Origin of the sequence: Micromonospora sp. GCM10011541 (assembly GCF_042650725.1) — a bacterium.
Classification (GTDB): domain Bacteria; phylum Actinomycetota; class Actinomycetes; order Mycobacteriales; family Micromonosporaceae; genus Micromonospora; species Micromonospora sicca.
Genome location: NZ_JBHSBP010000012.1, coordinates 1 through 113,246, shown reverse-complemented (window position 1 = coordinate 113,246; position 113,246 = coordinate 1). Strand labels below are relative to the sequence as shown.

Genomic DNA, 113,246 nt, shown 5'->3' with positions numbered 1-113,246 from the left:
GCTCGGCGCCGGCGAGGCGGTTGTCGTCACGCTGCACGGCCACGACGGCTGACCGGCCGCCACCACGCCCGTCGACCGCCCGGCTCATCCGCCACCGATGAGCCGGGCGGTCGACGGGCTGCCGGGGTGGACGTGTCCGGCTCATCCGTTGGCGGTGAGCCGGGCCACGTGGTCCGTCAGGGCCGCCCGGAATCCGTCGTGCTCGGGAAGGTCCACGCCGAAGATCTCCTCGACGCGCAGCAGCGAGTCGACCAGCCGTGGCGGATCGCCCGCGTCGGCGGCCGCGGCGGCGCGCAGCCGGTCTGCCAGCGGGTCGTCCAGCGGGAGGTCGCGGCCGTGGACGTCCCGGCCCCGGGCCACGTACGTCATCCACGCCGCGACGGCGAGCGCGGCGTGCTGCGGAACGGCGCCGGCGGCCAGCCGGTCCCGGACGGTGCCGAGCAGCCGGACCGGCAGCTTCTGGGATCCGTCCATCGCGACCTGAACGGTGCGGTGCCGCAACGCGGGGTTGGCGAAGCGCCGCAGCACCCCCCGCCGGTAGTCGGTCAGGTCCAGGCCGTCGGGCACCCGCAGCGTCGGTGCCACGTCCTCGACCATGAGTGCCTCGGCGGCCGCCGCCAGCTGGTCGTCGGAGAGCGCCGCCGCGATCGTGTCGTACCCGCCCAGGGCGCCCAGGTAGGCCAGCAGCGAGTGGGTGGCGTTGAGCATCCGCAGCTTCACCGCCTCCCAGGCGGCGACGTCCTTGGTCGTCACCGCGCCGGCGAGCTCCCAGGCGGGCCGGCCGGCGGCGAAGTCGTCCTCGATGACCCACTGGCTGAACGGCTCGGCCACGACGACGCCATGGTCCGCCAGCCCCAGCACCCTTCGGGCGTCGGCGCGGTCCGCAGCCGTCGTGGCCGGCACGATGCGGTCGACCATGCAGCACGGAAAGCGCACCGACGTCCCGATCCAGTCGGCGAGACCGCCGAGCCCGGACGACGGCAGCGCGTCCAGGAAGTCGTGCACCAGTCCCCGCAGGACGTGACCGTTGCCGACCAGGTTGTCGCAGGAGAGCACCGTGACCGGTCCGGCGCCCCGCTCCCACCGGCGCTGCAGGCCCCGCACGAGCTGGCCGACCACGGTCCGGGGCGGCTGGCCGGCGACGTCGGCCAGGACCTGCGGGTCGGACAGATCCAACCGGCCGGCCCCGTCACGGCGGTAGCCCTTCTCCGTCACGGTCAGGGTGACCACCCGTACCGCCGGGTCGGCGATCCGATCCACGACGGCGGCCGGCTCGGCCGCGCCGAAGAGCACCTCCCGGACGCTGCCGAGCACCCGCAGCGGCGCCGCGCCGGGCCCGCGTTCCAGCACGGAGTACAGACCGTCCTGCGGAATCAGTTGGTCACGCACCGACGCCGACCGCTGGGTCACGCCGGCGACGCCCCAGTCGTCGTGGCCGGCCGCCGCCGCGGCCAACTCGGTGAAGACCACCTGGTGGGCCCGGTGGAAGGCGCCGATCCCGAGGTGCACGATCCCCACCCGCAGCGACCGCGGGTCGACCGGCGGCGGCGTCCACCGCCCGCCCGACCCGGTCCGGCGCAGTTGCTGTTCCAGCGTCCGCAGGTCGAGCCGCTGGCCCACGGCCCCGTCACTCACAGCACTGCCCCGAGCTGCCACGGCACGATCTCCTCGCCACCGAGGCCCATCTCCTCGCTGGCGGTGCGCCGGCCGGACGCGACGTCGAGCAGCAGGTCGTAGACCCGCCTTCCCATCTCCTCGACGGGGAGATTCCGCTCGACGACGGGTGAACAGTCCAAGTCGATGTCGCCGGCCATTCGCCGGGCCAGCTCGCCGTTGCTGGCGAGCTTGACCGTCGGGACCGGGCGGCTGCCGAAGACCGAGCCGCGGCCGGTGGTGAAGCAGATCAGGTTCGCGCCGCCCGCGACCATTCCGGTCACCGACACGGGGTCGTACCCGGGGGTGTCCATGAAGACCAGTCCCGGACGGGGGATCTGCTCGGCGTAGTGCCGCACCGCCGCCAGCGGGCTGTGGCCCGCCTTGGCGACCGCGCCCAGCGACTTCTCGAGGATGGTGGTGATGCCGCCCTCCTTGTTGCCCGGCGAGGGGTTCGCGTCGAGCGTCGTGCCCTGCCGCCGCGTGTACTCCTCCCACCAGCGGATCCGCTCCATCAGCGCCCCGGCGACGTCGGCGCTGGTCGCCCGGTCGGCGAGCAGGTGCTCGGCGCCGTACACCTCGGGGGTCTCGCCGAGCACCGAGGTCGCTCCGGCGGCGACGAGCAGGTCGGAGGCGACGCCCAGGGCGGGGTTGGCGGTCAGACCCGACCACCCGTCGGAGCCGCCACACTGCAGCCCGAGGACGAGCTCCTCCACGCCGACCTCGCGGCGTTCCGTCCCGGCGAGCTCGCGCACCATGGCGCGGACCAGCTCGACGCCGTGACCCACGGCGGCCGCCGTGCCGCCCATGTCCTGGATCGTGTACGCGGAGACCGGTAGGTGCTCGGCGACGCCGAGCTCCGCCATGAATCCGGCCACGGCGTTGACCTCGCAGCCGAGCCCGATCACCACCAGCCCGCCGATGTTCGGGTGGCCGGCGTAGCCGGCGAGGGTGCGGCGCAGCAACTCCCACCCCTCGCCCCGGTCGGCCATGCCACAGCCGGTGCCGTGGGTCAGGGCGACCACCCCGTCGACGCCGTCGACGCCCTCCGCGTCGTCCTCGGTTACCCGGGCGACCTTGCGGGCGACCGTCGCCGAGCAGTTGACCGTGGTGAGGACGCCGACGTAGTTGCGCGTGGCGACCCGGCCGTCCGGACGGCGGTAGCCGTGGAAGGTACGCCGGAGGCCGGCGGGCACCTGCGGCGGCGGCTTCGCCGAGCCACCCCCGTCCCGTACGGCGGCGTCCTGCGGCATTCCCAGGTTGTGTACGTGCACGTGCTCGCCGGCGCGTACGGGGGCGAGGGTCCGCCCGATCACCTGGCCGTACTTGCGTACCACCGCGTCGGCCGGCAGGTCGCGCAGGGCGACCTTGTGTCCCGGGGGTATGTCGTCGCGCAGGACGACGGGTCCCGCGCCGCCCGCCGGCACGGAGGCGCCGGCGGGCATCGCCGACGTCGCCACGGCCACGTCGTCGTCGTGGTTCAGCACCACCAGGCTCACGTCGACACCTCCAGACCGGATGTACGGGCGACCAGCCGGCGCGACTCGTCCAGGCCGGCCAGGTAGCCGGTGCCACCGTGCCCCCGCAGGGACAGCGCCGCCGCGGCCGCGCCGAGCCGCACCGCGGCGCACAGGTCGTCGCCGAGGGCCAACCGGGCCGCCACCGTGCCGGTCAGCACGTCGCCCGCGCCCGTCTGGTCGGCGACGTGATCGACCGGGTAGGCGGGAACCGCAGTCAGGTCGCCGCCGTCGTCGAGCAGCACTCCCCTGCTGCCCTGGGTGAGGGCGACCGCCCCGGCCCCGAGAGCACGCAGCGCGGCGCAGGCCTCGGCTGGTCCCGCGGGGGTGGCGCCGAGCAGCGCGCCCGCCTCGCGGGGCCATGCCGGGGTGACCAACCGCGCGTACGGTGCGAGCGTCCGTAGGTGGCTGCCGGCGGTGGCCGCGTCGACGAGCCGGGGACGCCAGTTCGGGTCGTAGATGAAGCAGCGGGCATCGCGCGCGGCGGCGTGCACGGCCGACCGGGCCGACGCCGAGATGGCGCAGGCCACGCCGCTGGCGAGGACCACCCCGGCCCGAGCCGCCGCCTCGGGCACGTCGCTGTCGGTCAGGCTGGACCCCGCGCTGCCGCGCCGGACGTAGACGAACTCGCGCTGCCCCTCCGGGTCGGCGTGCTGGAGGTAGAGACCGTGCTGGCCCGCGGTCCGCACCAGCAGCGACGTGTCCACCCCGAGTGCCGCCACCCGGGCCACCAGTTGGTCGCCCAACTCGTCGTCGGGAACCCGCGCCAGCAGGCAGGCGTGGGCACCCGCGGCGGCCGCCGCGGCGGCGGCGTTGAGGGCGTCGCCGGAGAAACCCAGCCGCAGTTGCGTCCCGTCGCGCAGTGGCTCGAGCGCGGTCAGCTCGACGAGGACCTCGCCGATGACCAGTACGTCCGGGGCCTGGCCGGGCAAGCCCGTCACCATGGATGCACCGTGCCGTCCTCGAGCCGGTTCACCGGCAGGTACGCGGGCGAGTAGGGGTACCGGGCGGCGGCCTCCTCGTCGATGTCCACGCCGAGGCCGGGCGCCTCCGACGGGTGCAGGTAGCCGCCCTCGAAGTGGTAGTCGTGCGGGAAGACCTGGTCGGTCTGGTCGGTGTGCCGCATGTACTCCTGCAGTCCGAAGTTCGGGATCGCGATGTCGAGCTGCAGGGCGGCGGCCATGCAGACCGGGGACAGGTCGGTGGCCCCGTGCGAGCCGCTGCGAACGTGGTGCAGGGCGGCGAAGTCGAAGATGCGACGCAGGTGGGTGATGCCACCGGCGTGCACGACGGTGGTACGGATGTAGTCGATGAGCTGCTCCCGGATGAGCTGGCTCGCGTCCCAGACGGTGTTGAACACCTCTCCCACCGCCACCGGTGTGGTGGTGTGCTGTCGGATGAGCCGGAAGCCCTCCTGCAGGTCGGCCGGGACGGGATCCTCCATCCAGGTCAGCGCGTACGGTTCCAGGCTGCGCCCGAGCCGGGCGGCCTCGATGGGCGTCAACCGGTGGTGCACGTCGTGCAGGAGCCGCAGGTGGGGGCCGAACTCGTCGCGGACCCGGGCGAACACGGCGGGCACGTGCGCCAGGTATCGCTCGGTCGACCAGGTGGCCTCGCTGGGCAGTGCGGCGTCGGCCGGCTCGTAGAACATCTTGTCGCCGCTGACGCCGTAGGTCTTGGCCAGGCCCGGCACACCGCATTGCACGCGCACCGCGCGGTAGCCGAGGTCGACGAAGCGCGCCACCTCGGTCAGCACCTGGTCGACCGTCTCACCGTTGGCGTGGCCGTACACCGTCACGCCCTCGCGGGACCGGCCGCCGAGCATCTGGTAGACCGGCAGGCCCGCCACCTTGCCCTTGATGTCCCACAGCGCGGTGTCGACCGCGGCGATCGCGCTCATCGTGACCGGCCCGCGGCGCCAGTACGCCCCCTGGTACAGGTACTGCCAGGTGTCCTCGATGCGGGCCGGGTCGCGGCCGATCAGCAGCGGTACGACGTGGTCGCGCAGATACGACGCCACGGCCAGCTCGCGGCCGTTGAGGGTGGCGTCGCCGACTCCGGTGACCCCCTCGTCGGTGACGATCTTCAAGGTGACGAAGTTGCGTCCGGGACAGGTGACGATGACCCGGGCATCAGCGATCTTCACGCTTCCTCCTTCCGGTCGTCGGCCGCGGCGAGCAGCTCGGCCAGCCGGTCCGCGGCGCCCGGCCGCAGCAGGTCGCTGCCCACGCCCACGGCGCAGGCACCGGCGCGCAGCCAGTCCGGCACCGCGTCCAGGGCGATTCCGCCGGTGGGCACGAGATCGGCGCCGGGCATCAGCTGCAGCAGGCTCGTCAGATAGGCGGGGCCACCCACGTGGGCCGGGAACACCTTCACCGCCCCGCGACCCGCTGCGGCCGCCACCTCGCCCGGGGTGAACGCACCTTCCAGGAAGGGCAGACCGCTGCTCTGCGCGACCTGCCGCACGTCGGGTGCCGGCCACGGGCTGACCAGGAACTGCGCGCCCGCCTGGACCGCCTGCCGCGCGATCGTGTCGTTCGTGACGGTGCCCAGTCCGAGCAACGCGCCCTCGGGCGCCTCGCGGCGGGCGTCCCGCAACGCCAGTGCCCAGTCCGGGGTCGTGGCGGTCAGCTCGACCACTCGTAGCCCCTGCGCGAACATCGCCGCCGCGGCTGCCGTGGCCTCCTTCGCCGACGGCAGCCGCAGCACCGGTAGCACGCGCTGCCCGTGCAGGGTGGCACGCGCCCAGGTCACGGCTCCGGCTCCTCTTTCACCCGGGCGACGAGCTGGGTCGGGTTGACATAGCGCAGGGCGATGACGAGCAGCACGAGCATCATCGACGTGTAGATCACGGCCATGGCGTCCACCGACTGCTGCGCCCGGATGCCCGCGGCCGACATCGAGTAGTAGAGGGCGACGACCAGGGTCTGCGAATCGGGACCGGCGGTCAGGAAGGTCAGCTCGAACATGCCGACGGTCCGGACGAGGACGAGGATGGCGGAGGCCAGCATCCCGGGCAGCAGCAGCGGCGCCAGCACCCGCAGGAACATCGACCGCAACCCCGCTCCGCACATCCGGGCCGCGCTCTCGATGCGTGGGTCGATCTGCTCGATGAACGGCGTCATCGTGAGGATGACGAAGGGGACCGACGGCACCAGGTTCGCCAGGACGACGCCGGACAGGTGGCCGGCGAGTCCGAACTTGTAGAGCACCGTCGCCAGGGGAATACCGTAGGTGATGGGCGGCATCAGGATCGGCAGCAGGAAGACCAGATAGGCGGCGCGCTTGCCCGGGAAGCTGCGGCGGGCGAGCACGTATGCCGCGGGCACGCCGATCAGCAGCGAGAGCCCGACGACGAGCAGCGACACCTCCAGGGTCACCAGGATGACCTGGCCCAGGGTGAACTGGTGCCACGCGTCGCTGTACCACTTCGCGGTGAAGCCCTCGGGGAGCCAGGTGTCGAACCACTGCCGGCCGAACGAGCTGACCAGCACGGATCCGACGACCCCGAGGAGGTTGAGGAAGAAGAAGATGACCGCGCCCCAGACCAGCCAGGCGGCCGGACGGGCGACCAGTCGCCGGCGTGGCCGGGCCGGGCCGACGCCCGGTACGCCGGTGCCGGGGATACCGGTGACGTTCACCATCAGCCCTTACCTCCAGAGGATCCGGTGTAGAGGCGGGTCCGCGCGAGCAGCACCACCGAGATGATGACCAGCTCGATGGCGCCCATCACCATGGCGATCGCCGAGGCGTACGGGTAGTCGTACTGCTCGTACGCCGCCTGGTACGCGGCGATGGAGATGACCCTGGTCTCGCCGGCCGGGTTGCCGACCAGGACCGCCGAGGGGAAGACGCTGAAGGCGAGAACGAAGGTCAGGCAGAACGTCGTGGCCAGTCCTGGCATCAGCAGGGGCAGGGTGACCGTCCGGAACCGCTGCCACCAGCCGGCGCCGAGCGTCGCCGCGGCCCGCTCCAGGGTCGGGTCGATGCCCGACAGGTACGACAGCACGAGCAGGAAGGCGAACGGGAAACCCGTGATGATCAGGGAGAAGAAGACGCCCCAGTAGTTGTGGACGAGGCGTACCGGCTCGTCGGTGAGGTGCAGCGCCATCAGGACCCGGTTGAACCAGCCCGTCGGGCCGAGGAAGTTGAGCAGGCCCTGGGCGGTCAGCACGGTGCCCAGGGTGATGGGTACGACGAGCAGGATGGTGACCAGCCGCTTGCCGCGGAACCGCCCCCGCATCCGGTACGCGATGGGCACCGACGCCAGCACGTTGAGCAGGGCCGCCGGCAGTGCCAGCCCGAGGGTCGTCCAGATGGTCCCCCGCTGGTAGGCGTCCCCGAAGAAGCGCGCGTAGTCGCTGAACGGGCCACCCTTGGTGGGCTGGAACGACAGGCCCAGCCCGTAGAAGAACGGATACAGGAACAACAGCACCACGAAGAGCACGGCCGGCGCGAGCAGCCACAGCTGACCGTCCACGCCGCGTTCGGCGAGGCGGTGCCGCCAGTGGGCGCGAGGCGTACGCGGCGGGCCGGTGGCAACGGTGGCGTGCGGGGAGGTCGTGACGCTCATCCGACCAGCCCCGGTTCCGCCAACCTGGCGCCCGCCGGATCGGCCGGCAGGGCGCTCGGGGCCTCGTCGGAGTCGCTCGGGAAGACGAGCAGCCGCTCGGGGTCGATGCTCAGCGCGACCGCGTCGCCCGGTGCGACCCGCCGGTCGGTGCGCAGGTGGACCCGGATGCCGGTAGTGGTACGCGCCTCTGCCGCCAGTTCCCGGCCCTGGTACTCGACCACCTCGATCTCCGCCGGCATCGTGTTCGTCGCCGCCTCACCCGGTTCGCCGACCCGCACGTCTTCCGGCCGCACTCCGGCCATCACGGCGTCGCCCGGTGCGACGTCGCCCATCGGGTCGCCCACGAGGCGGAACCCGTCGGCCTCCACCGCCACGAGCGCGCCCTGGGGGGACACCGCCCGCATCGGCCACAGGTTGCGGTAGCCCATGAAGTCAGCGACGTGCCAGTTGGCCGGCCGGGTGTGCAACGTCTGCGGCGAGCCGATCTGCTGGACGCGGCCGGCGCGCAGCACGACGAGGCGGTCGGCCAGCGACAGCGCTTCCTCCTGGTCGTGGGTGACGTAGACGGTCGTGAGGCCCAGCGACTGGTGCAGCCGCCGGATCTCCGTACGCATCTCGAGCCGCAGTTTGGCGTCGAGGTTGCTCAGCGGCTCGTCCATCAGCACCAGCGACGGCTCGAGGACCACGGCCCGGGCGATGGCCACCCGTTGCTGCTGTCCGCCGGAGAGTTGCCCCGGCAGCTTGCCGGCGTGCTCCTCCAGACGGACGAGACGGATGGCCTCCGCGGTGCGCCGGCGGATCTCGTCCCTGGGCAGCCGCCGCATCCGCAGTCCGAACGCGACGTTCGCGCGTACGGACATGTGCGGAAACAGCGCGTAGTTCTGGAAGACCATGCCGAAGCCGCGGCGTTCCGGCGGCAGGGTGTCGACCCGCCGCTCGTCCTGCCAGATGCTGCCGGCGGTCAGCGGCAGCAGCCCGGCCAGGCAGTTCAGCGCGGTCGACTTGCCGCAGCCCGAGGGACCGAGCAGCGCGATGAATTCGCCCGTCCGAATCGTCAGATCCAGGCCGGCCAGTGCGTCCTGGCTGCCGAAGCGGCGGGACACACCATCGAGCCGCAGCTGCGAGAAGCCGGGCGTGGTCCCGGTCATCCCTGCTTGACCTTTCCGCTGCCGATCTCGCGGTCCCACCGGTCGAACGCCGCCACCAGCGCCTTCGCGTCCAGCGGAACCTCCGTCGGGTTGCTCGCGATCAGCGCGTCGTACTCCGGACGGCCGAAGTTCCTGATGGCGTCCTGGCTCTTCTGCGGCGCCATCGAAAGCTCGACTCCCTTGACGGCGGGCCCCGGGTAGAAGTAGCCGTCGTCGAAGGCCTTCGCCTGCTGCTGCGGGGTCAGCATGAAAGCCAGGAGGGCAAGGACGGCCGCCTGCGTGTCCGTCGAGGCGCCCTTCGGGATGACGGCGTAGTGCGCGTCGGTCACCCAGTGGAACCCCTGCATCGAGCTGACCTTGGCCTCCTTGGGCACCGTCCCGAGCACCCGGGGGTTGATGTCCCAGCCGGTCGTCGAGGCGATCACCTCCACGGACCCGTTGGCCAGGTTCTTCATCGTCTCCGTCGTACCGCTCGGGTAGTAGGAGACGTACTGGTTGAGCTCCTTGAGGTAGGCCCAGGTCTTGTCCCACCCGTTCACCGGGTCCTTCGGATCCTTGTCCCCGAGGATGTAGGGCAGCCCCATCAGGAAGGTCCGCCCCGGGCCCGAGTTCGACGGACGGGCGTACTGGACCTTGCCCGGGTGCGCCTTGGCGTAGGCCAGGAGCTGGTCCGCGGTGGTCGGCGGGTTCTGGACCTTCGCCGGCAGGTACTCCAGCAGCGGCCCGGACGGGTAGTAGGTGACGGTCACGCCCGCGTTGCCGGCGAGCTTCTGCATCGCGGCGGCCGGTTCGAGGTAGTCCTTCATGCCGGTCAGGCGGTCCTCGAACTTGGGCAGCACGTCCATCCACAGGCCCTGGTCGATGCCGGCGGCCAGCCCGTCCACGCCGGTGAGCACCAGGCCGATGTCCACGCGCCCCGCGTTCTGCTGCGCCTTGATCTTGCCGGCGAGTTCCGGCGCCGGGGACTTGGAGTAGGTCACCCGGGAGATGATGTCGGGATTGTTCTTGACGAACTCGTCGATCATCCCCTGCGTCAGCTGAAGGTTGCCCGCCACGTCGAGGACGTTGAGCGTCACCGCCTTCTTCGGCTTCTGCGGCACCTCGCCGTTGCTGTCGCCGCCGGCACCGGAGTTGTCCGGCGCTCCGCAGGCAGCGGTGACGGTGAGGATGGACGATGCTGCGGCTATCAGGGCGCTCCGCCGGGTAATGCCCATGAACGTTCCCTTCCTCGATCAGCCCGAAGGCCGGGTACGGCCGCGTTCCGGCCAGGATTGTCAGTTGGTCTGCGCGACTCCGGTCGAGGCACGCACGAGCAGTTGGGTCGGCAGTTCCCGGCGGGCGTTGCGTACGCCCTCGGGTTGCTCCAGCAGTGAGATCAGCAGGTCCACGGCGGCGCGCCCGGCCTGCGCCTTGCTGAGTGAGACCGTGGTGAGCGCCGGTGCGGACATGGCCGACATCTGGATGTCGTCGATGCCGATCACGCTCATGTCCTCGGGCACCTGGACGCCGCGGTCGCGCAGCCGGCCGAGCAGACCGAGTGCCATCAGGTCGTTGTAGGCGATGACCGACGTGACGCCGGAGGCGATGATGAGATCCGCCGCGGCGACCCCGCCTTCGAAATGGGGCGGGAAGTGACCGGCCACGACCAATTCCATGCCGGCCGCGGCGGTCGCGGCACGCAGGCCGCGGAGCCGGTCTCGGGACGACCAGGAGGTACGCGGCCCGCCTACCCAGGCGACCCGTCGGTGGCCGAGCGCCTGGAGATGAGCGACCGCCTGCCGCATGCCGTCCACGTTGTCGAAGACGACCGACGGAACGCTGCCGAAGCGGCGGTTGACCATGACCAGGGTGGTGCTCTCGCACAGGTCGCGGATCTCTTCCTCCCGGGCCCGGGGAGAGCAGAGGATGAGGCCGTCCACCTGCTTGCCGAGGACCCGGATGAGTCCGACCTCGGCCGTCGGGTCCTCGTCCGTGTCGGCGAGGAACACGGCGTAGTCCGCCTCCCGCGCCCTGGCCTGCACGCCCTTCACGACGCTCGGGAAGAAGGGGTTGGCCAGGTCCGGCACGATCAGGCCGATGTTCCCGGTGCGGCCGGTGATGAGACCCCGGGCGGCGCGGTTGGGCGCGTAGCCCAGCCGCTGGGCCGCCCGGAGTACGCGTTCACGCGTCGTCGGGTTGACCATCTCGGGCATCGACAGGGCGCGGGACACGGTGGACGGTGAGACGCCCGCCTCGCGAGCCACCTCTCGGATCGTTGCTCGCACGGCCCCACCTCCTCCGCCGGTGAACGACAACCGTCAGTCTGAAACCGTTTGCAGTTACATGTCAATACTCGGTTGCGTAGATGTTTCGGAACGTTGAACGCCTCTCGCCTTGTAGCCGAGGGGCCCTAGTGCAATCCTTTGCAGGACCGGTTCGACGAGGCGCCAAAGGAGAGTTGCGTGGCACAGCTGCGTCTGCATCCCGACCGAGCCCTGCCGGCAGGGCAGGACGTCCGACCCGTCGCCCGCCGGATCTACCAGGCCACCCGTGAGCTGTCGCTGCTGTGCATGCACGGGCACGTGGACGCGGCCGTGTTCGCCGACGACCAGCGCTTCTCCGATCCGGCCCAGCTGCTGGTGGTGCCCGACCACTACGTCACGCGGATGCTGGTCTCGCAGGGCGTGCCGCTGGAGCAGCTCGGAGTGCCCCGCATGGACGGCGGTCAGGTGGAGGCCGATCCCCGGGAGATCTGGCGGCGCTTCTGCGCCCACTGGCACCTGTTCCGCGGCACGCCCAGTCGGTACTGGCTGGAGCACGAGATCGCCGAGGTTCTGAAGATCGACATCGCGCCCGGTCCCGACACCGCCGACGAGCTGTACGACCTCATCGACGCCCGGCTGGCCGAGCCGGGTTTCCGGCCGCGGGCGCTGCTGGACGCCTTCAACATCGAGCTGATCTCCACCACGGACTCCGCCACCTCGACGCTCGAGGACCACGCCAGGCTGGCCGTGGCAGGGCTCGGCGCACGGGTGGTGCCGACCTTCCGGCCCGACGCGTTGACCCATGTCGGGCACGCCGGCTGGATCCGGCAGGTGCGGCGACTGCGGGAGCTCTCCGGCGTGGACACCGGGGACTACAACGGATTCATCGCGGCTCTGCGCAGTCGCCGGGAGACCTTCGCCCTGGCCGGGGCGCGCGCCACTGATCACGGCCACCTCACCGCCGCCGCCGAGCCGCTGCCGGTCGCGCAGGCGAGGCGGGTCTACGCCGAGGCGTGCCAGGGCAGCGTGAGCGACACGGCGGCCGCCGCCTTCGCCAGCCACATGCTCTTCGAGATGGCTCGGATGTCCTGTGACGACGGCCTGGTCATGCAGATCCACCCCGGAGTGCTACGCGACCACGATCCGGCGGTCCACGCGGCCTTCGGCTCCGATCGGGGGTTCGACATCCCGGTGGCGGCCGAATTCACCCGCGCCCTCCAGCCGATGCTCAACGCCTTCGGCCGGGACCCGCACTTCCGGCTGGTGCTCTTCACCGTCGACGAGTCCGTCTACTCTCGGGAGCTCGCTCCGATCGCCGGCGTCTACCCCTCGGTACGGCTCGGCGCGCCGTGGTGGTTCCTCGACAGCCCCGACGGAATGCGACGCTTCCGGGAGTTGGTGACCGAGACAGCCGGCTTCTACAACACCTCCGGCTTCGTCGACGACACCCGGGCGTTCCTGTCGATCCCCGCACGGCACGACCTGGCGCGGCGCATCGACGCCAGCTATCTGGCCCGCCTCGTGGTCGAGCACCGGCTCTCCGAGGACGAGGCCGTCGAGACGGCTGTCGACCTGGCGTACCGCCTGCCGCAGGAGGTGTACGCACCCGCCACGTCAACCCCGACGACACGTACGTGACCGTGTGGGCCCTGAGCAGCCTTACCAGAATCCTGGCGTCCTCGCCGCGGGCGACCGCGTCGATCTCACCTGCCGGAGCGCCACGACGGGTTGCCGCTCCTGCCGGCCATGTCAGGCGGGGACGACGTAGGGGAAGGTGGTCGAGCGGGCATCCTTGGTGACGTCGGGGGTGAGTCCGGAGGTCATGCCGGTGTTGAGGACGAGGGAGAACATGACCTCTGGCGGGTTGTCGGACATGCTGCGTCCGTTGCGGGTGGCGAAGCCGTAGTTGGCGGGGGTGCCGACCTGGTACGTCAGCACGTCGGGGTAGACCGCCCGCGCCACGCTCCAGCCGTACGCCTGGGGGTCGGGCGCGGTGCCGTTCGCGGCGACGACCCGGGCGACCGCCGACGCGATCTCCTCGCCGTCCGCCCTGAGGTCCTCGCAGGGGTGCCGGACGTTGGCGGGGTTGGAGAAGTCGGTGTCGGTCGGCCAGAAGATCGGCCACATCATGGGGTGGCCGGCGCGGTTGATCTGCCGCCATCCCCCGGCGTCGGTGGCAAGCTTGGTCGCGGCCCAGACGCCGATCCGGGTGCCGTCGCCCAGCATCGGCTCGTCCCGGGAGACTTCGAGGACGATCGAGTCGACGGTCGTGCCGGCGAAGCTGTTCTTGGCGTTCTCCGGCCGCCAGGCCGAGCGGTCCAGTTCGGCGCCGTTCTTGAAGGCGTCGTTGACTGTGGCGAGTTGGTCGAGGTCGATGTAGAAGGGGTCGGTGATCCGCCCGGCCCACATCCGCAGGTTCCCGCCGCTCACCTCCTCGCCGGTCCGCCCTCGGGCGAGCTGGGTGCCGGTGGCGCCGTCGTCCCGGGCGTCCGCGCCGGTGAGCGCGTGCAGCGTCAGCTCCTGCTTCCCCTGACCGTCCGGTTCGCCGAAGGCCACCCGGTAGGTCAACTCCTCGAGCTCCCCGCCGTTGATGTGGATCTTGAATTCGTACCGCGCCTCGGCGTGGAATCCCCGCTTGATGTCGGCCCTCGTGACCGAGCTGTTGACGTCCATCACGAAAACGGTGCCCTGCTCGCCGTTGAAGACGAAAAGATCGTTGAGGTAGAGCTGGCCACTCTGGGCGGCAAGCGGAGTATCAAGGTGATGCGACATCGACTGCTCCCGAAATTGCACATCTGGTCAATCGGAGCTTATCTACGCAGAGCGCCGATAAGCCCCGCATTTCGGGATTAGGTGACCAGCCGATGACGACGAGCAGGGTAGCCGAGCTGCTGCGGAAACCCGGGGACCCCCAGCGGGCGACGTTCCTGGAACTGTTCTTCGACCTCGTGTTCGTGCTCGCGTTCACCCAGCTCTCGCACGGGCTGATCCAGCACCTCGACTGGGCCGGCGCCTTCCGGACGCTACTGGTCATCTCGATCATGGGCGGCAGCCTGGTGATGGCCGCCGCACTGCCCGGCGCGTTCGGCGACACCGGCCTGGTCTTCGCCGTCGTGTACTTCGCCATCCAGCTCGGCCGCAGCATCTTCCTCCCGCACGGTACGACGCGTGGCCTGCTGTGGACGCTGGCCGTGGCCGTGGAGTACGGCGCATTCGTGCTCCACTACCCCACGCCCGGGCTCGGCCGCTCGCGCGAGTCGGAACTGCCGGTCGTGGCCGAGCACCTGTCCGAGCGCTACCGGCAGTTCTTCATCGTCGCTCTCGGCGAGTTGATCCTGCTCACCGGACTGGCGGTCACCGGCACCGGCTTCACGACCGACCGGACGGCGGCGATCGTGGTGTCGTTCGCGACCACGGTGCTGCTGTGGCGGATCTACATCCACCGCGCCGGGCAACTGTTGCCCGCGGCCATCGCCGCGGTCCCCGACCCGGACCGCCTTGCCCGATCGGCCTCATACGCCCACCTGGTCATGGTGGCCGGCATCGTCGTCACCGCCGTCGGCGATCAACTCGTCATCGTCCAGCCCCTCGGACAGACCCGACCGGCCTGGATCGCCGTCATCCTCGGCGGACCCGCGCTGTTCATGGCCGGACGTGCCCTCCTCGAATACGAGGTGTTCAAGCGCGTACCCCGAGATCGGCCGGTCGCGCTGTTCGTGCTGGCCGCCATGTCGCCGGCGATGCTCCTCGTACCGCCGCTCCTGGTCGCCGTCGCCGCCACCCTGGTCCTGGCCCTGAACGCCGTCTCCGACGCGACCCGCGCCCGACGACGCCCACCGAGCCACCGTGGCCACCAGGCGGACCATCGCGACGGGTAGGGTCCCGCTGCGGTCGGTCCAGAGCCCCGACGCGGCTCAATCTTCTCTTATCGCAAACAAAGGGAAGTATCGATCCCGGCGCGTTTCCTGGACGGCACGCGACCGGTTGTACCGGGCGTGACGGCGACATCACCCGCCATCGACACGATCCCGTCGGCCACCCTGCCCCGATGGCGCATCACCTGGGCGGAACGCGAGAACGACCGGCGACGCCGCGCGCACCACGCCGAGACCGAGGCCTGGGTGCGGCGCAACGACCAACTGATCCGGCTGCAGATCGAGGCCGGGACGTTCCTCGGGTACGCGCAGCCGCGTACCGGCCTGCCGGTCGACCTCGACGACGACGAGGTCATCTACCGGGTGCTGCCGGCCGCGGAACTGGTCGAGGCCGAGGCACGGCACGGTTCCGGCCTACCCACGCCGGGGCTCACCGTCGCCATCACCAGCATCGACGCACCCGGCCGAACCCTGCCCAGAGGTCTGCGGGTCGTCGACGCCGGCATGGCCGTCGTGACCGACCGTCGGGTGGCCTTCGCCGGGCGCGAGAGCCGGCGGGAGTGGGCGTACGCGGACATGGTGGGGCCCGCACACCACCCCCACACCCCGATCACCCTGCTGCACAGCACCGACGGAAGTCGGCTCACCGGGCTGCTGGTGCCGACCGCCGCGACCGTGAACTTCCGCTTCTACCTCACCCTCGCCTTCGCCGCCGCAGCCGGCCAACGCGCCGCCGTCGCCGCGCAGATCGACGCCCTGCGGGACGCCCACCGGCGCGCGCGGCCGACGCCACCGCCACCGGCCGAACCGGAGCACGCCCCGCTGACCGCGCTGCGTCCCGATCGCCGGCTGGCCACCGCCGCCGCGGTCGTCGCGTTGACCTTCGCGACGGTGCCCGTCGGCGCGTTCGGCGCGGAGCGCGGCGGCCCGCCGTACCGGGCGAACGCAGGCGCCGGCGTCGCCACCACCGGCGCGCCGCACACCATCGGCGCCGCCGCCCAGAAGAGCCTCGACGAGTCGACGACACCGGACAGCTCTGCGCCCGCGTCGCCGGCCGGCGAGTCGCCCACTCCGCCGACCGGTGCCGGGTCGGGTGTAGCCGGAAGGGTCCTGCGCCCGCGCACGCCGAGCCGGGCCACCTCCGCCGCGCCGACGGTCACGGTCACGGTTCGGGCTGCCCGCCCGACCGCGACCGCCGGGCCGGCCCCGACCACCCCTGCTGCGCCGACCACCGGCCCGGCCCCGACCACGACGCCGCCCCGGAGCACGGATCCGACCACCGACCCGACCACGGGTCCGGCCCCGACCACCGGGTCACCGTCGCCGGAGCCCGTTCTGATCAACCTCTGTCTGGACCCGCTCCGGCTGCCACTGGCGGAGCGGCTCCTCTGCCCATGAGCGACCCGATGAGTCATCGCGCGGGCGTCGCGCGACGGGAGATCGCCCGAAGTCAGCCCGGCGCAGCGGGAAGCCCCAGCTCAGGATGTCGTTCCCGAGCTGGGGCTGCGTTGCCGCCCGCGGCCGGGCGCTCCGCTCGACGTTCAGGTGCGCGGCGCGGCCACGGCGGCCTGGGCGTCGATGATCCCCCAGCCGTACAGCGGCGAGTAGACGCCGCGCAGGCCGACGACCGGGGTGCGGGCGGTCGACATCAGCACCGAGTACACGTTGTCGAGGCTGCGCCCCTGGGCGAAGAGCAGGGCCGCGACTCCCGACACGTACGGCGTCGCCATCGAGGTGCCCGCGTAGGCGTCGTAGTCCCCCTGTCCGCAGCTCGCCGAGCCGGCGCCGACCGGGACGCTGGACCACACGTCGTCATCGCAGTTGACCAGGCCGGCGCCACCGGGGGCGGCCACCGCCTTCAGGTCAGCCTTCACGCCCAGGTTCGAGTACCACGCCTTCACCTCGTTGCGGTCGGTGGCGGCGACGCAGAGGGCGCCCGCCTCCCAGGCCGGCGTGTCGCACAGGGGCGCCGTCTCGTTGCCGGCCGCGGCGATGACGGCGACGCCCTTCGCCTGCGCGTACGCGATCGCCTCGGTGGCGGCGGACTCGAGCCCGGTGAGGGTGAGGGCCTGGGAGCCCGGCAGCGCGCCGAGACTGAGATTGACCACCTTGGCACCGTGGTCGGCCGCGTAGCGGATGCCCGCGGCGATGTCGGCGAAGCTGCCGCTGCCCGCCTCCAGCACCTTGATCGGCATGACCTTCGCGTCGGGGGCGACGCCCGCGACACCGAGACCGTTGCCGGTGGCAGCGGCCGCGATGCCCGCCACGTGGGTGCCGTGCTCGTCACCGGCGTCGGCCGTGCCGTTGGGGCCTCGCCAGTCGCCGTTGCCGCAGGAGGCCGGCCCGCAGTCGACGAAGGTGGCGCCGGGCACGAGCTTGGACTTCAGGTCCGGGTGGCTGAGGTCGACGCCGGTGTCCACCACCGCGATCACCACACCAGTTCCCGTGCTGGCTCCCCAGGCCTGTTCGGCATGGATCTGCCGCAGGCCCCACTGCTTGTCGTACAACGGATCGTTGACAGCCGCCTGCGCGGGCGTTGCGGCGACGGCCACGAGGGCGGTGGCCACCGCGGCGCCGGCGAGTAACCGGGCGATCGACATGAGATATCTCCTCAGGATGCGACAACGGTTCAGCTATGCCATCGGTGAGGAGCCGCCAGACGCAACAGCGGACGAAGGCATCGAGCCCGGCCGGTCCGCTCGGCGATCAGACCACGCAGAACTCGTTGCCCTCCGGGTCGGCCATCACCACGTGGTCGAGCCGGCCGTCCACAACATCCTCACGCAGCACCGTTGCGCCCGCTGCCACCAGCCGCTGGACCGCAGCCCGTACCCGCGGCGCCCGCACCTCCCAGGGCACCCCGCGCCCGCCGCCGGCCTGAATGTCGAGGTGGATCCGGTTCTTGGCCACCTTCGGCTCAGGAACCCTGAGGAACGAGATCCGCGGTCCCCGCCCGGCCGGGTCCTCAAGATAGGCGGCGTCGCCCCACTCGTCCTCGGCAACGCCGAAGTGGCGGAGGAACGCTTCCCAGTCGGCGAAGCCCGACGGCGGCGCCGCGTCGACGTAGCCCAGCGCCGTCTTCCAGAAGGCGGCCAGGGCCGGTGGGTCCGCGCTGTCGAAGGTCATGGTCCACGCCTCGGCCATCTGGTCAGCTTTCACCAGCCACTTCCCCAGGGCAACCGGCACGCGGCCAGCTTCGGTCGGACCATCGTCGGTCGCCACCGGTGGTCGCCGGCGACGACGGCGTACCGGGAGCGACAGCGGCTACCGCGGGGCAGGTGGCGGCGACAGCCGGGGCACGATCTGGCGGATCGTCGGCCCGCTCGGATCGTGGTAGTCGAGAACGATGTCCGGGTCCGGGTCGGCATCCGGGTGCGGGTCGCTCGGTTGCCGGTGGGAGTCGTCCGTCGCCGATGCGGTCGGGGCATCGGTGGTGACGCGGATGGTGACGCGGCAAACCTCGTCGGGGCCCGGCGCGCACGCCCCACAGGTGATCACCATGACCGTCGAGTGGCCCGGCGCGGGATCAGCCGACTGCCGGCGGTCGACGCCTGCCGGAGTCGGTGTGGAGGCTACGCAGCGGCCGGCCCGGCCCCGGGCGTGCAGCGCACGGGTCAGGTGACCGACGAAGGTGACCTGCGAGTCAGGGCAGACCACCGCAACTCGCAGACCCCTGCCGGCCGCCGCGGCCACGAGCACATCGGCAACGGTCGCCAGCACCACACGCTCGCGTGCGATCGCGGACAGCTCAAGCACCATGACGCCCCTTCGACGCGGGCTGACCGGCGCCGACTCCCACGGACTGCCACCGGCCACGGTTCCGCCCGATTCAGATGTCGCCAGCGCGGAAACCGGCCACCGCGTCGGTTGCCTGGTCGACTTCCATCCCTGCCACCAACGCAGGCGGCGTGATCGCGGCCACCGTTACATTCACCTGCGTCCCCTCCGCAATCGGCGGTGACCGTCACGCCGCGATCGCCTTCTCCGAACTACCGGTTCGCTCCGCCTCGCTGGGCTCGGAGAGCGAAACCGATCAGCCCCTCTGCCAGGTTCTGAGAGGGGATGATCAGGAGGTGCGGAAGCGTCCGGCGATCTGGCCGAAGGTGGGCAGGCCCAGGTGGATGACTGAGGGCTTGAGAGCGGCATCGAGTTGAGCCAGCTTGTCCTCTGCGCCCACCTGCACGGGTAGGGTCTGACTTTTGTCATGAGTACCCGTGCGTGACGCATCGAGCGTCATGACCAAGCGCACTGTGGCCGGGCCTGTTCCGTCGATGAGACTCGAGTCCGTCGCCGGAGGAGGCAGCCGGCCGAGTTCGCGAGGGGAGTCGTGACGGTGGACGAGCGCTACGACAGCTACTGCGCCGCGGATCGGCTGTTCTACGACTCGCTCGGCAGCGCGGTCGCGCAGCCGGCCTTCCCGGCCGCCGAGCGGCCGGTCCCGACCGGCTGGCGACGCGAGCCGCTCGACGACTGGCTGATCTACGCGCCCGAGGGCGGCTCGCTGCCGCAGCAGGGCTGGAAGATCCACGTGTCCGCGGGCCTGGCGAACGCCGAGCGGGTGCTGGACGCCGTCTGGGCGTACTGCGTCCCCCGTGGCCTGTCCTTCAAGTTCCTGCGCGGCCCCCGCACGCTGCTGCTGCGCAACTCCAAGTACGCCGCCCGCGCCGCCAGCGGCAAGTTCATCACGGTCTACCCCCGCGACGACGCGGAGCTGGAGCTGGCCTGCAAGGAACTCGACGAACTGCTCGCCGGCGAGTCCGGGCCGTACATCCTCAGCGACCTGCGCTACGGCGGCGGCCCGGTGTACGTGCGCTACGGCGGCTTCGCCGCCCGCTACTGCCACTCCCCCGACGGCCAGCTGGTACCGGCCATCGAGAACGGCTCCGGGGCGCTGGTGCCCGACCGCCGGGACCCGGTCTTCCACGTGCCGGACTGGATCACCCTGCCCGACTTCCTCGGCCCGCACCTGGCCGCCCGGAGCGCGACCAGCACCGACGAGGTGCCCTACCGGATCGAGCGGGTGATCCACTTCTCCAACGGCGGCGGGCTGTACGTGGGCCGCGACCTGCGTACCGGCACCGAGGTGGTGCTGAAGGAGGCCCGGCCGCACGCCGGCCTGGACGCCGACGGCACCGACGCCGCCGCCCGGCTGGCCCGGGAGGCGGCCGCCCTGCGCCAGCTCGCCGACCTGCCGCAGGTGCCGCGGGTGCACGACGAGTTCACCCTCGGCGAGCACCGGTTCCTGGCGCTGGAGTTCATCGAGGGCCGCCCGCTCAACAAGGTGCTGGTCGACCGGTACCCACTGATCGACGCCGACGCGACCGACGAGGACCGGGCGGCGTACGTCCGATGGGCCCGGCACATCCACGAACAGGTCGAGTCGCTGATCGCGGCGATCCACGACCGGGGCCTGGTCTACGGCGACCTGCACCTGTTCAACATCATGGTCCGCCCCGACGACCGGGTCGCCCTGGTCGACTTCGAGGTCGCCGCGCCCATCGCCGGACACCGCCGGCCCGGCCTGCGCAACCAGGGCTTCGCGGCCCCGCGGGACCGGACCGGGCCGGCGGTGGACCGGTACGCCCTGGCCTGCCTGCGGCTGGCGCTGTTCCTGCCGCTGACCCAGCTCGTCCGGCTCGCCCCGGCGAAGGCGGCGCACCTGGCCGACATCGTCACCGCCAACCTCCCGGTGCCCCGGTCCTTCCTGGACCCGGCCGTCGAGGAGATCACCGGCTCCACCCGCGGTGGCGCGCCCGACCCGCAGCCGGCCCTCGATCCGGGCGACTGGCCGGCGGTGCGGCTGCGGTTGACCACGGCGATCCTGGCCAGCGCCACACCCCAGCGGGACGACCGGCTCTTCCCCGGCGACATCGAGCAGTTTCGCAGCGGCGGCCTCAACCTCGCCCACGGAGCCGCCGGTGTCCTGTACGCACTGGCCGCCAGTGGCGCCGGGCGCTGGCCGGAACACGAGGACTGGCTGGTGCGGCGGGCGAGCTCGCCCCCGTCCGGGACCCGCTGCGGCTTCTACGACGGGCTGCACGGTGTGGCGTACGCGCTGGAACACCTCGGGCGCCGACAGGACGCGCTGGACGTGCTCGACATCTGCCTCCGGCAGCCCTGGGACGGGCTGGACCACAGCCTGGCGAGCGGCCTGTCCGGGATCGCCCTCAACCTGGCCGAGCTGGCCGGGCGCACCGGGGAGACGTCGCTGCGCGACGCCGCGTGGCGGGCCGCCGAGCGGGTCGTCGACCGGCTCGCCGACGATCCGGGCCCCGACGTCAGCGGCGGGCGGCACCCGTACGCCGGGCTGCTGCGCGGCCGGACCGGCGGGGCGCTGATGCTGCTGCGGCTGCACGAGCTGAGCGGCGACGAGACGCTGCTGGAGCACGCCGCCACGGCGCTGCGCCAGGACCTGCGCCGGTGCGTGGTACGCCCCGACGGCGCGCTGGAGGTCAACGAGGGCTGGCGGACCATGCCGTACCTGGCGCACGGCAGCGTCGGCATCGGGCTGGTCCTCGACCAATACCTGCGCCACCGCGCCGAGGAACGGTTCACCGAGGCGAGCGCCGGGATCCGCCGCGCGGCGCGGTCACCGTTCTACGCGCAGGCCGGGCTGTTCGCCGGGCGGGCCGGCATCATCGCGTACCTCGCCGCCTCGGCGGACGACGCCGACCAGCGGCGGGAGCTCGCCGCGCAGCGGGAACGACTGGCCTGGCACGCCCTGCCGTACCGGGACGGGGTTGCCTTCCCCGGCGAGCAGCTGCTGCGGCTGTCCATGGACCTCGGCACCGGCACCGCCGGAGTGCTGTACGCGCTGGCCTGCGCGCAGCACGACCAGCCGCCGGTGCTGCCCTTCCTCGCGCCGTTGCCGGGCGCGCAGAGACTCCCCCGCGGCAGCGGGGGCGACCGGATCGACCGACCTGCGGAAAGGGGGTGACACGACATGGCGCTTCTGGACCTTCAGGGCCTGGAGATGGCTCCGGCCGACCGTACGGGTGGCGGTAGCCGGGCGAGCCTGCTGCTCTGCGGCGACAGCTCGCTCTCCGTCACGACCTGCAACTGATCGCGGGCACCACGCGGGGCCCTGGGTGGGTAGACGTGCCCACCCGGGGCAACCGCCGCCACACCGGGAGGACCGATGCAGACGTTGGCCGCGGGAGACGGGCTGCTCCGGCGGACGGTCCGGGAGGGCGGCGGCTGGACGGCCGTGCTCGCGGCGGTCGCGCTGACCGGCGCGGCCGCCGAACTGCTGCTACCCGCGGCCCTCGGCCGCGCCGTCGACGCCGCCCTTGCCGGCGGCTCCCGCTGGTGGGCGGTGTCCGCCTGCGGCCTGGTCGTCGTCCTCGTCTGCACCGACACCCTCAGCGACCTGGCCGGCGGATACGGTGCCGCGCGGGCCACCGCCCGGCTCCGCCGGCACCTGCTCCGGCACCTGTTCGCGCTGGACGTGCGCGCCACCCGCCGTCACCCGGTGGGTGATCTCGTCGGCCGGCTGGTCGGCCAGGCAGCCGACGCGGGACAGGCCGGCAACTCGGTGGTGCTGGCGGTGGTGACGGTGCTGCCGCCGCTCGGCAGCGTCGTCGCGCTCACCGTCCTGGAGCCGGTGCTGGGCGCCACCCTGCTCGCCGGTCTCGGCCTGCTCGCCGTGCTGATGCGCGCCTTCGTCACCGACGCCTCGGCCGCCACCGCCGGATACCAACGGGCCCTGGGCGCGATCGCCGGCCGACTGCTGGAGTCGCTGACCGGGGCCCGGACCATCGCCGCCGCGGCGACCATCCGCCGCGAGGAGGACCGGGTGCTGGCCGCCCTGCCGGAGCTCGGCCGACACGGCCGGCGCGGCTGGGAGCTGCTGGCCCGGGCCAGCGCGCGTACCTCGGCGGTGGCGCCGCTGTTGCAGCTCACCGTGATCGCAGTCGGCGGGTACGCCCTGACCGCCGGCTGGCTCACCCCGGGGCAGCTGGTCTCCGCGGTCCGGTACGCGGCCATGGGCGCCGGGCTGGGCGGGGTGCTCGCCACGCTGAACCATCTGGTCCGCAGCCGGGCGGGGGCAGACCGGGTCGCCGAACTGCTGGCCCGACCCGTCGTGGCCGACGGCGACCGGACGCTTCCGCCGGGCCGCGGCGGGCTCCGGCTGCGCGGGGTGAGCGTGCACGGCGATGACGGCCGGCCGATCCTGGCGGGCGTCGACCTGGATGTCCCGGCCGGCGCGACCGTCGCCGTCGTCGGGACGTCGGGCGCGGGCAAGTCCACGCTCGCCGCGGTGGCGGGACGGCTGCACGACCCGGACGTCGGTGAGGTGCGGCTGGACGGGGTGCCGCTGCGCGAGCTGGACCGGGCGGCACTGCGCCGGGCGGTGGGCTACGCCTTCGGCCGGCCGGTGCTGGTCGGTGCGACGGTCCACGACGCGATCGGGCTGGCGCTGCCGGCCGGCTCGGCGTCACCGCCGGCCGACGACAGCCCGGCCACGCCGCCGGTCCTGAGCGCGGCCCGTACGGCGGCGGTCGCCGACGTCGTCGCCCGACTGCCCGACGGCTTCCGCACCCCGCTGGAGGACACGCCGCTCTCCGGCGGTGAGGCCCAGCGGCTCGGACTGGCCCGCGCCCTCGCCGCGGAGCGCCTGCTCATCCTGGACGACGCCACGTCCAGCCTGGACACCGCGACCGAACACCGGATCGCGCAGGCGGTGGCCGGGCGGGCCGGCGAGCGTACCCGCCTGGTGGTCACTCATCGGGCCGCGACCGCCGAAGCGGCCGACCTCGTCGCCTGGCTCGACGGCGGCCGGCTGCGCGGCCTGGCTCCGCACCGGCGGCTCTGGGTGGACCCGGCCTACCGGGCGGTCTTCCTGCCGGCCGGTGACGGGTCGTGAGCGGCGTACGCCGGGTGACCTGGCGGGCGCTGCGCGCCCGAGGACGGGACCTCACCCGGCTCTGCGGCTGGTCACTGGTGGAGGCGCTGCCCGCGCTGCTGTCCGGCTATCTGGTCGCCCGCGCCGTCGACGAGGGTTTCCTGGCCGGACGCCTCCTCACCGGCCTGGCCTGGTTGGGCGCCCTCGCCGTGGCCGTACTCGTCGGCGCGGCGGCCACGGGTCGGGCGTACCGGAGCCTCGGCGCCGTGGTCGAGCCGTTCCGCGACGAGTTGGCCGGGCGGGTGGTCCACGCCGCGCTCCGCGAGGCCACCCGGGCCGGCGGTCGTCCGGACAGCGCGGCGCTGGCCCGGCTGACCCACCAGGTGGAGATCGTCCGGGACACCTTCGGTGGCCTGCTGATGGTGACCCGCGGCTTCCTGTTCGCCGCCGGCGCGGCCCTGCTCGGCCTGTTCGCGCTGGCCCCGGTGGTGGCGGCGCTGGCCGCCGCGCCGCTGGTCGTCGGCCTGGCCGTGTTCGTCACCGCGCTGCCGGCGATGGTCGGGCACCAGCGCGCGTACGTCCGAGCCGGTGAACAGCTCGGCCAGTCGGCCGCGGCCGCCCTGACCGGGCACCGGGACGTGCTCGCCTGCGGGGCGCAGGCTCGCGTCGTGGCCGACGTGGAGGTACGGGTGTCGGCACAGGCCCACGCCGAACGGACCGTGGCCCGGATGGCCGCGGTACGCAGTCTCAGCCTGGGCATCGGCGGTTGGCTGCCGCTGGTGGTGCTGCTCCTGGCCGCGCCGTGGCTGGTCGAGCGCGGCCTGAGCGCCGGCGACGTGCTCGGCGCGCTCATCTACGTCGCCACCGGGTTGCAACCCGCCCTGCACACCCTGGTGCAGGGCTTCGGCGGTGGCGGCCTGCGGTACGCGGTCACCCTGGAGAACATCCTGCGCACCTGCCCGACGCCCGACGACCACCGCCCGCCGGCCCCGGCCGTCCGGGCACCGAGCCCCGGCCGGTCGACGGGACCGGCCGGTCCGGTGCCCGCGGTGCGGATCCGCGGACTGACCTTCCGCTACGGCCTGCTCGCCCGGCCGGTACTGGAGGACTTCTCGCTGACCCTGGCCGACGGTGACCACCTCGCCGTGGTCGGACCGAGCGGCGCGGGCAAGTCCACCCTGGCCGCGCTGATGGCCGGACTGGTGCCCCCGCAGGCCGGCACCGTCCACCTGGCCGGCGCGGCGGTCGCCGGCGCCGAACCGGAGGTGCTCGCCCGGATGCGGGTGCTGGTGCCGCAGGAGGCGTACGTCTTCACCGGCTCGCTCGCCGACAACCTCCGCTACCTGCGGCCCGACGCCGACGACGCGACCCTGGAGGCCGGCCTCGACGCGCTCGGCGCCCGCGCGCTCGCCACCCGCCTGGGCGGGCTGGCCGCGCCCGTCGCGCCCGCCCTGCTCTCCGCCGGCGAACGGCAGCTCATCGCCGCCGTCCGGGCCTGGCTGGCGGCCGCCCCACTGACCATCCTCGACGAGGCGACCTGCCACCTGGACCCGGCGTTGGAGTCGACGGTCGAGGGCGCCTTCGCGCAGCGGGCAGGCACCCTGGTGGTGATCGCGCACCGGATCAGTTCGGCGATCCGGGCCCCTCGGGTGCTGGTGCTCGACGGCGACAAGCCGGTCGTCGGTACGCACGAGCAACTACTGGCCCGCTCGGCGACCTACCGACTACTCGTCGGTTGTTGGGACGACGTCCCGGTGCCGCCCGGCGCGGCGCCCGCCGGGCGGGTGTGAGCCACCGCCGCCGGGTGCTCAGATCCAGCCCGCCTCCCGGGCGACCCGCACGGCTTCCACCCGGGTACGCGCGCCCGCCTTACGGGCGATCCGACCGAGGTGGTTGCGGACGGTGCCGCGGGCGAGCCCCAGCGAAGCGGCGACCTCCGCCACCGGCGCCCCCGCCGCGGTCAACCTGAGGACCTCGATCTCGCGGCTGGTCAGCGGCCCGTCCGGGCGCAGCGCGGCGACGACGAGGTCCGCGTCGAGCACGGGCTCGCGGCGGAACAGCCGCCGGATCCCCTCCACCACCCGCTGCGGGCCCACGTCGCTGCCGAGGATGCCGACCATCCGCGTCGCGGACAGCATGCCGCGCAGCCCCCGGGCCCGGCGGGGGTGGGCGAGCACCAGGAGGGGACACGGGCCGACCGGGCCGGGCACGTCCTCGGCGATGAGGTCCAGATCGGCCACCACCACGTCAGGGCGTTGTGCCTGTACCGCCGGGCGGACCGCGTCGCCGCGATCCACCTCCGCGACCACGCTGATGTCCTCCTCCGCGGCGAGGACGCAGGACAACGCGCCCCGAACCAGGGCACCGTCCAGGGCGAGCAGGGTACGGATCACGGTGGACCTTCCTGCGCATCTCCAGCATCGATCACTCAACGTCAGCATTCAAACACGCACCTTGGAGTCCTGCACGGCGACGGGGCGGGCCCGGGACATGGCCGGCGGACCCGCCCACCGACCACTAGAACCAGCCGTCACGCCGCGCGCGCCACACCGCCTCCATCCGGTTGCGGGCCCCCGTCTTGCGCAGAATCGCCGACAGGTGGTTGCGCACCGTCCCATGCGCCAGATAAAGCCGACGGGCCATCTCCTTCACCGGAAGGCCCTCGGCAGCCACCCGCAGCACGTCCAGCTCCCGTGGGGTCAGCGGAGTCTCCGGGGGGCTCAGCACCGCCACCGCGGCAGCCGGGTCGATGGCCCGCTCCCCCGCGGCGAGTGCGCGGATCGCCCGGACCAGGTCCGGCAGCGTTCCGTCCTTGCCGAGGAGACCCCGCGCCCCGGCCGCCAGCGCCGCCTCGGCCAGGGCGGGACTCCACCGGTGACTCATCGCCAGCACGGCGCTGCCCGGCGCCTCGGCGCCGATCCTGGCCACCACTTCGACCGGGTCCGGCAGCTCCGGCGCCAGAGCCAGCACCACCACGTCCGGCCGGCAGCGCCGGACCACCGTCAACAGCTCATCGGCACCCTCCACGTCGGCGACCACATTCATGTCCTCCTCGCTCGACAGCGCGGCGCAGAGCGCACCGCGCAGCAGACCCATGTCCTCGGCCACGACAACGTGGATCACCACGTTTCTCCGATCTCGGGTACGCGTCACGACGGCCATCGGCCCCGCAACTCTCGACGGGGCGGCACGGCCGGATCGGGCGCGACAGACGGGCAGGCCTCGTCCCGCGGCACCGCCACGGTGGACGGGGCGCGGGCGCCGTTGGACCACGCCTGCGGGGCCGGCACGGCCTTCGGGCCGGCGACCGCGGGCGGGTCGTCCGGCTCAGCCGGGACGGGCGACCGCTGAGGGAGATCGTCCCTCGACGAGGACCGGCACCGGGTCCTGGAACTGGCCGGGCCGGCACCGCGACGGCCAGCCGGGCGCGCGGAGCAGTCCTGGCCCGGGCCCCGGTCCGTCCTGGACACCCGCGGCAGCCTTGTCGGCGGGTGGGACGGGCCGGCCGGGTTGTCCGGACGACGCCGACTCCGGGCACGGCCGCACGGCGCCCCGCCCGATCGGCGCGGCCGGACCCACCGGTCCGACGACGGACGCCGACGGCGGTTTCGCCATGGTCGGCGCAGCCCTCGCAAGCGCGGGCGCGGGCCTCGGGCCCCGGGGTGACTCCGAGGCGGTGAGCGGACGGGCTGTCGGGCCGGTCGCCCTACCGGAGCCCGACTCGGCCGCCGGCGCCGGGGGCGGAGCGGTCGGGCCGGGCGAGGGCGGGACTGCCGGACCGCTGACCAGGCCGAGGACGGGCGAGAGAACGGCTCCGGCGGCCCGGATGAGCGTCGCGACGAGGGACGGAATCGGCACGGTGTCCACGGCACGCACGACGTGCGGAAGCGGGGCGACAACCAGCGCCACCACAGCCGGTCGGGCCACGCTCGGCCCCGCCAGCGGTGTCGGCGACCTGGCGGGAACTCGCGGCCCCTGACGATCGGCGGCCCGCCGCCCGAGGCCGCCGGCGGAATTCTGACGCCGATCCGCACGGCGTTCGGCAGGCCGGTCGGCCGGCCTGCCACCGTCTACACCGAATGAGAGCGGGGTCCGGGTCCGGGGCGCGACCACGGACGACGCGTCCCCAGACGACGGTGTCCGGGCCGGGTGTGTCCGGTCAGGTGCGGCGGCCAGGCCACCGACGACAGCGCGCAGCAGGGTCACGGGCCGGGCCGCGCCGCCCCCCGCCGGGTGATCCCGCCGGGCCGGACGTTCTTGGCGAGCGAGCGATCCGCTCGAGTCGAGCGCGACGCGGATGTGCTGGTGGTGCTCACCGGAACCGGTGCGGTCAGCCGCGCTCGCGACGGCCGGCCCGTCGAACAGCGCAGCCACCAGGAAGCCGGCGCCCACGGCGGCCGCGATCAGGACGACCCGCCGGACGAACCGGGCCAGTCCGTCGGACGGAGGCGGCGCAGATCGCCCGGGCGCGGCTGCGGGAGCGGGTGGCCTGGCGGGACATCGCACGCGGAGACGACCTCCTTCCACCGGGAACGCTGACCCATGGTAGCGATGCGATCACGCGAACGCACTCCGTGCAGGTCGTGGTGACGGCATGTCAACGGTTGACCCGATCGGCACCGGCGGTCCTCCGCAGCGCCGACCGCGGTTGGCGTCGATCTACGGGGCCCCAGCGCGCCCGTCATGCCCGTCAGGTCCGCTCGACCAGTTCTGCCCAAGTGGGCCGAGCGTCAGGGGCTTCCGCCGTACGATGCGGCAAGTGAAATGGGCACGATCCCTCGTCGCGGTGGTGGCGACCCTGACCCTGGCCGCGTGCGACGCGGCACCGACCCGGCCGGCGGGTGGGCCCGCCCGATCCGCCTCCGTGGCGGCATCCCCGTCGCAGGCTGGACCCGCCGAGATCACGTTGGCCTTCGCGGGCGACGTGCATTTCGCCGACCGTACGGCCGGCCTGCTGGGCAACCCGGCAACCGCTTTCGGATCGATCTCCGCCACCCTGTCCAGCGCGGACCTCACGATGGTCAACCTGGAGACCGCGGTGACCACGCGGGGCACCCCGGAGCCGAAGGAGTTCCACTTCCGGGCGCCGGCGAGCACGTACGGGGCGGTGAAGGCGGCCGGCATCGACGTCGTGTCGATCGCGAACAATCACACGCTGGACTACGGCCGGGTGGGGCTGAGCGACACCCTGGACGCGGCCAGGGCCAGTGGGGTTCCGGCCGTCGGGGCGGGCGCCGACGCGGCGGCGGCGTACGCGCCGTGGATCACCGAGATACGCGGTACGACCGTGGCGTTCCTCGCCTTCAGCCAGGTCGCCGAGCTGTGGTCGTCGTGGAAGGCCACGGACACCGAGGCCGGCATCGCGATGACGCGGGACCTGAGCCGCGCTGTCGCGGCGGTGCGGGCCGCCCGGCAGCGGGCCGACGTGATCGTCGTCTACGTCCACTGGGGCGTGGAGGGCGAATCGTGCCCATCAGCCGAGGCGCGCGAGTTCGCCGGCGCGATGGCCGAGGCCGGCGCCCACCTCGTTGTCGGCACCCACGCCCATCTGCTGCTCGGCGACGGCTGGCTGGGCAGGACCTTCGTCCAGTACGGACTGGGCAACTTCCTGTGGTGGCGGGACGACGCCTACAGCAACGACACGGGGGTGCTGCGGGTGACCCTGGACGGGTCGGCGATCGTGAAGACCGAGTTCGTCCCGGCGCTGATCTCTCGGCGTACCGGCCAGCCCCGGCTCGCCGACGGGGAGGAGGCGGCCCGGATCTCCCACGAGTACGCGAACCTGCGCGCCTGCACCGGACTCGCCACGACGCCGACCGGCCAGTCGCGGTAGCCGGCCGGCACTGGCGGCTCCCCCTCTTCGACCGCTGGCTCGCCGGGATGTCCGCCGTGTGGTCGGAGGTCGAGCGCTGCCGCAGCGCCGGGGGAAACTCCTGAAACCGTGAGGTGGAGCGACGCCCGGACGGTGTGAGTCCGGGCGTCGCTGCTGCCCTCCGACCTGCGAAGCGACCGGTCCGTCGGCGCCGCCGGCCGATCCCCTACGCGTCCAGGAACTCGTCGACCATCGGCGCCAGCCACTCGGCCCGCTGCGGGATCGAGGTGTGCGTGGTGCCCGGCAGGATCGCCAGCCGGCACCGCGGCAGCCCGGTCAGGTCGCCCGGCACCCCGCCGCCGAGCAGCTTGAACATCTCCACCGCATGCTCGGGCCGGACGATGTCCGAATCGCCCAGCACGAGCAGCACGGGCGCGGCGACCGCCCGGACCTGGTCGGCCGTCCACTCCGGCAGGTCACCGTCGAGCCGCTTCACCTTGGCCACGAGGTTGGCGAAGCCGGCCGGGTCCGGGGCGGTGCGCAGGTACTCCTCGTGGAACTCCGAGCCGTGCAGGTGCTCCGGCCGCAGGTCCTGGATGCCGTCCAGCAGGCCCGGGTACATGCCGTCGAGGGTGAAGCACACCGACGCCAGGACGAGCCGGCCGACCCGGTCGGCGTGATCGGTGGCCAGCCGCAGCCCGACCGCGGCGCCCATGCTCCAGCCGAACACGTCCGCCCGGTCGATGCCGAGGTGGTCGAGCAGCGCCACCACGTCGGCGGCGAAGTCCTCCACGGTCAGGTCGCGGTCGATGTCCGGCGTGTGCCCGTGCGCCTGCAGTTCCACCGCGACCACCCGGCGGGTCTTCGTCAGGAACGGCAGGATCGTGCCGAACGACGTGCCGATCCCGGAGAGCGCCCCGTGGATCAGGACGAGGGGCCGGCCGCTGCCGGTGCCGTGCTCCTCGTAGTACAGGTCCAGGCCGTTGACCGGTGCGTAGCTCATGACGATGATCCCTTCTCGGACTCGCTGACACCCACACCGTGCGCCGCCCCGCTTACGGTCGACTTCCGACCGGCTTACGGCTTGTAAGGTGGCCGGCATGCGGTTCGGGGTCCTGGGCCCGCTCGCCGTCACCACCGACGCCGGCGAGCCGGTCACCGTGCCGGGCGTCAAGGTCCGCGCGCTCCTCGCCGACCTGCTCGCCAACCGCAACCAGGTGGTCTCGGCGGACCGGCTGATCGACGACCTCTGGGGCGACGACCCGCCGGCGAACCCGGCCGGCGCCCTGCAGGTCCGGGTCTCCCAGCTCCGCAAGGCGCTCAACGACGCCGAACCCGGCGCCCGCGACCTGGTGGAGTCCCGCCCGCCCGGTTACCTCCTGCGGGCGACCGCCGACGCGGACCGGTTCGCCGAACTGGCCGCGGCCGGGGACGTGGCCCGGCTGACCGAGGCCCTCGGGCTGTGGCGGGGCGAGCCGTACGCGGACTTCGCCGACTCCGAGTACGTCCGCGCCGAGACCATCCGGCTCACCGAGCAGCGACTTGCCGTGCTCGAGCGCCTCGCCGACGCCCGCCTGGCCCGCGGCGAACACGATCTGGTCGCCGCCGACCTGGCCGAGCTGGTCGCCCGACACCCGCTCCGCGAGGGCCTGCGCGCCCTGCACCTGCGCGCCCTGTACGCGGCCGGCCGGCAGACCGAGGCCCTGGAGAGCTACGCCGACCTGCGCGACCGCCTCGCCGACGAACTCGGCCTCGACCCCGGCCCGGAGCTGGTCGCGCTGCATCGGCGGATCCTGGCGCAGGACGCCGACCTGACCGGGCCACCCCGGGCGGCGCGGATCCGCAACAGCATCCCGGCCCGGCTGAACGAGCTGGTCGGCCGGGCCGAGGCGCTCACCGAACTGCGCACGCTGATCCCGCAGCAGCGGCTGGTCACCCTCACCGGCCCCGGCGGTGTCGGCAAGACCCGGCTGGCCACCGAGGCGGCCCGCGAACAGGCCCGCCCGGACGGGGTCCACCTCGTCGAACTCGCCGCACTCCCGCCCGGCGATCCCGGCGTCGCCGACCGGATCCTGGCCGTCCTGGACGTCCACGAGGCGGCCGGCGTCAGCGTCCCGGCCGCCGACCGGCTGCTCGCCGCGATCCGGCAACGCCGGCTGCTGCTCGTGCTGGACAACTGCGAGCACGTCATCGAGCCGGCCGCCGGCCTGGTGGCCCGGCTGCTGCGGGACGCTCCCGACGTCACCGTGCTGGCGACCAGCCGGGAACCCCTCGGTCTCACCGGCGAACTGGTGTGGGAGGTGCCGCCGCTGGCCGTACCGGACGACGACCGCGACCCGGACGCGGTCCGCCGGTCCGCCGCGGCCCGGCTGTTCGCCGCCCGCGCCGCCGCCCAGCAGCGGGGGTTCCGGCTGGACGACCGCACCGCGCCCGCCGTCGCGCAGCTCTGCCGCCGGTTGGACGGCATGCCGCTGGCGCTGGAACTGGCCGCGACCCGGGTCCGCGCGCTCGGCGTCACCGGTGTGGTGGAGCGCCTCGACGACCGGTTCAAGGTGCTCGCCACCCAGCAGCGGGACGTGCCGGCCCGGCACCGGACCCTGGCCGCGGTGATCGGCTGGAGCTGGGACCTGCTCGACGACCCGGACCGCCGGGTCCTGGCCCGGCTCGCCGTGTTCAGCGGCGGCTGCACGCTGGACGCGGCCGAGGTGGTCTGCGACGCCGATGTGGAGGTGCTGACCCGGCTGGTCGACCGGTCCCTGGTGGTGATGGACGACACCGGGACCGGCCCGCGCTACCGGCTGCTCGAGTCGGTCGCCGCGTTCTGCCTCGACCGCCTCGACACCGAACGCCCGGGAGAGGCCGCCGCGGTGCGGGCCCGGCACGCCGCGTACTACACGAGCCTGGCCGAACGCGCCGACCCGGAGCTGCGCGGCCCCGGCCAGGCCGAGTGGCTGGTCACGCTGGACGCCGAGAACGCCAACCTGCGATCGGCGCTGGCGCATGGCGGCGGGCTGCGCCTCGCGGTCGCGCTGACCTGGTACTGGTTCCTGCGTGGCCGGTTCAGCGAGGCCCGCCGGGCGCTGACGCTCGACGGCGACAGCTCGGCGCAGGCCCGGGCCGCGGCCTGGCGGGTCGGGTTCGCGCTGCTGCAGGGCGACCGGCTGGAGACCGCCGACATCTCCGCGTACGACGACAGTCGCGGCACCTGGTTCGTGGCCGCCGCGCTGATCCACCGCAGCGAGCTGACCCGGGCGGCCGAGCTGCTGGCCGCCGCGGAAGGATCCGCCGACCGGTGGACCGCGGCGGCCGTGCTGAGCAGCCGGGCCAAACTGGCGCACGCCGCCGGTGACCTGGCCGCCCTCGATCGGGACGGCACCCGCTGCGCGCAGCTCTTCGCCGAGCTGGGTGACCGCTGGGGCCGGCTGCAGGCCAGCGACTGGGTGGGTGGGCTGGCCGAGCTGACCGGGGAGTACGACCGGGCCGCCGCCCTGCACCGCGAGGGCCTGGGCTGGGCCGAGGAGCTGTCGCTGTGGCCCGAGGTGAGCAGCAAACTGTCCTGGCTGGCCTGGCTCGCGGTGCAGACCCGCGACTACGTGCAGGCCCGGGAGCTGGCCGAGCGGGCGTACCGGCTGGCGGCCGAGCAGGACTCCGGGAGCGCCCTGGTGTTCGCCGAGCTGAGCCTGGGCTTCGCGGCCCGCCGGGACGGCAAACTGGACGTCGCCACCACTCACCTCGAGCACCTGGTGGAGCTGGCCCGCCGGGAAGCCCAGCCGGCGCTGTTCCTGCCGATGGTGCTGGTCGAGCTGGGATACGCGGCCGAACACGGGGGCGACCCGGCGACCGGGCTGGCCCGGCACGTCGAGGCGTTCGACGTGGCGCAGGCGATGGGTGCCCCGCGCGACGCGATCGGCGCCCTCGAGGGCATCGCCTCGGCCACTGCCTGGTCCGAGCCGGAGGTCGCCGCCCGGCTGCTCGGCGCGGCGGCCGCCGCCCGGCGGGCCGCCGAGTTCGCCGCGGCGCCCGCCGAGCGGGACGAACTGGACCGGATCGGCGGGCGCCTGGTCGCCGTGCTCGGGCGGGAGCGGTTCGACACGCTGGTCGCCGCCGGGCACGACCTGAGCCCGGACGCGGCCCGGGCGCTGGTCTGATCGGATCCACCGCGCCGGATGCTGCGACGCGGCCATCGCGCGCCGTGCTCGGCCTCCTGCGGCTGCGGCCGCCCTTGCCGCAGGGCCGGCGGAAACTCTCACCGGGTGTCCCGGCCCTGGTCGGCGGCCCGGCGACCGGGCGGCGACCGAACGATCCGAAAACAACCCTTGACTACGGTATCCGTTGCGGTCCTATTCTTTCGCTGAAGAATCCGTAGCCAGTGCCTGCTCGGGTCTCATGATTCGTTGAAGAGTTGGAGCCTGTCGCCGTGTCGGAACCCGCGATCCGCCTGACCGGTCTGCGCAAGTCGTTCGACGCCGTGGAGGCTGTCGCCGGCGTCGACCTGGACATCGCCGACGGAGAGTTCTTCTCCATGCTCGGGCCGTCCGGGTCCGGCAAGACCACGGTGCTGCGGATGATCGCCGGATTCGAACTGCCGACCGCCGGCACCGTCACCCTCGCCGGCCGCGACGTCACCCGGCTCGCCCCGTTCGACCGGGACGTCAACACCGTCTTCCAGGACTACGCCCTCTTCCCGCACATGACCGTCCAGCAGAACGTGGAGTACGGCCTGCGGGTGCGCAAGGTGGCGCGCGCCGAGCGCCGGGAGCGCGCGGCAGCCGCGCTGCGGACCGTCCGCCTCGACGGGTACGGCGAGCGCCGGCCCAGCGCGCTGTCCGGCGGCCAGCGCCAGCGGGTCGCGCTGGCCCGCGCCCTGGTCAACCGGCCGGCCGTGTTGCTGCTCGACGAACCGTTCGGCGCGCTGGACCTGAAGCTGCGCGAGGAGATGCAGGTCGAGTTGAAGGCCATCCAGCGCGAAGTCGGCATCACCTTCGTCTTCGTCACGCACGACCAGCAGGAGGCGCTGACGATGAGCGACCGGGTGGCGGTGTTCAACCAGGGCCGGATCGAGCAGGTCGACACGCCCGCCGAGGTGTACGAGCGCCCGGCCACCCCGTTCGTCGCCGGCTTCGTGGGCACCTCCAACCTGTTCGAGGGGGAGAGCGCCCGCGCCGTGCTCGGCCGCGAGGGCGTGTTCTCCGTACGCCCGGAGAAGATCCGCCTCGGCGGCGCGCCCGCGTCCGCCGAGGAGATCAGCGCGGCGGGCCAGGTAGTCGAGGTGATCTACGCGGGGGCGGCGACCCGCTTCGTGGTCGACCTCGACGCCGGGGCGCGCGTGGTCGCGATGCAGCAGAACCAGCGGACCTCCTCCGCCGACGTGGCGGCCCTGCGCGGCAAGCCGATCCGGCTGACCTGGCGGGCCGAGCACGTCGTCGCGGTCCCCGTGATTCCCCGTTGACCCCACCCGATCCCCCGTCGACAACCAGAAGGAGAGCGCCGATGCGCACCACCCGAGTCTTCACCGCGCTCGCCGCGGCCGGCCTGCTCGCGCTTGCCGGATGCGGCGACGGCGGCGGCGCCACCGGCGGCTCCGGCCCCGGCGGCATCAAACCGCCGAAGATCGACAAGCTGGCGTCGCTCGGCGCCGGGGAGGGCCAGGTCAACGTCGTCGCCTGGGCCGGGTACGTCGAGAACGGCTCCACGGACCCGAAGGTCGACTGGGTCACCGGCTTCGAGAAGGAGACCGGCTGCAAGGTCAACGTGAAGGTCGCCGGCACCTCCGACGAGATGGTGACGCTGATGAAGACCGGCGACTACGACGTGGTCTCGGCCTCCGGGGACGCCTCACTGCGCCTGATCTACGGCGGCGAGGTCGCCCCGGTCAACACCGACCTGGTCGCCAACTACAAGGACGTCTTCGACGGCCTGAAGCTCAAGCAGTGGAACTCGGTCGACGGGGTGGCGTACGGCATCCCGCACGGCCGCGGCGCGAACGTGCTCATGTACCGCACCGACAAGGTGACCCCGGCGCCGACGTCCTGGAGCGCGGTGTTCGACCCCAACTCGCCGTACAAGGGGAAGGTGACGGCGTACGACTCGCCGATCTACCTCGCCGACGCGGCGCTCTACCTGATGAAGCACCAGCCGGAGCTGGGCATCAAGAACCCGTACGCGCTGGACGACAAGCAGTTCGCCGCCGCCGTGGACCTGCTCAAGAAGCAGAACGAGCTGATCGGTGAGTACTGGTCGGACTACACCAAGGAGGTGCAGGCCTTCAAGTCCGGCAACTCGGTGGTCGGCACCGCGTGGCAGGTCATCGTCAATCTGGCCAAGGCCGACGGCGCCCCCGTCGAGGCGGTGCTGCCCTCCGAGGGCGCCACCGGCTGGTCCGACACCTGGATGATCTCCGCCAAGGCCAAGCACCCCAACTGCGGCTACCTCTGGATGAACCACATCATCGACCCGGTGGCGAACGCCGCGGTGGCGGAGTGGTTCGGCGAGGCCCCGGCGAACAAGCTCGCCTGCGACAAGACGGCCGACAAGAACCACTGCACCACGTTCCACGCCGCCGACGAGGCGTACTTCGACCAGGTCTGGTTCTGGAGCACGCCGGTGGAGCAGTGCCTCGACGGCCGTACCGACGTCAAGTGCAAGGACTACGCGGCCTGGACCCAGGCCTGGACCACGATCAAGGGCTGAGACACGTGACGGCTCTCTCCACGGTGGACCGGCCGGCGGGCGACGACACGATCGCCCCCCGCGGGCCGGTCCGCCGGTTTTCCTCCTGGCTCCACCGGCACCGCGGGGCACGCCTCGCCGGGCTGCTCTCGGCGCCGCTGCTCTGGCTGCTCGTCGCGTACCTCGGCTCGCTGGCCGTGCTCTTCGTCTCCGCACTGTGGACGGTCAACAGCTTCACCGGCGACCTGGTCCGGGAGCCGACGTTCGCGAACTTCCGCACCATCGGAACCGAGGAGGTGTACCGCACCGTCACCCTGCGCAGCCTCGGCGTCGCCGCCGCGGTGACCGTCGTCGACGTGCTCATCGCGCTGCCGATGGCGTTCTTCATGGCGAAGGTCGCCTCCCCGCGCAGCCGCCGGTTGCTGGTCATCGCGATCCTCACCCCGTTGTGGGCGAGCTACCTGGTCAAGGCGTACGCCTGGCGGGTGATGCTCGCCAACGGCGGGCCGGTGGACTGGCTCTTCGGGGGCGCCGGCAACGGCCCCGGGTACGGGCTGCTCGCGACCGTGCTCGTGCTGAGCTATCTGTGGCTGCCGTACATGATCCTGCCGATCTACGCCGGGCTGGAGCGGCTGCCGGACTCGCTGCTGGAGGCCTCGGCAGACCTCGGCGCCCGGGGCGGGCGCACGGTCCGCGCGGTGGTGCTGCCGATGATCTTGCCGTCGGTGATCGCCGGCTCGATCTTCACGTTCTCCCTGTCCCTCGGCGACTACATCACCGTGCAGATCGTGGGCGGCAAGACGCAGCTCATCGGCAATCTGGTGTACGCCAACATCGGCGCGGCGAACAACCTGCCGTTCTCGGCAGCGCTCGCCACCATCCCCGTACTCATCATGGTCGTGTATCTGGTGGCGGTGCGCCGGTCCGGCGCCTTGGAGGAGCTGTGACGCTGTCGCGCGGAGCGCGCTGGCTGCTGCGCGGGGCCATGGCGGTGGGCCTGGCCTTCGTCTACGTGCCGCTGGCCATCGTGCTGGTCAACTCGTTCAACGCCGACCGTACCTTCGCCTGGCCGCCGCCGCGCTGGACCACCGATTGGTGGGTGCGGGCGTGGGAGAACGCGGGTGCCCGCGAGGCGCTGTGGACCTCGACGAAGGCCGGCCTCGGCGCGACGGCCGTCGCGCTCCTGCTCGGCACGCTGGTCGCGTTCGCGGTGCAGCGCTACCGGTTCTTCGGGCGGGACGCCGTGTCGCTGCTCGTGGTGCTGCCGATCGCGCTGCCCGGCATCGTCACGGGCATCGCGCTGGACACCGCCTTCCGCTCGCTGATCGAGCCGCTCGGGGTGGGCAAGGGGCTGTTCTCGGTGATCGTCGGGCACGCGACGTTCTGCGTCGTGGTGGTCTACAACAACGTGCTGGCCCGGCTGCGCCGACTCGGGGGCAACCTGGAGGAGGCGAGCGCGGACCTCGGCGCGGACACCTTCCAGACGTTCCGCTACGTGACGTTCCCGCTGCTGCGCTCGGCGCTGTTCGCCGGTGGGCTGCTCGCCTTCGCGCTCTCCTTCGACGAGATCATCGTGACGACCTTCACGGCCGGGCCGGGCGTTCAGACCCTGCCCATCTGGATCTTCAACAACCTCTTCCGGCCCAACCAGGCGCCCGTCATCAACGTCGTCGCGGCGGTGCTGATCGTGCTCTCGATCGTGCCGATCTATCTCGCCCAGCGAGTCTCCGACACCGCTGCCGGTGGTCGCCTCTGACCCGCACGCCCCCGCTCCCCCGGGACGCCCGTGTCAAGATCTGTCCATGAGTCAGCCGTTTCGTGTGCGCATCGCCGTCCGAGGGTACGAGCTGGACGTCCAGGGGCACGTCAACCAGGCCGTGTACCTCCAGTACGCCGAGCACGCCCGGTGGGAGTGCCTGCGCGCCGCGGGCCTGCACCCGGACGCGCTGCGCGCGGCCGGCGTCGGGCCGGTCCAGCTTGAGTGCACCATCCGCTACCTGCGCGAACTGCGGGCGGGCGACGAGGTCGACGTCAGTTGCGGCTTCGTCTGGCGCGGCGGCAAGACGTTCCGGCTGGAGCAGGAGTACGTACGCGTGGACGGCACTCCGGTCGCCCAGCTGACCGGGGTCGGCGGAATGCTGGACCTGCACACGCGACGGCTGGTGGCCGATCCGGCGGAGCGGTTCCGTTCGCTCGCCTCGTCGCCGGCGCACCTCGGTCTCGACTAGTGGGCAGGGCACGGCCGGCGCTCCGGCCGGCCCGCGGGAAGTAGGTCGCCGGTCGCGCAGGGCACGGCGAGGCAGGCGAGGTTGCGCTGAGCCACGACGGACGTACGCAGGGCAGACGTAACCGTGTCGAAATATTGACGTCACCTCACGCACATCGTTGAATGTCGGAGTGGTGGGACACGTCGGAGCGGCCTCGACCCGGATCACGGTCACGGCCGCTGCGATCGATTTCGCGGCCGGATCATCGGGATCCGTCGTCAGGTTGCCGTGGGCGCGGTGGACAGTCGGGTGAACGAGCGCCGGCGAAGGATGCTGCTCACCGCGGCGTTGCACGTCGTCTCGCACGGAATCGCCGTCAGCTACTGCCTCATGACGTTGCACCAGCCACATCGGTCCCTCATGCTCGCGGCCTACGGCTGCGGAATGGCGTCCGGCCTCGTCGGCCTGTGGGCAGCCCAGAAGGTGACCACGAAGGCCTCCGGGTACCGCGTCTCGTTCACCATCCTGCTGATCACGCTCGTCGTGGCGACGCTCGGCGCGTACTGGGACGGTGGGGCCGCCGCACCGGCCGCCCTGGGTTTCGTGACCACGGCCGTGTTCGTCGCCAGCCACACCCCGCGCCTGCCGCTGATGACGGGGCTCGCGGCGCTCACCGTCGGGGCCTACCTCGCGGTCGCCGCCACCGGACGACCGGCGCCCCCGGGGCACGTCTTCCTCTACGTCGCGGCGATGGTGGTGCTGATCTCGGTGTGCTCCGCGCAGGCACGGATCCTGGCGCGGCAGCGATCCCAGCTCCGTTCGCTCGCCGAGCTCGACCCGCTCACCGGCGCCCTCAACCGGCGCGGCCTGGCCGAGTTCACCAAGCACCTGTTCCGGAGCGGCTGTCGCCCGGGCCCGTCCCTGCTCTGTCTGGATCTCGACGACTTCAAGCTGGTCAACGACCGCCTCGGACACGCCGCCGGCGACCGGCTGCTACAGCGGACGGTGGCCGCGACCCGGGAGGTGCTGCGCGCCGGGGACGCCATCGCCCGGGTAGGCGGTGACGAGTTCGTGGTCGTGCTGGTGGACGCCGACGACGTCACCGCGCGGACGGTGCTGACCCGGATCGACGCGGCGGTCCGCCCGGACGCCCGCGTCAGCATCGGCTCGGCCACCGCGCCGCAGGACGGCAACACCCTCGAAACCCTGATGCAGGTGGCCGACCAGCGCCTCTACCGGATGAAGCTGGAACACCGTCCCGCCGCCGGCCCGCCGCCGCAGGACCGCCCCGACCTGCTACCCAGCCGCCCGGACCCGCTCGGCATGCGGACGGCCGGGCAACGGCCTGGGTGGTCACCCGGGTAACGCGGGTGGACCGGGGCCGGGGCCGGACGGGGCCCATGGTCGCGCCGCCCGGCCGCGGCGGTCAGTAGAGCAGGTAGGGCTGGCGCTGCCGGTCGAACGCGGCCAACTCGTCGGCCCAGGCGCCGACCACGTCGGCCACGTCGGCACCCGCGTCGATCATCGTGCGCAGCCGGGGCGATCCGGTGAGCGTGTCGATCCAGTACGGCCGCAGTTGGTCCCAGGCGTCCTGCCGCCACGCGAACGCCGGGTACTTCCGCGCCTCCACCAGCATCGCGACCCCGGTACGGATCGGGTCGTACGCGCCCCGGTCCACGATCTTGACCTCGACCCCTGCGCAGGGCTTGTTGAGCAGCGCCGGCTTCTGCCCGGCCGAGGTCGGCGAGAAGTACGCCTCCCGGAACCGCACCCCCGGCAGGTTCCGGGCGTTGAGCCGGTCACCCCAGTGGTAGTCGAAGTCCGTCGCCAGGCCGCCGATCAGCTCGAACGGACGGCAGGTGCCGCGCCCCTCGGTGATCGACGCGACGCCCTCGAAGAGGCAGGTGCCCGGGTAGACCAGCGCGGTGTCCGTGGTCGGCATGTTCGGGCTGGGCATCACCCAGGGCAGATCGGTGTCGGCGGCGAGCCGGTCCCGCTTCCAGTGCCGGCACTGCACCACGTGCAGCTCGACCGGCCGTCCCGCCTCGGCGGGCAGGAACTCGGCGTTGAAGAAGCCCGCGAGTTCACCGACGGTCATGCCGTGCTGCTGCACGATCTCCTTGAGACCCACCCCGGAGGTGTAGCCGGCGGTCATCATCGGGCCGTACGCCCGGCCACCGACCGGGTTCGGCCGATCGAGTACAACGTACCGCTTGCCGAGCCGGGCGGCGGCGAGCATCGAGGTGTACATCGTCCAGATGTAGGTGTAGAAACGCGCCCCCACGTCCTGGATGTCGAAGACCACGGTGTCCATTCCGGACTGCGTGAACATGGCCTCCCACTTGGCCTGCGAGGCGCCGTACGCGTCGTAGACGGTGATGCCGGTCCGGGCGTCCGTGCCGGTGCCCTCGCTGCCGCCCGCCTGGGCCGAGCCCGGAAGCCGTGCTCGGGACCGAACGCCGCGACCACGTTCACCTGGCCCGAGGCGTGCATCAGGTCGACCAGGTGCCGGTAGGCGGAGTCGACGCCGGTCGGGTTGGAGATCACGCCCACCCGCTGCCCGCGCAGCTCGGCGAAGTCGGCGCGCACCAGCGCGTCCAGGCCGGTCTCGACAAGGCGAATGCCCGGGTCGGCACTGCCGGGTGCGGCGGTCACGGTCGTGGTGAGGGCGCCGGCGGCGACCGCTCCGGCGCCGGTGAGGAAGGTTCTGCGCTCCATCGGGTGCCTCCAAGCAGCTCAGCTCATCGAAACTTAGCTACATGAAGGCGGTGGGTCAAGGAAAGATACCTACGGATGTCAGTAGGCGCCGCCGCTCGCCACGGCCCGGCGGCGGGCCGGCCGTGCTCCTGCCGGTGGGCCAGGTCGTCGAGCGACGCTGGCCGCCCGGCCGGGGGGCGTCGGCGGTTCGCACGGTGGCCGGCGAGGACGATTCCGACCCGCGACGGGCCGGGCGCTGCCAGACTCGACCGGTGGGCGGCAAGCGACGGACCGGGGGGCTGGGGCCTGCCATCCGGATCGCCCCGGCCGCGCGGGTGGACAAGTTCGAGGTGTTCTTCGACCTCGTCTTCGTCGTGTCGTTCTTCATCATCACCCGGGCCACCGCCGCCAACGTCAGCGGGCGACAGCTGCTGCACGCGATGCTGGTGCTGGCCGTGCTGTGGTGGTGCTGGGTGGTGCACAGCGTGGTCGCCAGCCAGCTCCGCCTCGGCGAGGGCTTCGTCCCGGTGCTGATGGTGGTCGGCATGATGGCGCTGTTCGCCTTCGCCCTGGCGCTGCCCCAGACCTTCGGCGACCTGCATCAGGGCGCGGCCGGGCCCATGCTCGTCACGGTCAGCTACGTGGTGGTCCGCGCCGTGCACCTGGTGCTGTACGTGCACGCGACGCGCGGCAGGCCGCACGCCCGCCGCAAGCTGCTCCAGTTCGCACCGGAGATCGTGATCACCACCGTCCTGCTGCTGGTCGCGGCGCTGCTGCCGCCGAACATCGAGGATCCCGACGTCGGGGTGTGGCTGCGCGACGGGCTGTGGATCGCCGTCGTCGTCCTGCAGTACGGCAGCGGGCTGGCGGCCGGCACCAGGGGCTGGGAGGTCACGTCCGCCGAACACTGGACGGAGCGGTACGACCTGATCCTCATCATCGCGCTGGGTGAGTCCGTGATCTCGGTCGGCGTCGGCGGCAACCTGATCGGCAAACCGGTGACCTGGCCGGCGGTCCCGGCGGCCTTGCTGGGGATCCTGTTCACCGCGGCGCTGTGGTGGGCGCACTTCGACATGATCGGGCCCGCCGCCCGGATCGCGCTGCACGCCGCGCAGGGCCACCCCCGGGTGGCGATGGCCCGCGACGCCTACGCCTACCTCTACCTGCCGATGATCGCCGGAGTCGTGCTGTTCGCCATCGGCGCCGAGGAGCTGGTGCGGACGATCACCGACCCGGCGGGTGGGGTGGCCGAGCGGGCGCCCGGCCCGGCCGTGCCGATGCTGTTCGGCGGGGTGATCGTCTACCTGGCCGCCGACATGGCGTTCCAACTGCGCACCCTGCGCACCGTCACCTGGACCCGGGTCGGCGTGCTCCTCGCGCTGGGGGCCGGCCTGTTCGTGGGCCGACACCTGCCGGCGCTCGGCGCGCTCGGGCTGTTGTCCGCCATCTGCGTCGCGCTCGTCGCGATCGAGCTGGTGGTGCTGGCCGACTCCCGGCGTGCCCTGCGCCAAGCGGTGTTCGAGGAGCGGACCGAGCACGAGGCCAGCGAGGCCGCGTACCGCGCCCGCTGGCACGAGGACGGCCCGCCCCGGTCGGCGCGGTAGCTGCCGGCAAACCCCAGTCGGCGCGGTAGCGCCCGGCCCGCTCCGCCCGCGCACCGGTCCACTCCGACCGGCTGACCCGCCCGGTCAGTCCGGCCGGAGCGCCGCCGCGACCCGGCGGGCCCGCTGCGCGTGGCCGAGGACGTCGACGTTGTCCAGGTACTGGTCGACGGCGCCCACCGAGGGCCGCGCGCGCAGCGCCGGGTCACCGATCGCGGCGCGCAGCGCGGCGGCGAACCGGCCGGCGTCGAGCACCAGGAACGGCCGCCCGTGGAACTGCCGGGCCGTCGGGTCGACCGGCGCGGCCAGCCCCAGGTCGTTGGTCCAGCCGGCCACCGTCTCCAGCGCGCCGACCAGCCCGGCCTGGCGGTCGGACCAGCCGTCGGGACCGAGGGCGCGGGTCAGCCCGTCGATCACCGGGGCCGCCGCCGGCAGCCGGGCGAAGACGGTGCCGAGCCATTTCGCGTACGGGGGCCAGCGGCGGTGCACCAGCAGACCGAGCCGCATCAGGTCCCGGGCCAGCCCGGCGGTCACCACCCGGCTGCCCAGCTCGTCGCCGACCTCGGCACACCGCCCGGCCAGGTGCTCGGCCTGGCCGATCCGGCTCCAGGCGGCCGCCAGGACGTGCCGCCACACGTCGTCCGGGTACCAGGCCAGCCGGGCCCGGGCGGCGGTGAGCGCCCCGTCGAGGCCGTCGTGGAAGACCGCGCCTCCGGTCAGCTCGGCCAGCCGCTGGGTGGGCGTGGCGAGCCAGTCGTCCACCCCCACGCCGGTGCGCGGATCGAAGCCGAGCTTGTCGCGCAGCCAGCCGGTCAGCTCGTCCACGCTCACCCCGTGCCGGTCCCCGTCGGCGTCGACGACGCCGAGGCGGACGTCGGGGCCGCCGACGAAGCGGGTCGGCCAGCCGAGGAACTCCGCCGGCAGTTCGGCGTCGAGCACCGCCCGGGCGGGCCCCACGTCGTCCGGGCCGGCGACGAAGAGCTGGGCCCGCGGACCCCAGTCGTGGTCGGTGGAGCGCTCGGTGTCCAGGCCGAGCAGCTCCGACCCGCCGTCGAGCAGGCCGGCGGCGTAGCGCAGGCCGGGCAGCCGCCGGGCCAGCAGGGGAGCCACCACCTCGTCGTGGAACCGCCGGGCGAGCGACAACCCGGGTACGAACGTCATGCCGTCAGTCTCCCCGGCGGACGCGCCCGTGACTCACCCGACGGGCCAACCGCGCCCGCCCCGGCACGATCCGGCCCTCCCCCACGTCGTCGTACGGCTGTGCCAGGCTGTCCGGGTGGCACAGCGACCCCCGATCCTGCTGATCGACTCCCCCAGCCTCTACTTCCGGGCCTACTTCGGCATCCCGGAGTCGGCCGCGAAGACCGAGGACGGCCAGCCGGTCAACGCCGTGCGCGGCTTCCTCGACATGCTCGCCCAGCTCGTCCGCACCCGCCGGCCGGACCGGATGGTCTGCGCGCTGGACTACGACTGGCGGCCGGCGTGGCGGGTGGAGCTGCTGCCGTCGTACAAGGCGCACCGGGTGGCGCCGGAGGGCGGCGAGGTGGTGCCGGACACCCTCTCCCCGCAGGTGCCGATGATCCTGGAGGTGCTGACCGCGTTCGGCATTCCGTTCATCGGCGCCACCGGCTACGAGGCCGACGACGTGCTGGGGACGCTCTCGGTGACCCAGCCCGGTCCGGTGGAGGTGGTCTCCGGCGACCGGGACCTGTTCCAGCTGGTGGACGACGCCCGCCAGGTCCGGCTGCTCTACGTCGGGCGCGGGGTGGCCAAGCTGGAGGACTGCGACGACGCGGCGATCCGCGCCCGGTACGGGGTTCCCGCCGACCGGTACGCGGACTTCGCGGCGCTGCGCGGCGACCCGAGCGACGGGCTGCCCGGGGTGCCCGGGGTGGGCGAGAAGACCGCCGCCCGGCTGATCGAGCGGTACGGCGGCCTGCCGGGCATCCTCGCCGCGCTGGACGACGGGGACGCGGGTTTCGCGCCGGGGCTGCGGAGCAAGCTGGCGGCGGCCCGGGACTACCTGGCGGTCGCCCCGAAGGTGGTGGAGGTGGCCCGGGACGTACCGCTGCCGGAGCTGCCCACCGCGCTGCCGACGGCGCCCGCGGACCCGGAGGGGCTGTTGGAGCTGGCGCAGCGGTGGAACCTGGCCGGCTCGTGCCGCCGGCTCGTGGACGCGCTCACCGCCCGTTCCTGATCGTGCGGACGTGGTGACCGCACGGTGACGATCAGGCGGCGGCGTGGTAGGCCAGCACGCCCCGGTTGACGGTCGCGATGGCCTGCCGGGCGGTGGAGCGCAGCTCCGCCGACGCGCCGCCGGAGTCGGCGAGCTGGCCGAGCAGGTCGACGACCTGGCGCGCCCAGCGCACGAAGTCCCCGGCGGGCATCTCGCCGTCGATCTGGTGGCCGCTGGCGAGCACCTTGGCGAGCACCTCCCCGCGGGCCCACCGGTAGATCGGCCAGGCGAAGCCCAGGTCCGGCTCGCGGGTGACGGCGAGACCCCGGGCAGCCTCGTCCGCCTCGATGTCGCTCCACAGCTTGAGCGTCTCGTCGACCGCGTCGGCGACCGGGCCGCGCGGCAGCGAGGCCCGCTCGTCGACGTCGCGGCGGGCCTCGAAGACCACCACGGAGACGGCCGCGGCGAGCTCGGCCGGGGAGAGCCCGTCCCAGACGCCCCGGCGCAGGCACTCGGCGACCAGCAGGTCCGCCTCGGTCCAGATCCGGCCGAGCATCCGGCCCGCGTCGGTGACCCCGCCGTCGGCGGAGAGGTAGCCGCGGGCGGTGAGCAGCGCGACGATCCGGTCGAAGGTCCGCGCCAGCGAGCCGGTCCGGCCGGAGACCCGCTGCCGCAGCTCCTCGGTGTCCCGTTCGAGGCGGCGACGCCGCTCGGCCCAGCGGGCGTGCTCCTCCCGCTCCGGGCAGGCGTGGCAGGGGTGCCGGCGCAGCTCCGTGCGGAGCTGGCTGAGCCGGTGGTCCTCGCCGGCGACCTGCCGGGACCGCCCGCCCCGGCGGCCGTCGTGCCGGTCCAGCCCGGTGCCGCTGACCTCGGCGGCCAGGTCCCGCCGCGCGGCCGGGGACCGGTGATTGAAGTGCTTCGGCACCCGGATCCGGGCGAGCACCTCGGCCGGGGTGGTGAAGTCGCCGGGACTGACCCGGCCGGCCCAGCGGTCCTGGGTGAGCACCAGCGGGCGCGGCTCACCGAAGCCGCCGGTGGCCGGGTCGAGGACGACGGCCAGCCCGGCCCGCCGCCCGGACGGCACCCGGATCACGTCGCCGACCCGCAGCCGCTCCAGCGACGCGACGGCCGCCGCCTTGCGCTGGGTCTGGCCCTGCCGGGCGATGGCCCGTTCCCGGTCGGCGATGGCCACCCGCAGCGCGAAGTACTCGTCGAAGTCCCCGTGGTGGCAGGCCGCCTCGGCGCCGTACGCCTCGATGGTCTCGGTGTTGCGCTGCACCTGCCGGGCCAGGCCGACCACCGAGCGGTCCGCCTGGAACTGCGCGAAGGACGACTCCAGCAGCGCCCGGGCCGGGTCCGCGCCGACCGTGCCGACCAGGTTGACGGCCATGTTGTACGACGGCCGGAAGCTGGACCGCAGCGGGTAGGTCCGGGTGGAGGCGAGCCCGGCCACGTGCCGGGGGTCGGTCTCCGGCGACCAGACCACCACGGCGTGTCCCTCGACGTCGATGCCGCGCCGGCCGGCCCGCCCGGTGAGCTGCGTGTACTCCCCCGGGGTGAGGTCGACGTGCGCCTCGCCGTTGAACTTGACCAGGCGTTCGAGGACGACGCAGCGGGCGGGCATGTTGATGCCCAGCGCCAGGGTCTCGGTGGCGAAGACCGCCTTGACCAGGCCGCGGACGAACAGCTCCTCGACGACCTCCTTGAATACCGGAAGCATGCCGGCGTGGTGGGCGGCCAGGCCGCGCTCCAGCCCGTCGAGCCACTCCCAGTAGCCGAGCACCGACAGGTCCTCGCCGGGGATGGCGGTGACCCGGGACTCGACCACCCGGCGGATCTCGGTGCGTTCCTCCGGCGAGGTCAGCCGGAGCCCGGCGGCGAGGCACTGCTGCACGGCCGCGGCGCAGCCGGCCCGGCTGAAGATGAACAGGATCGCCGGGAGCAGGCCGTCCCGGTCGAGCCGGTTGACGATGTCGGGGCGCATCGGGCCGCGCCAGCGGGGGCCGCGGCGCCCGGCGCCGGGACCGGCGCTGCGCCCCTCGCCCAGCTCCAGGCGGCGCACCGTGTCGCGGGTGTAGCGCAGCAGCTCGGGGTGCACGTCGTGCTTGCGGGCCGCGTCGGCGTCGTGGAACAGGTCGAACATCCGCTTGCCGACCAGCATGTGCTGCCAGAGCGGCACCGGCCGGTGCTCGCTGACCACCACCGCGGTCTCGCCGCGCACGGTGACCAGCCAGTCGGCGAACTCCTCCGCGTTGGAGACCGTCGCGGAGAGGGAGACCAGGGTGACCGAGGCGGGCAGGTGGATGATCACCTCTTCCCACACCCCGCCCCGGAACCGGTCGGCGAGGTAGTGCACCTCGTCCATCACCACGTAGGCCAGGCCCTCCAGGGTGCTGGAGCCGGCGTAGAGCATGTTGCGCAGCACCTCGGTGGTCATCACCACCACCGGGGCGTCGCCGTTGATCGCGTTGTCGCCGGTGAGCAGGCCGACCTGCTCGGCGCCGTAGCGGTCCACCAGGTCGTGGTACTTCTGGTTGGACAGCGCCTTGATCGGCGTCGTGTAGAAGCACTTGCGCCGGGTGGTCGGCCCCTCGGCCGCGTCGGCCGCCGCCGGCTGCCCTGGCTTGCCGCGCAGGGCCAGGTGTACGGCGAACTCGCCGACCACCGTCTTGCCCGCACCCGTGGGAGCGCACACCAGCACGCCGCTGCCCCGCTCCAGGGACTGGCACGCCTCCCGCTGGAAGTCGTCGAGGTCGAACCCGAGGTCTCGGGCGAACTCGTCCAGGGCCGGGAAGGTGGAGGCCTGCGCGGCCCGGCGGCGCGCCGCGGCGTACCGCTCGGCGGGACTCGACATGCCTCCAAGATTAATCGCTAGGACCGACCACCACCTGACAAGGCCGTCCGGCAGTACGGTCGGAGGCGGTCGGTAGGGTGCACGACGTGCCGGACCATGCCCAACCGCCCCACGCCTCGAGCGGCGCCGACGATGCCGTCCGCCCGAGCACGTCCCGCCGGCCCGTGGAGGCGGTGCTCCTCGACTTCCACGGCACCCTCGCCCAGGTGGAGGAGCCGCGCGAGTGGGTGCTGGCGGCCGCCGCGACGTGTGGGGTGGAGCTGGACCGGGTACGCGCCACCTCGCTGGCCGACCGGCTGCTCACCGCCGGGCGGGCCGGCGGGCCGGTGCCCGCGCGGGTGCCGCCCCGGCTGGCCGAGCTCTGGGCCGACCGGGATCTCTACGAGCACGCCCACCGGGGCGCGTACACCGGGCTGGCGGAGACGGTGGACGCGGGCATCGACGGGTTCCCCGAGGCGCTCTACGAGCGGGTACGGGTCCCCGAGGGCTGGGTGCCGTACCCGGACACCGAGGCGGTGCTCAAGGAGCTGCGGCGCGCCGGGGTGAAGGTGGCCGTCGTCAGCAACATCGGCTTCGACATCCGACCGCTCTTCGCCGCCTGGGGCCTCGACGGGCTGGTCGACGCGTACGCGCTCTCCTACGAGGTGGGGCGCTGCAAGCCGGACCCGGGGATCTTCCTGCGGGCCTGCGGAATGCTCGGCGTCGACTCGGAGCGCGCGTTGATGGTCGGCGACACGCCGGCCGACGCGGGCGCGGTGGGCGCGGGCTGCGCCGTGCTGGTGCTGCCGGCCGCCGACGCCGGCCGGGCCAACGGGCTCGGCGCGGTGCTCGACCTGGCGCTGGGCTCCTGAGCTGCGGGTTCCGGCGCTGACCGAGGTGGTCAGCGCCTCCGTTAGCTCGTCCGCGGTGCCGCACTGCCCCATGGACCTCCGCGAGCTGCCGGTACGATGCTGCCTCGATCATCAACGCCCTCGGGGAGGACGCGATCCTGCCACGTCAGGTGCTCGACACCCAGCTGGTGCCGGAAGCCGACCGCTTCGACCTCTGGGCGGATTTCGCCGTCGGCAGCACGCCGGCCAGCATCTGGACCGACCGGCGGGCGCCGTTCAACGCCTTCGCCCAGCTGATCGACCTGGGCGGGGTGCATCTGACCGAGTTCCGGTACCCGACGCTGCGCACCAGGCGGACCGCCCGGCAGATCCGCCAGGCCGACTCGGAGATGTTCCAGCTGGCCCTGCCGACCGCCGGCTTCAGCGCCATCAGCCAGGCCCGCAACGAGTCGACCATCGACCAGACCGGGTTCACCTTCTTCGACGGCTCCCGACCGTACGAGGCGGAGCACCGGGTGGACGAGACGAGGTACACCTCGACGATCTGCGTGCACATCCCGCACGCCCGGCTGCCGCTGTCCGCCGGCCGGGTGAACCAGCTGCTCGCCGCGGCCATGCCCGCCGACCGGGGGACGGGCGCCCTGCTGGCGCAGTTCCTCCGGCAGCTGGTGGCGCACCCCGAGCAGTACGAGCCGAGCGAGGCGCAGGGGCTCGGCGGCGTGACGCTCGACCTGGTGTGCGCGACCCTGGCACGGTACGCGGACGGCGAGGACTCCCTGTCGCCGGAGACGCGTCAGCAGGTCACCCGGCTGCAGGTGGTCGAGTTCATCGAGCGGCACCTGGCCCGGCCGGACCTCGACCCCGGCGCCGTGGCGCAGGCCCACCACCTGTCGCTGCGCACCCTGCACCGGCTCTTCGCCGCCGAGGAGGAGACGGTCGCCGGCCTCATCCGCCGGCGCCGCCTGGAACAGTGCCGGCGCGATCTGCGCAACCCGTTGCTGCGGGACCAGCCCATCCGGGTCATCGCGGCGCGATGGGGGTTCCCGGACCCCGCCCACTTCAGCCGCGCCTTCCGGGAGGCGTACGGAATGCCGGCGCGGGACTACCGGGCGGGTGCGGAGCCGACCACCCTCGGGCCGAGCTGAGCGCCGGGCGCGACGTGGCCCGCCTCGGGAGCAGCCGGCCCGGCGAGCCCGGTTCCGAGGTGCCCGTCTAGCGTCACGGGCATGACCACCAGGCCGCGCCCGTCGACGAAGCAGGCCCCGCGCGGCGGTCGGCTCCGGGCGGTCGGGCTGGTCCTCGGCGGGGCGCTGTCGGTGCAGTTCGGGTCGGCGGTCGCCGCCCTGCTCTTCCCGCGCACGGGGGTGGCCGGGGCGGTGACCCTGCGGCTGACCATCGGCGCGCTGCTGATGCTGGCGGTGTGCCGGCCGCAGCTGCGCGGCCACGACCGCGCCGACTGGGCCTCGGTGGTGGCCTTCGGGCTGGCCCTGGCCGGCATGAACTCGATCTTCTACCAGGCCATCGACCGGATCCCGCTCGGCCCGGCCGTCACCCTGGAGGTGCTCGGACCGCTGGCCCTGTCGGTGTGCACCGCCCGCCGGCTGGCCGCCTGGTGCTGGGCCGGGCTGGCCCTGGCCGGGGTGGCCCTGCTCGGCCAGGGCGGCTTCGACCGGCTCGACCCGGCCGGCGCCGCGCTGGCGTTGGGCGCGGGGGTGATGTGGGCCGCGTACATCCTCTGCTCGGCGCGGGTCGGCGGCCGGTTCCCGCGCGCGGACGGGCTGGCCCTGGCGCTGGCGGTGGCCGCCCTGGTCACCCTCCCGATCGGGCTGGTCGGGGCCGGCGCCCGGCTGGGGCATCCGGCCGTGCTCGGGCTGGGCGCCGGGCTCGCCGTGCTCGCCTCGGTGCTGCCGTACACCCTGGAACTGCTGGCGCTGCGCCGGCTGCCCACCGCGACCTTCGCCGTGCTGATGAGCCTCGGCCCGGCCATCGCCGCCCTCGCCGGCTGGCTGGTGCTGGACCAGGCGCTGCGCGCGACGGAGGTCCTCGCGATCGGTCTGGTGATCGCCGCCAGCATCGGCGCGGTCCGGGCCGGCGCGCCGGCCACGGCGATCGAGGGCGGCGACGGCACGACGGCAGCCGAGCGCCCGGACGGCTCCGCCGACCCGGGGCCCGAGGGTCGGCTCAGCCCAGCAGCCGCACCGCCTGCGGCACGGCGCTGATCCGCACCGGCAGGTCGAGGGCCCGCTCCCCGTCGGCGTACGTGGTGATGCCCTCGGCGTTCAGCTCCACGGTCCGCGCCCGGTAGCTGCGCACCAGCGGGTGGTCGACGTGCGTGCCCTGGTAGATGCGCGGCTTCACCCGCATCAGGGTGCGCCGGTCGAACCGTCCGCCGACCACCACGTCCAGCAGCCCGTCGGTCGGGTCGGCGTCCGGGCAGATCCGCATGCCCCCGCCGTAGGTGGGGCAGTTGCCCACCGCCACCAGCACGGCGTCGGGCGTCAACTCCTCGCCGTCGAGGCGCAGCGTGTACCGGCGCGGGCGCAGCCGGGCCAGCTCCACCAGGATCGCCAGGTCGTAGCGGCGCGGGCCGCGCGGCCAGCGCATCCGGTTGGCCCGCTCGTTGACGATCGCGTCGAATCCGGCGGCCAGCACCGCCCCGTACCAGCGGTGCCCGCCGTCGGGGGCGGTCATCCGGGCCAGGTCGACCGGGCGGGTCCGGCCGTCGCGCAGCGCGGCGGCGATCACGTCGACCGCGGCGAGCGGGTCGGCCGGGAAGCCGGTGTCGACCGCGAAGTCGTTGCCGGTGCCGGCGGGGACGGGGCCGAACGGCACGGCCGTACCGGCGACCGCCTGCAACGCCCGGTGGACGGTGCCGTCGCCACCCACCGCGACCAACGCACCGGCGCCGTCCGCGACCGCGGCGTGGCACGCCGCCTCCGCCTCCGCCGGGGTTCCCGCCGTCAGCACCCGCACCGGCCGGCCGCCGGCGTTCAGCCGCTCGAGCAGCCGGGGCAGCAGGCCACGGTGCCGGCCCCGGCCGGCGGTGGGGTTGGCGAGCACGGCGACGGGGCCGGGCGGAACAAGATCGTGCGCGGTCACGGCGAGCACCGTACGGTACGACCCACGGCCTCCACCAGGGGAGACGCCCCTGAACCCTGTGGCTGCGCCCGCACCGCACTGTCTTCCGGCCACCGGCCGCCCGATCTGTCCACGACGGAGGCGCCCGACCCGCGTTGCCGCGGGTCCGGCGCCTCGTCGTGCCGACGTGGTCAGAAGCTGATGCGGACCTTGAGCGCGGTGCGCTCGTCCATCGCCCGGTAGCCGTCCGGGACCTGGTCGAGGGTCACCGACCGGTCGAAGACCGGCGACGGGTCGATGGCGCCGTCCAGCACGTCGGCAAGCAGCTCCGGAATGTACGCCCGGGCCGGCGCGACGCCGCCGCCGAGCGCGACGTTGCGGCCGAACATCTGGCCGATGTCCACGCCGGCGCTGCCGCCGTGCGGCACACCGACGTAGCCCACCGCGCCGCCGTCGCGGGCGATGGAGATCGCGGTTCGCATCGACTCCTCGGTGCCGACGGCCTCCAGCACGGCGTGCGCGCCCAGCCCCTTGGTCAGCTCCTTGACCGCGGCGATCGCGGCGTCGCCCCGCTCGGCGACCACGTCGGTGGCGCCGAAGGAGCGGGCGATGTCGGTGCGGGCGGTGTGCCGGCCCAGCGCGATGATCTGCTCGGCGCCGAGCCGCCGGGCGGCGAGCACCCCGCACAGGCCGACCGCGCCGTCGCCGACCACGGCGACGGTGGTGCCGGGCCGGACCTGGGCGGCCAGGGCGGCGTGGTGGCCGGTGGACATCACGTCGGACAGGGCCAGCATCGCGGTGAGCAGCCGCTCGTCGCCGGCCGCCTCGGCGGGGAGCTTGACCAGGGTCCCGTCGGCGTACGGGACACGGACGGCCTCGCCCTGGCCGCCGTCGGAGCCGGGCTCGCCCCAGAAGCCGCCGTGCGGGCAGGACGTCTGCAGGCCCTCCCGGCAGAAGTCGCAGACCCCGTCGGACCAGACGAACGGCGCCACCACCAGGTCGCCCGCCCGGACCGAGGTCACCCCGGCACCGACGGCCTCGACCACGCCGAGGAACTCGTGACCGATCCGCTGCCCGGGCTGGCGCTTGGCCACCCCCCGGTACGCCCACAGGTCACTGCCGCAGATGCAGGCGAGCACGACGCGTACGACGGCGTCGGTCGGGGTGCGGACGGCGGCGTCCGGCACCTCCTCGACCCGGATGTCGTTCGGGGCGTGGATCACGGTGGCACGCATGAAGGGATGTCCTCCGGGTGGGCGGTGGTGGGCTGTCGGGCGCGGGCGGAGCGCCCCGGCGAACGCTAGACCCGGCCCCGAGCGGCCGCCAAGCCGCCCGGCCACGAGGGTGGCCCGGCTCACCGCCCAACCCGGCCCCGGTCACCCGCCGTCCAGGCGGGCCAGCCCGCTGCCGATCACGTCGATCTGACCCCACCGCCCGCGGACGTCCAGCAACTCCACCCGGCCGAACCGGGCCGGCACCCGCGGCACCATCATCAGGTGCTCCCCGGCGGGGTCCAGACCCAGCAGGGCACGCAGCAGCAGGAACGTCGCACCGGTGGCCAGCGCCTGCGGGCTGTTCGCCGTCGGATAGCGCACCGGGTAACGGGTCAGCTCTCGGGGATAGCCGGCGAACGCCTCCGGCATGCGGCCGTGGAAGTGGCGCGCCGCGTCGATGATCCCCTCGGCGATCCGGCCGGCCTCCTCGGCGAAGCCGTACTGGCGCAGCCCCCAGGCGATCAGCGCGTTGTCGAACGGCCAGACCGCCCCGACGTGGGATCCGAGCGGGTTGTACCGCGCCTGCCCCTCGGCCAGCGTCCGCACTCCCCAGCCGGAGAAGAGCCGGGGGCCGAGCAGGTGCGCGGCGACCTGTGCGGCCCGGGACTCGTCGACGATGCCGCTCCACAGCAGGTGTCCCATGTTGGAGGCGAGCGCGTCGACCTGCCGGCCGTCGGCGTCCAGCGCGAGCGCGTAGTAGCCCCGGTCGGCGATCCAGAAGTCCCGCTCGAAGCGCTCCCGCAGGGCCGCCGCCTCCCGTTCCAGCCGTTCCGCGTACGCCGGGTCGCCCCAGAACTCGCGGGCCAGCCGCGCCCCGCGCAGCTTCGCGTCGTACGCGTAGCCCTGCAGCTCACAGGTGGCCCGGGGCGGTTCCGGGAGCCGGCCGTCGGCATAGCAGATCGCCGCCGGCGAGTCCTTCCAGCCCTGGTTCTCCGGCCCGGTTCGCGTGTTGCGCCGCCGGTAGCGGACGTAGCCGTCGCCGAGGATGTCGCCGTACTCGTCGATCCAGTTCAGCGCCGCCCGGGCCTCTTCCTCGAGCTCCCGCACCAGGGCGCCGTCGCCGGTCCACCGCTCGTACTCGTCGAGCAGCACCACGTAGAGCGGCGTGACGTCGGCGCTGCCGTAGTACGGCGATTCGGGTCGCTCCTCGAAGGCCACCATTTCGCCGTAGCGGAACTCGCGCAGGATCTTGCCCGGCTCCTCGTCGCGGAAGTCGTCGAGCACCGCGCCCTGGTCGATGCCGAGCATCCGCAGGGTCGCCACCGCCAGCTCGGATGCGATCGGCAGCGCCTGGAAGCTGGTCAGGATGCTGTCCCGCCCGGTGATGGTGGCCACCCAGGGCAGGCCGGCGGCGGGCATCGTCTCGTCCGGGAGGGTGAGCGGGGAGTACCGCAGCGCGGCCAGGTCGACCAGACTCCGCTGGTAGGTGGTGGTCACCGCGTCCCAGTCACAGCTCAGCTGCGGCGCCCGGGCCAGCCAGTCCGCCAGGTCCTCCCGCTGCTCCACAGTGGTCCGCCGGGGGCGCCGGTCCAGCTGCTCCCGAACGTCCCGGCCGTCCGGCCGCAGCACCAACGCCCGGACCCGCAGGGTCGTCGTCCACTCCCCGTTCCCTTCCACCCGCACCGTGTACGTCAGCCCGTCCTCGTCGACGGCCGCCGGCTCACTGGTGGAGATCACCGTCTCCCGGTGGAACTTCTCCCGCCGGTAGCCCAGCCGCAGGCACCCCCCCTCCACGCGCCGGTCGAACCGTCCCACCGGCTTCCGCTCCTCGCCGACCGCGAAGATCGGCATGAAGTCGCCCGCCACGTCCAGCCGTACGGTGAACTCCACCGGATCTCGATCGTGGTTGAGCACGGTCAGCCGCTCCTCGAAGACGCCGCCGGTGATGGATCGCTCCCGGATCACCGAGGCCTTCGCGTCCACATAATGGGTGGGCTCGCCCGGCACCAGGAAGAAGCGCAGCGCGAAGTAGTCCCGTTCGGCGATGGAGAGCGGGTTCAGCCGGTCGCCGTTCAGCCGGAGCCGCCACCGCGACAGGAAGCGGGTGTCGAAGTCGAAGAAGCCGCACGGGTTGGCGACGCTCGCCTCGATGTCGCCGTTGCTCTCGCTGAGCACGAAGATGTTGCCGTCCAGCACCCGGACCAGGTTCGACTTCATGCCCGCTCCCGGCCGTCGCCGGCCACGGCGCGTGGTTGCCGGGTCACCGGCGGCGGCGCGGCGAAGAGCCGCTCCAGCAGGACGACGAAGCGGAACTGCCCCTCGGCAATGATGTCGTTGCGCAGCCAGGCCGTCAGTGGCTTCGCCTCGCCCCGCACCATCCGAAGGAAGAAGGCCCGGTCGGTGTGGATCACCGCGTCCGCGTCCCGCGCCTCCCGGGACACCTCCACCCGCCCTTCCGAGATGGTCAGGTGCCAGAGGTCGAGCCCGTCGTCCCCCGTCAGCTCGAACCGGACGGTGCCGCCGGTCTTGCGCAGCAGGCGCCCACAGCCGCCGGCGGCGAGCTGCTCGAAGAACGCTGTGATGGGATCCGACACCGCACCGCCTCCCGCGAGATCGCCGTCGGGGCCGGCGGCCCCGAGGTGGATAGTGGCGACCCGTGCGGCGGCGACGACCGATGCGTCCGTGCTCTCCGGCGCCGACCCAGCCTATCGCCGGGCCCGGACCGAAAGGTCGGGATCGGGCAACTGCCGGGGCAGTGCGGGGCCCGTGCGGTGGGCGGGCAGGATGGCGGGATGCGCCTGGTCTCCCTGCTGCCGTCCGCCACCGAGATCGTCTACGCCCTCGGCCTCGCTGAGGACCTGGTCGGGGTGACCTTCGAATGCGAGCTGCCGGCGGCGGACCGGGCCGGCACGACGGTCGTCGTGGGCGGCCGGGACACCCGCGGCATGAGTCCCGGCGAGATCGACGCGTACGTCAAGGGGCAGCTCGCCGCGGGCGCCGACCTCTACACCCTGCACGCGGGCGCGCTGGCCGGGCTCGACCCCGACCTGATCCTCACCCAGGACCTGTGCCGGGTCTGCGCCCTGCCCGCCGGGCGGGTGGCCGACGCCGTGGACCACCTCGGCTGCCGGGCCGACGTGCTGTCGCTCGACCCGTACACCCTGGAGGACGTGTTCGGCACCATCCTCGCGGTGGGGACGGCCGCCCGCGTACCGGATCGGGCGGAGGCCCTGGTGGACGGCCTGCGGGCGCGACTGGCGGGGGTCACCGCCGCGATGGCCGACCGGCCGCGGCGCCGGGTCGCGGTCGTGGAGTGGGTGGACCCGCCGTTCGGCGCCGGTCATTGGATTCCCGACCAGGTCCGGGCCGCCGGCGGCGAACCGGTGGCCGGCCACCCCGGCGCCCGCTCGACGCCCACCACCTGGGCCGCGCTGCGGGCCGCGGCGCCGGAGGTCGTGCTGGTCACCCCGTGCGGCTTCCACCTCGACGGGGCCGCCGACCAGGCCGCGGCGGTGGCCCCGCACTTCCCCGACGCGGAGGTTTGGGCCGTCGACGCGGACGGGCTGATCGTGCGGGCCGGTCCCCGGCTGGTCGACGGGGTCGAGGCGATCGCTGCGATCCTGCACCCGGACGCCGTGCCGGCGCCGCCGCCGGACCGCGTCCGTCGGGTGGCCTGAGCACGGCGCGGCCCGGCCGGTGTCCGGATCGGACACGGGCCGGGACCCGGTCACATCACCTGCACGTGCGGGATGCCGGCGCCGGCAGCGGATGCGCCGAATACTCGCTTGCCTTCCCGGAGGGCACCCGGCATGGTGGCGCCGTCGACGGGCACGGAGGTGGGCGGTGGATCTGCGAACCGCGCTGGACCTCGTCGCGGGCCTGGACGCCGCGACGGTGGTCCTGGTGGAGGGCGCCAGCGACCGGTGCGCCCTGCAGGCGGTGGCCGAGCGTCGCGGCCGCTCCCTCGACGGGGTGGCGATCGTCCCGATGGGCGGGGCCACCAACGTCGGCCACTTCCTCGAGCTGTTCGGCCCGCGCGGCCTCGACCGCAGGCTCGCCGGCCTCTACGACGCCGCCGAGGAGGGGTACATCCGACGGGGTCTGGAGCGGGCCGGCCTCGGCGCGGACCTGTCCCGGGACCGGATGGCCGACCTCGGCTTCCAGGTCTGCGTCGCGGACCTGGAGGAGGAGTTGATCCGCGCGCTCGGCACGGGCGAGGTGGAGCGGGTCGTCGAGGAGGCGGGGGACCTCCGGTCGCTCCGGCTCTTCCAACGGCAGCCCGCCCAGCAGGCACGCCCGCTCCCCCGGCAGCTGCACCGCTTCCTCGGCACCCGGTCCGGCCGGAAGAGCCACTACGCGGGTCTGCTCGCTGGCGCCCTCGACCCCGACCGGGTGCCCCCGGCGCTCGACCGCCTGCTGGCGCTCGTCTGACGCGGATCACCCCCCGGGTCGCCGGAAACGCCGGACGCCGCCCACCCGGGGCGGCGTCCGCGTCGGTGCTCCGGGAAGCCCGGTTAGGTCATGTCGTCGTAGCGGCGCTCGATCGGCGCGGGCGCGGCGACCGGCTCCGGCGCCCCGACCGGGGCGACCGTGTCGACCCGCTGCCCCGCCTCGACCGGCTCGGGCGTCAGGTCCAGCGGCGACACCTCGTCGTCGCCGAGGTCCGAGTAGATCTCGCGACCGCGCCCCCGCCGCCGGTCGTTGAGGAAGGCCACCGCTACCGCGCCGAAGTAGAGCGCGGAGAGGCAGATGGCCAACGCGGTCATGCCGAACGGATCGGGCGTCGGTGTGACCACCGCGGAGAAGGCGAAGAAGACGAAGATCGCCACCCGCCACCAGCCGAACAGCCGCTTCGCGCTGGCCAGCCCCACGAAGTTGAGCATGAGCACGATCAGCGGGAACTCGAACGCCACCCCGAAGAGCAGGATGAGATTCGTGACGAACGAGATGTACCGGGTGATGTCCAGTGTCGTGGTGATGTCACCGCCACCGGAGACGTTGAGCAGGAACTCAAGGCCCTTGGAGGTGACGAAGTAGGCCAGCACCGCGCCGCCGCCGAACAACGGCGCCGCCAGGCCGGTGAAGAAGTACGCGTACCGCCGCTCGTGCCTGTGCAGGCCCGGCGCGATGAACGCCCAGAGCTGGTACAGCCAGATCGGCGCCGCGATGATCAGCCCGACCCAGAGGGCCACCTTCATCTGCAGCAGGAACAGGTCGGCCGGCCCGAGCTGGACGAAGTTGCACGTGCCGTTGACGAGCCTCGCCTTCGGCAGGTCGCAGTACGGCTTCTGCAGCAGGTGCAGCACCGGACCGGAGAGCCAGACGCCGAAGCCGAAGCCGACCACGATCGCCAGGGAGGCACGGAACAGGCGGTTACGCAGCTCACGGATGTGCTCCATGAGCGTCATCGAGCCGTCGGCGGCCCGCTCGAAGGTGCTCGGGCCGCGCTTACGGAGCGCGAAGGCCACGGTGCTGGGCCCTTCGGTCAGTTGTCGCGGACGCGCTGCACCGGGTCGACCGGCGGGGCGACCGGCTGCTGCGGCTGGGCGTACTGCTGCTGCTGCGGGGGCTGCTGCGGCGCGTAACCCTGCTGCGGCTGCTGACCGGCGTACGGCGGGAGCGGCTGGTAGCCGGCCTGCGCGTCGGCCTTCTCGGCCAGGTCACGGTCGTCGTCGTGCAGGCTCTTGGTCTCGGCCTTGATGATCCGCAGCGAGCGGCCCAGCGAGCGGGCCGCGTCGGGGAGCCGCTTCGCGCCGAAGAGCAGGATCAGCACGACCACGAGTACGGCGATGTGCCACGGCTTGAGGGCACCCATGGGAAGCTCCAGTCGCTCTGTGTCGTTGAGGGGCGGACGCAGCCCATCGTACGTGCGCCGAGAGCGGTTGCCACCCCACCGGGCCTGTCGGTGCGGGCCCGGTCGGTGAAGTCTCGGCCAACCCGGAGTGTCCCGTCAACCGTCTGCGGCGGCGCGTTTCTGCGCGCAACGACCGCCGAACGCGCAGCTACCGCGCCCGGGACCGACGCCGATCGATCACTTTCCCCGCTTGGCCTTGATCAACGCCACCCGCTCCTGGGCGGTGGCGGCCCGGGCCTGCAGCGCCTCGGCCCGCTGCTGGAGCGCCTCCGCGGTGGACCGCAGCGCGTCCGCCTCGGCCTGACGCCCCTGCAGCGCCACCGCCGCCCGGCGCAGCCGGGGCAGCCGCGCCAGCACCGGCCGGACCGCCAGGCCCAGCACGACGAGCGCGAACAGCACCACCGCGAGCACGATCCAGGTCACCACGGCGGTCAGCCTACTGGGTGACAGTGGCCCCCGCCGGGTCGGCGGGCCGGGCCGGCGTCGCGTACGCGTCGAGCGCGGCCGCCGCCTGGGCGCGGACCTGCTCGGCCAGCTCCGCCGGGGCGACCACCGCGACGTCCGGGCCCAGCCCGAGCACGAAGCGGCGGGCCCAGCCCAGGTCGGTGACCCGCAGCGACACCAGCCACTGCTCGCCGTCGGCCTCGACCCGTTCGCACGGGTAGTACTCGGTGATCCACCGCTCGCCCCGGCCGATCCGCAGGGTGATCAGCGGCAGGTCCGGCGAGGGACGGAACACCCCGTCGGACAGGTCGTGCGGCCGGGCCTGCGGCGGCACCACGGCCCGCTCGTCCAGCTCGGTGACCGCGTCGATCCGGTCGGCCCGGAACAGCCGAACCGCCTCGGCCCGCCGGCACCACGCCTCGACGTACGCCCGGCCGCCCACCATCAACATCCGCAGCGGGTCGATGGTCCGCTCGGAGGTCTCGTCCCGGGCCGCGGTGTAGTAGGTGATCCGCAACGCGCGGCCACGCTCGACCGCGGCGCGCAACTCCCGCACGCGGGCGCTGTCCCCGGGCAGCCGGACCTCCACCGGGGCGGCCACCAGGTCGCCCGCCGCGTTCTCGATCTTGGCGAGGGCCCGCTCGACGGCCTCCCGGTTGGCCACCCCCGGGGTCTCCGCGAGCATCCGCAGCGCGACCACCAGGGCCAGGGCCTCGTCCGGGGTGAGCCGCAGCGGCCGGTCGATCCCCGCGTCGTAGGTGATGGTGACCCGGTCACCGTCGAACGCCATGTCGATCAGGTCACCCGGACCGTAGCCGGGCAGCCCGCACACCCAGAGCAGCTCCAGGTCCTCCCGCAGCTGCCGCTCGGTCACCCCCAGGTCACCGGCCGCCTCGGCGATCTCGATACCGGGCCGGGCCAGCAGGTAGGGCACCAGGTTGAGCAGCCGGGCCAGCCGGTCCGCCGAGGCGCGGCCGGCACGGGCCGCCGGCCGGGTCACCGGGCACCCCCGGCGACCGCCAGCTCGTCGTGCCGGGCGGCGATCTCCTTCAGCCGCTGGATGACCGCCTCGCGGACCTCCGGCGGGTCCAGCACCCGCACGTCCGGGCCGTACCCGACGAGCTGGCCGGCGAGGTAGTCCGGGTCGGCGTACGGCAGGACCAGCCGGTCGCCGTCCGGCCCGCTGGTGCTGTCCACCGCCCAACGGCGCAGCCCGGCGGCCCGGCCCGGGACGACCAGCACGCTGGCCCGCCCGGTCCGCTCCACCGGCCCCGACCAGCGGGCGACGTGGCTGATCAGATCCACCCCGGCAGGCGGCTCGTACGCCCCCGGCTGGCCGGTGACCCGGACCGCGCCGACCACCCGGGAGAGACGGAAGCAGCGGGTGGCCTCCCGGTCCAGGTCGTGGCCGACCACGTACCACCGGCCGCGCCAGCAGACGACGCCCCACGGCTGGAGCCGGCGACGGCTCGACGCGTCCCGGTCCGGCACCCGGTAGTCGAAGTTGACCTCCCGCCGGTCCCGGGCGGCGGCGGTCAACGGGGCGAACGCCGGGTCGACCGTCACCATCGGCTCCATGCCCAGGGTGGCCTGCGGGTCCACGTCCACCCCGGCGGCGCGCAGCTTGGCCAGCCCGGAGGAGGCGGCCGCGGCCAGGCCGGCGTGCTGCCACAGCCGGGCGGCGATGCCCACGGCGGCGGCCTCGTCCGGCTCCAGGGGGATGTCGGGCAGCGCGTACTCGCGGTGGGCGATCCGGTAGCCCGGCTCGGCGTCGAAGACGCTCGCCGTGCCGGTCTCCAGCGGGACACCCAGCTCGCGCAGCTCCGCCTTGTCCCGTTCGAACTTGCGCTGGAACGCCTCGTGGTCCTTGGCGTCGTCCGGATCGTGCTCGTAACCGGGCACGGTCGCGGCGATCTGCGCGGCGGTCAGGAACCGTCGCGTGGACAGCAGGCAGATCACCAGGTTGACCAGGCGTTCGGTGCGGGTCCGCGACACGTGCTGAACGCTAGCAGCCCGCGCGGCGTGGGCGCGCACCCACGCGGGGGCGGCGCGCGGAACGTCGCGGTCCGGGCGAGCCACGCCACACCCTCCCGCAGCGGCTCCGCACGCCGGGCGGGGGGCCGAAACCGGCCATAGGGTGAGCGCATGGCGGAAGCGGAAGCCAAGTCCGAGAGCGTCGGCACGGTCGTCGTCGCCGGCGCGGCCAACCTCGCCATCGCCGTCGCCAAGCTGGTCGCCGGGCTGATCTCCGGCTCGGCCGCGATGCTCTCCGAGGCCGCCCACTCCGTCGCCGACACCACCACCGAGGTGCTGCTCTACCTGGCGCTGCGCCGGGGCGCGCGGCCCGCCGACACCCGGCACCCCTTCGGGTACGGCAAGGAGAGCTACGTCTGGGCGTTCCTCGCCGCGATGTTCACCTTCGTCGTCGGCGCCGGCTTCGCCATCACCCACGGCGTGACCACGATCGTCGTGCACGAACACACCGGCGACTACCTGGCGTCGTACATCGTGCTGGCGCTCTCCTTCGTGATCGAGTCCGTCTCCCTGGCCCGGGCGGTCCGGCAGGTCCGCCGGGAGTCCCGCCGCTGGCGGGCCAGCCCGCGCCGCTACCTCCGGCTGACCGCCGACACCACCGTGAAGGCGGTCTTCCTGGAGGACAGCGCCGCCCTGACCGGTCTGCTGATCGCCGGCGCCGGCCTGGGGCTGTCCCACCTGACCGGCGACGAGCTCTACGACGGCGTCGCCTCGATCCTCATCGGCGTGCTGCTACTGGCGGTCGCCACCATCCTGGCCCGGAGCAACATCTCGCTGCTGGTGGGCCGCGCCGTCTCGGAACGCATGCACCGGCAGATCGAACGCGAGCTGGCCGGACTGCCGGCGGTCGACCGGGTCGACACGCTGATGACCATGCTGCTCGGCCCGGAGGAAATCCTGGTCGCCGCCAAGGTCGACTTCCACGACGCCGCCACCGGCGCCGACATCGAGGCGGCCGCGGACGAGGCCGAGCGCCGGCTCACCGACCGGTACCCGGAGATCGGGTACGTCTTCCTCGACCCGACCCGGTCGATGCCCGGCTCCGGGGGTGGACGCGCCCGCCGCACCCAGGACGAGGGGGATCGTCCGGCGGACCGGGAGCCCGGCCCCGGCGGCCAGGCCTGACCCGGGCACGACCGGCCCGGCGGACGGCGGATAGCGTGCCGGGCATGGTGCGATGGCGGTCCGGAACGGTCACGGCGGTGCGGCGGCGGTGGGCCGGCGCCACCGAACTCGACGTCGACCTGCCCGGCGGCGCTCCGATGCGCGCCCTGGCCTACCCGGCGCTGGTCGGCGACCCGCAGCCCGGTGACCGGGTGCTGCTGAACGCCGGCGCCCTGCTGATGGGCCTCGGCACCGGCGGGTACGCCCTGGTCGTCGCCCTGCCCGACCGCCTGCCGCCGGACCCGCCGCAGGCCCTCGACACCCGCGACGCCGGCCACCTGGTGAAGGCCCGCTACACCCCGCTGCAACCCATCCTGCTCGGCGTGGACGAGGAGGCCTCCCCGCACCACGACCTGCTCGCCGCCGCGGAGAGCCTGGACGGGATGCCGGTGGTCACCGCCGACCTGCACTCCGCCCTGCCGGCGATCCTCGCCGGGATCCACGCCGACGCCCCGGACGCCCGGGTGGCGTACCTGCTCACCGACGGCGGGGCGCTGCCCGCCTGGTTCTCCCGCACCCTCGCCGGGCTCGCCGACCACCTCGCCGGCACCGTCAGCGTCGGCCAGGCGTTCGGCGGGGACCTGGAGGCCAGCACCCTGCACAGCGGGCTGCTCGCCGCCCGGCACGTGCTCCGCGCCGACGTCGCCATCGTCGCCCAGGGACCCGGCAACCTGGGCACCGGCACCCGGTGGGGCTTCTCCGGCGTGGCCGTCGGCGAGGCCGTCAACGCCGTCGCCACGCTCGGCGGCCGCCCGGTCGGCTCGCTGCGGATCTCCGACGCGGACCCCCGCCCCCGGCACCGCGGCGTCTCCCACCACAGCCTCACCGCGTACGGCCGCGTGGCGCTCGCCCCGGCGGACCTGGTCGTGCCCGACAACCTGGCGCCGGCGCTGGCCGCGCAGGTGGACGCGGCCCTCGCCCCCCTCGCGGCGCGGCACCCGATCGTCCGGGTGCCCACCGACGGCCTCGACGCCGCGCTGCGCGCCACGCCGGTCACGCTGTCCACCATGGGCCGCGGCCTGGACGCCGACCACGCCTACTTCCTGGCCGCCGCCGCGGCCGGCCGGCACGCCGCCCGGCTCACCCGCTGACCGGCGGGGTCAGCCCGCCGCGTAGCCGTGCTCCACGAGGTGCCGGGCCCCCATCTCGTACGCCCGCGGGTCCTCCGGGGTGAACGCGGCCAGCCCGTCGACGTACCGGTTGTACATGCAGAACGCCGCCGCGATCAGCACCGTGTCGTGCAGCTCCAGGTCGGTGGTGCCCGCGGCCCGGGCGGCGTCGACCAGCTCGGCGGTCACCTCCCGGCCGCCGCGCTGGACGGCGGCGGCGATCCGCAGCAGCGCCCGCAGCTTCTCCCCCACCGGCGCGGCGTCCAGGTCGGCGCGCACCTGCTCGACCAGGGACCTCCCCGCCGGCAACTGGGCCGCCGCCGTCGCCGAATGGGACGCGCGGCAGAATCCGCAGTCGTTCAGGCCGGACACGTACGCGGCGATCAGCTCGCGTTCGCCGGGGCCGAGGGTGGGGTGCGGGGCGCGCAGCAGCGTCTCCGCCAGGGCGTTGAGCGGCCCGGCCGTCTCCGGACGGAACCGGGTCAGCCCCCGGATGCCGGGGTGCTGCCGCTCGTCGAAGCCGAGATCGATGTGTGCGATGACGTCACTCTCCCGTGTCCGTGGGCGTCCCGCCCCTTGATCAGCCTGATGGCCAACCGGGTCGACGCGCTCGCGGCCGGCGAGCCGTGCGACGAGGCGCCGGCGGCCAGCCTCAGCACCGCCCGGACGATCACCTCCGGCAGCGCCAGCCAGGCACCGAGATCCGCCCCTCCGTCCGTGCAGGAGGAGTAGCAGGAACCGCACGGCGTGTCGGTGAAGAGGTAGCAGCAGGCGCCGCACGGCGGCTCCGCGACCGGCATGTCCCCACCTACGATCGGCCCGGCGAAAGACATAGACGATCATGCGCGGAGCGACCTGTCAAGGAATCCGCCGGTCGGCGCGGGCGCGCGCTCCCGCCCGAACGCAGTCCCCGGGGAACCCTGAGGAGCGTCAGCCGGCGAGGAAGATCAGCGCCAGCCAGGCGCCAACGATCAGGACCAGCACCGCCGCCAACACCCACGTCGGCACCGTGTACTCGCCGCGGCGGTTGCGCTCGATCTCGTCGCGGATCTTCTCCCGGCGGCGGTCGATCCAGTTCAGCTTCTCGGTGCCGCTGTCACGGCCGGAGGGTTCGGAAGTGTTCATCGCGTCGCCAGCGTACCGGTGCGGTGGCGGCCGGCGCCCGCAGCACCGGCCGCCCGCCGTCACATGCTGGCGATCAGCCGCTCCACCCGCTCGTCGTACGCCCGGAACGGGTCCTTGCAGAGCACGGTCCGCTGCGCCTGGTCGTTGAGCTTCAGGTGCACCCAGTCGACGGTGAAGTCCCGCCGCTTCTCCTGCGCGTGCCGGATGAACTCGCCGCGCAGCCGCGCCCTGGTGGTCTGCGGCGGGGTCTCCTTCGCCTCGAAGATCTCCGGGTCGGTGGCCACCCGGTCCACCTCGCCGCGCCGCTCCAGCAGCCCGTACAGGCCACGGCCGCGCCGCAGGTCGTGGTACGCCAGGTCCATCTGCGCCACCCGCGGATGCGACAGCGGCAGGTCGTGCTTGCGCTGGTACCGCTCGATCAGCCGCAGCTTGGTCACCCAGTCGATCTCCCGGGCCACCGGGTCCAGGTCGCCCGTCTCCACCGCCCGCAGCACCCGGCCCCAGAGTTCCACCACCCGCTTCGCGGTCTGGTCACCGCCGCGCCGCTCCACGAACTCGGTCGCCTTGGCCAGGTATTCCTGCTGGATCTCCAAGGCGCTGACCTCCTTGCCGGAGGCCAGCCGCACCTTGCGCCGGCCGGTGATGTCGTGCGACACCTCGCGGATCGCCCGGATCGGGTTCTCCAGCGACAGGTCCCGCATCACCACCCCGGCCTCGATCATCCGCAGCACGAGGTCGGCGGTGCCCACCTTCAGCAGCGTGGTCACCTCGTTCATGTTCGAGTCGCCCACGATCACGTGCAGCCGCCGGTACCGCTCGGCGTCGGCGTGCGGCTCATCCCGGGTGTTGATGATCGGTCGGCTCCGGGTGGTCGCCGAGGAGACGCCCTCCCAGATGTGCTCGGCCCGCTGCGACAGGCAGTAGACCGCCCCGCGCGGAGTCTGCAGCACCTTCCCCGCCCCGCAGATCAACTGCCGGGTGACCAGGAACGGGATCAGCACGTCGGCGAGCCGGCCGAACTCGCCGTGCCGGGAGACCAGGTAGTTCTCGTGGCAGCCGTACGAGTTGCCGGCCGAGTCGGTGTTGTTCTTGAACAGGTAGATCTCACCCGCGATGCCCTCGTCGTGCAGCCGCTTCTCCGCGTCGACGAGCAGCCCCTCCAGGATCCGCTCACCGGCCCGGTCGTGGGCGACCAGATCGGTGACCGAATCGCACTCCGGCGTCGCGTACTCCGGGTGCGAGCCCACGTCCAGGTAGAGGCGGGCCCCGTTGCGCAGGAACACGTTGCTCGACCGGCCCCACGACACCACCCGCCGGAACAGGTACCGCGCGACCTCGTCGGGGGACAACCGGCGCTGCCCGCGGTAGGTGCAGGTGACGCCGTACTCGGTCTCGAGGCCGAAGATTCGCCGCTCCATGATGTGACATTAGCCGCCCGGGGCCCCCGATGGGCAGCGCTCAACCCAGCCGTCTCATCGGCGGCCGTCACGCGCGCCTGCCGGCACCGGCGGTCCCGCCGCACCCCGACCGGTGAGCCGGTACGTTCCCAGCCGTGAGGATCCTCGTCACCGGCGGCGCCGGGTTCATCGGATCGGCGTACGTGCGGCGACTGCTCGGCGGCGCCGAGCCGGCCGTCGACGTCGACACGGTCACCGTGCTCGACGCGTTCACCTACGCCGCCACCGAGGGCAGCCTCGCCCCCGTGCACGCCGCCCCCCGGCTGCGGGTGGTCCGCGGCGACATCCGCGACGCGCCGCTGGTCGACGCCACCGTCGCCGGCCACGACGTCGTCGTCCACTTCGCCGCCGAGTCGCACGTGGACCGGTCCATCACCGGCGCCGCGGCCTTCGTCACCACCAACGTGGTGGGCACCCAGACCCTGCTCGACGCCGCGTTGCGGCACGGCGTGGGCCGCTTCGTGCAGGTCTCCACCGACGAGGTGTACGGCTCCATCGACACCGGGTCGTGGACCGAGCGGACGCCGCTGGACCCCAGCTCGCCGTACTCGGCCTCCAAGGCCGGCGCCGACCTGCTCGCCCTCGCCTACCACCGCACCCACGGCCTGGACGTCGTGGTCACCCGGGGCGCCAACACGTACGGCCCCTACCAGTACCCCGAGAAGGTCGTGCCGCTGTTCATCACCAACCTGCTGAACGGGCACGACGTGCCCCTCTACGGCGACGGCGGCAACGTCCGGGAGTGGCTGCACGTCGAGGACCACTGCAATGGCGTCGCGCTGGCCCAGACCCGGGGACGCGCCGGCGGCGTCTACCACCTCGGTGGCTCGGCCGAGCTGACCAACCGGGAGCTCACCGGCCGGCTGCTCGCCGCCTGCGGTGTCGGCTGGGAGCGGGTGCGGCCGGTCGCCGACCGCAAGGGCCACGACCGGCGCTACTCGCTGGACAGCACCACCAGCCGGCGGGAGCTGGGCTGGTCCGCCACCGTCGACCTGGACCGGGGGCTCGCCGCCACCGTCGACTGGTACCGCCGGAACCGGGCCTGGTGGGAGCCGCTCAAGCCGCACCGCTGACGCCCCGCCGGACCCCGACGCCGGTCGGGGTCGGTGCCCACCGCGCCCGTTACGCCTCCGGCTGCTCGGTCTGCTGGCCCTCCAGGTCGGCCGAGCCCGCCGACGTGGTCGGCTTGTTCGCCTCCTCCGTCGGCACCGTCGGCGTCTTCGCCCGCCCGGGAGCGGGCGCGTTGTCCGCGCCGGCGTCGCCGTCCAACAGCCCGGTCAGCGCCGCCCCGGTGATCCGGCGGAACGTCCGCCCCACCCGGCGCCGGTCCAGGACCGCCACCTCCAGCTGGTTCGCGGCGATCGTCCGCGCCGCTCCGCCCTCCCCGCCGACACTGCTCAGCGCCTGCACGGCCGCCCGGACCGCCTCGCTGAGCGACATGTCCGGCCGGTGCTGTGACTTGAGCACCCCGGAGATCGACTCGGCCTGGCCACCCATCGCCATCCGGCCCGGCTCGTCGTTGACCGAGCCGTCGTAGGTCAGCCGGTAGAGCGCGTCGTCCTCGGGCGTCGCGCCCACCTCGGCCACGCAGATCTCCACCTCGAACGGCTTCGACTGCTCGGTGAAGATCGCGCCGAGGGTCTGCGCGTACGCGTTCGCCAGGGCCAGGCCGTTGACGTCGCGCCGGTCGTAGCTCAGGCCGTTCAGGTCCGCCATCCGCACCCCGGCGCGGCGCAGGTTCTCGAACTCGTTGTACCGGCCCACCGCGGCGAAGCCGATCCGGTCGTAGATCTCGCTGACCTTGTGCAGGGTGCTGGAGAGGTTCTCCGCGACGAAGAGCACCCCACCCTCGTAACTCAGGACCAACGCGCTGCGACCCCGGGCGATGCCCTTGCGGGCCAGCTCGGAGCGGTCGCGCATGATCTGCTCGGGCGAGGCGTAGAACTGCATGGCCACGGCGGCGGTTCTCCTTCGGGCGCTGTGCTGCGGACTGCTGACTGGTCAGGTGGGGAGCGGGGTCAGCCGCCCGGGTTCTCCATCCGGCCGGAGACGACGCCCTCCGCGATCGTCGCCGTCTCGGCGTCGGTGAGCCGGCGGGTGCCCTCCGCCGTCGCCATCATCACCACCGGGTAGATCCGGCGGGTCAGATCCGGGCCACCGGTCGCCGTGTCGTCGTCGGCCGCGTCGTAGAGCGCCTCGACCGCCAGCCGCACCGCGTCGTCGATCGACAGGCCGGCCCGGAAGCGCTTCTTCAGCGCCGACTTGGCGAACAGCGAGCCGGAGCCGATCGCGTCGTAGCCGGTCTCCTCGTACGGGCCGCCGGTCACGTCGAAGCTGAAGATCCGGCCGGCCCGCGCCGGGTCGCCGGCGGCCAGGTCGAAGCCGGCGAAGAGCGGGATCACCGCGAGGCCCTGCATCGCCGCGCCCAGGTTCCCGCGGATCATCGAGGCCAGCCGGTTGGCCTTGCCGTCGAGCGAGAGCATCGCGCCCTCGATCTTCTCGTAGTGCTCCAGCTCCACCTGGAACAGTCGCATCAGCTCGATGCCGATGCCCGCGGTGCCCGCGATGCCGACCAGCGAGTACGCGTCCGCCGGGTGCACCTTCTCGATGTCCCGCTGGGCGATCAGGTTGCCCATCGTGGCGCGCCGGTCGCCGGCCATCACCACGCCGCCGGCGGCGGCGATCGCCACGATCGTGGTCGCGTGCGGCGCCAGGTCGGCGGCCATGCCGGGCGGCAGCGGCCGACGGCCGGGCAGCATCTCGGGGGCCACCTTGCTCAGGAACGTTGTGAAGGAGGACGTCCCCGCGTTGGTGAACACATCTGGAAGACGCCCGGATGGATCAAAACCCGCTGCCACGTGGTTCCTCTCAGGTACGTGATCGCCCTGGCCAGCCTCGCGGGACTGTCACGGAACTGGCCAAGACCACCGTTGCAGTTGAAGCAGAGTATCCCGCGCACCCACCCGGTGCGATGATCGTGGTCCAGGTGTTGCGGATCTTCGCCGTCACAGATTGCGCAGACGCCGCCCTGCTCGGCGAGAAGCTCCTGAAACTCCTTCTCCCCTATGCCGTAGCGCCGCCGCAGATGATATTCGCGGAACCCGCCATGCAGGCGGAGCTTGCTCTCCTTGCCCTTCTCGTTGTGGCAAGGCTTGCAGTATCGGCCGTAGCCACCCCGACCAGAGCGGTTACGGGGAAAGTCGTCCAGCGGCTTGGTGTCACGGCAGTCGGGACAGCGCCGATGTCCATCAGGGGCCAGAGGGAGCTGCTTTACCTCGCGCCCATGCTTCTCGCGCAGTCGCTTGGCGTAGCTGCCTCGGGAGCGCGCGTTGAAGCATGTCTTGCAGTAGCTACCTCGACCCGAGGGGCGTTTGCTGCTCGCGCAGAACTCATCGAGCGGCTTCCACTCCTCGCAGTCGCGGCAGCGACGTAGTCCACCCTGATCATCGAGCGGGAGGGGCATGTCCGAATTGCCCCTCTATGCCCTATTGGCCCCCTTTCTGCACATAGCCCCTGACGAACTCCTCTGCGTTCTCCTCGAGGACGGAGTCGATCTCGTCGAGCAGGTCGTCGACGTCCTCGGTGATCTCGGCGTGGCGCTCGGCAACCTCCGGGTTGGCCTGCGCGGTGACGTCCTCGATCTCCTCGCCCTGGGTCGACTTGCCGGACTGGGTCTGGCCGCCTTCTTGCGTAGCCATCAGGTGCCTCCTCCACGATCGCCTGCGATGAACTTACCTCGCTGGAGCGACGAAAAGCCCGCCGCGCGCCGCCTTCCGACGCACGACGGGCTCCCGTTTCACGGCCTCAGCCGCCGGTCAGGGTCTCCAGCAGATCCTTGGCGGTGTCGCACCGGTCGAAGAGGGCGCCGACGTGCTTGCGGGTGCCCCGCTCGGGCTCCATCATCGGCACCCGGACCAGCGACTCCCGGCCCACGTCGAAGATCACCGAGTCCCAGCTCGCCGCAACCACCTCCGAGGCGTACTGGGCCAGGCAGCGGCCGCGGAAGTAGGCCCGGGTGTCCTCCGGCGGCTGGGTCATCGCGGTCCGGGTCTGCTCGTCGGTCAGCAGCGTCTTCATCGACCCCCGCGAGACCAGCCGGTGGTAGAGCCCCTTCTCCGGCCGGACGTCGGAGTACTGCAGGTCGACCAACTGGAGCTTGTGCGAGCCCCAGGCCAGCTTCTCCCGCTCCCGGTACCCCTCCAGCAGCCGCAGCTTGGCCACCCAGTCCAGCTCGTCGGCGCAGAGGAACGCGTCCCGGCCGAGCCGGTCCAGCACGCTCTCCCAGCGGTCCAGCACGTCCGCGGTCTGCTCGTCGACGTCGCTGCCGTACCGGTCGTCCACGAAGGACCGGACCCGATCCAGGTACGCCCACTGCACGTCCAGGGCGGTCAGCTTGCGGCCGTCGCGCAGCCGCATCAGGTGCTTCAGCGACGGGTCGTGGCTGACCGCGCGCAGCTCGCTGACCGGGTCGGCGATGCCCAGGTCCGGGCTGAGCGCCTTCTCCTCGATCATGGTGAGGATGAGCGCGGTGGTGCCGACCTTCAGGTAGGTGGAGATCTCCGACAGGTTGGCGTCGCCGATGATGACGTGCAGCCGGCGGTACTTGTCGGCGTCCGCGTGCGGCTCGTCGCGGGTGTTGATGATCGGCCGCTTGAGGGTGGTCTCCAGCCCGACCTCGACCTCGAAGAAGTCGGCGCGCTGCGAGATCTGGAAGCCGCTCTGGCCGCCGTCCTGGCCGATGCCGACGCGGCCGGCCCCGCAGATGATCTGCCGGGTGACGAAGAACGGCGTCAGGTACGCCACGATGTCAGCGAACGGGGTCTGCCGCCGCATCAGGTAGTTCTCGTGGGCGCCGTAGCTGGCGCCCTTGTTGTCGGTGTTGTTCTTGTAGAGGTGGATCCGCTGGGTGCCCGGGATGGTGGCGGCCCGGCGGGCCGCCTCGGCCATCACCCGCTCCCCCGCCTTGTCCCAGCGCACCACGTCGAGCGGGTTGGTCACCTCGGGGGTGGAGTACTCGGGGTGCGCGTGGTCGACGTAGAGCCGGGCGCCGTTGGTGAGTATTACGTTGGCCAGCCCGAGGTCCTCGTCGGCGAGCGCCTCGGCGGGGTCGTAGGCCGCGCCGGAGTAGGTGAAGCCGCGGGCGTCGCGCAGCGGCGACTCCTCCTCGTAGTCCCAACGGGCCCGGCCACCGCGATTGAGTTCGGGGCGCGCCCCGTAGGCGTTCACCACCTGGGAGGAGGTGACCATCGGGTTGGCCCCGGCCTGGCCGGGTACGGAGATGCCGTACTCGACCTCGGTGCCCATGATCCGTCTAACGCTCATCGACTGCCCGCTCCCGCTCGCCCGTCCCGGTCCCCCGTCACGTCGAGCGTAGTCGCGATCACGCGGGATGGGGGCTTGCCGGCGGCCCGGCGTACCGTGTGGCGGCGCGCGGCCGGGTCGGGCGGTGACGCGCGGAGGCCCGCGGCGCGACGCGCCACGGGCCTCCGTCGTGCTGGTCGGGCTACAGGTACTGGCCGGTGTTGCTGGCGGTCTCTATCGACCTGCCGGCCTCCGCGCCCTTGCCGCCGGAGACGAGGGTCCGGATGTAGACGATCCGCTCGCCCTTCTTGCCGGAGATGCGGGCCCAGTCGTCGGGGTTGGTGGTGTTGGGCAGGTCCTCGTTCTCCCGGAACTCGTCGACGCAGGCGTCGAGCAGGTGCTGCAGCCGCAGTCCCTTGCGCCCGGAGGTGAGGAACTCCTTGATGGCCATCTTCTTGCCCCGGTCGACGATGTTCTGGATCATCGCGCCGGAGTTGAAGTCCTTGAAGTAGAGGACTTCCTTGTCGCCGTTGGCGTAGGTGACCTCGAGGAAGCGGTTCTCCTCGGTCTCCGAGTACATCCGCAGGACGACCGCGTCGATCATCGCGGCCACGGTGGCCTGCGGGTCGCCGCCGTGCTCGGCCAGGTCGTCCGGGTGCAGGGGCAGCCCGGAGAGGATGTACTTGGAGAAGATGTCCTTGGCCGCCTCGGCGTCCGGCCGCTCGATCTTGATCTTCACGTCGAGCCGGCCGGGGCGCAGGATCGCCGGGTCGATCATGTCCTCCCGGTTGGAGGCGCCGATGACGATGACGTTCTCCAGGCCCTCCACGCCGTCGATCTCGCTGAGCAGCTGCGGGACGATGGTGTTCTCCACGTCCGAGGAGACGCCGGAGCCGCGGGTGCGGAACACCGAGTCCATCTCGTCGAAGAACACGATCACCGGGGTGCCCTCGCCGGCCTTCTCCCGGGCGCGCTGGAAGATCAACCGGATGTGCCGCTCGGTCTCGCCGACGTACTTGTTGAGCAGCTCGGGACCCTTGATGTTGAGGAAGAAGCTGGTGTGCTTCTCCTCGCCACGCCGCTCGGCGATCTTCTTGGCCAGCGAGTTGGCCACCGCCTTGGCGATCAGCGTCTTGCCGCAACCGGGCGGGCCGTAGAGCAGGATGCCCTTCGGCGGGCGGAGCTGGTGCTCACGGAACAGGTCGGCGTGCAGGAAGGGCAGCTCCACCGCGTCGCGGATCTGCTCGATCTGCGCGTGGAGGCCACCGATGTCGGTGTAGTCGACGTCGGGCACCTCCTCCAGGACCAGCTCCTCGACCTCGCTCTTCGGGATCCGCTCGTACGCGTACGCCGAGCGGGGCTCGATCATGAGCGAGTCGCCGGCCCGGATCGGCGAGCCGATCAGGGTCTCGGCGAGGTGCACGATCCGCTCCTCGTCGGAGTGCGAGACCACCAGCGCCCGGTCGCCCGGGGCGCCGTCGGGACCCGCGAGGATCTCCTTGAGCATCACGACCTCACCGACCCGCTCGTAGCCGAACGCGTCGACGATGTTGAGCGCGTCGTTGAGCAGGACCTCCTGGCCCCGCCGGAGCTCGTCGACCTCCAGCGAGGGCGAGACGGCGACCCGGAGCTTGCGCCCGCCGGTGAACACGTCCACCGTGCCGTCGTCGTGCTTGGCCAGGAAGACACCGTAGCCACTGGGTGGCTGCGCGAGGCGGTCGATCTCCTCCTTGAGCGTCACGATCTGCGCGCGAGCCTCCTTGAGGGTGCTCACGAGCCGTTCGTTGTTCTCGGTCAGCCGCGCCAACTGTGCCTGGGTGGCCGCCAGCCGCTCTTCGAGCTGCCGGACGTGTCGGGGGCTTTCGGTCAACTTGCGCCGCACCAGAGCGAGTTCCTCTTGAAGGAACGCGACCTGCGTGGAGAGATCGTGGGCCTCCTTCTCCCACCGTGCGGCGCGCGAGTCCGCGTCGTCGCTGCGTGCCACGTCCCACCTCCCCGGGGGGCTTGAACGTTCTGACCTAACACTAGCCGCTATGAGCCCGATTCGGTCCCGCGCAACGCGCTCGTCACCGAAGCTTGATCGCCAAGGGCTGGTCGTCGGGCGGGTACTGGCGTTCGGGTACCGTCGGAGCGTGGGACGGGAGAACATGGGGGGTGCACGATGACGCAGGTCGCGACGGACCAGCTTCAGGTCTGGGTGGATCAGGACCTCTGCACGGGCGACGGGCTCTGCGTACAGTACGCGCCGGAGGTCTTCGAGTTCGACGTCGACGGCCTGGCGTACGTCAAGGGCGCCGACGGTGAGCTGCGGCTGGCCCCGGGCAGCCGGGTGGACGTGCCCGAGCACCTGCGCCTCGAGGTGATCGACTCGGCGAAGGAGTGCCCGGGCGAGTGCATCCACGTGGTGCGCGGCAGCGACGGCGTCGAGGTGGCCGGCCCGGACGCCGAGGAGGACTGACCCGCCCGCCTGCCGGTCCCGGGTGGGGCGGCAGGCTTCCGAGCCGGTGGCCGCGTGCGGCTACCGGCTCACAGCATCGGGCGGCCGACCACCAAGGCGACCAGCCGGGCGAACTCCTCCAGCCGGGCGATCTGCCCCGCGCCGCCGTCGTCGAGGGTCTTGCCGAAGCGCAGCGCGTCGTGCCGCGGCCCGGCGGCCATCTCGTCCCCGGGCGGCGCCTCGTCCAGCGAGGTCAGCAGCAGGTAGACGTCGATGCTGTCGACCCGGATCTCGCCCGTGTCGGCCCGGGTGAGCCGCCGCCGGCAGCCGACCTCGGTCACCGTGGAGACCGGCACCACCCGCAGCGACGAGGTCATCGACCCGGGCGGCCCCTCCCCCGGCGGGACGTCCTCGCCGTGCCAGAGCACCAGCCGGCTGCCGTCGCAGACGACGACCTCCTGCCACACCCCGTTGACCTCGTTCACGAAGCGTTCCAGGGTGAAGCCGAGCACGGAGGCGCCGCGCAGCACCCCGCCGAGCGCCTCCAGGGCCACGTCCGGGTCCCGCAGGTAGGCCCGCGCCGCCGATTCGAGGTCGGTGTACGGCGACCAGTCCGGGAAGACCGCGGGCAGGTCACCGTTGCCGAAGCCCGGGCTGCTCATGCCGCCGCACCCGCCCGCCCGGCGCCCGGCCGGACGCGCCGACCGTCGCCGCCGCCGAGGCCCGCGCGGGGCCGGATCCCGCCGCCCGCCCCGATCCGCTCGCTCATGCCACCGTCTCCACCCGCTCGGTGTCGTCCCGGCGCCCGTCCGCGCCGGGACACATGATCGCCTGTCCCCTGCCGGGCCGACCCACCGGAGTCACGGCTGGTCCGGCTCCTCCGCCGGCACGACCGTCTCGACGCCGTCGACCTGGGCGGCGGCCGCCTGCCGGGCCGCCTCCGCCTCGCGCAGCGCCTGCCGCCGCTGGACGTACGCCTCGGTGCCCTTGCTCGGTTTGCGGCGGCGCGGCGGCGCGGTCACGCCCGGGGCGAGCTTGCGCGCGGAGACCAGGAACGCGGTGTGCGCGATCATCCGGTGGTCCGGGCGGACGGCCAGGCCCTCGGCGTGCCAGTCGCGGACCAGCGACTCCCAGGCGCGCGGCTCGGTCCAGCCGCCGCGCTCGCGCAGCGCCTCCACCAGCTCGGACAGCTGCGGGGTGGTGGCCACGTAGCCGATGAAGACGCCGCCGGGCACCAGCGCCCGCTCGACCATGTCGAGGGTCTCCCACGGGGTGAGCATGTCCAGGATGATCCGGTCGAATCCGGTCTCCTGACACTGCGCGACGTCGCCGATGTGCAGCCGCCAGGCCGGGTGCGGCCCGTTGAAGAACGCCTCGACGTTGCGCTTGGCGATCTGGGCGAAGTCCTCGCGCACCTCGAAGGAGTGCAGCTCACCCTCGGTGCCGACGGCGCGCAGCAGCGAGCAGGAGAGCGCCCCGGAGCCGGCGCCGGCCTCGAGGACCTTCGCGCCGGGGAAGATGTCGCCCATCGCGACGATCTGCGCGGAGTCCTTCGGGTAGATCACCTGGGCGCCGCGCGGCATGGAGAGCACGTAGTCCGACAGCAGCGGGCGCAGCGCCAGGAAGGCCGTGCCGCCGCCGGTGGTGGTGACCACGCTGCCGTCGGGCAGCCCGATCAGGGTGTCGTGCTTGAGGATGCCGCGGTGGGTGTGGAACTCCTTGCCGGGCTCCAGCGTCACGGTGTGCATCCGCCCCTTCGGGTCGGTCAGCTGCACCCGGTCGCCGGGGCGGAACGGCCCCCGGTGCACGGGGGGCAGCGCCGGGGCGGCGGGGTCGGCCGGGACGGTGGAGGGCTGTGCGGTCACGTGTTCATCTTCCGTTTGGGTTCCAGGAGCTGCGCCAGATCCGCGATGTGCAGAACGCCGACGACATCTTCGCCTGCCGTCACGACGTACTGCGCGCCCGGGTGGGTCTGCACGGTCTGCATCACCCGCTCGCCGTCCGCGCCGACCGGCAGCGTCGGGACCATGTCCAGGCCGCGGGACACCGCGTCCACCGCGAGCCACGGCCGGCGTTCCGGGGGTACGGCGTCGGCCCGGGCCGGGTCGACCAGGGCGACCGGCCGGCCGGCGGAGTCGACGACCGCGAGCGCGGCCTGCGGGGTGGGGCCCTCCGCGCGGCGACGCTGCGCCTCGGCCAGCGGGGTGCCGCTGGGCACCGGCAGCACCGGTCGGGCCAACCGGGCCAGGTTGATCAGCGGGAATCGACGGCTGATCCGGGCCAGCCGGATCGACTGCCCGGCGCCCCGCCACAGGGTGAACGCCACCAGCAGCAGCAGCGGCAGCAGCAACGGGGGCAGTGCCCGGCGCAGGGTGACCAGGACGACCAGGGCCAGGGTGCCGAGGGCGACCGCGCGGCCCACCCAGCCGGCCACCTCGGTGCCCCGGTGCCGGTCCCGGGTGAGCGCCCACACGGCCGCGCGCAGCGCGCGACCGCCGTCGAGCGGCAGCCCGGGCAGGCTGTTGAAGATCGCCACCACCACGTTGCTCGCCGCGACCTGGAAGGCGAGCTGGTCGGCCAGGGTGCCGTCGGGCAGGGCCAGGGTGGCCGCGACGGCGGCGGCGCCGAGCACCGCGGAGACCGCCGGGCCGGCGAGGGAGACCAGCAGCTCGACCCGGGGGCTGGGCGCATCCCGGTCCAGCTCGGTGTACCCGCCCAGCAGTTCCAGGGTGATCCCGCTCACACCGATGCCGTGGCGCCGGGCGGTCAGCGCGTGGCCCAGCTCGTGCAGCAGCACGGAGCCGAGCAGGGAGACGACGAAGCCGGCGCCGATCAGATAGCCGGCCACCGGGCCGAGGTCGAGCTGGCGGCGGGCGAGCGCCGCGTACGCGACGGTCACCACCAGGGTGAGCAGGAGCATCGAGGCGTCCAGGTGCAGCGGCACCCCGAACACCCGGCCCACGGTCAGGCCGGGACGGCGCCCGCGCCGGCGTGGTGGTAGGGACGGCTGCTGCACCGCACCGATGCTACGGGGGCGGATCATGCGCCGGTGCGGCGACGGCGGCCCTGTCACACCGGTGCCCTAACCTTCCGGACATGACGGCGGAACCGGTGATCGACGCACAGGACACCCTCGCCCCGGCGGCGGTGCCACCCACGGTTCGGGCGTCGCTGTCGCCGTCGCGGGCGGCGGACTTCAAGACCTGCCCCCTGCTCTACCGGTTCCGCAGCATCGACCGGCTGCCCGAGCGGCCCACCGTGGAGCAGGCCCGGGGCACGCTGGTGCACGCCGTGCTGGAGCGGCTGTTCGACCTGCCGGCGGCGGCCCGCACGCCGGAGTCCGCGGGTGACCTGGTGGCCCCGCAGTGGGACCGGCTGGTCACCGAGGAGCCGGAGCTGACGGGCCTGTTCGCCGAGGGCGACGCGGCCGGCGTCGCCGAGTTCCTCCGCTCGGCCGCCGCGCTGCTGCAGGGCTACTTCGCAGTGGAGGATCCGCGCCGGTTGGAGCCCGCCGAGCGGGAGGCGTTGATCTCCGCGGTGGTCGACGACGAGCTGCTGATCCGGGGCTACCTGGACCGGCTCGACGTCGCGCCGGACGGGGCGCTGCGGGTGGTCGACTACAAGACCGGAGGCGCGCCGCGGGAGGCCTTCGAGGCACGGGCGCTGTTCCAGCTCAAGTTCTACGCCCTGGTGCTGTGGCGGACCCGGGGGGTGGTGCCGCGGGTGCTGCGGCTGCTCTACCTCAAGGACGCCGAGATCTGCGACTACACCCCGGACGCCGAGGAGCTGGTGCGCTTCGAGCGCACGGTGGTGGCGCTCTGGCAGGCCATCGAGCAGGCCACCGCGCGGCAGGATTTCCGGCCCCGGCCCAGCCGGCTCTGTGACTGGTGCAGCCACCAGGCGCACTGCCCGAGCTTCGGCGGCACCCCGCCGCCCTTCCCGACCACCGCCATCACCGATCCGCTGCGCGATGCCCGGTCCGGGCCGGTCGCCCCGGGCGCGGACGAGTGAGCCTCCTCCCCAGGGAGGAGGGGAGGTGTGGTTCGCGGCGGCGAAACGCCGCAAGGACGGTGACCGGTCGGCCCGGTTCCCGCGTCGCCGGCGGGGGTTGGTGCCGGTGCGCTGGTATCACGGACCCGGCCCGGGGCCCGGGTCGCCGAGGCGAACCAGCGCTCCCTGGCCGAGCGGGCGGTCGCCGACGAGCGCCGCCGGATCGCCCGTGAGCTGCACGACGTGGTCGCCCACCACGTCAGCGTGATGGGGGTGCTGGCCACCGGCGCCCGCCGGGTGTTGCGCCGGGACCCGGACACGGCGGACGAGGCGGTCGCCACCATCGAGGGAGACCAGCCGGGCCACGCTGCGGGAGCTGCGCCGGCTGCTGGACGTGCTGCGTACCGACGCGGAGCCGGCCGCCGACCTCGCCCCCGCAGCCCGGCCTGGCCGGCATCGAGGCGCTGGTCGAGCAGGTGCGGGAGGCGGGCCTGCCGGTGACGCTGCGGGTGGACGGCAGGCCCGGCCCGATGGAGGAGAGGGTGGCGCTGACCGTGTACCGGATCGTGGAGGAGGCGCTGACCAACGCGCTCAAGCACGCTGGGACGGCGACGGCGCTGGTCCGGCTCACCTTCGCCGACGGTTCCCTGGCGGTGGAGGTCACCGACACCGGGCGCGGCCCGGGTCCGACACCCGACCGGATCGGGCACGGGCTGGTCGGCATGCGCGAGCGGGTCGCCCTCTACGGTGGGATCCTGCGGACCGGTCCGCGGCCGGGCGGCGGTTTCCGGGTGTACGCGCGGATCCCGCTGGAGCCGGTCGGGGTGGTTCTCGCGTGACCCGGCCGACGCGGGCGACGCCGGCACGACGGACGACGTCGGCCCGGCGGGCCGGGGCGGCACGAGCAGCACGACGGGGAGAGCCGATGACCGACAGCACTGCGCCGGCGCGGCCGGTGCGGATCCTGCTCGCCGACGACCAGCCGCTGCTGCGTACCGGCTTCCGGATGGTGCTCGGCACGGAGGACGACCTGGACATCGTCGCCGAGGCCGGGGACGGCCTGGAGGCGGTGGAGCTGTCCCGGCGGCTGCTGCCGGACGTGGTGCTGATGGACATCCGGATGCCCCGGATGGACGGGGTCGCCGCGACCCGGGCCATCGTCGACGCCCGGCTGCCGGTCCGGGTGTTGATCCTGACCACCTTCGACCTGGACGAGTACGTGGTCGGCGCGCTGCGGGCCGGGGCGAGCGGGTTCCTGGCCAAGGACGTGCCGGCGGAGGACCTGGTCACCGCGATTCGGACGGTGGCCGCCGGGGAGGCGGTGGTGGCGCCGCGGATCCTCAAGCGGCTGCTGGACCGCTTCGCCGACGCGCTGCCCGACCCGGCGGCGAGCCCGCCGAAGGCGCTCAAGACGCTGACCGAGCGCGAACGTGAAGTGCTGGTGCAGGTCGCCCGGGGGCTGTCCAACGCGGAGATCGCCCGGGCGCTGTCGGTCAGCGAGACCACCATCAAGACCCACGTCGGGCACGTGCTGACCAAGCTGGGGCTGCGCGACCGGGTGCAGGCGGTCGTGCTGGCGTACGAGACGGGTCTGGTGCGTCCGGGGGCGTGATCGGCGGACCGGCCGCGCAGTTGCCCTTGTCACCTACCGTGACCATCGGCGGCGCGGCGGGGTTGACCATGACGCGACGTCAGGCAATAGCGTCGGCGTCGACGACGACGTCCCGGCGGTGCGGGAAACCGGTCGACTCCGGCCGGGTCAGGGGCAACCCTGAGTCGGGATCGGGGCCGACCCGCAGCGCGATCTCCGGCACCGGATACGTCCGGGGGTGGACGGATCCTCCAGCCGCCGGGGCGAGGATGGAAACTGCCGCACCGGCCAGCGGGGGCGGTGCGGAAAAAGCAGGGGAAGAGGTAGATGACGTGACCGCGACGGTGGGTCCGCAGGTGCAGGCCGCGGCCCGGGCCAACGAGGTGTGGAAGTTGTACGGCAGCGGTGAGGCGCAGGTCGCCGCGCTGCGGGGGGTGACCGCGGAGTTCGAACGCGGCCGGTTCACCGCGATCATGGGCCCGTCCGGCTCCGGCAAGTCGACGCTGATGCACTGTCTGGCGGGCCTGGACTCGGTGACCCGGGGCACGGTGTCGATCGGCGAGACGACGGTGACCGGGCTCGGCGACTCCGGGTTGACCAAGCTCCGCCGGGACAAGGTCGGCTTCATCTTCCAGCAGTTCAATCTGCTGCCCACGCTCACCGCCCAGGAGAACATCCTGCTGCCGCTGTCGATCGCCGGCCGCAAGCCGGACCCGGCCTGGTACGACACGGTGATCGACACGGTCGGCCTGCGGGACCGGCTGAAGCACCGGCCGGCGCAGCTCTCCGGCGGCCAGCAGCAGCGGGTGGCCTGCGCGCGGGCCCTCGTCGCCCGCCCCGAGGTGATCTTCGCCGACGAGCCGACCGGCAACCTGGACTCCCGTTCCGGCGCGGAGGTGCTCAACTTCCTGCGCAACTCGGTACGCGAGCACGGCCAGACCATCGTGATGGTCACCCACGACCCGACCGCCGCCGCGTACGCCGACCGGGTGATCTTCCTGGCCGACGGGCAGATCGTCTCCGAACTGGTGGAGCCGACCGCCGACACGGTGCTGGACACCATGAAGAAGCTCGACACTCCCGCCGAGGTGGCGCGCTGATGTTCCGCGCCACGTGGAAGAGCCTGCTGGCGCGCAAGGTGCGCCTCCTGCTGTCCGGCCTGGCCGTCGTGCTGGGCGTCATGTTCGTCTCCGGCGCGTTCGTGCTGACCGACACCCTGGGCCGGTCGTTCGACGCGGTCTTCGCCGACGGGTACTCGAACATCGACGTGATCGTCTCGGCGAAGCCGAAGGTCGAGCTCAGCGAGGCCGAGGGCGAGCAGGTCGCCGCCCCGGTGCCGGCGTCCGTGGTCGACCAGGTGAAGGCGAAGGTGCCGGGCGCGACGGACGTCACCGGCCTGGTCAACGCCGACGGCGCCCGGCTGATCGGCAGCAACGGCAAGGTGGTGACCTCGTTCGGTCCGCCGCAGCTGGGCGAGAACTGGGTCGGCGAGAACGACCTGATCCAGCTCCGCGACGGCAGCCGGGAGCCCCGGGCCGACGACGAGATCGTCGTCAACCAGGCCCTCGCGGACGCGGCGAAGGTCAAGGTCGGTGACCGGGTCGGTGTGCTGACCCTGGAGCCGAAGAAGGAGTTCACCATCGTCGGCGTCTTCGGCTACAGCGGTGGCCGGGACTCGATGGGCGGGGTGAACGAGGTCGTCTTCACCACCCCGGTGGCGCAGCGGCTGATGCTGGGCAAGCCGGACACGTTCAGCAGCGTCAGCGTGCAGGCCGCGGACGGCGTGTCGGCCGAGCGGCTGCGCGACGACGTGTCCGCCGCCCTGGGCGCCGGCTACGAGGTGAAGACCGGCGAGCAGGCCGCCGCCGACCAGGCGGCCAGCCTGAAGGAGGCGCTCTCCTTCTTCAACAAGATCCTGCTCGGCTTCGCCGCGGTGGCGCTGCTGGTCGGCACCTTCCTGATCCTCAACACCTTCTCGATCATCGTCGCCCAGCGCACCCGGGAGCTGGCCCTGATGCGGGCCATCGGGGCGAGCGGGCGGCAGATCATCGGCTCGGTGGTGCTGGAGGCCATCGCGGTCGGCCTGATCGCCTCCGTACTGGGCCTGGCCGCCGGCATCGGCGTGGGCGCGCTGCTGGCGTACCTGTTCGGCAAGCTGGCCGGCGGGCTGAGCCTGGCCGGGCTCGGCGTGCCGCCGGCGGCGGTGATCGGCGCCTTCGGCGTCGGCCTGGTGATCACCGTGGTGGCGGCGCTGCTGCCCGCGCTGCGGGCGTCCCGGATCCCGCCGATCGCCGCGATGCAGGACGTGGCCACCCCGGACCGCCCGCTGACCAAGGTCACGGTGGCCGGCGGGATCGTCACCGCGATCGGCGCCGTGCTGCTCTTCCTCGGCCTGGACGGTCACGCCGGCGACAACACCCTGGCCACCATCCTCGGCGGCGTGCTCTTCGCCTTCATCGGGGTGGCGCTGCTGACCCCGCTGATCAGCCGGCCGGTGGTCTCCCTGCTCGGCGCGCTCTTCTCCTGGTCGGTGCCGGGCAAGCTGGGCCGGCTCAACTCGGGCCGCAACCCGCGCCGCACCGCGATCACCGCGGCCGCGCTGATGGTCGGCATCGCCCTGGTGACCGGGGTGACGGTGATCCTCGACTCAGCCAAGGGCAGCATCAGCAAGCTGGCCGCGGACACCATCAAGGCCGAGCTGGTGATCTCCGGGGCGCAGAGCGGGCCGCGCCCGCCGAGCTTCGACCCCGCGGTGCTGGAGCAGGCCGCGGCGATCCCCGGCGTCCAGCTGGTCGACGGGGAGTACGGCGACATGGGCACGGTCAACGGCACCCGTACCTGGGTGGCGGCGTCGAGCAACGTCGCTGCGCTGCAGCGGATCTTCGGCGCGAAGGCCACCGCCGGTGACATCAGCCGGCTCGGCCCCGACCAGATGCTGTTCAGCTCCGACACCGCCAAGTCGCGCAACGTGTCGGTCGGCTCCCAGGTCACGGTGCAGCTGTCCCGGGGCGAGGCGCGCACGTACACGGTCAGCGGCATCTACGAGAGTTCCGAGCTGACCAACCCGGTGCTGCTGCCGCCGCAGGCGGCCGCCGACTTCGCCATCCCGCAGCCCATCCAGGGCTTCGTGCAGCTCGCGCCCGGCGCGAAGGTCGCCGACGTGCAGCCGCGGGTGGAGACGCTGCTGGCCGACAGCCCGGAGGTGTCGGTGGCCGACCGGGACGCGTTCATCAAGCAGCAGACCAGCCAGCTGGACACCCCGCTGCGGATGATCCAGATCCTGCTGGCGCTGGCCATCGTGATCGCGGTGCTCGGCATCATCAACACCCTGGCCCTGTCGGTGCTGGAGCGGACCCGCGAGCTGGGCCTGCTGCGGGCGATCGGGCTGCGCCGGGCGCAGACCATGCGCATGATCACCGTCGAGGCGGTGGTGATCTCGATCTTCGGGGCGCTGCTGGGCGTGGCCGTCGGCACCGGCCTGGGCGCCGCGGTGGTCCGGGCGCTCAAGGACGAGGGCATCACCGATCTGATCCTGCCCTGGGGCCAGATGGGGGTCTTCCTCGTCCTGGCCGCGATCATCGGCGTGATCGCCGCGGTGCTGCCCGCGGTGCGCGCCGCGCGGATCAACGTGCTGGGCGCCATCGCCCACGACTGACCCCGCACACGATGAGGGGCCCCGCCGACCCGGCGGGGCCCCTTCGTGTCGCGGTCAGGCCGGCGGTTCGCCGAGCAGCGCCGCCAGCAGCTCCAGGTCCGCCGCGGTCAGGCTCTCCAACTGGTGTACGCCGTCCGTGGGCGGCAGCGGCACCTCCGCCGGTACGGCCAGCACGGCGGCTCCGGCGGCGAGGGCGCTGGCCACCCCGGTCGGCGAATCCTCGATCGCCACGCAGCGGCCGATCGGCACGTCGAGCAGCCGGGCGGCGGTCAGGTACGGCTCCGGGTGCGGCTTGGCCGCGTCCACCTCGTCGCCGCAGACCACCGCGTCGAAGCTGTCCCGGCCCAGCGTGTCGAGGGCCACCTCGACCAGCGGCCGGCCGCTGGAAGTCACCAGGGCGGTGGGGATGCCCGCCGCGCGGACCGCCCGCAGCAGCGCCAACGCGCCCGGCCGCCACCGCAGGCCGGTGCGGAACAGGTCCAGGATGCGGGCGTTGATCCAGGCGGCGCTGACCTCCGGGTCACGCTCGGGCTGGCCGAGGTCGTCGTGCAGGATCCGCATGGAGTCGGCCATGCTCGTGCCGATGATCGACTTGCGGGCCGCGTCGGACATGCTGCCCCCGTACACCGCCGCGAGTTCCTGCAACGCGACGTCCCACAGCTTCTCGCTGTCGACGAGGGTGCCGTCCATGTCGAAGAGCACGGCGGCGGGATGGTTGCTGCTCAGCGGAGCCTCCTGACGGGTGCGGGCCTACCCGCCGATCCTCTCAGCCGGGCCGGGTCCGCCGCCCGCCGGATGGACCGGGCGTGACCTGCGGCATCACCGCGCTCAGCCCAGCCCGCAGGCGTCCAGGGACTTCTCGTAGCCGCGGAAGAACGAGTCGGTGCGCTGCTCGGCGGTGCCGTGCGAGCCCTCGGCGAACCAGGGCTGGTCCGGGTCGTCGCCGACCGCGAGCAGCCCCTCCCGGAACTCGTCCAGGTCGCCCTCCTCGACGGTCAACCGGTCGTCGCGGACCGAGTCGCCCAGGTACGCCCCGGCCATACAGTCGGCCTGCAACTCCTGCTGGATGGTGAAGTTGTAGCGGATGCCGAGGCGGACCTGGATGCCGTGGGCGTACTCGTGGCCGAGCAGATAGAACAGGAACGCGTCGCCGATCTGCCGGAACGCGGCCACCGACCAGTTCACGTCGTAGGCGATGAAGTCCCCGGCCGAGCAGTACACGGCGTTGTTGCGCGGCAGCCGTTGCCCGCCGCAGGAGACCTCCCCCTCCCGGGTGTACGGCACCACCCGCCGGACCGGCTGGAACCGCTTGCCGGAGGCCTGGAACCGGGCCGTCCAGTAGGCCTCGGCGCTGCCCACGGCGTCGTTGAAGTCCTGCTTGAACTCGGCGACGCTGGTGGTGCCGTCCGCCCGGGTGGTCTGCGCCCCCGGCGAGGCGGGCTGCCGGGTGTGCCGCGGGCCCGGCTGTTGCGGCTCGCCCTGGTCCAGCCCGCCCCCCATGCAGCCGGCGGCGACCACCACCGCCACCAGCAGACCGGCGAGCGGGCCCGGCCGCCGACGTCCCGCGCTCTCCCCCACGGTTTGCCTCCCCGGCCTCGTAGCTTCCCTGCGCAGTACCCCGACCGCGCGCGGATGATGCCCACCGGTGATCACGCACCACCGCGGGCGATCGTTCACGGGTCGCAGCGGCGAACCCGTAGCAGTGCCCGGTCCGGGCCCAGAACGTCCGCCGGAGCCAACGGGTACCGCCGCTCGCCCGTTCAGCCCGTGAAGCCGTGGCCACCGCGGTTCCAGCCGTCGCTCTGCGCGTGCTGCCGCTCGGCCTCGCGACGGTGCCGCTCGCCCCGGGCGGCCCGGACGACCTCCGGGTCGTCGTCGGAGCTCAGCCTCCGACGGTCACGCCAGCTGACGTACGCGACGGCCGCCGCCACGAGCACGGCCAGGACCGCGAGTACCACCACGAGATTCCTCATGCCCGAACGGTAGGACGGTCGCGCACCCGATGGGGGGCCGGCCGGGCCGCTCCGGCGCTCGGGTCAGAAGGGGGACTGACCGCGGTCGCGGTGCCGCGCCTCGCCCTGCGCCCCGTGCCGCTCCGCGTCGTACCGCTGCTGCCGGGCGCGGGCGTCCCGGGCGGCGGCGGACTCCTCGCCGGAGGCCTGGCGGGCCCGATCACGCCAGGCCACGAAGCCGTACCCGGCCGCGAAGACCGCGGCCACCACCGCGAGCACCACCAGAGTCGTCATCATGCCCTGCACGGTAGGACCCGCGCGCATGTCGTGGGGCGGCTGGTCAGGCGAGACATACCTACCCTGCCGTCCATGATCGCCACGGACTTCGACGTCCACGAACGATCCCGCTGAGTCGGGCGGGCCGCAGCGTACGAGCGCAGTTTCGGCCGGCTGTGCGCGTACCCGGCGGAGGCGCTGCTGGACGCCGCAGCGGTGCGGGCCGGACCGCGGGTGATCGACGTCGGCACCGGACCGGGCACCGTCGCGGCACGGGCGCTGCGGCGCGGCGCCGAGGTGGTGGCCGTCGACGCGGAACCAGACATGCTGGACGCGGCCGGGCGCCACGCGCCGGGCGCGGAGCTCCACGAAGCCGTCCTGCCCGTCCTGCCGTTCCCGGCCGGCGGTTTCGACGCGGCCGTGGCCAACTTCGTGCTCAACCACGTCGCGGACCCGGCCGCCGCAGCGGCCGAGCTGCGCCGGGTGGTGCGACCCGGCGGAGCGGTGGCGGTCACCATCTGGCCGAGTCCGCGGCCACCGCTGCAACGGCTCTGGGGCGAGGCGGTCGCCGCCGCCGGCGTCGAGGCACCGACGGACCTGCCCCGCCTGGCGCCGGAGCACGACTTCCCCCGTACCGAGGACGGCCTGACCGGCCTATTGGCGGCGGCCGGCCTGACCGACGTGCGGTGCGTGACCCTGGCCTGGGAGCACCGCGCCGACCCGGAGGCCTGGTGGGCCCGCCCCGCAAACGGCATCGGGACCATCGGCCTGGTGCTGGAACGACAGCCCACGGCGGTGCGCGAGCGGATCCGCCAGCAGTACGACCTGCTCAGCGCCCGCTACCGCGACACCGACGGGCAGCTCGCCCTGCCGACCGCCGCGCTGCTCGCCTGCGGCTGGGTGGACTGATCCCCACCTACCCTCGGATTCGGTGGCGGCGGGTCCGGGACGGCTCCTCGGCCCCGACGTCTCAGTGACGGCGCCGACCGGACGCCGGCCGAGAGGAGAGACCGTGAAATACATGATCATGCTGTACGGGTCGCAGCAGGACTACGACGCGATGGCCGGCCACCCGGGCGGGAAGCCGCCGATGTCGGCCGAGCAGGTCGCGGCCATGCACGCGCACATGGAGTCCGTCCACAAGGAGCTCGCCGAGTCCGGCGAACTCGTCGACGGCCGGGGGCTGACGGCTCCCGTGCACGCTCGGCGGGTGCAGTTGCGGCACGGCGCCCCGGTGGTGACCGACGGGCCGTACCCGGAAACTCAGGAGGTGCTGGCCGGGTTCACGGTGGTCGAATGCGCCAGCTTCGACCGGGCCACCCAGCTCGCCGCCCGCTTCGTCAACCCGGACGCCGACGGCGAGTACGTGGACGTCCGGCCGGTCGCCGAGGGCATCGAGGATCTCGACGGGGTGAGCCGTCGTCGTGCCCGCTGACCCCGTCGATGACCTGCTGCGCCGGCTGGCGCCGCAGGTCCTCGGCGCGCTCGTGCGCCGGTACGGACACTTCGACACCGCCGAGGACGCCACCCAGGAGGCGCTGCTCGCCGCCGCCACCCGGTGGCCCGCAGACGGCCGCCCCGACGACCCGAAGGCGTGGCTGATCACGGTCGCCTCCCGCCGGCTGACCGACCTGCTCCGCGCCGAGCAGGCCCGCCGCCGCCGCGAGGACACCGTGGCCCGTCGGCTACCGCCCGACCGGTGGCTCGCCCCGGCCGCGGACACCGCGCCGGCCGACGCCGACGACACCCTGATCCTGCTCTTCCTCTGCTGCCACCCGTCGCTGCTCCCGGCGGGGCAGATCGCGCTGACGCTGCGCGCGATCGGCGGCCTGAGCACGGCGGAGGTGGCCCGGGCGTTCCTGGTGCCGGAGGCGACCATGACCCGCCGGATCACCCGGGCCAAGCAGCGCATCCGTGACAGCGGCCTGCCGTTCGCGCCACCGGCCGGGGCGGAGCGGGCCGTCCGCCTGGACGCCGTCCTGCACGTGCTCTACCTGATCTTCAACGAGGGGTACGCCAGCACCTCCGGGCCGCGGCTGGACCGCGCCGACCTGTGCGCCGAGGCGATCCGGCTGGCCCGGATGCTGCACGAGTCGACCGACGACCCGGAGGTGGCCGGCCTGCTGGCCCTGATGCTGCTCACCGACGCCCGTACCCCCGCCCGGACCGGCGCGGACGGGGAGCTGGTGCCGATGGCCGAACAGGACCGCCGGCGCTGGCGGGGTGAGCAGATCGCGGAGGGGGTCGCCCTGGTCAGCCACGCGCTGCCCCGCGGGGCGGTCGGCCCGTACCAGCTCCAGGCGGCCGTCGCCGCCCTGCACGACGAGGCACCGAGCATCGGCGCGACGGACTGGCCGCAGATCGTCGCCCTCTACGAGCTGCTGCTGGAGGTCGCCGACAACCCGGTGGTCCGGCTCAACCACGCCGTGGCGGTGGCCATGGCGCGCGGTCCACACGCCGGGCTGGAGCTGCTCGCCGGGCTGGCCGCCGACCGGCGGCTCGCCCAGGACGCGCGGCTGCCCGCCGCCCGGGCGCACCTGCTGGAGCTGGCCGGGGAACCGGAGGCGGCGCGGCAGGCTTACCTGGCCGCGGCGCGGCGCTCGATGAACCTGCCGCAGCAACGCTACCTGCATTCGCGGGCCGCCCGGCTGCGCTGAACCACGGCGCTGGTCCGCCCCCGGCGTCTACGACGGCGGGCCGCCCCAGTACGCCGTGGACATGCTGGAGTTCCGTGGCGACAGGGTGGCCCGGGAGACGATCTAGGCGACCGAGGGCTGGGAGGCCCCGGAATGGCGGGCCCGGTGGCGGGCCGCGCCGGCCCGCTTGTCGTCGTCCGGCCCTGGCCCGGAGGCCGGAGACCGTTCCACGGCCTGATGACGGCCCGGTACAGCAAAGACTCATCCACCGTTCACAGAAATTGATCTAGACCGTTACTTCCAGCTCTGTCTATATAGGTGCAGCAATCGGCTTTTCTCACCGGACGGAGCACCATGACCCGCATCCTGCGCGCGACGGCCATCAGCCTCGCCGCGATCCTGGCCGCCACCCTCGGCCTCACCCAGCCCGCCTGGGCCGCCAGCTACTCGGCCTCACTGACCAGTGCAGTCGCCAGCCTCCCCGTCGCCAGCGAGGTCCGCACCGGCTACAGCCGCGACCTGTTCCCCCACTGGATCGACGCCGACGGCGACGGCTGCAACACCCGCAACGACGTCCTCATCGCCGAAGCGACCACCAAGCCCACCATCGGCTCCGGCTGTGCGCTGTCCGGCGGACGCTGGTACTCCTACTACGACAACGCCTCCTGGACCCTCACCGGCGACCTCGACATCGACCACATGGTTCCCCTCGCCGAGGCCTGGGACTCCGGCGCCCGCAACTGGACGACCAGCCGCCGCCAGTCCTACGCCAACGACCTCGGCGACTCCCGCGCGCTGGCCGCCGTGACCGACAACGTCAACCAGGCCAAGGGCGACCAGGACCCCGCCACCTGGATGCCGCCCTACGCCTCCGCCCGCTGCCGCTACATCAACGAATGGGTCGCCGTGAAGATCCGCTGGCGGCTCACCGTCGACAGCGGCGAGAAGAGCGCCCTCACCAGTTGGGCGAACAACTGCCCCAGCGCCACCATCTCCGTCACCTACGCCTATTGACCTGGCAGCTGGTCCGGCCGGCCCCTCCGCACGACGGGCCGGCCGGCACCCGATCCGGCTGCTTCCCGTCCCGCACGTCAAGGACTGACGGTCCCGGCACGGACGCCAGCGGATTCTTGAAACATTCAAGAAAGTGGACAAAGCGCATGCTGCGCGGGGCCGCGCTCCGCGTGACCCGCCCGCGGCTGGCGGTGCTGACCGCGGTGCACGCGCATCCCCACGCCGACACCGTCTCGATCTTCGGTGCCGTGCGTAGAGAACTCCCCGAGGTGTCCCACCAGGCCGTGTACGACGTGCTGCGTGCGGTGACCGCCGTGGGGCTGGTGCGGCGCATCCAGCCATCCGGCTCGGTGGCCGGCTACGAGTTGCGGGTCGGGGACAACCACCACCACGTCGTGTGCCGGTCGTGCGGCGCCATTGCCGACGTCGACTGCGCCATTGGCGAGGCTCCCTGCCTGACCGCGTCCGAAGACCAGGGCTTCTCGATCGACGAGGCCGAGGTCACCTACTGGGGCGTGTGCCCCGAGTGTCTCGCGGCACCAGCAAACAGTTGACAGGACGAGACATCAAGACAGGAGAAGGACCGACGTGTCTGACAAGAAGGCCGCGACTGAGAGCATCAGCGAGAGCGAGAACCCCGCAATCCCCTCCCCGGCTCCCAAGCCGACTTGGCGGCCGAGGACGAACCAGGACTGGTGGCCGAATCAGCTGAACCTGCAGGTTCTCCAGCAGCATGCGCCGCGAGCCACTCCGCTGGGCGACGACTTCGACTACGCCGAGGAGTTCAAGACCCTCAAGGTGGAGGAACTCAAGCAGGACGTCCTCGACGTGATGACGACGTCGCAGGACTGGTGGCCGGCCGACTACGGCCACTACGGGCCGCTCTTCATCCGGATGAGCTGGCACGCCGCCGGCACGTACCGCATCGAAGACGGCCGTGGCGGCGCCGGCGACGGCGCCCAGCGCTTCGCCCCCCTGAACAGTTGGCCCGACAACGCGAACCTCGACAAGGCCCGCCGCTTGCTCTGGCCCGTCAAGCAGAAGTACGGCCGCAAGATCTCCTGGGCCGACCTCCTGGTCTTCGCCGGCAACGTCGCGCTGGAGTCGATGGGCTTCAAGACCTTCGGCTTCGGCTTCGGGCGAGAGGACATCTGGGAGCCCGAGGAGATCTTCTGGGGGCCCGAGGACACGTGGCTCGGAGACGAGCGCTACGCCGGTGACAGGGAACTCGCCGGTCCTCTCGGCGCGGTGCAGATGGGCCTCATCTACGTGAATCCGGAGGGTCCCAACGGCACCCCGGATCCGCTGGCGTCCGCCCGGGACATCCGGGAGACCTTCCGCCGCATGGCGATGAACGACGAGGAGACCGTCGCACTCATCGCCGGCGGCCACACATTCGGCAAGACCCACGGTGCGGGCGACCCGAGCCTGGTCGGCCCCGAGCCCGAGGGCTGCCCCATCGACCATCAGGGCCTCGGCTGGAAGAACTCCCTCGGCAGCGGCAAGGGCAAGGACACGATCACCAGCGGGCTCGAGGGCGCGTGGACGCCCACCCCGATCACCTGGGACAACAGCTTCTTCGAGACGCTGTTCGGGTACGAGTGGGAGCTGACCCAGAGCCCGGCCGGCGCGAAGCAGTGGAAGCCGAAGGACGGTGCGGGGACGGACGCCGTGCCCGACGCGCACGACCCCTCGGTCAGGCACGCCCCGATGATGGCGACGACCGACCTCGCGCTGCGGGTCGACCCGATCTACGAGCAGATCTCGCGGCGCTTCCTCGAGAATCCGGACCAGTTCGCGGAGGGGTTCGCCAAGGCGTGGTACAAGCTGTTGCACCGGGACATGGGACCCGCCACGCGCTACCTCGGCCCGTGGGTTCCGGAGCCGCAGCTGTGGCAGGACCCCGTCCCAGCGGTCGACCACGAGCTGATCGCGGACGAGGACATCGCCGACCTCAAGGCCAAGCTGCTCGCATCGGGACTGTCCATCTCGCAGCTGGCCCTGACCGCTTGGGCGTCGGCGGCGAGCTTCCGCGGCACGGACAAGCGCGGCGGGGCGAACGGGGCGCGGATCCGCCTCGAACCGCAGAAGAACTGGGCGGTCAACGACCCGGCCGAACTCGCCACGGTGCTGCAGACCCTGGAGCGGATCCAGCAGGATTTCAACAACTCACAGTCCGGTGGGAAGAAGGTCTCGCTCGCCGACCTGATCGTCCTGGGCGGCTGCGCGGCCGTCGAGCAGGCGGCCAGGAACGCCGGGCACCACGTCACGGTCCCGTTCGCGCCGGGGCGCACGGACGCCTCCCAGGAGCAGACCGACGTGGAGTCGTTCGGCGTGCTCGAGCCGAAGGCGGACGGGTTCCGCAACTACCTGCGAGCCGGAGAGAAGTTGTCGCCGGAGACCCTGCTGCTGGACCGGGCCAACCTGTTGACGCTGACCGCTCCGGAGATGACGGTCCTGATCGGCGGCATGCGGGCCCTGAACGCCAACGTGGGGCAGGCGCGACACGGCGTCTTCACCGACCGGCCCGAGACGTTGACGAACGACTTCTTCGTGAACCTGCTCGACAACAGCGCCGAGTGGAAGCCGTCCACCTCGGCCGAGAACGTGTTCGAAATTCGGGACCGTGCCACCGGTGAGGTCAAGTGGACCGCCACCGCCGTCGACCTCGTCTTCGGTTCGAACTCCCAGCTCCGCGCCATCGCGGAGGTCTACGCCAGTGACGACGCGCAGGAGAAGTTCGTCCGGGACTTCGTCGCGGCGTGGGTCAAGGTCATGAACCTGAACCGGTACGACCTCGCCTGACGCGAAGGGGCCCCGGTCACCCGAGGACGCGACCGGGGCCCCTCTGTCCAGGTCAGATGGGGGTGGGCGAGGTCGTCCGCATCCTTGGCCTGGACAGAGTCCACCGTTCGGCTCGCGAGGCGCGCCGATAGGGGCAGCGAGACCTCGGCCGATTTCTGTATGGTGCCCGCCATGGTCCGCATGCTCACACACACCGCCACCACTGCCCTGCTGCTCGCCCTGACCGGATGCGGGGATGGTGGAGACAGCAGCAGCAGCACCGCGCCCGCGCCGGCACCGGCCACGCAGCCTGCATGCAGCGACCTGCTGAAGCCGGGCCAGAAGATCGACCAGGCGAAGGCTGAGGGTGGATGTCTCGACCCTGCCGGCGATGTCCGGGTCCTCGGCGCGTTCCGCTGCAACAACGGCCGCAACCTGTGGCTGGCGGACGCCTCGACGGGCGCGCCGGCGGGGTGGGGGTTCGGCGACGGCGAGTTCACCGCCGCGCCGGACGCGGCCAGCGACCCCGGCTTCCGGAAGGCGTACCAGACCTGCAAGTCGGCGTAGCGAAGCAAGCCCGGCCACGCATCCGCTGACCGAGGGCGGCACCGTCGCGGTGACGCCCTCGCCGAGGTGGGGTGGCCACGCAGGTGCCGAATCTAGGGGCGACCGATGCTGACCATCGGTCGCCCCTTCACTTTCGGCGTCGGCGGGTGGCCCACCAGATCGCTGCGGCCGCGATGGCGAACGGCACCAGGAAGCAGAGGACGGCGACGACCGACGGCTTAAGTGACCCCATGGCTGGGGAGCCTACGAGCCGAGGTCACCTCTCGGCCGTCGATCCGGCGGATCCGTAGGTGGCCGTACCGGCGCCGCCCCGGATGGCGTACGCGGCCGGGCCGGTCGGCTCGGGCGGGCCGCCCGCCACCGCCGTCACTTGGCGTTGAAGAGATCCCGGCAGGTCGCTGACCTGCGGTGACGGCCCCGATGGGGCCTGTGAGCAGCCAAGACGGCACTCACTGACTCACACAATCACGCGGTGTTTCACGGTGGCATGTGCCCCGGATGTGCCCCGCTTGCGCCCCGCCAAGTAGGCGGGCCCGGACAACGGAGATAGCAGCTCCGGCCGGGCCCTTGATCGACCCTGGGAGGTCGACCCATGAGCAATCTACCGTTCACCCTGCCCACCTGCGACGAGCCGGCCACCGTCCGGATCGAGGTGTACAGCGCCGCCAACGGCACCCTGTACGGCTCCCTCGACGGCGCCGTCTACACGTGCGACGAGCACGGCATCGAGGTCGTGTCGGCGGTCCAGGCGGCCGGCCTGACCGCGTACCGGGTGCCGGGTGCCCCGGACGTCGACCGGACGTGCGGCGAGTCGTACGTCTACCCCACCGGCGCTCTCGCCGCCGGCGACCAGCACCCGCGCTGGTGCGACCGGCAGGACTGCGAGCGCCGGGGCGAGCACCGGTCCGCGGTGATGGGCGTCAAGCCGTCCCCGCACGACCTGACCGCCACGACGGTGCAGCTGGTGCAGCTGATCGCCGTCACCGCGACGCCGGTCCTGATCGAATTCGCGTTCATCGCCGACGACCCCGGCGGCAGCACCACGCAGCTGGTGACGCTGGACCAGGCCGTCGCGTTGACGTACCGGATTCGTGGGCTGGCGGACCGGGCGAAGGGGCGGCGGCGGTGAGCCGGGCGCCACGCTGGTGGCGGCCAGCACCGCGGCGGAACGTCCGCCCGGCGGTCCGGGCCACCCGGCGGACCCGCCCGGCCACCGTGCAGGACGCCGCCGAGCTGTACGACGCCGGTTACCAGGCTGGCCGGGACGAAGAGGCGCAGCGCAGCCAGCGGCGCGACCGGCAGATCCGTCGACTGATGGACGCGATCCACGCTGCCGACCAGGGCGACCCGGGGCCGCTCGACGAGCTGGGCCGCGAGGCCGGGGCGGGTGACGACCTGCTCGACGTGGCCGACGCCGCCGGGGTCGCACCGCTCGCCGACGCCGGGTTCGAGGACGAGCTGGTGCCGGAGATCGAGGCGTGGCTGCGCGGGCAGGACCGCGGGTGACGGTCCGGCGCGGGGACCGGCTGGTCTGGGAGCACCCGCGCTGGCCGGTCCCGCTGTACATCACCGTGGTGCGGGTGGCCCGGGATGGCACGTGGGCGGACATTGACGTGCGCATGTTGACGTCGCAGTGGTCGCGGCGGACACCACTTCCGCTGCCGAGTCGATGCCGCCCCGACAACTCGCCTGGCGAGTGAGCAGGGCTGAAATCCGAACGGCCTGTTCGCATTTCGAGGCCTGGGTGCGCAATCGCGCAGACAGCTGCGCGATTCGGCACGGCGGTGCCGAATCTGAGGGGCCCGGAATCCGTGAGCAAATCACGGATTCCGGGCCCCCAAATGCGTCACGCGGATACGGATTTCGGCCGCGGCCCGGACGGTCCGATCGGTCCCGGCGGACCACCCGGCCGCGGCTGACCCGGCAGCCGGCTCACAGCGGCATCACCGACAGGTTCCGGTCGTAGACGGCCGGGTTGCCGGTGCCGGCGTTCTTGCGGCTGTGCAGCTCGAACGTCCACGAGCCGGGCACCAACCCTGCGGCCAGCTCACCGGTGGAGCCGCCGAGACTCAACGTGCCGCCGAGCGTGCCGGACGACACGGTGAGCAGGTTGGAGCCGGACAGGACGGTGCTCGACGACCAGGTGACGCCGCCCGGGCCAGTGGCGACGACGACCAGGGCGACGGCCTCACCCACGTCGAGGTCCATCCCGGAGGCGAAACTGACGTAGGCGCGGCCGGTACGCAGGATGTTCGTCGTGACGGTCGGCCCGCCGTTCAGGGCGTAGTTGGCGCTGCTGATCGAGGTGTTCCCGATGACGGCGGCGGCTTTCAGGCCGGCGCCGATGGTGGCCGCGGCTTGCGGCGTGCCGGGGATGGTGAGCCGGCCGAGGATGCACCACGACGCGCCCGCGGTGAGGACGCCCACCACGTCGCCCGGGGCGAGCAGCAGGGACTCGCTGGTGTTAAGGATCGACAGGTTCTCAAGCTGCGCGCCGGCGATGTCGATGACGTTCTCGGCGGTGTCCGGGTTCCACTCGACCACGACGCCCTGCCGGTAGCCGATACCGGCCGCCGGCGGCGCGCTGAACAGCGTTACCAGGTCGTCACCACGCATCTATGTCTCCTGTCGTCAGCGGCGGCGGGGCCGCCGTCGCGGCGCCGGACCCGCCAGCGGCGGGGTGCCATCGGCCGGCAACCCGCACGCCTTCCGCCAGTAGTCCAGGTGGGCGGAGCGCAGCCCGGGCGCCATCGCGTCCGGGTCGATCAGCTGCCGGGCCCGCTCGACGTTGACCGCGAGCTGCTCACGGCCGGGCACACGGCTGAGCCCTTCGGCGATCTGCGCGAGCTCGCCGCTCGCGGCGGCCGCGCCGAACCGCTCGACCGCGCTGCACACCAAACCGGCCGCGGCGGTCTGCTCCTGCGGTGTGCCGGTGATCGCGTCCACGATCAGCGGCTGCCCCAACTTCACCGCCAGGTCGAACACCGCGTCAGCCGCGGCCACCACCTCGAGCGGATCCACGGAACGGACACCACCGACCCGCGCAGTCGCGAACGCCGGCGTCGACACCAGCGACACCGACACCAACCGCGCCTTGATACGGCGGATCAACGTCGTGCCGTCACGGCGGACGGTGACGACATTGCCCGCCGGGTCCGGGTTGAACCGGATCGACATGAATCTGAGCATCGACCGTTTCACGCGCCCGGCAGCGTCCTGCGCCTCCGGAGTCTCATCGATCGACCACCGGGAGTGCAGCCCGTCCGGCCGGTCGGACCACTCCACCGCGACACCGATCGGGTCGGAAATGGGGCCCGGACCCATGTCGTCGTGATACCGGTGCAGCGGTAGCGCCGACTCGATGGCCAGCGAGTCACGGAACGCGCCGGGCGCCCACTCCTCGAAGATGTCCGGGGCGATCAGGGTGGGCGTGTTCCACGGGACGGCCAGCCCCCACAGCTCGGTGAACAGGCCACCGGCCGCCGGTGGGGCAACAGTCAGTGTGGGGGCGGCGAACGCCCGCGTGAGCGTCATCAGGCGGCCGGGATGCCGGTGACCGTCTGCACGCCGGCGGTCGCACGCACCGCCAGGTACAGCGGCCGGCTCACACCGATCTCCACACCCAGCGTGTCCGGGGACAGCTGCGGATCCCACTGGACCGGCTCACGCTCCAGCAGCACCGCCCCCGGGGCGGTGACGATCGCCGTACCGACCGGCGCGCCGACGCTGACCGCCACCACCGGGTGCGGCACATCGGGCTGCCAGCTCGTGGAAATTGCCCTTCGCACGCGCGGCAGGTTGGCCGGGTTGCAGATCAGCAGCCCCGGCACCGCCCCGTCGGCGACGCCCTCCGGGTCGTTGGCCAGGTGGTTGTTCATCGCCGCGCCGGCGAGCGCCTCCGCCTGGTCGAGCGCCGCACCCAACGTGATCGCGTCAGCCCCGGCACCCCTCGTGCCGCCGGCCGCAGCGACCAGCTGCCCGCCGACGTAGATCTCCGCCGCCCGGTCCGCGACGTCCTGCAGCAGCTGGTCGAGCATCGCCTGCGCGAGCGGGTCAGCCCAGTCGATCACCTGCCGAGGCAGCACCGCGTAGCACGCGGCCAACTGCCGAGCCCGGCCCGACCCGACATCGCCGATGGTGACCGCCGTCCCCGCGGTGAGCGGAGTGCCCTCGGTGACCATCGCACCGTTGATGTTCCCCGACGCGACACCGGGCACCACCGGGGCGGTGCCGCCGGCGGTGAAGTCCCGCCCGGCCGCGTACTGCCGGATCAGCGGCAACGCGGTCCCGATCCCGGTCCCACCAACAGCCTCCACCGGCTTCCCGACCAGGCCAGGATTGTCGGTGGTCAGCTGAATCGCGCGCAGCTGGTCGGCGACCTGCCGCGCCTCGATCCGCTCCAACGCCGGCCGCACATCCTGCCCGCCCGGCCCGCCCAGGTGCGGCACCTTCACCCGCGCCCAATCCTGCGCCCGGCTACCACCGATCACGCCAGCCGCGAACCGCGCGAAGTCGGCCAGGTCGTGCACCTGCTCGACCGTCTCCCGCGCCCGGCTGGACCGGATCGCGTCACTCGCGTCGGTGGCCAGGGCGGCCAGGGCCAGACTCCGCAGCTGCCCGATGTGATCCGTCATCGCCGCTTCAACTCCCGCTCAAGGTCGTCTCTGTGCACCTGCGCCGGCTTCCAGCGGACCCGGCCGGAGCTCCGCCAACGTCGGAGACTCCGACCGGATACACCGGCTCCGTTCAGTGCCTCCGCCAGACTGATCCAAGAGTCGTCGACCGGGCCAGAAAGTGGCCGATGCTGGCCACCCAACGCCGCCAGCACAGCCCGAACCACCCCACCCCCGTACTCCGGCAGGCCATCCCGACGGCGGGCCGTACGCGCCGCCTCAGCCGCCTCAGCGGCATGGCCCGTCCGCAGCACCCGCGCCAACTCCCGCCGCTCACCGTCGGACAGCGACGCGGCGAACGCGGCCAGCAGATCGTTCACGGTGGCATCCCCCCGTTTTGGATAGGTGATCTTGAGCGCCCGACCCCGGGAGTCTCGTTTTTGCTTTCGCGATTTGGCCGGAACGCGCCGGATCGAACCGGACCAATGCGGACAACTTCGGACTTCGGGGAGGGAGAGAGCCTGACTCCGGGTCAGTTCGTCGGGCCCCCCCAGCCAAAACGCCCCCCTGTGCATCACCACTTGGTCACGCTGCGCCCGGGTGGGTCGCCTGCCGGCCGTCGTCCGTTGGTGGCTCGGTTGCAGCCGCGGTGTTCGGGGCCTCGGTAGATGCTGCGGTCCTGGTCGTCGTGCCCGAGGTCCCATGGCGCGCCGGGTGGGATGCGCTGTCCGCAGCGCCAGCAGTCGACCTGGCCGGCGGCGACGTGTGGCGCCCATTGTGCGCGGACGCGTTGGTGGTGGCTGCCGTAGCCGCGTTGGGTGGTGGTGCCGCCGCGGTCACGCATCGTCGGCCGCCAGCTGCAGCAGCTCGTGGGCGATGTCGGCGCGCATCTCGGCGTGGTCGGTGGGGTCGATGCTGGCGACCATGCGGTGTGCGGCGTGGTGGGCGACGTCGGCGGCGTGGTGCGGGTCTGCTGTGTGGCAGAGCAGCTGGTGTGTGCGTTGGTCGCAGTCGTCGTCGAGGACGGCCAGGAGCAGGGCGAGGTAGGTGCGGTGGGTTTGCTGGTCGGTCATGGTTTGCCGGTCAGGCGGGTGAGTCGGGTGATGGCGTCGGTGAGGTCGGCGTGTTCGACGTCGGTGAGTTGGTGTGTGTGGGCTGCGGTGAGGGTGTCTTCGGCGCGGCGTGCGGCGGTGGCTACGGCGGCGATGGCGTGCCGGATTGCGGGGTCGTGGTTGAGGTAGGCGCGTTGTTTGGTCACCGCGGGTTCCTCCGGTTGAGCTTGGTGGCGTGGCGTTGGCGTAGGCCGTGGTTGCGGGCGTCGTCGAGCTCCTGGCGCTGCCGGCGGCGGGCCTGGCGCCGGCGGATGGTCTCGACGACGGCGGCCCGTAACCGCTGTTCCCACTCGACGCGCTCCTGCTCGGTCATGCGGCTGCCCTCCGGCGGGCCGACGCAGAGCGGTTGGACAGTTGGACAATGTCCAACCGACCCCCACCCCGCCGGCCCCTATATAGATGACACTTTTGTTGTTGACCTGCGGATATAGACAGCAGTGATGGTGCGTTTCCGGGGGTGCCGGTTGGACAACGTCCAACTGTCCAACCGGTCCGGGCGGTCACGACGCGCCGCCGAGCAGCCGGTAGGTACGCGCACCGCCGTCAATGTCCTCGGTCACGATCTGGCCCGCGTCGGCCAGGCGGTCGATCGCATCGGCGAAGTGCCGACCGTCCCTGCCGGCGAGGCTGCGGCGCAGCTCCGTGTGGGCGGCCACGCCGCCGGCGGCGGCGACCTTCCGCACGATCCACCGCGCCACCCGCTGCGCCGCGGCGTCCTCCACCCGCTCGGCCACCAGCACCGCCCGGTCGCCTTCCGCTTCACCGCGGCGGCGGTTGCGCTCCCGCTCCACCTGGTTGAGGGTCGCGGTGATCCCGTCGCGGGTGCGGCGAGAGACGGTCGCGACGACGCCGGCGAGCTGCCAGTCCTCTTCGGTCACCTCGGCGCGCCCGTCCAGCAGGGCCAGCGCGGCGGCGGTCTTCAGCTGGGCGAATAGAGCGTGCCCGTCAAGGTCGCTGGGCTGACCGCGCAGCCGGGCCAACCGCGCGGCGTCCACCGCGGCGCGGGCGGCCTGGCACACCGGCAGCACCACGCGGCTGGTCCCGAACTCCGCCATCGGCCACGGCGGACGCTGCCACAGCAGCCCGGCAGGCAGGTCCGGAGCGACGTCGGGCGCCGCCGGGTCGGTGGCCGGGAGCCAGATGAAACGCTGTGGAGTGCCGCCGTCGGCGTCGGCGAGCAGCCCGCCAGCGCGGGCCGGCTGGACACCGACCAGCAGCGCCAGCCGGTACGAGTGCCCGGGGATGGGCAGCCGCTTGTCCGGGTCGGCGTATGAGAAGCCCAGCGCCTCACCGGACCACGCGCGGCGCAGCTCGGGCAGGAGGGTGGCACCCTGCCGACTCCCGAGCGCGGCCAATGTGTCGATCTCCGGCACGGACAGCAGCACGGCATCGGTGTGCCGCTCGATCCCGCCGCCGCGAACCCGCCGGGCGTACAGGTGGGCGATGCCCTCACCGGAGCCGACGCTGGCCGTCGTGATCGGCCCGACGTCGACCGATTCCTCTCCGATCCGCTCGGCGGTGCCCTTGCCCGCTGAAGACGCCCCTACGGTCGCCACAAACAGGTTCAGGGACCCGTGCCCACCCACCAGCGCGGGCAGCACCACGAACGGCGGGGTGGCCGTCACGACGCGGGTCAGGACGACGCCGAGGGTGGCCCAGGGTGCGCCGCGGCGGGCGCGGGCGAACTGGTGGACGCGGGCGAGGCTGGCCCGGGCCGCCCAGAAGTCGCCGTCGGCCGCCTGGTCCTCGGCCGGGCCGGGGACGGGCGTGGTCGCTGGCCGTTGGCGGTCGAGCCAGCCGGCCGGGTCGCAGAACTCGCACCCGTCGCGGTGGCACGGCGTCGACGGCGTGCACTCGCCCGCCGCGTCGACGTCGGCGGCCAGCTGGTCGCCGTCGACCTCGAGGTCCGGCGGCGGCCGGTCGATGTCCGACCAGTCGTACCCCTCGTCGGGCACGGCCGTGGTGGTCATGCCGCCCTACCGATCACGTCGCGTTCGGCCACGCCGAGGGTGGTGCCGTTCTCCGGCGAGCTGTACGGCTCCGGCCGGCGCGGCGCCGGCTGGCCGACGGTGCGGATCAGCCAGCGGATCACGTCGCGCCGGTCGTACGGCTTGACGCCGATGGCGCGGCTGATCTCGTCGGCGATGGCGCGTTCGGCGGCGGCGTACCCGTCGGCGTAGCCGAGGGCGTAGCTGGCCGCGTTCTCCCACTCGCACTGTTCGTGCCACGCGGGCGGTACGCTGCTGCTGGTCTCGCCGACCTGCTTGATGCCCTCGCCGGATGCCACCCCGGCGGGGGCGTTCTTCGTCTGCGGCATAGTCAGGCGGCCGTCTGCTCGGGCCGGTTGAGGTAGGCGTCGACGTCTTCCCAGCGGTAACGGACGTCTCGGCCGACCTTCACGAAGCGCGGGCCCTTGCCGCGGTACCGCCACTGCTCCAGCGTCCGGACCGGCTTGCGCATGTACTCGGCGACCTCTTCGGGCGTCGCCAACGGCAGCTTACTCACGGCGTTTCCCTTCTGGAATCACACGACTGTGATTCGGAACCGGCTGGCGTGAGTATGCGTGCACGGTTGCGTGTTCGTCAAACGGTGGGTACCGTTTGCATCATGGAAACACCCGAGGACGTGGTACGCGCCAACGTGCGGCAGCTGCGGGAGCAGCGACGCCACACCGTGCGCTCGCTGTCGGCCCTGCTCGGCCAGCTGGGGCGGCCGATCCTGCCGTCCGGCATCACGAAGATCGAAGACGGCACGCGGCGGGTGGACGTCGGCGACCTGGTCGCGCTCGCCATCGCGCTCGGCGTGAACCCAAACCGGCTGCTGCTGCCCGCCGATGACAGCGGTGAAGCGATCGCGCTGACTCCGGCCGTCTCGGCTATCCCCCGGCAGGCGTGGCCGTGGGCACGCGGGCAGCAGCAGCTCCTGCCCGGCGAGATCGCGCTCGGGCACGGAGAGCGCAGCTACGCCGAGGGTCTCGACGACTTCCGCCGGCACGCGCTGCCGGCCAGTGAGCGGCTACGGGACGACCACACCGCGGCCCGGGCCGCGCAGGACGTGCTCGCCAGCGTCCGGGCCATGCTCGACCGGGCTGAGCACCCCGAGGTCTACGAACGTGAGGACGAGCTGGCCGCGCGGAGTCCGCGCATGGCTGCCAAGTTCGGTCCCAACCCGAGCACCCCGGCGGGCCTGCGGGCCCGGCTACGCCGTCTGGTCGCCGAGGTGGAGGCGCTGATCGGGGACGACAATGGCGAGCGTTGAGCGCCGCAAGGACGGCCGCCCCGGCTACGTCTGCCGGTGGCGCGACGAGGCCGGCCGGCAGCGCAAGAAGTCGTTCACCCGGAAGGTCGACGCAGACCGCTACCGCGCCGAGGTCGAGCACAAGCTCAATACCGGCCAGTACGTCGACCCGAAGGCCGGCCGGACCACCTTCGAGGTGTACGCCGAGCAGTGGCGGGCCATGCAGCCGCACCGGCCGAACACCGCGGCGCGTACCCGGTCGCAGCTGACGAAGCACGTCTACCCGGCCATCGGCGGCCGGCCGCTGGCACAGCTGCGCGCCAGCGAGCTACAGGCATTCGTGACCGGCCTGGCAGTCGCCCCGTCCTCAGTGCGACCGATCTGGGCCACCGTGCGGGCGATCCTGTCGGCGGCGGTGCGTGACCGGCTGATCCCCTACGACCCGGCGGACCGGATCAAGCTGCCCGAGCTGCCCCGCCAGCAGATCACGCCGCTGACCGTCGACCAGGTCGACCAGCTGGCCGCCGCGGTGCCCGCTCGGTACCGGGCGCTGGTCGTGGTCGGCGCGGCGTCCGGGCTGCGGCAGGGCGAGCTGTTCGGCCTGCAGGTGGCCGACGTTGACTTCCTGCGCCGGACGCTGACCGTTGAGCGGCAGCTGCAGCCGGCGGCCGGCGGCGGGGTGGAGGTCGGACCGCTGAAGAACCGGTCGAGCTACCGGACGCTGCCCGTCGGCCAGGTCGTCGTCGACGCGCTCGCCGCGCACCTGGCGGCGTACCCGGCCGCCGGCGCGGCGTACGTCTTCCGCGACGACGACGGGCAGCCGCTGCACCGCAACCGGTTCAACCGCGACGTCTGGGGGCCAGCCCGGACGGCGGCCGGGCTGCCCGAGGTGACCTGCCACGACCTGCGGCACTTCTTCGCCAGCGTGCTGATCGGTGCCGGCCACAACCCGAAGGCGGTCGCCGAGCGGCTGGGCCACGCCGACCCGGCGATGACGCTGCGGGTCTACGCGCACCTCTGGCCGGAGGACGACGACCGGACGCGGCAGGCGATCGATGACGTGTTCCGGCGCGATGTGCCCCGCTTGCGCCCCGCGATGGAAGGCTGATCTATGTTTGCGCAGCTCAGACGCCGTGCGCGGCCACCACCCGCTATTTGGCGTTGAAGTAGTTCGCCTCCGGGTGGTGCACCACGATGGCGTCGGTGGCCTGCTCCGGCACCAGCTGGAACTCCTCGGACAGCTGCACGCCGATCCGCTCGGCGCCCAGCAGCTTCACGATCTTCGCCCGGTCCTCCAGATCCGGGCACGCCGGATAGCCGAACGCGTACCGGCAGCCCCGGTAGTCGGTGCGCAGCAGGCCGGCCAGGTCCGCCGGATCGTCCTCGGCCACCGTCCGCCCACCCGGCAGGGTCAGCTCGGTGCGGATCCGCCGGTGCCAGTACTCCGCCAGGGCCTCGGTGAGCTGCACCGAGAGCCCGTGCACCTCCAAATAGTCGCGGTAGGAGTTGGCGGCGAACATCTTCGCCGTGTACTCGCTGATCGGCTGCCCGACGGTGACCAGCTGCAACGCCACCACGTCCAGCTCGTCGCCCTTGGGACGGAAGAAGTCGGCCAGGCAGAGCCGCCGCTCCTGCCGCTGCCGCGGGAAGGAGAACCGGGCCCGCTCCGCGTTGCCGTTCTTGTCCAGCACCACCAGGTCGTTGCCCTCGGAGTACGCCGGGAAGTAGCCGTACACCACCGCGGCCTCGAGGACCTGGTCGGCGATCAGCCGGTCCAGCCAGTACCGCAGCCGCGGCCGCCCCTCGGTCTCCACCAGCTCCTCGTACGACGGTCCCGTGCCGCCCCGGGCGCCGCGTAGCCCCCACTGGCCGAGGAAGGTGGCCCGCTCGTCGAGCAGCGCCGCGTAGTCGGCCAGCGGCACGCCCTTGACCACCCGGGTGCCGAAGAACGGCGGGGTGGGCACCGCCACGTCGGTGGCCACATCGGAGCGGACCGAGGCATCGTCCAGCTCCGGCAGCGCCTCGCTGACCATCGCCCGCTGCTTCTCCCGCCGCGCCCGCCGGGCGGCCAGGGCCGCCTCCCGCTCCGGGTCGACGACGGGCGCGCCGCCGCGCTTGGCCGTCATCACCCGGTCCATCAGGGACAGCCCCTCGAACGCGTCGCGGGCGTAGTGCACCTGGCCGGGGAAGACCGACCGGAGGTCGTCCTCGACGTACGCCCGGGTGAGCGCCGCCCCGCCGAGCAGGACCGGCCAGCGCTCGGCGACCCCGCGCGTGGCCATCTCCGCCAGGTTCTCCTTCATGATGACGGTGCTCTTGACCAGCAGCCCGGACATGCCGATCGCGTCGGCCCGGTGCTGCTCGGCCGCGTCGAGGATGGCGTTGATCGGCTGCTTGATGCCGATGTTGACGACCTCGTAGCCGTTGTTGGACAGGATGATGTCGACCAGGTTCTTGCCGATGTCGTGCACGTCGCCCTTGACGGTGGCGAGCACGATCCGGCCCTTGCCGCCGTCGTCGGCCTTCTCCATGTGCGGCTCCAGGTAGGCCACCGCCGTCTTCATCACCTCGGCGGACTGGAGCACGAACGGCAGCTGCATCTGGCCGGAGCCGAACAGCTCGCCGACCACCTTCATGCCGTCGAGCAGCAGGTCGTTGATGATGGACAGCGGCGACCGGCCGCCGGCCATCGCCGCGTCCAGGTCGGCCTCCAGGCCGTTGCGCTCCCCGTCGATGATCCGCCGCTTCAGCCGCTCGTCCAGCGGCAGCGCGGCCAGCTCCTCGGCCCGGGTGGCCCGCGCCGACGCGGCGTCCACCCCCTCGAAGATCTCGATGAACCGCTGCACCGGGTCGTGCCCCTCGCGACGCCGGTCGTAGACCAGGTCGAGGGCCGCCTCCCGCTGCTCCTCGGGGATCTTCGACATCGGCAGGATCTTGCTGGCGTGCACGATCGCCGAGGTCAGCCCGGCCTGCACGCACTCGTGCAGGAAGACCGAGTTGAGCACCTGCCGGGCCGCCGGATTGAGCCCGAAGGAGATGTTGGAGATGCCCAGGGTGAAGTTCACCCCCGGGTAGCGGGCGGCGATCTCCCGGATCGCCTCGATGGTCTCGATGCCGTCCCGGCGGGTCTCCTCCTGGCCGGTGGCGATCGGGAAGGTCAGCGCGTCGATCAGGATGTCCGAGCGGCGCAGCCCCCACCGGGTCGTCAGGTCCTCGATCAGCCGGCTCGCGACCCGGACCTTCCAGTCCTTCGTACGGGCCTGACCCTCCTCGTCGATCAGGAGGGCGACCACGGCGGCGCCGTGCTCGGCGACCACCGGCATCACCCGGGCGTAGCGGGACTCCGGGCCGTCGCCGTCCTCGAAGTTCACCGAGTTGACGACGCAGCGTCCGCCGAGCATCTCCAGCCCGGCCTCGATCACCGGCGGCTCCGTCGAGTCCAGCACGATCGGCAGCGTGGAGGCGGTAGCGAACCGGCCGGCCAGCTCACGCATGTCCTGCGTGCCGTCCCGGCCCACGTAGTCGACGCACAGGTCCAGCAGGTGCGAGCCGTCCCGGGCCTGGCTACGGGCGATCTCCACGCAGGCCTGCCAGTCGGCGGCGAGCATCGCCTCGCGGAACGCCTTCGAGCCGTTGGCGTTGGTCCGCTCCCCCACCATCAGCACACTGGCGTCCTGGGCGAACGGCACATGGTGGTAGATCGAGGAGACGCCGGCGTCCTGCCGCGGCTCCCTGGGGCCGGGGCGGGCGCCGTGCAGCCGCTCCGCCACCACCCGGATGTGCTCCGGCGTGCTGCCGCAGCAGCCGCCGATCAGCGAGACGCCGTACTCGGTGACGAAGCGCTCGAGGGCGTCGGCCAGCTCCACCGGGGTCAGCGGGTAGACCGCGCCGTCGGAGGTCAGCTGCGGCAGGCCGGCATTGGGCATCACCGACAGCGGCACCCGGGCGTGCTGGGAGAGGTAGCGCAGGTGCTCGCTCATCTCCGCCGGGCCGGTCGCGCAGTTCAGGCCGATCAGGTCCACGCCGAGCGGCTCGATCGCGGTGAGCGCCGCGCCGATCTCGCTGCCCAACAGCATGGTGCCGGTGGTCTCCACGGTGACGTGGCAGATCAGCGGGACCTTCCGCCCGGTCTCGGCCATCGCCCGATGCGAGCCGACCACCGCGGCCTTCACCTGGAGCAGGTCCTGGCAGGTCTCCACGATCAGCGCGTCCGCGCCGCCGGAGATCAGGCCGGCGGCGTTCTCCTGGTACGCGTCCCGCAGGGTGGCGTACGCGGCGTGCCCGAGGGTGGGCAGCTTGGTGCCCGGGCCGATCGAGCCGAGCACGAAGCGGGGCCGCTCCGGGGTGGCGTACGCGTCGGCGGCCTCCCGGGCGATCCGCGCGCCCGCCGCGGAGAGCTCCCGGATCCGGTGCTGGATGTCGTACTCGCCGAGGTTGGCGAGGTTCGCGCCGAAGGTGTTGGTCTCGACGCAGTCCGCGCCGGCCGCCAGGTAGGCGTCGTGCACCCCGCGGACGACGTCCGGCCGGGTGACGTTGAGGATCTCGTTGCAGCCCTCCAGCCCCTCGAAGTCGTCGAGGGTCAGGTCGGCCGCCTGCAGCATCGTCCCCATCGCCCCGTCGGCGATGAGGATCCGGTCCGCGAGCACATCCAGCAACGAAGTCCGCACAGGGCCAGGTTAGTGCGACGTCTCGCGCCCTGGTCGAGCCATGCTGGCCTTCCCACATACTGTCAGCGGGATCACCGAGTCCGGTTTGACTGTTTGGCGCGGCTGGTCCGACCCGCGACCGGCGCGGCCGGCGGGCCGCATCCCCTGCCGGCACGTAGGCTGACGGACGTGAAGGACATCAGGGACACCACCGTGCCCGGCGGGCGGACGTCGGGGCAACGGCCCGGCGCCGCTCCCGACGAGCAGTGCGAGGTGACGGCGTGACCGAGTTCGACGGGCTGCCGGTGCTGCGGTCCCCGGTCGCCATCGCGGCCTTCGAGGGCTGGAACGACGCCGCGGACGCCTCCACCGCCGCCGTGGAGCACCTGGAGCAGGTCTGGCAGGCCCGGCAGGTGACCGAGCTGGACCCGGAGGACTTCTACGACTTCCAGGTGAGCCGGCCGACCATCACCATGGCCGAGGGCGAGACCCGCCGGGTGGAGTGGCCCACCACGCGCTTCATGGTGGCCAGCCCGCAGGGCACCGAGCGGGACGTGGTGCTGATCCGCGGCATCGAGCCGAGCATGCGCTGGCGCACCTTCTGCGAGCAGGTGCTGGAGATCTGCCACAGCCTGGAGGTCGAGCGGGTGGTGCTGCTCGGCGCCCTGCTGGCCGACGTGCCGTACACCCGGCCGCTGCCGATCAGCGGCAGCGCGTCCGACGCCGAGGCCGCCCAGCGCTACCAGCTCACCCCCACCCGCTACGACGGGCCGACCGGCATCGTCGGGGTGCTGCACGACGCCTGCACCCGCGCCGAGGTGGACGCGGTCTCGTTCTGGGTGCACGTGCCGCACTACGCGAACAACCCGCCCTGCCCGAAGGCCACCCTCGCGCTGCTGCATCGGGTCGAGGAGGTGCTCGACCTGCCGGTGCCGATGGCCGACCTGGCCGAGGAGGCGGCCGAGTGGGAGCAGCGGGTGCGCAGCGCCGCCGAGCAGGACGCCGAGCTGGGCGAGTACGTCCGCGAGCTGGAGGAGCGGGTCGGCGACGCCGGCATCACCCCGTTGACCGGGGACGAGATCGCCCAGGAGTTCGAGAAGTACCTGCGCCGCCGCGGCGGCTCCGCCGGCCCGACCGCCGGCTCCTGGTAGCCGGCCCCTCCCCCCTGTCGCTCAGCGGGCCCCGGACGAGTCGTCCGGGGCCCGCTTCTTCGGCGTGTCCGGGCTGGCGCCGTCACACCCGCTAGGGCATCCTAGGAACCTAGCTGTCATGAGGAGGCGGGCATGCAGATCAACCCGGGCGCGGCCGAGTTCCCGCACCGGCAGATCGCCGCGCAGCTCAAGGCCCAGGTCCGCCGCGGCGACTGGGCGCCGGGCGAGCGGCTGCCGTCCATCCCGGCCATCGCCGAGATGTTCGGCGTGGCCAAGCAGACCGTGCAACGCGCCGTCGACCAGCTGCGGGTCGAGGGCATCCTGATCACCAAACCCGGCTCCGGTACGTACGTCCGGGGCACCCGGCGCCGGCTCAACCGGCTCGCCCGGGGCCGGTACGGCGGCTTCCGCGGCTACCACACCGACCTGGCCGCCCGGTACAAGCAGCAGCTCGTCTCCGTCGGCCGCGCCCCCGCCCCGCCCGAGGTCGCCGACGCGTTCGGGGTCTCCGACGGCACCGAGCTGCTCTGCCGGCGGCACCTGGTCCGCACCGACGAGTCACCGGTCGAGGTCGGCGCGTCCTGGTTCCTGCCCGCCGACACCGCCGGTACCTCGCTGGAGCGGGCCGAGGCGTTCGGTCGGCCGCTCTACCAGGAGGCGGAGGAGGCCACCGGCCGCCGGTACGCCACGGCGACGGACACCATCAGCGCCCGCCAGCCCAGCCGGGAGGAGGCGGAGATCCTGCAGATCCGCCCCGACACCCCGGTGCTGCACCTGCTGCACGTCGCCTACGACGGCCACCGCAAGCCGATCGAGGTCGCCCAGGCCACCTGGCCCGGCCCGATGACCACCCTCACTGAGGAGTACAAGATCCCCGCCCCCACCCCCGACCCGGACCCCGACCCCGGCCTGGTCCTCGGCTGACCCCGCCCCGCCCGCGCCGCGGCCTCCATGATCGTCTGCGGTGCACGGGGGTGACACGCCGTCGGTGCCGCCGCTGAACCGCAGACGATCAAGGCGAACCGCTTGGCCACCCGGCACCGAGGCGCCCAGCTGCCGCGGCGAGCGGAGCGCCGAGGCGGGGAGCTCAGAGGCGGATGCCGAGGAGGGCGTCGACGGTGTCGGCGAAGAGGGTGGGGCCCTGGGCGTCGTCGGCGACGCCGGCGAGGGCCTGCGCGGCCCACTCGTCGGCGACCGCCAGCGCGCCCGGCGTGTCCAGGTCGTCGGCAAGGCGGGCGCGTACCCCGGCCAGCAGCGCGGCCCCGGACGGCCCGGCGGGGACCGCGGCGGCCCGGCGCCAGCGCGCCAGGCGCTCCTGCGCGGTCACGAGCAGGTCCTCGGTCCAGGACCGGTCGGCGCGGTAGTGGCCGCTGATCAGGGCCAGCCGGACCGCCATCGGGTCGACCCGGTCGGCCCGCAGCCGGGAGACGAAGACCAGGTTGCCCTTGGACTTGGACATCTTCTCGCCGTCCAGGCCGATCATGCCGGCGTGCACGTAGTGGTCGGCGAAGGGCGCCTGGCCGGTCAGCCGTTCGGCGTGCGCGGCGGAGCACTCGTGGTGCGGGAAGAGCAGGTCGTTGCCGCCGCCCTGCACATCGATCCGGTCGCCGAGCAGGTTCAACGCGATCACCGCGCACTCGATGTGCCAGCCGGGGCGGCCGGCGCCCAGCTCGCCGCCGGGCCAGGACGGCTCGCCCTCCCGGGCGCCGCGCCACAGCAGCGGGTCGAGTGGGTCCCGCTTGCCGGCCCGGTCCGGGTCGCCGCCGCGCTCCGGGAAGATCTCCAGCATCTGCTCCCGGGTCAGGTTCGACTCGTACCCGAACGCCGGGGCGGCGGAGATGTCGAAGTAGACGTCGCCGGTGCCGTCGTCGAGGCGGTATGCGGCGCCGTCCTTGAGCAGGACGAGGACCTTGTCGGCGATGTCCGGGATCGACTCGACCGCGCCGACGTAGTGCGCCGGCGGGATGATCCGCAGCGCCTCCATGTCCTCCCGGAACAGCGCGGTCTCCCGCATGGCCAGGACCTTCCAGTCCTCGCCGTCACGCTCGGCCCGCTCCAGCAGCGGATCGTCGATGTCGGTGACGTTCTGCACGTAGCGCACGGTCACGCCGGCGTCCCGCCACATGCGCTGCACCAGGTCGAACGTGATCATCGTGGCGGCGTGCCCGAGGTGGGTGGCGTCGTACGGGGTGATGCCGCAGACGTACATCGAGGCGGCGCCGTCGGGCTCGCTGGACTGGACGCCCTGCCGCGCCGAGTCGTACAACCTCAGCGGCACGCCCTCACCCGGCAGCCGTGGCACCTCGTGTCCCACCCAAGACTCCATGACCGTCAGCCTAACGAGCCGCCCACCCGCCCGATGCCGCCCTGGGCGTGATCAACGCGACAACGGCTCACATCGGCGGCCAGGGCATCGCCGGCCAGTCCTCGGGCGGCTGGGGGAACCGCCCGCTCTCCCGCAGCCGGTCGACGCGGGCGGCCAGCTCAGCGACCTCGCCGATCGTCAGGTGCTCGGCCAGTTCCTCGCCGAGCGGTCCGGCGACCTGACGGGCGAGCGCGTCGAGCATCTCCACCGCGTCGGGCGGCAATTGCCGGCCGGCCCAGCCCCAGAGCACCGTGCGCAGCTTCTCCTCGATGTGGAAGCACACCCCGTGGTCCACACCGTAGATCCGGTCCTCCGGCCCGATCAGCACGTGGCCGCCCTTGCGGTCGGCGTTGTTCAGCACCGCGTCGAGGACGGCGAGGCGGGCCAGCCGGGGGTCGTCGGCGTGCGCCAGGGCGTACGCGGCGCCGTCGTCGTCGCGGGCCGCGGCGACCGGGAACCAGCGCGGCGGCAGGGCGTCCGCCGGCACGAACCCGACCAGCGGCTCGGCGTCCGCCGGCTCGTCGATCCAGAGCTGGCACGAGCCTGGACCGAACGGGCCGTCCCGCAGCACCGTCGGGGGCACCAGGTCCCAGCCGGTGGCGCGGGAGACCAGGTAGGCGGCCACCTCGCGGCCGGCGAGCGTACCGTCGGGGAAGTCCCAGAGCGGGCGCTCGCCGCGTACCGGCTTGTAGACGCAGCGGGCCGTCACCCCGTCCAGGCTGAGGATGCCGCGCAGCGTGGTGTTGGAGGCGTCGACCAGCCGCCCCTCGAGGTCGAGCTCACCGTCGATCAGCAGGCGGAGAGCGACGGCGCTGTCCTGTCGGGGCTGGAGTTCCGACGAGGTCACCGGTGATAACCGTTGTGCCGCGGACAGAGATGGCCGGCCGGGTCCAGCGGCTGACCGCAGAGCGGGCAGGGCGGGCGGCCGGCGTTGACCACGCGGCGGGCCCGCTCGATGAAGGCGCGGGTCGCCTCGGGGGTGAGCCGCACCCGCAGCCGGTCGAGGTCCTCGTCCGGCTCGTCCGGCTCCTCGTCGGCGTCCTCGTCGTCCTCCACGTCGCCCAGCTCGACCTCGGCCTCCGCCTCACCGACGGCGATCGCCTCGATCACCACGGTGGCGGTGTCCACGTCGAAGGCCAGGCCCAGGGTGCCGACCCGGAACTCCTCGTCGACCGGGGTGTCCAGCGGGTCGTTGTCGCCGGCGGCGGGGGTCGTCTCCGGCAGGTCCACGCCGAACCGGCGCTGCGCCTCGGAGAGCAGCTCCTCCAGCTTCTCGGCGAGCAGGGACACCTGGACCTTCTCCAGCGCGACGCTGACCAGCCGGCCACCGCCGCGCGCCTGGAGGAAGAACGTACGCTCCCCCGGCGGGCCGACGGTCCCGGCGACGAACCGCTCCGGCGGCTCGAAGGCGTGCACCTGGTGGGTCATACCCACGACCCTATCCGGCGCGTGGAGGCGTCGCGCACCGCACCGACGGTGGTTCCGCCCAGGGCGAAACGCCACCGGCCACGCCGCGGCGCCCCGGGCGTGGCGACGCGGCTCACCGGGCCGCCCCCGCGCCACCGCCCACCGCGGCGTCGGAGTCGACCGCGCGGGTGGCCCGTCGACGCCGCTTGCGCGGCGGCGGCACCAGCCCGGCCAGATCGCCGCCGGTGTCGTTGAGCCGGACCAGGAAGGGCCGCAACGGCGTGTAACGGATCGCCGTCACCGACGCCGGGTCCGCCACGATCCGCTGGAAAAGATCCAGGTGTACGCCCAGCGCGTCGGCCACGATGGCCTTGATCACATCGCCGTGGCTGCACGCCAGCCAGACCGCCTCCGGACCGTGCTCGGCGCTGATCCGGGCGTCCCAGGACCGCACCGCCGCCACCGCCCGGGCCGACATCGCGGCCATCGACTCCCCCGCCGGGAAGACGGCGGCGCTCGGATGCTGCTGCACCACCGGCCAGAGCGGCTCCTTGGCCAGCTTCTTCAGCGGCTGCCCCTCCCAGCTGCCGTACCCGCACTCGATCAGCCCCTCCTCCACCACCGGCTCCGCCTCGGGCAGAGCCAGGTCCAGGGTCTGCCGGCAGCGGATCAGCGGGCTGGTCACCACCGCCGCGAGCGGAAGGCCGCGCAGCCGCTCCCCGACCGCGGTGGCCTGGGCGCGACCCGTCTCGTCCAGCTCGACCGGCTGCCGGCCGGCCAGGCCGCCGTCGGCGTTCGCGGTGGTCCGGCCGTGTCGCAGAAGGAGAAGGGTCGCCACGGTGACCACCCTAGGGCGTCCGGCCCGGGTACGCCCTCACGGTCGCTTTCGCGGCCGCCGCGCCCCTGGTGTCGGCCGTTCCGTTCGGCCGTGGCCGCTTCGGATGCGCCCTGCGCCGGCTGTTCCGCAGGACGAGGGCAGGGCGCCACCGAGGCACCCCGGCCCGGCTCAGTCGGCCGTCCCGATCTGCTGGAACGCGCGGGCCAACTGGACCAGGTCGAAGCCCTCGAAATGATCCAGGAACCGCCGCCGCACGCTGGCCAGGTGACTCGGCCAGGACTCTTCCAGGCGGGCGAAGCCGGCGTCGGTCAGGACGGCGTTCCAGCCGCGGGCGTCCTTCTCGCACCTGACCCGCTCGACCAGCCCCGCCGTCTCCAGGCGGGTGATGGTCCGGGTCATCCCGCTGAGCGAGAGTTCGCACGCCCCCGCGAGTTCGCTCATCCGCATCTGCCGGCCCGGCGCCTCCGACAGGTGCATCAGGGCCGTGTATTCGGTGAGGGGCAGCTGGCGCTCCCCCACCAGGTCGGCGTCGATCGCGCGGGGCAGCACGTACATGACCCGGCCGAGGGAGCGGACCAGCGCCTCCTCGGCGGGGCTGAGCGGTTCGGGTTCTCGGGAGGTCCGGGACATGCCATTCATCCTAGTTGCTTGACCGGACAACCTTCACCTCGGTGATGTGACGTCGGCCATGAGTATTTGCTTGGTCAAGCAATCGCTCGCTAGCTTCGGCGACGCCAGGCAAGGACCGTCGGACTGGAAGGGCACCAGACACATGACCAGGATCGGGATCATCCTCGGCAGCACCCGCCCGGGGCGTAACGGAGAATCCGTCGCCCGCTGGGTGCTCGAGGTGGCCAAGCAGCGCGCCGACGCGCAGTTCGAGCTGATCGACCTGCTCGACTACCAGCTGCCGCACCTCGACGAGGCGTACCCGCCGTCGATGGGCCAGTACTCCCAGCCGCACACGCTGCGCTGGGCCAACACCATCGCGTCGTTCGACGGGTTCGTGATGGTCACCCCGGAGTACAACCACTCCACCTCGGGTGCCCTGAAGAACGCCATCGACTTCCTCTACGCGGAGTGGAACAACAAGGCGGTCGGTTTCGTCAGCTACGGCTCGGTCGGCGGCACCCGCGCCGTCGAGCACCTGCGCCTGATCGCCGGCGAACTCCAGATGGCCGACGTGCGGTCCCAGGTGGCGCTGTCGCTCTTCACGGACTTCGAGAACTTCAGCGTCTTCAAGCCGAACCAGTTCCAGCAGGACGCGCTGAGCACCACCCTCGACCAGGTCGTGGCCTGGAGCACCGCGCTCGCCCCGCTGCGCAATCGCTGAACACATTTCCACCTGATTCGCCGGATGGCCGCGGGATCCTCCCGCGGCCATCTCCCTGCCGCCCCGGCCGGTTCCGTCCGGCAGCTCCCCACCCGCCCCTAGAGCCTGTGTCGAAGTCGGTCACAGCCACTCGCTGATCGCGGCGACGTGCACGGTGGCTTC

110 protein-coding genes and 1 pseudogene (1 of these 111 running past the window's edge) are annotated in these 113,246 nt (G+C 73.0%); 48 read left to right on the top strand and 63 right to left on the bottom strand.

What is annotated here, in order from left to right; all coding sequences use genetic code 11:
• Positions 1-52: the end of a hypothetical protein gene (locus ACFOYX_RS07500; protein ID WP_377533853.1), read on the top strand. Its footprint begins 1,610 nt before the window's first position; the window shows 52 of its 1,662 coding nt (coding positions 1,611-1,662); the start codon falls outside the window, past its left edge; its stop codon occupies positions 50-52.
• A gap of 89 nt (positions 53-141) precedes the next feature.
• On the opposite strand, the gene ACFOYX_RS07495 is transcribed toward ACFOYX_RS07500, so the two are convergent.
• Genes ACFOYX_RS07495 through ACFOYX_RS07450 form a run of 10 tightly spaced genes read right to left on the bottom strand, consistent with a single transcriptional unit; the run spans position 142 to position 11,155 of the window.
• Complete coding sequence (locus ACFOYX_RS07495) at positions 142-1,635, bottom strand: mannitol dehydrogenase family protein (protein ID WP_322440429.1); 1,494 nt, start codon at positions 1,633-1,635, stop codon at positions 142-144.
• Positions 1,632-3,152: an altronate dehydratase family protein gene (locus tag ACFOYX_RS07490; protein WP_322440430.1), complete on the bottom strand. Its 1,521-nt coding sequence runs from the start codon at positions 3,150-3,152 to the stop codon at positions 1,632-1,634. The genes ACFOYX_RS07495 and ACFOYX_RS07490 overlap by 4 nt, the downstream gene beginning before the upstream one ends.
• The gene (locus ACFOYX_RS07485; RefSeq protein WP_322440431.1) at positions 3,149-4,114 is read right to left on the bottom strand and encodes a PfkB family carbohydrate kinase; all 966 of its coding nucleotides are present in this window, start codon (positions 4,112-4,114) and stop codon (positions 3,149-3,151) included. The genes ACFOYX_RS07490 and ACFOYX_RS07485 overlap by 4 nt, the downstream gene beginning before the upstream one ends.
• A complete protein-coding gene (manD, locus tag ACFOYX_RS07480) occupies positions 4,108-5,316 on the bottom strand; it encodes a D-mannonate dehydratase ManD (protein WP_109803835.1) in 1,209 nt (402 codons plus the stop codon). The genes ACFOYX_RS07485 and manD overlap by 7 nt, the downstream gene beginning before the upstream one ends.
• Entirely contained in the window at positions 5,313-5,924 is a 612-nt protein-coding gene (locus ACFOYX_RS07475) for an aldolase (RefSeq protein ID WP_322440432.1), read from the bottom strand. The genes manD and ACFOYX_RS07475 overlap by 4 nt, the downstream gene beginning before the upstream one ends.
• Positions 5,921-6,814 carry an ABC transporter permease subunit gene (locus ACFOYX_RS07470; RefSeq protein WP_322440433.1) on the bottom strand — a complete coding sequence of 298 codons (894 nt, stop codon included), beginning with the start codon at positions 6,812-6,814 and terminating at the stop codon, positions 5,921-5,923. The genes ACFOYX_RS07475 and ACFOYX_RS07470 overlap by 4 nt, the downstream gene beginning before the upstream one ends.
• Positions 6,814-7,743, bottom strand: a complete 930-nt coding sequence (locus ACFOYX_RS07465; RefSeq protein ID WP_109803837.1) for an ABC transporter permease — start codon at positions 7,741-7,743, stop codon at positions 6,814-6,816. Before ACFOYX_RS07465 ends, ACFOYX_RS07470 begins: the two co-directional genes overlap by 1 nt.
• Positions 7,740-8,891: an ABC transporter ATP-binding protein gene (locus tag ACFOYX_RS07460; protein WP_322440434.1), complete on the bottom strand. Its 1,152-nt coding sequence runs from the start codon at positions 8,889-8,891 to the stop codon at positions 7,740-7,742. The genes ACFOYX_RS07465 and ACFOYX_RS07460 overlap by 4 nt, the downstream gene beginning before the upstream one ends.
• Positions 8,888-10,105, bottom strand: coding sequence for an ABC transporter substrate-binding protein (locus tag ACFOYX_RS07455; protein WP_109803839.1), 1,218 nt, complete (start codon positions 10,103-10,105; stop codon positions 8,888-8,890). Before ACFOYX_RS07455 ends, ACFOYX_RS07460 begins: the two co-directional genes overlap by 4 nt.
• 60 nt (positions 10,106-10,165) lie before the next feature.
• Positions 10,166-11,155, bottom strand: coding sequence for a LacI family DNA-binding transcriptional regulator (locus ACFOYX_RS07450; RefSeq protein ID WP_322440435.1), 990 nt, complete (start codon positions 11,153-11,155; stop codon positions 10,166-10,168).
• Positions 11,156-11,332: 177 nt separating this feature from the next.
• Between ACFOYX_RS07450 and uxaC the strand changes: the two genes are divergently transcribed.
• Positions 11,333-12,772, top strand: a complete 1,440-nt coding sequence (gene uxaC, locus ACFOYX_RS07445) for a glucuronate isomerase (protein WP_322440436.1) — start codon at positions 11,333-11,335, stop codon at positions 12,770-12,772.
• 111 nt (positions 12,773-12,883) lie between these two features.
• On the opposite strand, the gene ACFOYX_RS07440 is transcribed toward uxaC, so the two are convergent.
• Complete coding sequence (locus ACFOYX_RS07440; RefSeq protein WP_322440437.1) at positions 12,884-13,906, bottom strand: DUF4331 family protein; 1,023 nt, start codon at positions 13,904-13,906, stop codon at positions 12,884-12,886.
• 92 nt (positions 13,907-13,998) lie between these two features.
• On the opposite strand from ACFOYX_RS07440, the gene ACFOYX_RS07435 reads away from it, so the two are divergent.
• Both ACFOYX_RS07435 and ACFOYX_RS07430 read left to right on the top strand, forming a co-directional pair.
• Entirely contained in the window at positions 13,999-15,012 is a 1,014-nt protein-coding gene (locus ACFOYX_RS07435) for a low temperature requirement protein A (protein WP_322440438.1), read from the top strand.
• 117 nt (positions 15,013-15,129) lie between these two features.
• Complete coding sequence (locus ACFOYX_RS07430; protein WP_322440439.1) at positions 15,130-16,407, top strand: hypothetical protein; 1,278 nt, start codon at positions 15,130-15,132, stop codon at positions 16,405-16,407.
• A gap of 143 nt (positions 16,408-16,550) precedes the next feature.
• Here ACFOYX_RS07430 and ACFOYX_RS07425 read toward each other — a convergent pair whose 3' ends face one another.
• The 4 genes from ACFOYX_RS07425 to ACFOYX_RS07410 all read right to left on the bottom strand — a co-directional run bounded on the left by ACFOYX_RS07425 (position 16,551) and on the right by ACFOYX_RS07410 (position 19,246).
• Entirely contained in the window at positions 16,551-17,609 is a 1,059-nt protein-coding gene (locus tag ACFOYX_RS07425) for a S8 family peptidase (protein WP_322440440.1), read from the bottom strand.
• Positions 17,610-17,715: 106 nt separating this feature from the next.
• On the bottom strand, positions 17,716-18,195 hold the full coding sequence (locus tag ACFOYX_RS07420; protein WP_322440441.1) for a VOC family protein: 480 nt from the start codon (positions 18,193-18,195) through the stop codon (positions 17,716-17,718).
• 78 nt (positions 18,196-18,273) lie between these two features.
• Positions 18,274-18,768, bottom strand: coding sequence for a hypothetical protein (locus tag ACFOYX_RS07415; RefSeq protein WP_322440442.1), 495 nt, complete (start codon positions 18,766-18,768; stop codon positions 18,274-18,276).
• 307 nt (positions 18,769-19,075) lie between these two features.
• A complete protein-coding gene (locus ACFOYX_RS07410) occupies positions 19,076-19,246 on the bottom strand; it encodes a hypothetical protein (RefSeq protein WP_322440443.1) in 171 nt (56 codons plus the stop codon).
• Positions 19,247-19,336: 90 nt separating this feature from the next.
• Between ACFOYX_RS07410 and lanKC the strand changes: the two genes are divergently transcribed.
• The 4 genes from lanKC (at position 19,337) to ACFOYX_RS07390 (ending at position 25,644) form a co-directional block, all read left to right on the top strand.
• On the top strand, positions 19,337-21,946 hold the full coding sequence (gene lanKC / locus ACFOYX_RS07405) for a class III lanthionine synthetase LanKC (RefSeq protein ID WP_322440444.1): 2,610 nt from the start codon (positions 19,337-19,339) through the stop codon (positions 21,944-21,946).
• Positions 21,947-21,952: 6 nt separating this feature from the next.
• Positions 21,953-22,072: a SapB/AmfS family lanthipeptide gene (locus tag ACFOYX_RS07400; RefSeq protein WP_013734295.1), complete on the top strand. Its 120-nt coding sequence runs from the start codon at positions 21,953-21,955 to the stop codon at positions 22,070-22,072.
• Between the two features lie 75 nt (positions 22,073-22,147).
• Positions 22,148-23,875 (top strand): ABC transporter ATP-binding protein, encoded by a 1,728-nt coding sequence (locus tag ACFOYX_RS07395; RefSeq protein ID WP_322440445.1) that lies wholly within the window; start codon positions 22,148-22,150, stop codon positions 23,873-23,875.
• The gene (locus ACFOYX_RS07390) at positions 23,872-25,644 is read left to right on the top strand and encodes an ABC transporter ATP-binding protein (protein ID WP_322440446.1); all 1,773 of its coding nucleotides are present in this window, start codon (positions 23,872-23,874) and stop codon (positions 25,642-25,644) included. Before ACFOYX_RS07395 ends, ACFOYX_RS07390 begins: the two co-directional genes overlap by 4 nt.
• Before the next feature lie 18 nt (positions 25,645-25,662).
• Here ACFOYX_RS07390 and ACFOYX_RS07385 read toward each other — a convergent pair whose 3' ends face one another.
• Positions 25,663-26,247: a response regulator transcription factor gene (locus ACFOYX_RS07385; RefSeq protein WP_322440447.1), complete on the bottom strand. Its 585-nt coding sequence runs from the start codon at positions 26,245-26,247 to the stop codon at positions 25,663-25,665.
• A gap of 124 nt (positions 26,248-26,371) precedes the next feature.
• Positions 26,372-26,977: a response regulator transcription factor gene (locus ACFOYX_RS07380; protein WP_322440448.1), complete on the bottom strand. Its 606-nt coding sequence runs from the start codon at positions 26,975-26,977 to the stop codon at positions 26,372-26,374.
• A 1,636-nt stretch (positions 26,978-28,613) separates the two neighbouring features.
• Between ACFOYX_RS07380 and ACFOYX_RS07375 the strand changes: the two genes are divergently transcribed.
• The gene (locus tag ACFOYX_RS07375) at positions 28,614-29,687 is read left to right on the top strand and encodes a CapA family protein (protein WP_322440449.1); all 1,074 of its coding nucleotides are present in this window, start codon (positions 28,614-28,616) and stop codon (positions 29,685-29,687) included.
• Between the two features lie 205 nt (positions 29,688-29,892).
• Here the strand turns inward: ACFOYX_RS07375 and ACFOYX_RS07370 are convergent, their stop codons facing one another.
• Positions 29,893-30,669, bottom strand: a complete 777-nt coding sequence (locus ACFOYX_RS07370) for an alpha/beta fold hydrolase (protein ID WP_236648207.1) — start codon at positions 30,667-30,669, stop codon at positions 29,893-29,895.
• Between the two features lie 97 nt (positions 30,670-30,766).
• Here ACFOYX_RS07370 and ACFOYX_RS07365 point away from each other — a divergent pair, with 97 nt between their 5' ends.
• The 7 genes from ACFOYX_RS07365 (at position 30,767) to ACFOYX_RS07335 (ending at position 39,907) form a co-directional block, all read left to right on the top strand.
• Entirely contained in the window at positions 30,767-33,814 is a 3,048-nt protein-coding gene (locus ACFOYX_RS07365; protein WP_322440450.1) for a BTAD domain-containing putative transcriptional regulator, read from the top strand.
• A 269-nt stretch (positions 33,815-34,083) separates the two neighbouring features.
• On the top strand, positions 34,084-35,115 hold the full coding sequence (locus tag ACFOYX_RS07360) for an ABC transporter ATP-binding protein (RefSeq protein ID WP_322440451.1): 1,032 nt from the start codon (positions 34,084-34,086) through the stop codon (positions 35,113-35,115).
• 41 nt (positions 35,116-35,156) lie between these two features.
• Positions 35,157-36,356, top strand: a complete 1,200-nt coding sequence (locus ACFOYX_RS07355) for an ABC transporter substrate-binding protein (protein WP_322440452.1) — start codon at positions 35,157-35,159, stop codon at positions 36,354-36,356.
• Between the two features lie 5 nt (positions 36,357-36,361).
• Positions 36,362-37,282 (top strand): ABC transporter permease, encoded by a 921-nt coding sequence (locus ACFOYX_RS07350; protein ID WP_322440453.1) that lies wholly within the window; start codon positions 36,362-36,364, stop codon positions 37,280-37,282.
• Positions 37,279-38,091 carry an ABC transporter permease gene (locus tag ACFOYX_RS07345; protein ID WP_322440454.1) on the top strand — a complete coding sequence of 271 codons (813 nt, stop codon included), beginning with the start codon at positions 37,279-37,281 and terminating at the stop codon, positions 38,089-38,091. Before ACFOYX_RS07350 ends, ACFOYX_RS07345 begins: the two co-directional genes overlap by 4 nt.
• 46 nt (positions 38,092-38,137) lie before the next feature.
• Positions 38,138-38,563, top strand: coding sequence for a thioesterase family protein (locus ACFOYX_RS07340; RefSeq protein ID WP_109803861.1), 426 nt, complete (start codon positions 38,138-38,140; stop codon positions 38,561-38,563).
• 276 nt (positions 38,564-38,839) lie between these two features.
• Positions 38,840-39,907 carry a GGDEF domain-containing protein gene (locus ACFOYX_RS07335; protein WP_322440455.1) on the top strand — a complete coding sequence of 356 codons (1,068 nt, stop codon included), beginning with the start codon at positions 38,840-38,842 and terminating at the stop codon, positions 39,905-39,907.
• A gap of 61 nt (positions 39,908-39,968) precedes the next feature.
• Here ACFOYX_RS07335 and ACFOYX_RS07330 read toward each other — a convergent pair whose 3' ends face one another.
• Positions 39,969-40,484, bottom strand: a complete 516-nt coding sequence (locus ACFOYX_RS07330) for a hypothetical protein (protein WP_377533864.1) — start codon at positions 40,482-40,484, stop codon at positions 39,969-39,971.
• A gap of 48 nt (positions 40,485-40,532) precedes the next feature.
• Positions 40,533-41,035 (bottom strand): annotated as a pseudogene (locus ACFOYX_RS07325) (exo-beta-N-acetylmuramidase NamZ domain-containing protein); the annotation flags it as partial.
• Between the two features lie 476 nt (positions 41,036-41,511).
• Between ACFOYX_RS07325 and ACFOYX_RS07320 the strand changes: the two are divergent.
• On the top strand, positions 41,512-42,843 hold the full coding sequence (locus tag ACFOYX_RS07320; RefSeq protein ID WP_322440456.1) for a low temperature requirement protein A: 1,332 nt from the start codon (positions 41,512-41,514) through the stop codon (positions 42,841-42,843).
• 84 nt (positions 42,844-42,927) lie between these two features.
• Here ACFOYX_RS07320 and ACFOYX_RS07315 read toward each other — a convergent pair whose 3' ends face one another.
• Positions 42,928-44,001, bottom strand: a complete 1,074-nt coding sequence (locus tag ACFOYX_RS07315; protein ID WP_322440457.1) for a DUF4037 domain-containing protein — start codon at positions 43,999-44,001, stop codon at positions 42,928-42,930.
• Between the two features lie 115 nt (positions 44,002-44,116).
• On the opposite strand from ACFOYX_RS07315, the gene ACFOYX_RS07310 reads away from it, so the two are divergent.
• Positions 44,117-45,037 carry a 5'-3' exonuclease gene (locus ACFOYX_RS07310; RefSeq protein WP_322440458.1) on the top strand — a complete coding sequence of 307 codons (921 nt, stop codon included), beginning with the start codon at positions 44,117-44,119 and terminating at the stop codon, positions 45,035-45,037.
• Positions 45,038-45,068: 31 nt separating this feature from the next.
• Here ACFOYX_RS07310 and ACFOYX_RS07305 read toward each other — a convergent pair whose 3' ends face one another.
• Complete coding sequence (locus ACFOYX_RS07305) at positions 45,069-47,870, bottom strand: RNA helicase (protein WP_109803869.1); 2,802 nt, start codon at positions 47,868-47,870, stop codon at positions 45,069-45,071.
• A gap of 164 nt (positions 47,871-48,034) precedes the next feature.
• On the opposite strand from ACFOYX_RS07305, the gene ACFOYX_RS07300 reads away from it, so the two are divergent.
• From ACFOYX_RS07300 to ACFOYX_RS07290, 3 genes are all read left to right on the top strand, one after another.
• Entirely contained in the window at positions 48,035-48,721 is a 687-nt protein-coding gene (locus ACFOYX_RS07300; protein WP_322440510.1) for an HAD-IA family hydrolase, read from the top strand.
• 149 nt (positions 48,722-48,870) lie between these two features.
• Positions 48,871-49,845: a helix-turn-helix domain-containing protein gene (locus ACFOYX_RS07295; RefSeq protein WP_322440459.1), complete on the top strand. Its 975-nt coding sequence runs from the start codon at positions 48,871-48,873 to the stop codon at positions 49,843-49,845.
• A gap of 81 nt (positions 49,846-49,926) precedes the next feature.
• Positions 49,927-50,919 (top strand): EamA family transporter, encoded by a 993-nt coding sequence (locus ACFOYX_RS07290; RefSeq protein ID WP_322440460.1) that lies wholly within the window; start codon positions 49,927-49,929, stop codon positions 50,917-50,919.
• Here the strand turns inward: ACFOYX_RS07290 and ACFOYX_RS07285 are convergent.
• The 4 genes from ACFOYX_RS07285 to ACFOYX_RS07270 form a co-directional block, all read right to left on the bottom strand.
• A complete protein-coding gene (locus ACFOYX_RS07285; RefSeq protein WP_109803872.1) occupies positions 50,882-51,808 on the bottom strand; it encodes a diacylglycerol kinase in 927 nt (308 codons plus the stop codon). The two genes, ACFOYX_RS07290 and ACFOYX_RS07285, sit on opposite strands and share 38 nt — an antisense overlap.
• Positions 51,809-51,969: 161 nt before the next feature.
• Positions 51,970-53,013, bottom strand: a complete 1,044-nt coding sequence (locus tag ACFOYX_RS07280; RefSeq protein ID WP_322440461.1) for a zinc-dependent alcohol dehydrogenase family protein — start codon at positions 53,011-53,013, stop codon at positions 51,970-51,972.
• Between the two features lie 141 nt (positions 53,014-53,154).
• A complete protein-coding gene (locus ACFOYX_RS07275) occupies positions 53,155-55,209 on the bottom strand; it encodes a glycogen debranching N-terminal domain-containing protein (RefSeq protein WP_322440462.1) in 2,055 nt (684 codons plus the stop codon).
• Positions 55,206-55,586, bottom strand: coding sequence for an SCP2 sterol-binding domain-containing protein (locus ACFOYX_RS07270; RefSeq protein ID WP_322440463.1), 381 nt, complete (start codon positions 55,584-55,586; stop codon positions 55,206-55,208). The genes ACFOYX_RS07275 and ACFOYX_RS07270 overlap by 4 nt, the downstream gene beginning before the upstream one ends.
• Positions 55,587-55,784: 198 nt before the next feature.
• Here ACFOYX_RS07270 and ACFOYX_RS07265 point away from each other — a divergent pair, with 198 nt between their 5' ends.
• Together ACFOYX_RS07265 and ACFOYX_RS07260 are read left to right on the top strand one after the other, a co-directional pair.
• A complete protein-coding gene (locus tag ACFOYX_RS07265; RefSeq protein WP_322440464.1) occupies positions 55,785-56,669 on the top strand; it encodes an ABC transporter substrate-binding protein in 885 nt (294 codons plus the stop codon).
• 166 nt (positions 56,670-56,835) lie between these two features.
• Positions 56,836-57,423 carry an ATP-dependent endonuclease gene (locus tag ACFOYX_RS07260; protein WP_322440465.1) on the top strand — a complete coding sequence of 196 codons (588 nt, stop codon included), beginning with the start codon at positions 56,836-56,838 and terminating at the stop codon, positions 57,421-57,423.
• 83 nt (positions 57,424-57,506) lie between these two features.
• Here the strand turns inward: ACFOYX_RS07260 and tatC are convergent, their stop codons facing one another.
• The 5 genes from tatC to ACFOYX_RS07235 all read right to left on the bottom strand — a co-directional run bounded on the left by tatC (position 57,507) and on the right by ACFOYX_RS07235 (position 61,285).
• Positions 57,507-58,460, bottom strand: coding sequence for a twin-arginine translocase subunit TatC (tatC, locus tag ACFOYX_RS07255; protein ID WP_109803877.1), 954 nt, complete (start codon positions 58,458-58,460; stop codon positions 57,507-57,509).
• Positions 58,461-58,477: 17 nt separating this feature from the next.
• On the bottom strand, positions 58,478-58,807 hold the full coding sequence (gene tatA, locus ACFOYX_RS07250) for a Sec-independent protein translocase subunit TatA (RefSeq protein ID WP_109803878.1): 330 nt from the start codon (positions 58,805-58,807) through the stop codon (positions 58,478-58,480).
• A 216-nt stretch (positions 58,808-59,023) separates the two neighbouring features.
• On the bottom strand, positions 59,024-59,272 hold the full coding sequence (locus tag ACFOYX_RS07245) for a hypothetical protein (protein ID WP_322440466.1): 249 nt from the start codon (positions 59,270-59,272) through the stop codon (positions 59,024-59,026).
• 10 nt (positions 59,273-59,282) lie between these two features.
• Entirely contained in the window at positions 59,283-60,290 is a 1,008-nt protein-coding gene (locus ACFOYX_RS07240) for a YafY family protein (protein WP_322440467.1), read from the bottom strand.
• Positions 60,287-61,285 (bottom strand): YafY family protein, encoded by a 999-nt coding sequence (locus tag ACFOYX_RS07235; protein WP_109803881.1) that lies wholly within the window; start codon positions 61,283-61,285, stop codon positions 60,287-60,289. Before ACFOYX_RS07235 ends, ACFOYX_RS07240 begins: the two co-directional genes overlap by 4 nt.
• 150 nt (positions 61,286-61,435) lie before the next feature.
• Between ACFOYX_RS07235 and ACFOYX_RS07230 the strand changes: the two genes are divergently transcribed.
• The gene (locus tag ACFOYX_RS07230) at positions 61,436-62,449 is read left to right on the top strand and encodes a cation diffusion facilitator family transporter (protein WP_322440468.1); all 1,014 of its coding nucleotides are present in this window, start codon (positions 61,436-61,438) and stop codon (positions 62,447-62,449) included.
• A 44-nt stretch (positions 62,450-62,493) separates the two neighbouring features.
• Positions 62,494-63,579, top strand: a complete 1,086-nt coding sequence (locus ACFOYX_RS07225) for a DUF3866 family protein (RefSeq protein WP_322440469.1) — start codon at positions 62,494-62,496, stop codon at positions 63,577-63,579.
• Positions 63,580-63,588: 9 nt separating this feature from the next.
• Here ACFOYX_RS07225 and ACFOYX_RS07220 read toward each other — a convergent pair whose 3' ends face one another.
• The 3 genes from ACFOYX_RS07220 to pafA all read right to left on the bottom strand — a co-directional run bounded on the left by ACFOYX_RS07220 (position 63,589) and on the right by pafA (position 66,140).
• The gene (locus tag ACFOYX_RS07220; protein WP_322440511.1) at positions 63,589-64,137 is read right to left on the bottom strand and encodes a carboxymuconolactone decarboxylase family protein; all 549 of its coding nucleotides are present in this window, start codon (positions 64,135-64,137) and stop codon (positions 63,589-63,591) included.
• A gap of 390 nt (positions 64,138-64,527) precedes the next feature.
• A complete protein-coding gene (locus ACFOYX_RS07215; protein ID WP_109803909.1) occupies positions 64,528-64,722 on the bottom strand; it encodes a hypothetical protein in 195 nt (64 codons plus the stop codon).
• A gap of 59 nt (positions 64,723-64,781) precedes the next feature.
• Positions 64,782-66,140 (bottom strand): Pup--protein ligase, encoded by a 1,359-nt coding sequence (gene pafA, locus ACFOYX_RS07210; RefSeq protein WP_109803884.1) that lies wholly within the window; start codon positions 66,138-66,140, stop codon positions 64,782-64,784.
• Positions 66,141-66,274: 134 nt separating this feature from the next.
• On the opposite strand from pafA, the gene rfbB reads away from it, so the two are divergent.
• A complete protein-coding gene (rfbB, locus tag ACFOYX_RS07205) occupies positions 66,275-67,252 on the top strand; it encodes a dTDP-glucose 4,6-dehydratase (protein WP_322440470.1) in 978 nt (325 codons plus the stop codon).
• A 49-nt stretch (positions 67,253-67,301) separates the two neighbouring features.
• Here the strand turns inward: rfbB and prcA are convergent, their stop codons facing one another.
• The 3 genes from prcA to ACFOYX_RS07190 all read right to left on the bottom strand — a co-directional run bounded on the left by prcA (position 67,302) and on the right by ACFOYX_RS07190 (position 69,246).
• A complete protein-coding gene (prcA, locus tag ACFOYX_RS07200) occupies positions 67,302-68,135 on the bottom strand; it encodes a proteasome subunit alpha (protein ID WP_109803886.1) in 834 nt (277 codons plus the stop codon).
• A gap of 62 nt (positions 68,136-68,197) precedes the next feature.
• The gene (gene prcB / locus ACFOYX_RS07195) at positions 68,198-69,037 is read right to left on the bottom strand and encodes a proteasome subunit beta (protein WP_322440471.1); all 840 of its coding nucleotides are present in this window, start codon (positions 69,035-69,037) and stop codon (positions 68,198-68,200) included.
• Complete coding sequence (locus ACFOYX_RS07190; RefSeq protein WP_377533863.1) at positions 68,956-69,246, bottom strand: endonuclease VII domain-containing protein; 291 nt, start codon at positions 69,244-69,246, stop codon at positions 68,956-68,958. The genes prcB and ACFOYX_RS07190 overlap by 82 nt, the downstream gene beginning before the upstream one ends.
• On the opposite strand from ACFOYX_RS07190, the gene ACFOYX_RS07185 reads away from it, so the two are divergent.
• On the top strand, positions 69,151-69,612 hold the full coding sequence (locus tag ACFOYX_RS07185) for a hypothetical protein (protein ID WP_322440518.1): 462 nt from the start codon (positions 69,151-69,153) through the stop codon (positions 69,610-69,612). The genes ACFOYX_RS07190 and ACFOYX_RS07185 overlap by 96 nt on opposite strands.
• Positions 69,613-69,664: 52 nt before the next feature.
• Here ACFOYX_RS07185 and ACFOYX_RS07180 read toward each other — a convergent pair whose 3' ends face one another.
• The 3 genes from ACFOYX_RS07180 to arc form a co-directional block, all read right to left on the bottom strand.
• Positions 69,665-69,877: a ubiquitin-like protein Pup gene (locus ACFOYX_RS07180; protein WP_109803889.1), complete on the bottom strand. Its 213-nt coding sequence runs from the start codon at positions 69,875-69,877 to the stop codon at positions 69,665-69,667.
• Positions 69,878-69,983: 106 nt separating this feature from the next.
• Positions 69,984-71,501, bottom strand: coding sequence for a depupylase/deamidase Dop (dop, locus tag ACFOYX_RS07175; RefSeq protein WP_369292962.1), 1,518 nt, complete (start codon positions 71,499-71,501; stop codon positions 69,984-69,986).
• Between the two features lie 181 nt (positions 71,502-71,682).
• On the bottom strand, positions 71,683-73,464 hold the full coding sequence (arc, locus tag ACFOYX_RS07170) for a proteasome ATPase (protein WP_109803891.1): 1,782 nt from the start codon (positions 73,462-73,464) through the stop codon (positions 71,683-71,685).
• Positions 73,465-73,641: 177 nt separating this feature from the next.
• Here arc and ACFOYX_RS07165 point away from each other — a divergent pair, with 177 nt between their 5' ends.
• Positions 73,642-73,938, top strand: a complete 297-nt coding sequence (locus ACFOYX_RS07165) for a ferredoxin (RefSeq protein ID WP_109803892.1) — start codon at positions 73,642-73,644, stop codon at positions 73,936-73,938.
• 68 nt (positions 73,939-74,006) lie between these two features.
• On the opposite strand, the gene ACFOYX_RS07160 is transcribed toward ACFOYX_RS07165, so the two are convergent.
• The 3 genes from ACFOYX_RS07160 to ACFOYX_RS07150 form a co-directional block, all read right to left on the bottom strand.
• Positions 74,007-74,579 (bottom strand): hypothetical protein, encoded by a 573-nt coding sequence (locus ACFOYX_RS07160; protein WP_322440472.1) that lies wholly within the window; start codon positions 74,577-74,579, stop codon positions 74,007-74,009.
• Positions 74,580-74,777: 198 nt separating this feature from the next.
• Complete coding sequence (locus ACFOYX_RS07155; RefSeq protein WP_322440473.1) at positions 74,778-75,782, bottom strand: tRNA (adenine-N1)-methyltransferase; 1,005 nt, start codon at positions 75,780-75,782, stop codon at positions 74,778-74,780.
• Positions 75,779-76,837 carry a site-2 protease family protein gene (locus ACFOYX_RS07150; RefSeq protein ID WP_322440514.1) on the bottom strand — a complete coding sequence of 353 codons (1,059 nt, stop codon included), beginning with the start codon at positions 76,835-76,837 and terminating at the stop codon, positions 75,779-75,781. Before ACFOYX_RS07150 ends, ACFOYX_RS07155 begins: the two co-directional genes overlap by 4 nt.
• A 176-nt stretch (positions 76,838-77,013) precedes the next feature.
• Here ACFOYX_RS07150 and ACFOYX_RS07145 point away from each other — a divergent pair, with 176 nt between their 5' ends.
• The 4 genes from ACFOYX_RS07145 (at position 77,014) to ACFOYX_RS07130 (ending at position 79,519) form a co-directional block, all read left to right on the top strand.
• Entirely contained in the window at positions 77,014-77,928 is a 915-nt protein-coding gene (locus tag ACFOYX_RS07145) for a PD-(D/E)XK nuclease family protein (RefSeq protein ID WP_322440474.1), read from the top strand.
• Positions 77,929-78,174: 246 nt separating this feature from the next.
• Positions 78,175-78,408 (top strand): hypothetical protein, encoded by a 234-nt coding sequence (locus ACFOYX_RS07140; protein ID WP_322440515.1) that lies wholly within the window; start codon positions 78,175-78,177, stop codon positions 78,406-78,408.
• Entirely contained in the window at positions 78,384-78,746 is a 363-nt protein-coding gene (locus ACFOYX_RS07135; RefSeq protein WP_322440475.1) for an ATP-binding protein, read from the top strand. The genes ACFOYX_RS07140 and ACFOYX_RS07135 overlap by 25 nt, the downstream gene beginning before the upstream one ends.
• Positions 78,747-78,832: 86 nt before the next feature.
• Complete coding sequence (locus ACFOYX_RS07130) at positions 78,833-79,519, top strand: response regulator transcription factor (protein ID WP_109802342.1); 687 nt, start codon at positions 78,833-78,835, stop codon at positions 79,517-79,519.
• Between the two features lie 79 nt (positions 79,520-79,598).
• Here ACFOYX_RS07130 and ACFOYX_RS07125 read toward each other — a convergent pair whose 3' ends face one another.
• A complete protein-coding gene (locus tag ACFOYX_RS07125; protein WP_322440476.1) occupies positions 79,599-79,721 on the bottom strand; it encodes a hypothetical protein in 123 nt (40 codons plus the stop codon).
• A 109-nt stretch (positions 79,722-79,830) separates the two neighbouring features.
• Between ACFOYX_RS07125 and ACFOYX_RS07120 the strand changes: the two genes are divergently transcribed.
• Both ACFOYX_RS07120 and ACFOYX_RS07115 read left to right on the top strand, forming a co-directional pair.
• Entirely contained in the window at positions 79,831-80,598 is a 768-nt protein-coding gene (locus ACFOYX_RS07120; protein WP_109802341.1) for an ABC transporter ATP-binding protein, read from the top strand.
• Complete coding sequence (locus ACFOYX_RS07115; RefSeq protein ID WP_322440477.1) at positions 80,598-83,153, top strand: FtsX-like permease family protein; 2,556 nt, start codon at positions 80,598-80,600, stop codon at positions 83,151-83,153. Before ACFOYX_RS07120 ends, ACFOYX_RS07115 begins: the two co-directional genes overlap by 1 nt.
• 54 nt (positions 83,154-83,207) lie before the next feature.
• On the opposite strand, the gene ACFOYX_RS07110 is transcribed toward ACFOYX_RS07115, so the two are convergent.
• The 4 genes from ACFOYX_RS07110 to ACFOYX_RS07095 all read right to left on the bottom strand — a co-directional run bounded on the left by ACFOYX_RS07110 (position 83,208) and on the right by ACFOYX_RS07095 (position 85,402).
• Positions 83,208-83,855, bottom strand: a complete 648-nt coding sequence (locus ACFOYX_RS07110; protein ID WP_322440478.1) for an HAD family phosphatase — start codon at positions 83,853-83,855, stop codon at positions 83,208-83,210.
• Positions 83,856-83,981: 126 nt separating this feature from the next.
• Positions 83,982-84,731 carry a neutral zinc metallopeptidase gene (locus tag ACFOYX_RS07105; protein WP_322440479.1) on the bottom strand — a complete coding sequence of 250 codons (750 nt, stop codon included), beginning with the start codon at positions 84,729-84,731 and terminating at the stop codon, positions 83,982-83,984.
• Positions 84,732-84,913: 182 nt separating this feature from the next.
• Positions 84,914-85,126, bottom strand: coding sequence for a hypothetical protein (locus tag ACFOYX_RS07100; protein WP_322440480.1), 213 nt, complete (start codon positions 85,124-85,126; stop codon positions 84,914-84,916).
• 63 nt (positions 85,127-85,189) lie between these two features.
• Positions 85,190-85,402: a hypothetical protein gene (locus ACFOYX_RS07095; RefSeq protein WP_322440481.1), complete on the bottom strand. Its 213-nt coding sequence runs from the start codon at positions 85,400-85,402 to the stop codon at positions 85,190-85,192.
• Between the two features lie 153 nt (positions 85,403-85,555).
• Between ACFOYX_RS07095 and ACFOYX_RS07090 the strand changes: the two genes are divergently transcribed.
• The 9 genes from ACFOYX_RS07090 to ACFOYX_RS07050 all read left to right on the top strand — a co-directional run bounded on the left by ACFOYX_RS07090 (position 85,556) and on the right by ACFOYX_RS07050 (position 93,888).
• Entirely contained in the window at positions 85,556-86,290 is a 735-nt protein-coding gene (locus ACFOYX_RS07090) for a class I SAM-dependent methyltransferase (RefSeq protein ID WP_377533862.1), read from the top strand.
• Between the two features lie 112 nt (positions 86,291-86,402).
• Complete coding sequence (locus ACFOYX_RS07085) at positions 86,403-86,816, top strand: YciI family protein (protein WP_322440517.1); 414 nt, start codon at positions 86,403-86,405, stop codon at positions 86,814-86,816.
• Positions 86,806-88,038 (top strand): sigma-70 family RNA polymerase sigma factor, encoded by a 1,233-nt coding sequence (locus ACFOYX_RS07080; protein ID WP_322440482.1) that lies wholly within the window; start codon positions 86,806-86,808, stop codon positions 88,036-88,038. Before ACFOYX_RS07085 ends, ACFOYX_RS07080 begins: the two co-directional genes overlap by 11 nt.
• Before the next feature lie 333 nt (positions 88,039-88,371).
• On the top strand, positions 88,372-89,031 hold the full coding sequence (locus ACFOYX_RS07075; protein ID WP_322440483.1) for an HNH endonuclease family protein: 660 nt from the start codon (positions 88,372-88,374) through the stop codon (positions 89,029-89,031).
• 146 nt (positions 89,032-89,177) lie between these two features.
• Positions 89,178-89,585, top strand: coding sequence for a Fur family transcriptional regulator (locus tag ACFOYX_RS07070; RefSeq protein ID WP_322440484.1), 408 nt, complete (start codon positions 89,178-89,180; stop codon positions 89,583-89,585).
• A gap of 34 nt (positions 89,586-89,619) precedes the next feature.
• Positions 89,620-91,836, top strand: coding sequence for a catalase/peroxidase HPI (katG, locus tag ACFOYX_RS07065; RefSeq protein WP_322440485.1), 2,217 nt, complete (start codon positions 89,620-89,622; stop codon positions 91,834-91,836).
• Between the two features lie 171 nt (positions 91,837-92,007).
• Complete coding sequence (locus ACFOYX_RS07060; protein ID WP_322440486.1) at positions 92,008-92,382, top strand: hypothetical protein; 375 nt, start codon at positions 92,008-92,010, stop codon at positions 92,380-92,382.
• Between the two features lie 592 nt (positions 92,383-92,974).
• On the top strand, positions 92,975-93,511 hold the full coding sequence (locus ACFOYX_RS07055) for a hypothetical protein (protein WP_322440487.1): 537 nt from the start codon (positions 92,975-92,977) through the stop codon (positions 93,509-93,511).
• On the top strand, positions 93,508-93,888 hold the full coding sequence (locus ACFOYX_RS07050) for a hypothetical protein (protein WP_322440488.1): 381 nt from the start codon (positions 93,508-93,510) through the stop codon (positions 93,886-93,888). Before ACFOYX_RS07055 ends, ACFOYX_RS07050 begins: the two co-directional genes overlap by 4 nt.
• Positions 93,889-94,314: 426 nt before the next feature.
• On the opposite strand, the gene ACFOYX_RS07045 is transcribed toward ACFOYX_RS07050, so the two are convergent.
• The 9 genes from ACFOYX_RS07045 to ACFOYX_RS07005 form a co-directional block, all read right to left on the bottom strand.
• Positions 94,315-94,998: a hypothetical protein gene (locus tag ACFOYX_RS07045; RefSeq protein WP_322440489.1), complete on the bottom strand. Its 684-nt coding sequence runs from the start codon at positions 94,996-94,998 to the stop codon at positions 94,315-94,317.
• A 15-nt stretch (positions 94,999-95,013) separates the two neighbouring features.
• Complete coding sequence (locus tag ACFOYX_RS07040; protein WP_322440490.1) at positions 95,014-95,916, bottom strand: HK97 family phage prohead protease; 903 nt, start codon at positions 95,914-95,916, stop codon at positions 95,014-95,016.
• The gene (locus ACFOYX_RS07035; protein WP_322440491.1) at positions 95,916-97,016 is read right to left on the bottom strand and encodes a hypothetical protein; all 1,101 of its coding nucleotides are present in this window, start codon (positions 97,014-97,016) and stop codon (positions 95,916-95,918) included. Before ACFOYX_RS07035 ends, ACFOYX_RS07040 begins: the two co-directional genes overlap by 1 nt.
• 815 nt (positions 97,017-97,831) lie before the next feature.
• Complete coding sequence (locus tag ACFOYX_RS07030) at positions 97,832-98,068, bottom strand: hypothetical protein (RefSeq protein ID WP_322440492.1); 237 nt, start codon at positions 98,066-98,068, stop codon at positions 97,832-97,834.
• Entirely contained in the window at positions 98,065-98,253 is a 189-nt protein-coding gene (locus ACFOYX_RS07025; RefSeq protein ID WP_322440493.1) for a hypothetical protein, read from the bottom strand. The genes ACFOYX_RS07030 and ACFOYX_RS07025 overlap by 4 nt, the downstream gene beginning before the upstream one ends.
• Positions 98,250-98,420: a hypothetical protein gene (locus ACFOYX_RS07020; RefSeq protein WP_322440494.1), complete on the bottom strand. Its 171-nt coding sequence runs from the start codon at positions 98,418-98,420 to the stop codon at positions 98,250-98,252. Before ACFOYX_RS07020 ends, ACFOYX_RS07025 begins: the two co-directional genes overlap by 4 nt.
• A 187-nt stretch (positions 98,421-98,607) precedes the next feature.
• Complete coding sequence (locus tag ACFOYX_RS07015; RefSeq protein WP_322440495.1) at positions 98,608-100,077, bottom strand: hypothetical protein; 1,470 nt, start codon at positions 100,075-100,077, stop codon at positions 98,608-98,610.
• Positions 100,074-100,424 (bottom strand): hypothetical protein, encoded by a 351-nt coding sequence (locus tag ACFOYX_RS07010; protein WP_322440496.1) that lies wholly within the window; start codon positions 100,422-100,424, stop codon positions 100,074-100,076. Before ACFOYX_RS07010 ends, ACFOYX_RS07015 begins: the two co-directional genes overlap by 4 nt.
• A 2-nt stretch (positions 100,425-100,426) precedes the next feature.
• Positions 100,427-100,612 carry a helix-turn-helix domain-containing protein gene (locus ACFOYX_RS07005; RefSeq protein WP_322440497.1) on the bottom strand — a complete coding sequence of 62 codons (186 nt, stop codon included), beginning with the start codon at positions 100,610-100,612 and terminating at the stop codon, positions 100,427-100,429.
• A 102-nt stretch (positions 100,613-100,714) separates the two neighbouring features.
• On the opposite strand from ACFOYX_RS07005, the gene ACFOYX_RS07000 reads away from it, so the two are divergent.
• Together ACFOYX_RS07000 and ACFOYX_RS06995 are read left to right on the top strand one after the other, a co-directional pair.
• Positions 100,715-101,365 (top strand): helix-turn-helix transcriptional regulator, encoded by a 651-nt coding sequence (locus ACFOYX_RS07000; protein WP_322440498.1) that lies wholly within the window; start codon positions 100,715-100,717, stop codon positions 101,363-101,365.
• Positions 101,352-102,452, top strand: a complete 1,101-nt coding sequence (locus ACFOYX_RS06995; RefSeq protein WP_322440499.1) for a tyrosine-type recombinase/integrase — start codon at positions 101,352-101,354, stop codon at positions 102,450-102,452. The genes ACFOYX_RS07000 and ACFOYX_RS06995 overlap by 14 nt, the downstream gene beginning before the upstream one ends.
• A gap of 43 nt (positions 102,453-102,495) precedes the next feature.
• On the opposite strand, the gene metH is transcribed toward ACFOYX_RS06995, so the two are convergent.
• Entirely contained in the window at positions 102,496-106,011 is a 3,516-nt protein-coding gene (gene metH / locus ACFOYX_RS06990; protein ID WP_322440500.1) for a methionine synthase, read from the bottom strand.
• A 260-nt stretch (positions 106,012-106,271) separates the two neighbouring features.
• On the opposite strand from metH, the gene ACFOYX_RS06985 reads away from it, so the two are divergent.
• Together ACFOYX_RS06985 and ACFOYX_RS06980 are read left to right on the top strand one after the other, a co-directional pair.
• Positions 106,272-107,141 (top strand): PAC2 family protein, encoded by an 870-nt coding sequence (locus tag ACFOYX_RS06985; RefSeq protein WP_109802332.1) that lies wholly within the window; start codon positions 106,272-106,274, stop codon positions 107,139-107,141.
• A 132-nt stretch (positions 107,142-107,273) separates the two neighbouring features.
• Positions 107,274-108,065, top strand: a complete 792-nt coding sequence (locus ACFOYX_RS06980) for a GntR family transcriptional regulator (RefSeq protein WP_322440501.1) — start codon at positions 107,274-107,276, stop codon at positions 108,063-108,065.
• Positions 108,066-108,228: 163 nt separating this feature from the next.
• On the opposite strand, the gene mshC is transcribed toward ACFOYX_RS06980, so the two are convergent.
• The 5 genes from mshC to ACFOYX_RS06955 all read right to left on the bottom strand — a co-directional run bounded on the left by mshC (position 108,229) and on the right by ACFOYX_RS06955 (position 112,381).
• Positions 108,229-109,467: a cysteine--1-D-myo-inosityl 2-amino-2-deoxy-alpha-D-glucopyranoside ligase gene (gene mshC, locus ACFOYX_RS06975; RefSeq protein ID WP_322440502.1), complete on the bottom strand. Its 1,239-nt coding sequence runs from the start codon at positions 109,465-109,467 to the stop codon at positions 108,229-108,231.
• Between the two features lie 67 nt (positions 109,468-109,534).
• Positions 109,535-110,353 (bottom strand): SCO1664 family protein, encoded by an 819-nt coding sequence (locus tag ACFOYX_RS06970; RefSeq protein ID WP_322440503.1) that lies wholly within the window; start codon positions 110,351-110,353, stop codon positions 109,535-109,537.
• Positions 110,350-110,934, bottom strand: coding sequence for a DUF3090 domain-containing protein (locus ACFOYX_RS06965; RefSeq protein ID WP_109804442.1), 585 nt, complete (start codon positions 110,932-110,934; stop codon positions 110,350-110,352). The genes ACFOYX_RS06970 and ACFOYX_RS06965 overlap by 4 nt, the downstream gene beginning before the upstream one ends.
• A gap of 112 nt (positions 110,935-111,046) precedes the next feature.
• Complete coding sequence (locus ACFOYX_RS06960; protein WP_109804443.1) at positions 111,047-111,760, bottom strand: histidine phosphatase family protein; 714 nt, start codon at positions 111,758-111,760, stop codon at positions 111,047-111,049.
• A gap of 159 nt (positions 111,761-111,919) precedes the next feature.
• Positions 111,920-112,381 (bottom strand): MarR family winged helix-turn-helix transcriptional regulator, encoded by a 462-nt coding sequence (locus ACFOYX_RS06955; RefSeq protein WP_322440504.1) that lies wholly within the window; start codon positions 112,379-112,381, stop codon positions 111,920-111,922.
• A gap of 142 nt (positions 112,382-112,523) precedes the next feature.
• Here ACFOYX_RS06955 and ACFOYX_RS06950 point away from each other — a divergent pair, with 142 nt between their 5' ends.
• Complete coding sequence (locus tag ACFOYX_RS06950; protein ID WP_322440505.1) at positions 112,524-113,084, top strand: NAD(P)H-dependent oxidoreductase; 561 nt, start codon at positions 112,524-112,526, stop codon at positions 113,082-113,084.
• The last annotated feature ends 162 nt before the right edge of the window (positions 113,085-113,246 follow it).

Bases quoted from the DNA above. Each gene is read 5' to 3' on its own strand.
- ACFOYX_RS07485 (WP_322440431.1), bottom strand. From the start codon at position 4,114: ATGGTGACGGGCTTGCCCGGCCAGGCCCCGGACGTACTGGTCATCGGC.
- ACFOYX_RS07470 (WP_322440433.1), bottom strand. From the start codon at position 6,814: ATGGTGAACGTCACCGGTATCCCCGGCACCGGCGTACCGGGCGTCGGC.
- ACFOYX_RS07465 (WP_109803837.1), bottom strand. From the start codon at position 7,743: ATGAGCGTCACGACCTCCCCGCACGCCACCGTTGCCACCGGCCCGCCG.
- ACFOYX_RS07460 (WP_322440434.1), bottom strand. From the start codon at position 8,891: ATGACCGGGACCACGCCCGGCTTCTCGCAGCTGCGGCTCGATGGTGTG.
- ACFOYX_RS07455 (WP_109803839.1), bottom strand. From the start codon at position 10,105: ATGGGCATTACCCGGCGGAGCGCCCTGATAGCCGCAGCATCGTCCATC.
- ACFOYX_RS07440 (WP_322440437.1), bottom strand. From the start codon at position 13,906: ATGTCGCATCACCTTGATACTCCGCTTGCCGCCCAGAGTGGCCAGCTC.
- ACFOYX_RS07435 (WP_322440438.1), top strand. From the start codon at position 13,999: ATGACGACGAGCAGGGTAGCCGAGCTGCTGCGGAAACCCGGGGACCCC.
- ACFOYX_RS07425 (WP_322440440.1), bottom strand. From the start codon at position 17,609: ATGTCGATCGCCCGGTTACTCGCCGGCGCCGCGGTGGCCACCGCCCTC.
- ACFOYX_RS07415 (WP_322440442.1), bottom strand. From the start codon at position 18,768: ATGGTGCTTGAGCTGTCCGCGATCGCACGCGAGCGTGTGGTGCTGGCG.
- ACFOYX_RS07410 (WP_322440443.1), bottom strand. From the start codon at position 19,246: ATGACGCTCGATGCGTCACGCACGGGTACTCATGACAAAAGTCAGACC.
- ACFOYX_RS07400 (WP_013734295.1), top strand. From the start codon at position 21,953: ATGGCGCTTCTGGACCTTCAGGGCCTGGAGATGGCTCCGGCCGACCGT.
- ACFOYX_RS07395 (WP_322440445.1), top strand. From the start codon at position 22,148: ATGCAGACGTTGGCCGCGGGAGACGGGCTGCTCCGGCGGACGGTCCGG.
- ACFOYX_RS07370 (WP_236648207.1), bottom strand. From the start codon at position 30,669: ATGAGCTACGCACCGGTCAACGGCCTGGACCTGTACTACGAGGAGCAC.
- ACFOYX_RS07365 (WP_322440450.1), top strand. From the start codon at position 30,767: ATGCGGTTCGGGGTCCTGGGCCCGCTCGCCGTCACCACCGACGCCGGC.
- ACFOYX_RS07355 (WP_322440452.1), top strand. From the start codon at position 35,157: ATGCGCACCACCCGAGTCTTCACCGCGCTCGCCGCGGCCGGCCTGCTC.
- ACFOYX_RS07340 (WP_109803861.1), top strand. From the start codon at position 38,138: ATGAGTCAGCCGTTTCGTGTGCGCATCGCCGTCCGAGGGTACGAGCTG.
- ACFOYX_RS07330 (WP_377533864.1), bottom strand. From the start codon at position 40,484: ATGCCGACCACGGACACCGCGCTGGTCTACCCGGGCACCTGCCTCTTC.
- ACFOYX_RS07315 (WP_322440457.1), bottom strand. From the start codon at position 44,001: ATGACGTTCGTACCCGGGTTGTCGCTCGCCCGGCGGTTCCACGACGAG.
- ACFOYX_RS07305 (WP_109803869.1), bottom strand. From the start codon at position 47,870: ATGTCGAGTCCCGCCGAGCGGTACGCCGCGGCGCGCCGCCGGGCCGCG.
- ACFOYX_RS07290 (WP_322440460.1), top strand. From the start codon at position 49,927: ATGACCACCAGGCCGCGCCCGTCGACGAAGCAGGCCCCGCGCGGCGGT.
- ACFOYX_RS07280 (WP_322440461.1), bottom strand. From the start codon at position 53,013: ATGCGTGCCACCGTGATCCACGCCCCGAACGACATCCGGGTCGAGGAG.
- ACFOYX_RS07275 (WP_322440462.1), bottom strand. From the start codon at position 55,209: ATGAAGTCGAACCTGGTCCGGGTGCTGGACGGCAACATCTTCGTGCTC.
- ACFOYX_RS07265 (WP_322440464.1), top strand. From the start codon at position 55,785: ATGCGCCTGGTCTCCCTGCTGCCGTCCGCCACCGAGATCGTCTACGCC.
- tatA (WP_109803878.1), bottom strand. From the start codon at position 58,807: ATGGGTGCCCTCAAGCCGTGGCACATCGCCGTACTCGTGGTCGTGCTG.
- ACFOYX_RS07230 (WP_322440468.1), top strand. From the start codon at position 61,436: ATGGCGGAAGCGGAAGCCAAGTCCGAGAGCGTCGGCACGGTCGTCGTC.
- ACFOYX_RS07225 (WP_322440469.1), top strand. From the start codon at position 62,494: ATGGTGCGATGGCGGTCCGGAACGGTCACGGCGGTGCGGCGGCGGTGG.
- ACFOYX_RS07215 (WP_109803909.1), bottom strand. From the start codon at position 64,722: ATGAACACTTCCGAACCCTCCGGCCGTGACAGCGGCACCGAGAAGCTG.
- pafA (WP_109803884.1), bottom strand. From the start codon at position 66,140: ATGGAGCGGCGAATCTTCGGCCTCGAGACCGAGTACGGCGTCACCTGC.
- ACFOYX_RS07185 (WP_322440518.1), top strand. From the start codon at position 69,151: ATGATCGTGGTCCAGGTGTTGCGGATCTTCGCCGTCACAGATTGCGCA.
- ACFOYX_RS07180 (WP_109803889.1), bottom strand. From the start codon at position 69,877: ATGGCTACGCAAGAAGGCGGCCAGACCCAGTCCGGCAAGTCGACCCAG.
- dop (WP_369292962.1), bottom strand. From the start codon at position 71,501: ATGAGCGTTAGACGGATCATGGGCACCGAGGTCGAGTACGGCATCTCC.
- ACFOYX_RS07165 (WP_109803892.1), top strand. From the start codon at position 73,642: ATGACGCAGGTCGCGACGGACCAGCTTCAGGTCTGGGTGGATCAGGAC.
- ACFOYX_RS07160 (WP_322440472.1), bottom strand. From the start codon at position 74,579: ATGAGCAGCCCGGGCTTCGGCAACGGTGACCTGCCCGCGGTCTTCCCG.
- ACFOYX_RS07150 (WP_322440514.1), bottom strand. From the start codon at position 76,837: ATGCTCCTGCTCACCCTGGTGGTGACCGTCGCGTACGCGGCGCTCGCC.
- ACFOYX_RS07145 (WP_322440474.1), top strand. From the start codon at position 77,014: ATGACGGCGGAACCGGTGATCGACGCACAGGACACCCTCGCCCCGGCG.
- ACFOYX_RS07140 (WP_322440515.1), top strand. From the start codon at position 78,175: ATGGGGGTGCTGGCCACCGGCGCCCGCCGGGTGTTGCGCCGGGACCCG.
- ACFOYX_RS07130 (WP_109802342.1), top strand. From the start codon at position 78,833: ATGACCGACAGCACTGCGCCGGCGCGGCCGGTGCGGATCCTGCTCGCC.
- ACFOYX_RS07115 (WP_322440477.1), top strand. From the start codon at position 80,598: ATGTTCCGCGCCACGTGGAAGAGCCTGCTGGCGCGCAAGGTGCGCCTC.
- ACFOYX_RS07100 (WP_322440480.1), bottom strand. From the start codon at position 85,126: ATGAGGAATCTCGTGGTGGTACTCGCGGTCCTGGCCGTGCTCGTGGCG.
- ACFOYX_RS07095 (WP_322440481.1), bottom strand. From the start codon at position 85,402: ATGATGACGACTCTGGTGGTGCTCGCGGTGGTGGCCGCGGTCTTCGCG.
- ACFOYX_RS07085 (WP_322440517.1), top strand. From the start codon at position 86,403: ATGATCATGCTGTACGGGTCGCAGCAGGACTACGACGCGATGGCCGGC.
- ACFOYX_RS07075 (WP_322440483.1), top strand. From the start codon at position 88,372: ATGACCCGCATCCTGCGCGCGACGGCCATCAGCCTCGCCGCGATCCTG.
- ACFOYX_RS07070 (WP_322440484.1), top strand. From the start codon at position 89,178: ATGCTGCGCGGGGCCGCGCTCCGCGTGACCCGCCCGCGGCTGGCGGTG.
- ACFOYX_RS07060 (WP_322440486.1), top strand. From the start codon at position 92,008: ATGGTCCGCATGCTCACACACACCGCCACCACTGCCCTGCTGCTCGCC.
- ACFOYX_RS07055 (WP_322440487.1), top strand. From the start codon at position 92,975: ATGAGCAATCTACCGTTCACCCTGCCCACCTGCGACGAGCCGGCCACC.
- ACFOYX_RS07045 (WP_322440489.1), bottom strand. From the start codon at position 94,998: ATGCGTGGTGACGACCTGGTAACGCTGTTCAGCGCGCCGCCGGCGGCC.
- ACFOYX_RS07040 (WP_322440490.1), bottom strand. From the start codon at position 95,916: ATGACGCTCACGCGGGCGTTCGCCGCCCCCACACTGACTGTTGCCCCA.
- ACFOYX_RS07035 (WP_322440491.1), bottom strand. From the start codon at position 97,016: ATGACGGATCACATCGGGCAGCTGCGGAGTCTGGCCCTGGCCGCCCTG.
- ACFOYX_RS07030 (WP_322440492.1), bottom strand. From the start codon at position 98,068: ATGACCGACCAGCAAACCCACCGCACCTACCTCGCCCTGCTCCTGGCC.
- ACFOYX_RS07020 (WP_322440494.1), bottom strand. From the start codon at position 98,420: ATGACCGAGCAGGAGCGCGTCGAGTGGGAACAGCGGTTACGGGCCGCC.
- ACFOYX_RS07015 (WP_322440495.1), bottom strand. From the start codon at position 100,077: ATGACCACCACGGCCGTGCCCGACGAGGGGTACGACTGGTCGGACATC.
- ACFOYX_RS07010 (WP_322440496.1), bottom strand. From the start codon at position 100,424: ATGCCGCAGACGAAGAACGCCCCCGCCGGGGTGGCATCCGGCGAGGGC.
- ACFOYX_RS07000 (WP_322440498.1), top strand. From the start codon at position 100,715: ATGGAAACACCCGAGGACGTGGTACGCGCCAACGTGCGGCAGCTGCGG.
- ACFOYX_RS06995 (WP_322440499.1), top strand. From the start codon at position 101,352: ATGGCGAGCGTTGAGCGCCGCAAGGACGGCCGCCCCGGCTACGTCTGC.
- ACFOYX_RS06980 (WP_322440501.1), top strand. From the start codon at position 107,274: ATGCAGATCAACCCGGGCGCGGCCGAGTTCCCGCACCGGCAGATCGCC.
- mshC (WP_322440502.1), bottom strand. From the start codon at position 109,467: ATGGAGTCTTGGGTGGGACACGAGGTGCCACGGCTGCCGGGTGAGGGC.
- ACFOYX_RS06965 (WP_109804442.1), bottom strand. From the start codon at position 110,934: ATGACCCACCAGGTGCACGCCTTCGAGCCGCCGGAGCGGTTCGTCGCC.
- ACFOYX_RS06955 (WP_322440504.1), bottom strand. From the start codon at position 112,381: ATGTCCCGGACCTCCCGAGAACCCGAACCGCTCAGCCCCGCCGAGGAG.
- ACFOYX_RS06950 (WP_322440505.1), top strand. From the start codon at position 112,524: ATGACCAGGATCGGGATCATCCTCGGCAGCACCCGCCCGGGGCGTAAC.